Raw genomic sequence first — 87,296 nt, 5'->3', positions numbered from 1 at the left:
CGTATACGTTCTTACACCGGACAAACTGAGGTTACTTTGCAGCTGTAAGCGCAAATAGGTWCTTACAGCARTGGTTYGCACGTTCGCCTACGCCGAAAAGAAGCTGTAAGCACGTATACGTTCTTACACCGGACAAACTGAGGTTACTTTGCAGCTGTAAGCGCAAATAGGTTCTTACAGCAATGGTTCGCACGTTCGCCKACGCCGAAAAGAAGCTRTAAGCACGCATACGTTCTTACAGCGGACAAACTGAGGTTACTTTGTGGCTGTAGGCACAAATAGGTTCCTATAGCTGTGGTTCGCACGTTCTCCAACGCCGAAATGAAGCTGTAAGCACGTATACGTTCTTACAGCGGACAAACTGAGGTTACTTTGTGGCTGTAAGCGCAAATAGGTTCTTACAGTAGTGGTTCGCACGTTCGCCTACGCCGAAAAGAAGCTGTAAGCACGTATACGTTCTTACACCGGACAAACTGAGGTTACTTTGCAGATGTAAGTGCAAATAGGTTCCTATAGCTGTGGTTCGCACGTTCGCCAACGCCGAAATGAAGCCGTAAGCACGTATACGTTCTTACACCGGACAAACTGAGGTTACTTTGTGGCTGTAAGCGCAAATAGGTTCTTACAGTAGTGGTTCGCACGTTCGCCAACGCCGAAAAGAAGCTGTAAGCACGTATATTTTCTTACACCGGACAAACTGAGGTTACTTTGCAGATGTAAGCGCAAATAGGTTCTTACAGCAGTAGTTTGCACGTTCGCCTCCGCCGAAATGAAGCTGTAAGCACGCATACGTTCTTACAGCGGACAAACTGAGGTTACTTTGTGGCTGTAAGCGCAAATAGGTTCTTACAGCAGTGTTTCGCACGTTCGCCGACGCCGGAATGAAGCTGTAAGCACGTATACGTTCTTACACCGGACAAACTGAGGTTACTTTGTGGCTGTAAGCACAAATAGGTTCTTACAGCATTGTTTCGCACGTTCGCCTACGCCGGAATGAAGCTGTAAGCACGCATACGTTCTTACAGCGGACAAACTGAGTTTACTTTGTGGCTGTAAGCGCAAATAGGTTCTTACAGCAGTGTTTCGCACGTTCTCCTCCGCCGAAATGAAGCTGTAAGTACGCATACGTTCTTACACCGGACAAACTAAGGTTACTTTGCAGCTGTAAGCACACATAGGTTCTTACAGCAATGGTTCGGACGTTCGCCGACGCCGAAATGAAGCAATAAGCACGTATACGTTCTTACACCGGACAAACTGAGGTTACTTTGCAGCTGTAAGCGCAAATAGGTTCTTACAGCAATGGTTCGCACGTTCGCCGACGCCGGAATGAATCAGTAAGCACGAATATGTTCTTACACCGGACAAACTGAGGTTACTTTGCAGCTGTAAGCGCAAATAGGTTCTTACAGCAGTGTTTTGCACGTTCGCCTACGCCGAAAAGAAGCTGTAAGCACGCATTGATGCTTACAATTCACAAATATAATTCACATGCAATAGCCCTTTCGAGTCATGTTTTTACCCTCCCTATCGAGGGAGAATAGGAGATAGAAAAAAAGTAATATAACCTATGGAAGCCGAGGCGAATGATGTGGAAGAGGATTTGGCTAAGAAAAAATCATTTTGGTTGTTTGTGGCTTGGGCTACAGCAGTTTTGGCGACGGCGGGAAGCTTGTATTTGAGTGAGGTTATGCATTTTGCACCATGCAGCTTATGCTGGTTCCAGCGAATATTCATGTATCCATTGGCACTATTACTAGGCATAGCCTACTCTAAGGGAGATGAAGGCATCGTATCATACGCACTGCCTTTAGTTGTAATTGGTGGAGGCTTCTCGCTTTATCATACAGTGCTGCAAAAGCTGCCGCATGATTCTCCGCTTGCTGCGTGCGGCCCCGTTTCTTGTCAGGGAGACTATTTGAACTGGTTTGGATTTATTACCATTCCAATGCTGGCTCTCGTGGCGTTTTTGATCATTTTGACGGCGCTGCTTCGCTTGAAGAAGCTAAATAAACAGTCATAATTTCATGAAAAAGGCAGCTGTGCAGCTCAAAAAAATTGAGTGCACAGCTGCCTTTATTGTGATTGCTTATTAGGCTAAGCACATATCGTCGCAGAATCATTTCTCTAACGAACTGTATTATGCTTATTATAATGAAAACTACTTTCCTTTCATTTTAACGAACCGTATCAGCACTATAGGTTGATTTATAGGGTGTCATGAGTCAATTTTCTCAAAATAAAGATTCTGGAGTTCGTTACAATTTTAATTCATAACAAATGGTTTAATTAAGACCTACTGGGTTCGTTAGCTATACGGATGATAAGGGGAGAACATCGTTCTGCCCAAGCTCCATCAGAAAAAAAGCAGGAGCTGCTCCAAGCATAGATCAATCTACGCTTAGAACAGCTCCGTTTACGCCTCGGCTTAAAGTTGTTTCAAAAATTCAACAATCGTCAGAAGTCCCTTGTCAAAGTTCTCAAGGTTGAAATGTTCATTAGGAGCATGCAGATTTTCGTCTGGAAGCCCGAAGCCCATCATGACGACAGGAGCGCCTAATACACGGGAGAATGTCTCGACAATTGGAATCGAGCCGCCATCCTTCGTGAAGAGCGCGCGAGTGCCATATACTTTTTCGTAAGCATCGGCTGCCTTTTGGAGCATTGGATTTGATGGGTCCATGTCGAAGGCACGAGCTTTTTCGCCGCGTTTTATAATTAGCTTTGCACCGGACTGAACATGCGATTCCAGATGAGTTACAATACGCTCTAGTATTTGAGTCGGGTCCTGATCGCCAACTAGACGACAAGTGATTTTGGCGTGAGCTTCTTTTGGAATGACCGTTTTCGAACCTTCGCCTTGAAACCCGCCATAAACGCCGTTCAGTTCAAGAGTTGGCCTTGCGCCTGTACGCTCAACAAAGGAATATCCTTCTTCCCCGTACAGGGCGTCAAGATCGAGATTTTTTCTTAATTCTTCTTCATTATGATTTTGCTTTAGGAACTCTTCACGCATAGCAGCGGAAAGCTCTGGCACACCTTCATAGAAACCTTCGATTGAAACTCTGCCTTGATCATCATGCAATGAGCTCAGCAAGGAAATCATGGCGTGAAGAGCGTTCGGAACGCCGCCGCCGAATGAACCCGAATGCAGATCGGTATTGGCAGTAAGTATCGTTACTTCAAGGGAGCACAGTCCGCGCAGCCCAGTAGAAATAGCTGGTTTTCCTTTTTCAAGAAGCGATGTATCTGAGATGACAATGACGTCAGCCTTCAGCTTATCCGCATTCGTTTCCATAAAGGTCGGCAGATTAGGGCTTGAAATTTCTTCCTCGCCTTCAATACAAAACTTAACGTTGACTGGAAGCGCATTTTCTTGGTTTAGAAGCGCCTCAACCGCCTTTACATGCAGGAAAAGCTGGCCTTTATCATCGGTTGCACCACGAGCATATAATTTGCCATCGCGGATGGTTGGCTCAAAAGGAGGAGTCTCCCAAAGGTTAAGCGGATCTACAGGCTGCACATCATAATGGCCGTAGATAAGTACTGTCGGTTTGCCTGGTGCATGGATATGCTCGGCGTACACGATGGGATGCCCAGCGGTAGGATGGATCTCCACATTCTCAAGACCAGCCTTCTCTAATTTGGCTGCAACCCATTTTGCTGCTTCGTTCATGTCGTTTTTATGTGTGGATAAAGCTGAAATACTCGGGATCGTCAAAAACTGCTTCAGCTCATCCAAATGTTGTTCTCTTAGGTTCTGAAAATAGGATTCATAGCTCATTGGATAGTTGCTCCTTACATTTGGTATAGACTAAGTATACGTCTACAAACGAATAAGTAAAACAGCTGCAAAATTAAATTCGTGTATTGCGGGCAGCAATCTGCAAAAATAGTGGAAAGCAATCCGATATCTGCGTTTATAAATAATTAGTATCCAGCAAAGAAATAAATTGTTTGGCCGCAGGGGAAAGATGCTTATTCCTATGATAGACATAACTAATTCCTCTATTGAATTTTACTCCTTTAATGTTCACCTTCACCAATAAGCCGCTTTTGATCTCTTGTTGGATAGCAAAGCTAGAAACAATAGATACCCCAAGCTCATGAATAACCCCTTGTTTAATTCCTTCTAAATTGCTAATTTCCATTTGCGTAGGAAACTCAAGCCCGTACTCAGCAAATTTTTTCTCTAAGTAAATGCGTGTTGCTGATTTATCGGGTTTAATAATTAACGTTTCGTTGACCAAATCTTCGAGTGTGCACTCTTGTTTATGAGCAAGCGGGTGCAAGGGGCTTACAATTAAGACAAGCTCATCCTCGTAAAAGGTTTTACGCTGAAAACGGGATTCATCGATTTCAATACGATCAGAAATAATTAAAAACTCTACTTTGTTGGATTCCAACATATGAACAAGGTGATTTGAAGCTGTAATGTTCATGTTTATTTTAATCTGCGGAAATTTTTTGGTATAACCTCTAAGGATCATAGGAAGCAAATAAACGCCTACAAAATTGCTCGCACCAAACGATAAAGTTCCGTATGATAAGTCTTCCAGCTGCTTAATATGGTCTTTGGCTGTATGAAGCAGGTTAATAATTTGCTCTGCGTATGGCTTGAAATTTTCTCCCTGTTTCGTCAAATAAAGCTTTTTGCCAATTCGGTCAAATAGAGGAACGCCAAGCTCTTCTTCTATACTTTGAATTTGCATGCTTACCGATGGTTGTGAGCAGTAGAGAAGTTCCGCTGCTTCTGTAAAGTTTAAGCATTCTGTTAGCGTAATAAAGGTCTGAAGTTTATTGATATTCATTTCCACGACACCTTTCGACTTATCATTTAAAAATAATCTATAACGAAACGTTATGGTTATTCAAAGTTAATCAAATTGTATTATATTTTCTGGTTTTATAAAATGAAAACGGTAACATTATTAGTTTGAGGAGGATGCAAGATGAGTGAAGTCTCGCGAGATGTTGAAAATGAGACTAAAAAGCCGCCTATGAAGAAAAAAGGGAGTCTTGAAGAAGGGATGCAAAGATTTGGTATTCCACTTGCACTTATTGTGGGGCTGCTTTTGTTCTTTATGCCTACACCGGAAGGCATGAGCTTAGAAGCTCAAAGAGCAATTGCAATATTTACAGGAGCATTGATTTTATGGATTACGACTCCGCTGCCTATTTACTTAACATCTATCATCGCTATTTTGCTTCTTCCATTAGTAGGAGCAGTTGAAGATCAAGAAGTGGCATTCGGTACGTTAGGATTTGATGTGATCTGGCTGATGGTTTCCGCATTCATCCTCACTTCGGCCATGATAAAATCAAATTTGGGTAGACGCTTATCCTTATGGATGGTCACGCAGTTTGGTAAAACGCCAAAAAAGACATTGTTTTTATTAATCGTCATTAATTTTATTTTAGCTTTTTTTGTTCCTTCAACTACAGCAAGAGCTACGCTCATGGTGCCTATATGCTTGATTTTATTAGAGGTGTATAAAGCGCTGCCAGGTGAGAGCAATCTTGGAAAAGTAATGATGCTTCAAGGCGTGCAAGCAGATGCGCTTGCTACCTCGGGTGTTATGACAGCTACTTCTGGCAATATCATAGCTGTTGGTTTCATTAATGAACAAGCGGGCGGAGATATTGGTTATATGGATTGGCTTCTCGCCTCTATGCCAACTGCAATTATTACGATGATGATTACTTTCTTCATTGGTTTAAAGCTCTTCTCCATCAAAAGTGAATCCCACTTCGATCATGCGAGGGATACGTTAAAAAATGAGTTGTTAAAATTAGGTTCCTTCTCTTTAGATGAGAAAAAGGCAGTAACGATATTCCTCCTTACGGTGGCATTATGGGCTACAGGAGATTACCATAACGCTTGGTTTGGCTTTGAACTCAGTACGGAACAGACCGCTGTACTCGCAGCACTTCTCTGTTTGCTTCCAAGGGTAGGTTTGTTGACCTGGAAAGAAACGAACATCAAATGGGAGCTCATGATTTTTGCAGCAGGCGCTTATGCAGTAGGTAATGCATTGGATAAATCCGGCGGCGCAGAATGGATTATTGGAAAAGTAGTCGCTGCGCTCGGATTGGAAAGCATGAATCATGTTTGGGTATATGTCGTTGTCGTATTCCTTAGCATGTACAGTCATCTTATATTTACGAGTAAAACAGTGAGGGTCACTATATTAATACCAGCATTCATCGCTTTAGCGAAAACGCTCGGCATGGACCCTGTGCCTCTCGCATTAGCAGCAGCTATGACCATGACTTATACCATTACACTTCCGCCGCATTCGAAGGTAAATACGATCTATTTTGGAACAGGATACTTCTCGGTGTTGGATCAAGTGAAATATGCGGTAGTTACTTGTTTTGTCGGAGCATGCGTAATTAGCTTGGCGATCTTTACTTGGTTTAAAGTAATCGGAATATAGAGAGAGCAGGAGGGAGCCATATTGAACAGAAAAGTTATTTTAGCTATTGCAGATGGAATAGGGGATCTTCCACATCCTTTGCTTGAAAACAAAACGCCATTGGAATATGCAGATACACCTAATCTAGATAGATTAGCTTCTACGGGGGTTACAGGCATCATGGATTTGATTAGCCCTGGCATTCCAGTAGGCACCGATATGGGGCATCTAATTTTGTTTGGCTATCAGCCTCATCATTATCCGGGACGCGGGCCAATTGAGGCTTTAGGAATTAACATGAATGTTCTTCCGGGCGATATCGTGCTGAGGTGCAACTTTGCTGCAGTGGATGAGAATGGGATTGTCGTTGATCGCAGGGCAGGACGGATACGCAATGGAACAGAAGAGCTTGCTGACGCGATTAATGGGTTAGAAATAATGGGAGTGAGCATATATTTCAAACCGGCTACAGAGCATCGTGCTGTACTTATATTAAGAGGAACTGGGCTCAGTGATCAAATCAGCGATTCAGATCCGAAAGCGCCAAACGATGGCAGCCCATATCATACTATAGTCTCGCTTGATTCCTCGGCGGAGTCCAAACGAACAGCGATGGTTCTAAATTTGTTTCTTCATAAAGCGCATGTCATCTTATCCAATCATCCTGTTAATGTAGAGCGTATGAAACAAGGGGAATTAGCAGCTAATTTTATTCTCACGCGTGGAGCTGGACAGATGATTCAGCTTGATCCCATAACCGATGCTCTTCATATGAAGGGAAGCTGTATTGCTGGAGAAAGTACCGTACTTGGCGTTGCCAAATTGGCTGGATTTAAACCGGTAACAGATAGTAGAATGACAGGAAATATGGATACGGACATTGTACTAAAAGCTAAGCTGGCGCTTCAAGAAATTTCTGAAAATGATTTTGTATTAGTGCATCTAAAAGCACCCGACGTTAAGGGGCATGATAATAAACCGTTTGAAAAAGCAAAAGCGATTGAATTGTTTGATCAAATGGTAGGGATTATAGCGCAGGGAATATCTGAAGATGTATATTTGGCTGTGGCGGCTGATCATTCTACCCCTTGTGAAATCGGTGAGCATACCGGCGATCCCGTGCCTATTTTAATCAATGGCCCTAGTATTCGAATAGATCGAACCAAACAATATAATGAATTAGATTGTGCGTATGGAGGATTAGGGCGTCTAACTGGACATGGGTTTATTCAAACATTGCACGGATTAATTGGACGAGTGAAAAAGCAGGGTAATTAGGGTAGGAAGAGAAGATCAATCTTGTTCACAAAAGCAAGGCGAAGCGATAGTTATAATTTAATCATAAAGGTCAAGCCACGTTTCCGAAACGTGGCTTTCTTTTTCTTTTAATGGGTTGATGTCGATATTTGACAAATGAAAGACGATTTTGTCACTACATGGTAATATTATGCATAAGAACGATAAGGAGGTAACTATTCGTAATATAGCAACTTATTTTTTTGAGATTTCGGACTTGTTAAGGGGTGAGTAGTATGTATATACTGCGCAAAATTACAGAGAAAAAGAAAAATAAAATCAGTTTGGCTACGCTTTTAATCGGATTAGTATCGATTTCAGTTCTACTTACGTTATCGATATTGCTTTTTGTATCTTATGAATACAAGAAACAATCATTATATGAAACAACGCTAACTCTAAATCTTTCAACCGCTTCTAAGATGAGTCAAACGATGGATTCTCTCTTTATATCCATGCGCAGCAGCCTCAAAAATGCTGCTTCTTTTTATTCAGTGGTTAATGCGGCAGATGCGGACTATCTTGATCTCATCCGTAAAAGCAGCAACTATTTTAACTCGATTATGGTCGTAGATGAATCAGGCGTGATTAGGAATATTTCTCCTTCTTCTATTGGGGCTAAAGGGGAGAAAATTGTTACGGATGCAGCGATTGAGGCATTTAAAGGTAAAAAACCATATATATCAAAACCATTCATGAGCCCATCTACGAAACAGCTTATCGTATTTATCAGTGAGCCTTTATATGACGAAAAAGGAATCTATCGCGGTTTTATTGGCGGGAGCATCTATTTGCAAAAAGATAATGTCCTAAACATGATTTTTGGAAATTACGGTCTTAATGAAAGCGGATCGAGCTTATATGTTGTAGACTCTGATGGAAGTCTTCTTTACGATTCTAATATCATTCAAATTGGCAAAAATATTAGCTCCTATCCGATTGTTCAGCAGCTCAAGCAAGGAAAAAGCGGGTATACACTTACGAAAACAGATGGGATTTCTTTATTGGCTGGGTATTCCTATGTGCCGGAAAATGAATGGGGAATTGTAGTATATTCCGAAATGAGTACGATTAAAGCACAACTTAATATCCAAATCCGACAGATTTTGCTTTATTCGCTTTTACCATTTATTCTATTAATGCTCGCTACGATTTGGTTTGCTCACCGACTAGCAAGGCCATTTGTTATGCTTGCCAATATCGTGGGCAACATGGGGAACAAGGAACAAAAGCTCCTTACGATGGATCAGCACTGGAATCGCGAAGCGGATGTGCTAACCAAAACGGTAGTGCTTGCTTTGAATGGCATACAATTGAAAACAGATCAGCTAACCCAGGCGGCAATGACGGATGCATTAACGGGCTTAAGCAACCGAAGAAGCTTAGAAAAAACGATGAAGCAATGGATAGAGGAGCAAAAAAACTATTCCATCATCGTACTGGATATTGATCGATTCAAGCTGGTTAATGATACGTACGGACATCAAGAAGGGGACAGAGTACTTCAGCATTTGTCGAAAATCGTCATGGCTACGATAAGGCCAGGAGACTTATGCAGTCGCTATGGAGGCGAGGAGTTTGTTGTTCTGCTGCCCTATACTAATGTGCATGATGCTTATGAGGTTGCTGAACGCATTCGGGAATCGATGGAAAACAGTGAGAATCACTTAAAGCATAGGATTACCATTTCACTTGGCATTGCTCATTTTCCATCACAATCAAGAAACGCGGATGAGCTGTTTGTACTGGCAGATCAAGCCTTGTATAAGGCTAAGAATACGGGAAGAAACCGGACGATGATCGCGGAAGTGAAAAATGAGTATTTGTGTTCATTTAATAGAAATAATTAGATTAAGAGCACGCCATGAATGAATGTATTTAAGAGGGTGAAGATATGATTTCAATAGGCCTTGCAGGATGGGGCGATCATGACCAGCTGTATGTTCCAGTTAGCAAAGCGGGCAGCAAGCTGCGGCAGTATGCAAAACATTTTCCTGTTGTAGAGGTAGACAGCACTTTTTATGCCATACAATCTAAAGAGCGATTCAGCAAATGGCTGGCGGATACGCCGGAATCCCTTCACTTCGTCGTTAAAGCTTATCAAGGGATGACCGGACATCAGCGCGGACCTACCGTGCCGGCTTCGGAGACAAATGAAATGTTCGGTGCATTCCGACAAATGCTGGAGCCCGTAATGGAGACAGGCCGATTGACGGCAGCCTTGTTCCAGTATCCGCCGTGGTTTGATTGTACAGCAGCCAATGTGCGAATTCTGCGGGAGACAAAAGCAAGAATGAATGGCATTCCTTGTGCGCTGGAATTCCGTCATCAAAGCTGGTTTACACAGGAGTACTGTGAAAAAACGCTGGATTTCATGAGGCAGGAGCAGTGGATGCACAGTGTTTGTGATGAGCCGCAGGCAGGAATAGGCTCCATACCGATCGTTCTCACAGCAACCGATGCACAATCAACTATTGTGAGGTTCCATGGACGCAATGTGTCTGGCTGGAATCAAGCCAGTGCACCGAATTGGCGCGAAGTTCGGTATTTATATCGCTATAGCGAGGAAGAGCTGCAAGATTGGGCGAATAAGCTGCGGCTGCTGGAGCAGCAGAGCGAGCATATTTACGTCATTTTTAATAACAATTCCGGAGGGGACGCAGCAGACAACGCGAAGCGGATGATGGAGATACTGGGACTGACTCGCCCGAACGGCGAAAGTCCGAATGAGCCGCCGCCCCCGATTATCGAGCAGTTGGATTTATTTTAGATTGACGAATATAATTTAGTAAATACAAAATCATCCAATTAATGTAATGGGAGGCTTGATATGAACCAGAGTTGGAGCGTGAAGAGAACAGTTGTAAGTTTCAGCTTGTTCATTCTTATCGCATTGGTTTTATCCGTAATTATTTGGTATCGAATAACGGACCCGTTAGTAAATAACGGACTTCAACGAATCAATAATCATGATGGAAAGGTAGTAGAGTATGTCGTTGAGCTCAGCAATGAAGGGTTTCAGAAAATCGACATTAAGAAGGTCAGCGTGAATGGTGAAGATCGCTCGGATGACGTTCAACTAGGCATCTCTTATGATTCTACTCATATGGTGCAGGTCCTTCCGAATTCAGATCCGGCTACTCAGTTTATGAAACTATCGGCCTCTTCTATTTATCCAGCGCTTTCTCGAGGTGAGATTCAAGCAGCACTAGAGAAAAAAGAACATACACCAATGCAATACGGTCTCCGAATTCGCTATGAACATCAACCCATACAGAATGTAACGATCACGTACAAATATTTAGGTTTTACGAAAACGAAAAGTATAACCAATTGGTTTGAGTCCGATTCTCTACAATAAGTGAGTACAACTTTATTCTCCACTTTAATAAAAATTGAATACGCTGAGTAGGGGGGGGACTGTTTATGAGAACGATCAATGTGTATCACTATGACGCATTCAGCAATATTCCAAACATGGGAAACCCTGCGGGAGTCGTATTTAATGGTGATGATCTCTCCGAAGAGCAGATGCTGACCATCGCAGAAAAAGTAGGCTTCAATGAGACGGCATTTCCGCTGAAATCGGATAAGGCTGATCTTCGAATTCGTTATTTTACGCCAGGCCATGAAATAAATCTTTGTGGTCATGCAACGATGGCAACCATATATGCGCTGCAAACGAAAGGGCTGCTGGAACATCCGTCAGCATTCACGATTGAAACAAAAGCTGGAGTATTGCCGATAAAAATCGATTTTGATGCAAATGGTGAACCTCTTATTACGATGCGGCAAGCCGCTCCTCAATTTCAGCCATTCCATGGTTCTTTATTGGAGCTGGCTCATTCTATGGGCATCGATGAAAGTGAGATCGAGACGGAGCTCCCCACTGTGTATGGAAGTACCGGTGCGTGGACCTTATTAATTCCTATAAAAAACCTAAGCACTTTCAGTAAAATGAAGCCAAACAATTCGTTGTTTCCGCATATTTTAAAAGAAATGCCAAGGGCGTCCATCCATCCGTTTTGTTTAGAAACATACGATGTGAATGCACAGATGCATGCTCGTCATTTCTCATCGCCATTTTCAGGAACGATTGAAGATCCCGTAACAGGTACGGCTTCTGGTGTAATGGGTGCATACTACGCGAAGTACATAGATAACAACTCGGAAAAATCAATTCATCTTGTCGTTGAACAAGGGCAAGAGATTGGCCGCAATGGCAGAGTTGGTGTATCGGTAACGAGGAATGTTGATCAGCTCGATATCGAGATTACTGGCAACGCTATTTATGTTCATGAATTTGAGGTTCAACTACCTAAAGCAGCAGTGATAGATTGAGGGTGTATTTAATAGATGTATAAACATATAATATTTGATTTTGACGGCACACTAGTAGATTCAACGTCGGAAATTATGATTGTTTATAACGAATTAGCAGTAAAATATAATTTTAAAAAAGTAAATCATGAAGAATACAAATTATTAAACCATTTATCATTAAAAGAACGGTTTAAAGCTTTAAACGTTCCGATGTACAAGTTCCTTTTGATTAGAAAAATAGGAAAGGAATTTAAGGAGCGCTATAAACAGCATCTTAGCTCGATATTATTTATTGATCAGATGAGAGAAGTGGTAAATGCACTTCAAAGTGAAGGTTATAAAATCGCAATCATTACATCGAACTCTGCAGCGAATGTCTCTAATTTTTTACATACTCAAAATTTCAAGGGTATCAATGAAGTTCGATCGTCAAATGGACTATTTGGAAAACATCAAACGCTAAAAAAATATTTGAAAGATAATCATTTAAATCGTGAAGATGTAATTTATATCGGTGATGAAACAAGAGATATTATTGCATGCAAGAAATGCGAAATCGATGTCATTGCAGTGTCTTGGGGATTGGATACAAAAGAATCATTGCTGGGAGAGGATCCAAATTATTTAGTTGATCAACCGCATGAAATTAGGGGGATCTTAATAAAATAGAAGAAAAAATTATTGAATATTTTAAACAAGATAAGGAAATTCAAGTATGAGAATCGTCCAATCCAACGGACATTAAACCAGGGGGAGATGAGAATCTCCTCTGATTTGCATGCTTACTGCCATGTATATCCATAGGTTACTTTTAGGTTACTAAGTAAAAAGAAATTGCGTACTTCATATTTGTATATCGTTGTACTATTATTAGACTTGTAAGGCTTAAGCAGATGAATAAACAAATGATTCTGATATTTTTGGAAGCGTTATCATGATATTAACCAACCAAGCTATACCATTTTAAATTACGATAAAACTGACGAGGTGAACGAAATGAGAGTTGTTGTGACAGGGGCTGCGGGCAATGGAGGTCAGGCCGTATGCAAAGCATTGGCCCAAGCTGGTTATACCGTTCGGATGGCAGACGTTATGCCCCCTCAGTCTGATGATTTGAAGCAGCTTGAGTTTGTTAGATGTGACATTAGGACGCCAGGCGATGTACAGCGTGCGGTGGAGGGCATGGATGCCGTTGTTCACCTGGCAGCATGGCACTGTGCACACAATCCGCCAGTTAGTGATGAAACTATTTTTTCTGTTAATGTCGATGGTACTTTTTATCTATTAGAAGCATGCAAGCAAGCGGGTATAAAAGCGATTGTCTATGCCTCCTCGATGGCATTCGGATGGGGCTCGGTTTATGGAGTAAGCAAAGTCATCGGGGAAGACCTCTGCAAGGCTTATCATGAAATGACAGGCGCATCGATTGCAATGCTGCGTTATCATGAATTTATTCCTCGGCCATATTTAGAGTTTGGGGAACGATTACTTCGCAATGGGGTAGACAGACGAGATGTGGCGGCAGCTACAGTGGCATCGGTCAAAGCAGCTTTGGAAAAGAAGATTGGGCTATTTCGCACAATTGTACATACCAATCATCATATGCCGCAAGAGGTTGTTCAAAACTTCAGCGAGCTTGGCGCAGAATGGTGTGAGACACAAGTGCCGGGCGCAAGCCGCCTGTTGAAGAAGTATGAGTTGACGCTGCCAAAACAAGTTGAGCAGYATGATCTATCAGAGGCAGAGGAGATGCTTGGATGGAAACCGGCATATGGTTTTCTTGAGTTTTTGAGAGACTTAAAGAGTAGAGATGAAAAAGGGATCGACGTTGCTAATCTATGGGTTCCTTCGGAAATTCCAGCGTTAAATGAATAGGTTGAATAGTGAAAAGCAGCGCTGTCTGAGGATAGCGCTTGAATAAGCAAATGCCATATTTAGGCGTACAAGAGGTGGTCCCTGCAAGCACGGGCCATCTTTTTTTATGATTTTTTTAATTTCATGACATTTTCATTTATTTGGCGTATTATAATGAGCGTGCTTAACCATAGCGAAAAAAAGGAGTTGAGTTCTGTAATGGATAGTCGAAGTAGCGCCGAACCCGAGCCAAGCTTGTTGCAGGGGGAAGTCATGAACAAACCAATCTTCAGAAGATTGATTACTGAACTGAAGGTCAACTCTTTTGTATGGCAGGGGCATTTCTGGCTTCCTCATTAATCTGAGGAGGTTGTAACCATGTTGAATATTTATATTACTGACGAGCACGGAATACTGAAAGAAACGGATGAGATTACTTCAGGATGCTGGGTCAATCTTGTAGCACCAACGGAGCAAGAAATGAATCTAGCAGCTGCTAAAGCACAAATTCCTTTGGATTTTATAAAGGATCCATTAGATGAAGAAGAACGGTCAAGGATTGAAAATGATAATAGCAATGTGCTTATCGTTGTAAATCTGCCATTGGTTTCGACGGATGACAAGGGTATTCCCATGTATGATACGATTCCACTAGGGATGATTATTGCGGACGATTGTTTTATTACAGTGTGTCTAAAAGACAATCCGATTTTTCACGTTTTTGCACAAAATAAAATAAAACAATTTTACACGTACAAAAAAACTAGGTTTTCATTTCAAATTTTATATTTAATAGCGACTTCATATTTGAAGTACCTTAAGCAAATTATTAAAATGACAGACGAAATAGAGAAAAAATTGCATCAGTCGATGAAAAATAAAGAACTATTTTCCTTATTGAATATGGAGAAAAGCTTGGTCTATTTTACAACCTCATTAAAGTCCAACAACATCGTCATGCAGAAAATGTTGAAAAGCAAATACATGAAAATGTATGAGGATGACCAAGAATTGCTAGAGGATGTCATTGTAGAAAACCAACAGGCTATTGAAATGTCTGAAACGCATACGACGATATTAAGCGGTATGATGGATGCTTTCGCTTCGGTCATTTCCAACAATCTGAATATTGTTATGAAGTTTTTGACATCGATTACGATTATTTTATCGCTGCCTACGATGGTCGCAAGCTTCTATGGGATGAACGTTAAAATTCCGTTTCAGGATTACCCTCATGCCTTTTTTATCGCGATGACCATTTCCGTTATTTTATCGAGTGTCACTGCCGTTATCTTCTGGAAGAAGAGGTTCTTCTAAACTATAGCTGCTTTAAATGAAGTAGAGGCTGTTCTAAACGTAGATTTATCTACTTTTAGAACAGCCTCTTTTGGGGTTAGATGAGCTTATTTAATGAACTGGAAGCAGCGAATCAATGAATTCACTAATCTGCTGGTGATATTCATCCCAGAGATAGTCTTTATTCTCAATGATTAGTTTTGGGATGTCCCACGCATTAACAGTTGCACGGACAAAGGACTGACTCCGTGACCACACCTCTGCAGCTTGTTTGAAATCCTCATCTGTATGCAGGGAGACAGGACCCCATTCATTTCCTCTTACGCTGCAAATAAACCGCCATTGTTTCTCAACATCCACTTGATAATAGTAAATAAGGTTAGGTGCCAGTGGTGCCAGTATCTGCTGTAGGGAAGAAGAGAAAGCGAGAAGCTTCTGTTTATCCATGCCCATGAGATGAGCGACACTAATGGTGTCTTGAAGAAACACACTTTCAATAATAATGACTTCATGGGCACTGTGTAGCTCAGCTTGAACAAAGTCAAGATAACGAGTGGTGAGAAGCTGTATGAACTGATCTGCTTCTGCTTCATTTGTGAAAGAACTGAACTCCGGTCCTTGTAAGAGCAGGGGATGTAGTGCTTCCTCTTCTAAAAAACACCTTGCTGCTACTTGTTTTGAATTTAGTTTATCTAAAATGGATTTAGCTGTTGTCGTTTTTCCAGAGCCAGGAATACCGTCAATAATAATTAATCTTTTTTGTTTACTCATGTATAGATCCTCCCTAAATTTAAAATGAATAAGGACGGATCATTCTTGGTTTCAGACAGCAAAAATTGAAATTTGCGTTCATTTTCACTTGTTTACCTCCAAACATTTGGATTCTAACATTAGATTCGCTTCGTTATATTCATTTCCCTTTTTCTGGTGAGGCTCATTTCACTAGAAATGTTAATTTAACCTTGCTTTGAGTGTATGAGACCAAAGTTTGTGAATTTCTGCTGCAGAACAGTTGAATGCATCTTCAAAATCGAGTGGATTTCTGATGATTTTATTAAGGGCTTCAATGCCATAGTGTTGTAAAACAAATTCAGAGAGCGTATAAGAAAATTGAAACCCCTTTTTCTCATCAAATTCCCATGTGTTATCTTCTAAATCCTCAAAAGTAGGAATTTGGCTGTGTTTCACAAGCTCTGCTATTGAAGAATCGATGTACTCCTTTGTCATGAGACCAGCTTCGTATCCGCCTAGTCCTTGGTATAACCATTTTGGAGCGGCAGGGTTAATATCTGTCACCAACCAAATCGTATAGAGATGGAGTGTTGATTTAAGAATGGATTGATACGTATGTTCTGGACCTGGATGGAGCGGAGAAGCAATTTTTATCGTATTATTCTCAATTATACCCATAAACCAATTGGGCGCATCTGGCTCACCAACCGCATGGTGGAAGGATTGAAGATCTGGATAAATTTCTATTGATATTTTTTTTGAAGGTTGATGTCTTAATTGCGTACAAATACGATCAACGCTGGTTTTCAGATGATTGATGATATCTTGATACACCTTGCTATCCTGCTCGGATGCACCCTTAAGCTCATTTTTACTAATAACAGTAATATAGTCGATTACAGACATAAAGCTTCGAACCTCCTCGTCATTGTGCAATTCTTTTCTTAACTTTTCTAAAGCTCTGTACAGGCGATTTTTGACTGCGCTTAATTTCATCTGAGTAATCTCGGACACCTCTTTCAAAGTGCAGCCGACATCATAATGGAGCGAAATGATTTCACGATCAATCTCGCTTAATTGTTCTAAAGCTAAGGTGATATCGATTCGTATCTCTACATTTTTGGTGAATTCAAAAGATATAAAACGATTTTCTAAGTGGTTTAAGTCTACATAGGTTTCACAATTACGATCTTTTCTTCGGAATTCATTTTTTAAATTGTTGTTCGCAATATGGCATATCCAAGTGAATAGACTAGAATCACCACGAAAACTATTGATGTGCTCCATAGCCTTCATAAACGTTAGCTGTGTTAAATCCTCTGCAGTCTGAATGTCGACCTTCAGCGAGAGAAATCTTCTAATTCTATCGTAATATAGCGTGAAAATGTCCTCGAATTTGTCGTGGGCCCCTGACATCAAGTGAACCTCCCCCTGTCTTCACGTTTATTAGACACCAGGGAGATGGAAAAAGCCACAGCAAAATGTATTATTTATGGATTGAATTTTTTGTTAGTGCTTAAAGGAAAACCTCCCGTTAATTCGATAAATAAATGGCTTTTTGCCCCATTAGCAGGAAATTCTCCTGCTATATTCGTCAAATAGGCCCATTTGGTGAGGATATGCTGAAAATAACAGGAGTTTTTCCATCTAGTGGCTTTGAGAGCAAATAATCGTTTTAATTAGCGGGAGTATTTCCTGTTAAACGGCTTAGCAGCTGCTAAGTTACCTCAGATAGGAACGCCAAAAAACAAAGGAGCAGCCATCTCGGCTGCTCCTTTGTTTTGCGAATCCATTGTTTGAACTTCCACCCACCATCAATACTTCAGCTTCAATAAATTGCGTTCCGCAATGAAGGTCGTTGTATTAAACAGCAGCAGGACATCCTCAATCCCGTTGGCTTCCATGTAGTCACTAATATTGCCGTTATAGTAGCGAATGTCGATCACATGGATATCCTCGACATGTTGCGTCAGGAAAGGGAGGAAGCTGTGCGCATATGAATCTTTAATGACAAGCAGCTTCTTCTTATCGGCTTGCTTCGGAGGAAGCTCGCTGTGAAGCGTCATTAAAGCGTGCACGCCGCCAAGAAAATACGAGTATTTATCCTTCTTTTCCAAATAGCTCGAATCATACATGGTCGTAAAGGTTTTGTCCGTATCAGCCATGTACATATCTGTTTTCATTCCGTTTTTAGCTTTGTAGGCTTCAATGGAATCAGGTGTTAAACCGCTGAACTGACCGCGAGTATGATAGCTGCCTAGAAAAGAGTTGGTAACGGTCTCGATGTCGAAATCCTTCTCGGCCATTGGCGTCCAGCCCATCTTCTCCGCGTAAGTAACATAGGCTAGATAGGCGCCATAAGTCGTCCAGTGGTGGTCTGTTTTGTAATAAAGCGGTCTGCTGCTGCCGGCTTCAGGCTTCAGAAATTCGAATCCGTCGATAAACGACAAGCTCCCTTTAACCTGATCGGCGATAAAGCTGTTTACCTTCGTTTGCGGGTAAGCATCAGCCAGCCATGGCAGCCGTTCTGGATACAGGCCAATGGAGGTCGGAGCAAGCATAAAGGTGATGTTGGCGTTAGGATGGTTTTGTACAAACTTCTCCACCGCAGCAGTGTATTCTTCTATATCTTTATAGTTCGGTTCATTAAATTTCTCGAACAAATAACCGTCAGAGCCTTTGTAGATACCGTTATTTTCCTGCTGCAGGCGAAGCTGCTCAAATACAGACTTCGTCCATACCCAGTTGGTTCGGAAAGGAAAATGATCGGTTACGTAGTTTTCCGTATCATCGGCAAACTTCTTAGACCAAAGATTATCCCAAGTCAGCTCAGGTGACTTCTGGAGCGTGCGATTCTCAACGTCCGAGAATGCTTGTACGGGCAGTAAAAAAAATAATAACGACATAGCAAATAGGACACCGACGAAACCCCACACAAAAACGTGGTCCGTCTTCTTGCTCAAAACCGCCAGCCTCCTTTTACATTAAAAACGGAAGTAAAGAAATGGGTTAAACGTCGCATCAACCAAGTAAGCAACGGACATAAAGAACAACAAAGCATGCCAGCCAAGCTGTAAAACGGGTCGCGTACTTCTGTTTTCCTTGAGCTTGCGCTTAGGCAAGGATGCGAGCACTAATAATACGAGTAAAATTGCATTTGTGTACAACAAATAGAAAGTTTCATTGTTCCATAATGGCTGGTCATTGGCGCCAAACATAGCAGCAAAGTAAGTACCCATATTTCCTAAATCGTCAAAGGCAAAGAATACCCAACCGATCAAAATAAGCAGCAGCGCATACACATGCCTAACCCAAGCTGGCATTCGCTGCAGCAGCCTTAGTCCAAACCATTTCTCGAACACAAGAACAACGCCGAAGTATAAGCCCCAAAGTAAAAAGTTCCAGCTGGCTCCATGCCAAATACCGGTCAGCAGCCATACGATCATAATGTTGCGAAGCTGTATCCATGGACCTTTGCGGTTGCCGCCAAGCGGTATGTACACATAGTCGCGGAACCAGGTGCTGAGCGATATATGCCAGCGGCGCCAAAAATCAGTAATGCTTTGCGCCGTATAAGGACGATTAAAGTTTTCGTTAAACCGAAAGCCAAACATCATGCCAAGCCCTATGGCCATATCGGAGTAACCGCTGAAATCAAAATAAATTTGGAAGGCAAAGGCGATAATGCCGAGCCAAGCGGTCAAGGCAGGCATCGTATCTGCTCCTGTGCTTGATATCGTATTCCATAACAGTCCGATATTGTTTGCGAGCAGCACCTTTTTCGCTAAACCGATAATAAATCGTCTAACGCCTTCAGCGAACAGCTCGATGTTCACTGTGCGATGGCGCAATTGCTCCGCAATTGTAGAATATTGCACGATTGGTCCTGCGACCAATTGAGGAAACAAAGCGACAAACGTACCGAAATCAATCCAGTTGCGTTGTGCCTTTGCTGTACCTCTATAAACATCAATAATGTAGGACATCGATTGAAAAGTATAAAAGGAGATACCGATTGGCAACGCCAGTTCAGTTAATGGTATTTGTGTACCTAATAGTGCATTCACATTGTTAATGAGAAAATCAGCGTATTTAAAATAACCAAGCAAGGTTAAGTTTACGACGACAGAGGCGACGACAATCCATTTCCGCTGCAGGCTGCTCCGCTTCGGGTTGCTAAGAGCAAGTCCGAAGCTGTAGTCAGTAACCGTCGAGAGCAGCATAATTGCGATGTACACAGGCTCGCCCCATGCGTAGAATACGAGGCTTGTGGCGAATAAAACAAAGTTTTTAATTCGCCACGGAGACACGAAATACAGCAGCAATACAGCAGGCAGAAATAGAAATAGGAAAAGTAGACTGCTGAATACCATATTGCTTATTTTTTAGCGAAGTAGGAATCGAATTCAGATACAAATTTATCCGCTTGTTCAGAAATGACGAAAAAGACGTGATTGCCTTTCGCTACAAGCTTGTAGTTTTTGGCGTTTTCGTACTGATCCGGCAAATAAGTTTCAAATGATTTTTGAACATCCGCAGCACGTTTCTTGATTCCATCCTCAACAGCAGCAATATCTTTAGCATCCTTCACTTTGAAAACAGCTATTTCATTTGTTTTAACATTCATTAACGGCGACATAATTGTATATTCTTCCAGAATAGATGGATCGAAGTAATACATTTGTTTCACCATGTCGCCTGTCATTTCTGCTAACGCGGGTTGTTCAATTTTGGCCAACATGCCGTCAACCATCTCTTTTGTCGTTTTTGTTGTTACGAATTGCTCTTCTTTGTTGCCTGATGTATTGGAGTTAGCTCCTGAATTTGAGTTTGAACCTGAGCATGCCGTCAGCACCAAACCTAATGCAATGACAAGCATAAATGCAAAATATCTTTTCTTCATCGTAATCAATCTCCTCGGTGTCATTTTTGTTATCAAGTTTAAAAACGGAAAATATTAAGTTTATGTTGCAGGTTTAATTATTATGGTAAAATATGACGTTAATAATTCATGAGAATTTGATTATTTCATTCGAGAGAAAAATGAGTGATTACGCGGAGTTTTTGCCATAGAGGAGAGGCTTGACCATGAAGCAGCAATGCTTTTCGATATATCGATGGTCAAGCTCTCACAATAAAACGAGGTCGATAGAGTGGACTCAAAAATAGAAATTCGATTTGGAAAGAAAGCTGGATGAACGCACGGCACAAAAAGCAATTACGAAGTCTTCGAATTCGAATAAACGCGATCCTCGGAATTGCCGAGCACGAGCTCACATTGGCCTGCAGCTGAAAGCTTGTCCAAATAGGCTGCCACTGCAATGTAGATGCCAGGTTTTCCGGTAGACATTCGTATATCTTGTACAAGCTTCTGTTCAATTAAGAAGTTAGAGATCGCTAATGTGCTGATACGTCCGTACTTGAGAGCATCATCAACGACACGCTGAGCCGGCTGTGACAAATAAAAGGGACTTGAAGTTTTGGCATTCGAGCTGCTTAGCTCAGATTCTCGCATTGCGGCAGCACCTAATTTTTTGCCAGCCTCCTCGAATGCAAACGCATCTTGGTTCACCGGAGGCTCATCGAACACAAACGCGCCTTGGCTCTCCTCAATCTCATCAAAGACGAAGGCGCCTTGACTGTTTTCGATTTCATCAAATACAAACGCACCTTGGCCATCATCGGAATTGTCAAAGCTGAGTACGCCTTGCGTTACTTCGTTATCTCCAAAATCGAAGGAGTCTTGCGAATGTTTTGGAGGGTCAACAGGCTGATTACTGTTCTCCATGATGTCCTTGTCAGAACGGTAGTCGCTATGCAGGTTCGGGGTCTCCGGTATTTGCTGTTCATCGTCTTCTGAAGACGATTGATCATAGAAGGTTAAAGCGGCTGCTATTCGCTTCTTCCTGCTCGCTAGGTCCAGTTCATGCAGTCTTCTGCGGATACGGGACAGCTGTCGCTCCAGCAGTGGAAGATTGGCATCGATATGTGCTTGAATGTCGGCAGGTACTTCAAGCTCRGATGGCAGCGGCAAAAAAAGATGCTGATCGAGCTGCCAGCCATCTCTATATTTGCATAACATTTCATTCATCTCGCCATCGAGGATGTCGAAGCCTTTCATAATATCCGATATAGCTTTCGCATCAATTCCGGTATGCAGCTGTAAATGCTCGATACCGAAGTAGCGAATCGTATTGGTAGGGAGATGAAGCACCTGATGCTGGTAGCGCAAGGAACGGCCGCATTCACATTTTGTATGAGGAGACACTTCGCCGCTATCGGTGAACCCGATATAGTCCCATTCTTCAATAAACGATTCAATATCCTCGAATTCAGCATCCTCAGGAATGAACTGGCATTTTTTTCGGGCAAGCTGTCGTGCGAACAACGTTCTTCTGCCTCTAACGAGCTCATGGTGCAAAAAATGACGTTGCTCCTCCGTGAGCGTTCCCATTATGTTATCGCGCTGCTCCAGCGACATCTCGTATTTCATAACACACCTCTATTCCGTCTAAAAAGGGAATGAAGTCCCCCTTTATTGCATACTTTATTTATTCACATTATAGATGGGGGAGCACAAGAAGTCATTAGCGATGCCAAACTATACAACTCATTACCCGTTTTTTCATAATGTTCAATCCGCATCCTTAAGATTTGTTGCTTAAAAAACGAATTCGTCCTATCAGGATTTGAAAGTGTATAATATAAAGAAGCTGAGGTTGTATAGATTTTATTTCATAATAAAGGCAGGTCCTCATACTTATGTCCAGCAAAAAAGAGAAAATTGAAGCTCCTAAAATATCAAGCGAATTGCAATCTTTAGACGTTCCTGATTACGAATGGGCGGATGAGATTGAGATTAGCGACAGCATCATTCAAGACAGCGGTGTTCATAATCAATCGGCTTATAAGCCTTGTTTTGATCGCGTGGTGTTTAATAACGTATCGTTTCGGGCGACAAGCCTGCGAAAAGCGGAATTTACCGATGTTCGTTTTGACAACTGCGATTTATCAAATATCGATCTAAGTGAAGCGGTATTTCATAGGGTCACATTCCTTAATTGCAAGCTGCTTGGCATGGATTTGACAGGCTCAATGCTGCGCAACGTAAGGTTCGAGCAATGTGTGGCGGATTATGCCGTACTGCGCTTCACCAATGCCAAAGGCGTTAAATTCGACAAAAGCTCGTTAGCCAAAGCGGACATGTCCAATATGACATTAGCTAATTTCTTTCTGCATGAAACAAATATCGATCAAGCGCAGCTTTCACAGACGAAGCTTGGCGGCATCGATATTAGCAGCTGTGAATTTAACAGCTTAGGCGCTTCGCTAGAGGATTTGCGGCGCTGCATCATCTCGCCTGCACAGGCGATTACAATGGCGACGATTTTTGGGCTTGTTGTGAATGATGGAACATAATGGCGAGCAGTATACCAACGCCTAAATGGTAAAAAAGAAGACCACTGCGTACGAGCAGTGGTCTTCTTTTTGCATGGGAATGATTTACTTATATATCGTGTCGTGATACAATCGCATCATGATATATCGAGATGTGATATAGCATGGGGTGATATACACTTTCAGTTGTTCCACACAAAAGGAGCCGAGTCACAATGGAGAAATTACTTCGCAATTATTTGCCTATGTCGGAAACGGCTTTTTATAYTTTGCTGTCGCTTGTAGAGACTCGTCATGGTTACGGGATCATGCAGCATGTAGATGAACTAACGAACAACAGAATTCATTTAGGCGCCGGGACTTTGTACGGAAGCCTGTCGCGCATGGAAAAAGACAGCTTGATTGAAGTTGTGCTTGAAGAGGATAGGCGTAAATTTTATTGCATCACGGATGACGGTAAAACCTTGCTCAAACTAGAGATGAACCGGATAGGGGAGCTGTATCATAATAGTTTAAAAGTGGAGGGGAAACTTCATGAATAACGAGAAACGGGTGACGAAATGGTGGGTAAGCTGGGATTCGGAAAAAATAGAGAGATGGCTTGAGCAAGAGGAAGCTGAAGGATGGCATCTGAGGAAAGTAAGCGGCAATGTCGTTCGTTTCCATTTCCAGAAGGGTGAGACTAGAAAGCTAAGATATTGCCTCGACTATCAGATGAACAAAGACCCAAACTATGTGCAGCTGTTTAAAGAAGCAGGCTGGGAGCTCGTATATTCCGGCGCAGGCTGGTATATTTGGCGAATGCCCTACAGTGAGGTGCGGCCTGAAATCTACTCCGATCTGGATTCTCTAATTGATCGCAACAAAAGAATTTTGTCCCTGCTTTCAGTCGTATTATTCGCACAGTTTCCCATTATATTGATTAACATTTTTCCGTTACAAATGTTCAATCCATGGTCATTAATCATTTTAGGCTTGTATATGATCGTTGTTGGGTTGTTTGTTTATGGTATTATTCGTATCGTTTCCAATAATCGAATGCTTATCAAGAGACGAGATTTGCATAAATAGCACAGAAGTAGAGGCTGCCCACGGGCAGTCTTTTTTCTTTTTTCACATGTGTGCACACCGTTTTGAGCAGGTGAAAAAATCAAACCTGAGTGAACATAAACGCTTCATTTTCGGGAGAATTAGGCGGTCTAATGGAAGTTCATTGCTGTCTAAATTGTTCAGTTGAAGAGACGGTACACCTAGGCTAACATTCATGGAGACGTTCTAAGCAGCATGATCTGCAAACGCATACATAAAGAGCGGATACCCAAACTAAAGGAGGAATTCAATTGTTGAAAAGAAAGAAATGGCTGTCTTTGGCGCTATGCTTCTCTCTATTAGCAAGTTTTCTAACCTCGCTTGCCCCTGTAAACGCAGCAAGTGAAGGGCTAGAGGAAGCTTTAGCTGTCACCGACGATTTTACAGAGCAGGAGCTGAAGGATAACGATTATATTTTATATTTCGTTAATGCAGGCGATTCAACCCCAAAGACGGTTGAAGGGAACGACAAGCTGGGCTTGTATAGCTCGGTTACGGAGCAGGTATATGGAATGGATCCCCTAACATCTAAATCATGGGGCTTGGTGACGACAACGAGCGGCACAAACGTCTGGGATGCAACGACCAAATCCGGATCGTTAAGATATTATAACGGTACGCAGGTTAGAGATAAGGCACTGGCTTATGACTTTGAGCTGCCAACAGGCGAATATGACGTGACCTTTGGCTTCAATAATCCGTGGAGCGGAAGAAGCGTGAACTTGCTGCTGGAAGGGAATAACGTTTCTGGCGGTGATTTTGCAATTGGCGGTGAAGGGGCTGAAAAATCGGTTACTTATCGCAAAATCAGCGTTACCGATGGGATGTTAAACGTAAGGATACAAGGGCCGGCGACAGCTGCGCTCTCAAACTATAACGATCCACTCGTTAATTATCTCATCATTAGACAGAACAGAACGGTTCCACTTTCTGATTTAGATGACAAGATTTCAGCAGCAAGAGCTGAAGCAGCAAACACGAAATATACGCCATTCAGTCTCGCAGTACTGAACGAGGTCATTCAAGAGAGTGACTCCATTCTGCAATCGCTAGTGGGCAGCGGTGCGGATATTACGGATCTCGCAATTCAGGAGCAGATTATTTCGGCTATCGCAGCATTATCAAAGGCGATATCAGAGCTGGCGGTTAAAGAGACATACAATTCTTTTAAGCCCGGTGCGGTTTGGAGAGATACGAACGGGGCGCTCATTCAAGCGCACGGCGCTGGCATGATGTTTGATGAGAATACACAAACCTATTACTGGTATGGCGAGGATAAAACCTATGGTTATTTGCCTGCCAGAGGGGTAAGGGTTTACGCGTCCAAGGATTTGTACAACTGGGAGGATCATGGACTCGCCCTGACAGCGATCGATTCCATAGATGACTTTGAGAATGATCCGCTTATTTCAGAGCTATATGCTGGTCGGACAGATCAAGCTGATATTTTAAACGACATCGGTACGGATCGCATCATTGAACGTCCTAAAGTCATTTATAACGATCATACAAAAAAATATGTGATGTGGATGCACACGGATGGCCCAAGTGCGACATCGACAGCCAACTATGCGAAAGCAGAAGCCGGCTATGCGCTTAGTGACTCTCCGCTCGGACCTTTTGTCTATCAGGAGAGCCACCGCATGGACCAAGCGCCTAAGGGAGCAACTGATAACGGCCAGCCAAATCAGCCAGGCATGGCGCGGGATATGACGTTATTTAAGGATGACGACGGCACCGGTTATTTGATTTATTCGAGTGAAGAAAATTTAACGATGTATATCTCCAAGCTCAATGATTCGTATACAGATGTTGTTGGTTGGCATAAAGACGGCAACGAGGAGCGAGATACGGAGTACAAGGGAGTGCATGGCGAGGACTATGTGCGCGTATTCCCGCTCGCTCAGCGCGAGGCGCCAGCACTATTTAAGTACCAAGGGAAATATTACATGATTTCATCCGGTGCGACGGGCTGGGCTCCGAACGTGGGCAAATATACGGTTGCCGACAGCATGATGGGACCGTGGAAAACGATGCGCGATGTTGCGCCTGGAAGCTCAACGACCTTTGGCTCGCAGAGCACTCAAGTGATTACAGTAGACGCGGCTGCGGGGAAATTCATCTATATGGGTGACCGCTGGAATCAAAACGATCTTGCGAATTCCCGCTATATTTGGCTGCCGATTGAATTTGGTCAAAATGATGAAATTGCCCTTCAATGGCATGATGAGTGGTCGCTTGATTTACTCGACAGCATGGGGAAGGTGACATTAAATACTCCGCTTCCTGCAAGTACAACAATTGGCAAAGCGCCAGCACTTCCGACTACTGTACAAGTGACCTTATCGGATGGAACGGTGAAGGATACGCCGATGAGCTGGAGCATAAATGAAGCGTCATTCAAAATTCCGGGGACGGTGCGCGTCAGCGGCAAGCTGACTGAGCTCTCCAATAAAATAATTGAACATCAGATGTATGTCATTCCAGAGGGCAGCACTTATTTTGTTCATGCAGGCGGTGCGGAAACGTCAGATTATAAGAATATTACTCAATTGATTGGCGAATATCATTTGCTAAACGGAAACGTTATCGATCAGAAATACGATCCGGCGAACAATCAAACTTGGGGTTATATCGGAGACAATACGCTGACATCCGGTACGAACAGCGGCAATATCTTTGATGGATTGCGTTATTTGAAAAGCAATGCAGGCAATGATCTCTCGTACCGCTTCGACATCGATAATGGAAGCTACGATGTTTATGTAGGCTTGTACGACCCGTGGTCCCAGTATTCAAATGGCAAACGGATAGCTGATATTTTGCTGAACGGAACGGTAAAAACAAGCGGGTATGTTTTCTCCTCAGCAAAAGATGTGCTTAGCTATGGCAATGTAGCCGTTGATAACGGAAAGCTGGAGCTGACGGTGCATAGAGCAGCGAATGCAGGCGCCACCAGTTCCGATCCGCAAATTAGCTGGATTATGATAACGGATAGCAAAGGCGATGTTGTTGAGACTCCTACAGAGCTGATTGTCCATTATGACATGAGCAAGCTGGAAGGCACTTCGGTCATTGACCAGACTGGCAAATACAATGGCAAATGGGTTAACCCTGCCAACGCGGAGTGGATTAAGACGGATGCAGCGGGAGCCATCAGCTTTGCTGGCGGCAATACAAGCTCTTATATTGAAATGCCGCAGGGTATTTTGGATGGGCTGACGGATGTCACGGTATCTGCCCTTGTCAATTGGAAAGGCAAGAACAGTGCAGAATGGCTGTTTGCGCTTGGACAAGGCGATACACATTATTTGTATATGACGCCAAAATATAATGCAGACAACACGGCGCGATTCGGTATCGCAACGAATGGGTGGCGCAATGAAGTGGCGACGAAAGCGCCGCTGCTCCAATCAGATGATTGGAAGCTCGTTACGGCAGTAATGTCGAGTACAGAAAACAAGCTGTCGCTGTATGTAGACGGCCAGCTAGTTTCGTCTGGTAATGCTGGCGGCTTTACTCTCGATCAAATTAACAATAAAAACGGCATCAGCGGTTTTATTGGAAAATCCTTTTATGCGGGAGACGCTTATTTTGGCGGTATGATCGCAGACTTCCAAATCTATAATGGCGCACTTCTTGCCTCTGAAGTGAGCGAGCTTAATGTGGCGGCAAATGAGAAGCTGGCAAGCATGGAGGTGCTGCTGCTTCAACATGCGGCCGATCAATTAGACGACCTGAGCTTCCTTGGGGAGAATAGCAGCAAGGATGCAGTGCTGACGGATCTCGAGCTGCCAACGACTGGATTGCATGGAGCAACCATTACTTGGCAATCAGATAATGAGTCAATCATTAGTAATAGCGGTACTGTTGCACGGCCTGTTTTTGAAAATGGAGATCAGATTGTAACACTGACCGCTGTTCTATCAGATGGAAAATCGACTGTAACAAGAACGTTCACGTTTACTGTGTTAAAGCAGCCGGATACGGCTGTTCATGTAACAGGAATTACGGTGAACAAGGATGCGGTTATGCTGAAGGAAGAAGAGCAGCTGCAACTGAATGCAGAAGTTGCACCGCTGAACGCGGATAATAAAGCCGTGTTATGGTCCAGCGATGCAGCAGCCATTGCATCAGTCGATACAAACGGCATTGTTACAGCTCTAAAAGAAGGAACAGCTACCCTTACGGTTGTGACGGTAGACGGTGGATTTACAGCTAAGGTTGTCGTAACGGTGGAGAAAAAGAAGGACACTGGCGTAGAGCCTAGCCCAACTCCAGATCCAACTCCAGATCCAACACCGAGCCCTAGCCCGGACCCTACACCAAGTCCGAGTCCAGATCCAACGCCTAGTCCGACGCCAAACCCTGGAACAAACCCAACGCCAAGTCCGGTTCCAACACCGAGCCCAGAACCAGAGCCGCATTTCAAGGATACAGCAGGGCACTGGGCAGCAGCATCGATTAACAAGCTGTCGGACCAAAACATTTTGGGCGGTTTTCCAGATGGCAGCTTTAAGCCGAATCAGGAAATGAGCAGAGCGGAATTTTCAGCTGTTATTTACAGATTGTTAGGCCTCAAAGCAGAAAGCAGTGAATCTGGCTTCGGAGATATTACGCCGACGGCTTGGTATAGTAAATATGTGAATGGCTTGTATGCCGCTGGAATTATAACTGGTTTCGATGATGGCAGCTTCAAGCCGAATCAGGAAATGACGAGAGAGGAAGCATTCGTTATTTTGTATAGAGCGGTTAAAGATCAAATGATCGTTGCCTCCGGAGCGGCCAAACCATCCTTTGCGGATGAGCAAGGCGTGTCCAGCTGGGCCAAAGAAGCGATAGCTGCATTAACGGAAGCGGGTATCATTAAAGGTTATGAGGATGGTTCAATCAGGCCAAAGGAAAAGATTACACGCGCCGAGATTGCATCGATTGTAGCAAACTTCGTCAAATAGCAGGTTTAACGCGAGACATCCCAAAATAAGGGATGTCTTTCGTTTATTTAAATATAAGGCAGTATATTTTTTTTCTAAAGAACGCCGAATGCGTTTTAGCTTGTTAGATGATAAAAATGATATACTGTTGTGAAAACAATCGATTATTATGGAAAACGATGATATGATTTAAATAACGAAATTTGACGATAATTGTGCGCATGTAGGAGGCTATTTACAGATGGAGTACATTAGTACAAGAGGAAATGTTGGCAAAATAGGGTTTATCGATGCGTTTATGATGGGCTTAGGCAACGATGGAGGACTGCTTGTTCCGAGCGAAATTCCAGTTATTTCAGCTGAAACATTGAAGGAATGGCAGAATCTTAGCTATCAAGAGCTTGTACTTGCTATATTCTCACATTTTACGAATGATGAGATTCCAGCACAGGATTTGAAAGATATGGTGTACGCGAGCTATGCTACTTTCCGTGACCCGGAAGTAACGCCTGTCCGCAAGCTGAAGGATGATCTTTATTTGCTGGAGCTGTTCCACGGGCCTACCTTTGCTTTTAAAGATATCGCGCTTCAGTTCATGGGCCAGCTTTATACGTATGTTGCAGCGAAGCAAAATAAAAAAATTCATATACTCGGTGCTACTTCCGGCGATACAGGAGCTTCGGCAATCGAGGGCGTTAAAGGCAAAGACGGCATCAAGATTTGTATTCTACATCCACATGGCAAAGTAAGTAAAGTACAAGAGCTGCAAATGACGACGGTTCAGGACGACAATGTGCTCAATCTATCCGTAGATGGCAACTTCGACGATTGCCAGCGCATGATTAAGGATTTGTTCGCTGACCTTGATTTTAAAGCTAACAATCAGCTTGCGGCGATCAACTCCATCAACTTTGTTCGAATCTTGGCGCAGACGGTTTACTATTTCTATGCCTACTTCCAAGTGGTGAAGCAGACGGATGCGAAGCAGGTTAACTTTAGCGTACCGACAGGCAACTTCGGTGATATTTTTGCAGGTTACCTAGCGAAGCGTATGGGACTTCCTGTAGGCAAGCTCATTCTAGCTACGAATGAGAACAATATTTTGGAGCGCTTTATTCTTGAGGGCGTGTACAAGCCGGGCGACTTCCGCAGCACGTACAGCCCATCGATGGACATTCAAGTAGCCAGCAACTTTGAGCGTTACTTGTATTATGTGCTTGGCGAGGATGCTGCTCAAATTCGCAGTCTGATGGATCAGTTCAAAGCCGAAGGACAAATCGTCATTGCCGGCGATGCGCTGAGCAGAGTGCAAGCCGAGTTTGGCGCGCATGGCGTACAAGGCCAAGAGTGCCTGAGCACGATTAAGAAATATGAAGCGGAAAACGGCTACCTGCTTGATCCGCATTCAGCTTGCGGCGTCGCTGCGGCTGACAAATACATCAATGAACAAGGAATCACGATCTCGCTTGCGACGGCTCATCCGGCTAAGTTCAACGAAGCCATCGAGCTTTGCGGCATCGAGCAGCAATTCCCTGAGCAAATCGCTTCGCTGTTCAACAAAGAACAGCGTCAGACTCGCGTAGACGGATCGCTTGCAGCGGTCGTTAGCGAATTAGAAGCATTTTATAACGCATAATCATTCATGCTTGGATACGATGGAAAAGGCAGCAGCTAGAGGAGAAATCCTTTCGCTGCTGCCTTTTTTCTATTGGAACCTACATTTAGGCTCGTTTAAGTATATTTCGGAGCACAGAAGTGATCAGCTTATGATCTTGATCATCCGGCAATCCGGATACAGCAATGGTTCCGATTACCCCGAATCCTCGAGCGTAGATGGGATACGCTCCGTTATAAGGAGCGTAGAGCGAAGGGGATAACGAATAACGCTCGGCAAGCGTTGTACCGGCAGCGCGCAACTCGATTTCCATACGATAGGAGCTGACTCCGAAACGATTGACGACGCGTGCTTTTCGCATGACCCAGTCATCATTGTCTGCCGAGGTGCCGGGAAAAGCATAGTGAAACAGCTGTTGTTCGCCTTTTCGAATATCAATTGTTACCGACTTGTTCTCCGATTTGGCCTGCTCAATGAGCCCAAGCCCGATTTGCAGGGCGGTTTCGTTCGTGAAGGAGTCGAATTGCAGCTCCTCTTCCTCGCGCTTCAATTCATCCAGGAGTTGTTCGTGATTCATTATGCCGATCTCCTTTACAGCGATATATTAAGCTCTGAAGCCGTCTTGCATATGTACTCACGAGCTTGCTGATACTGCTCATTGGTGGATAGGTGCTCGATAATGAGCGTCGTATCCGGGTGCAGCTTGTTCAGCTCGGTAAGAAATGTCCGGTAATCAAGCACGCCTTGACCTGGGATGACCTCATCCATATGAACGGTCAATTGGCCGCGCAGCAAAATATCCTTCGCATGGCAATTCCGAATATATGGCCCAAGCTTTGCAAAAAAATCACGGATGATCTCGCCATTTTGGTAATAGGCCCGAGGGCTGCTAATGATATTGACGGGATCGAAGTGTACGCCAAAGCCTTTGCGATCGATCGCTTTGATCAAGGCAAGATAGGAGTCGGCCGAATCTGGGAACACCCACGGCATCATTTCCAAGGCAAATACGGTTCTCTCTGGTTTAACCGCATCGATAATTTCACGCGTCGTCTCTACAATCAGCTCAAAGGTTTCATCGCTGAAATTTTCTGGATCGGGTCCGTCCCATTGTTCACCGCGTGACCCCGCAATGTTTACGCAGCACTGCGCAGCCATCCGTTCTGCGAGTTCCAGACGCTGCGTGCAGTAGGCAATCGCTTTGCGCCTTGTTTCCTCATTTCGGCTAATAGGGTTGCTCCATGCGCCGACCTCGGAAATCAGAATATCATGTTTTGCTGCTGCGGCTAAGTAATCATCCAGCTCGCTAATATCTTCATTGCCGTCTATGGGGCAGGTTGTTGCGCGGAAGCCCGCTTGTATAAGTGCATTTGACCAACTTTCAGGATTTTTATTTTCTAGAAAAACCTGACCTCCAAGCCTCATCGAAACCCCGTCCTTTGTTCGAATATTTTCTCGCTAGCAGGAATAACTTATGTTGAGCAAAGTATAACATAAACACGTGTTTATACAAGATCAATCTATTTGATAAGGATGAGCACATTGAAAAAATAAAATATTGTTGCTGCAAAGGGATTGACAGCCAATTTATGAAATGTATATGACAATGGCATAAACGCGTGTTCATGAAAGAGGCTAGCAACAATTGAAAAAGGCAGACATAAATAGTGTTGAGGTCGCCCGACAATATCAGTATAGAGAAGAATGCTTAGTTACTGACTAGGAACTTTCTGAAGAAATTCTGAATATTACCAAGCTTTTTTTAAAGAAAGAAATGCTCGCCTAATTCAAAGGCGAGCATTTCTTTTAGATTATTTAATTAAGGTACCTTTAGAATTCCTGTAAATTGATTAGGTGCAACTCTATTTTTCAATAATAAGACTAATTGAAAAATGTATATGTTCAACTGGTGGATTAACTTCATATCACAACATATTAGAATTCATCATCTGTAAACGTATTAAAGATAACCATGTCATTTAATAAAATAATCTAGTGTCCCGTGGTTTCTGGAAATTGAACCAATGGACGTAATCATGGGGTTCGATGTGAAACTGTTCTTCCGCGAGGAAATGCGCATGGTTAGCGAAATCCGTCTTAAAGATACAGCGAGCTACTCGTTCTATGGATCTGTTCATCCTCCATGTCTCATAGGTTCATGACGAGCCCCAGCCGTTTAATCCTTCTTGCCCAGAGAGATGTACTGATCCTCGGAAGTGCCGAAAGGAGTGTGCAGTAGCGCGCTCATCAAGCCGAAAGCGACCTCGGATTTGGAACGAGTGAAAACGAACTTTGTGACCTGCTCGGGAAGGAGTTCCGGGCATTCCGAGGTGCAGACGACGACAAGGTTCTCCGGGCTCAGGTACTTCAGTACCTGCAAGGCCAAAAATTCGTTGAAGACGACGAGAGGCTTGTTCTCGTGCTGCTGGATAAATTGCTTGAGCGACTCTTCGTCGCTGGTGGCCGCAAATACGAGCGATTCGTCCAATCCCGAAGCGGATCGAATGATTTCGTGATACCGCTCGTTCGACATGTGTTCGTGAATGAGAGCATAAGGCTGTCCGGCCGGCAATGACGAGTTCAGATCACTGAACAATCGTTGGAAATCAGGATTGACTTGCCGGAACAAGGAATCGTCGATTAAGCTGTCCACGATAACCAGCGGCGAGCCGTATTGCAGATTCCTCGATATCGCATGGAAGGATTGGGCCATAGCGTCAATCAGAAAGACGCCATCCAGCTTGCGCTCGGCAATGATCTCGAAATTGGGTTTGGCCGGATCAATTTGGGATACAAGGAGATGATAGCTCTTCTCCCGACATCGGCGCTCTAATCCGTCAAGGAAAGCTCCGTAGCTGACCGGCTTTGGAATGCGGGCGTCTCCGGTGCTGACGAACAGCACGCCGAGAACGTTGGTTTTACCCAGTGAGAGCGACTTCGCCGTCAAATTTTGAACGTAATGAAGCTTGCTCGCTGCCGTAAAGACCCGCTGCCGCGTCTCTTCTGGAATCGTCTGGGTGCTCACGTAATTAAGGACATAGCTTACCGTGGCGACGGAGACGCCGGCTTCTTTGGCTACGTCGCGAAGTGTCGTTTTTTTCATCGTATCAGTAACCGCCTCGTTAGGATCAAAAGTTTAGATAATCATAAGTCCGAACTTGGAAGGATGTCAAACTTGCCGTTGACAAGCCACGGGAAACGCCCTATACTGAAGCCGCTTAACCGGTTAAGTTAAAACTTGAAGAATGAAGTTCTCAGGAGGGGCTATGCAATATGGAAAATTCGGCTCAATCGAAGCTGATCGTATTACCCGGGGTGCACGCATCCCGGCTGGGGAACGAAAGAGACATCTACATTTATTTGCCTGCGGGCTATGACGATGATCCGTCCGTAAGGTATCCCGTGTTGTACATGCACGTAGGCCAGCACGTATTCGAGCCGAGCAAGCCATCCGGAGAGTCCTGGGGTATGCACCGCGTAGCGGACCGACTATTGGCGGAAGGGCTGATTCGGCCAATTATTATCGTAGCGGTCGAACATAAGTACGAGGACGGAACCAGTGAATATTTCCACGACCTGTGCGCGTATCCTATTCGCTGCGTCGGCGAGCTTTACGAGCATTTTCTAATCGAAGAGCTGAAGCCAATCGTAGATCGCGCATTCAGGACACTGCCGGATGCGGAGCATACGGCGTTAATGGGCTCCTCGGCGGCCGGCATTGCAACGTACAACATCGGGCTCCGCCGTCCGGACGTATTCGGCATGCTGGGCATCCTGTCGCCTTTTTTCGTCCAGGTAGATCCCGGCACGCTGGAAGAAACGCCGCAGTATCGGCTGTATCCTTATAATGATGGGCAGAAAATATGGATGGACATAGGTGGGGCGGAGGGGTTCTTCATGCCATCCCACGTGCGGAGCGTCGCGGAGAATATGCAGCAAGCTGGCTGGAAGCAAGGTGAGGAGCTTTATTATTATCTGGACATGGAAGCCGCGCATTCCGAATGGGACTGGAGCCGCCGGGCGCACATGCCGCTGCTGCACTTCTTTGGCGAAGCCGCCGATGTGTCGGTTCTCGCGCTTGAAGGGGACGGTATCGTCGGTGTCGACGGGCCTGTAGTGGTCGTTAATGCGGTTGCCGCGCTTCACAACGGCATACGCTTCAGTTTGCTCAGAGCCGATTACCAGACGGATAATCCGGATGTCCTCGGGATTTCGCCAGACGGAAGGCTGCTTCCACGGAAACCCGGCACTGCGACGATCGTCTGCCGTTATGGGGGCCATGAAGCATCCAGAATGTATACTGTCGTGGAACGGCTATCTGAGACCGTCGTCGTCGAGCTTGAAATTCGCGTGCCGGATACAACGCCGGAAGATGCCGAGATTTATGCGACGTTCGGCGTTCCGAAGCTCGGCAAAGGATTGTATGGCGGAACGGTCAGTTTGCCTAGAGGATTAACGTTCGATTTTCTCATCACCCGGGGCTACGATAAGGAAGAGGTCGATCGGGATTTCGGGCGGATGCCTTACAGAAGGCTTGTCACGGACGAGGACAAGAGAGTCGTTTACACGGTTCATAATTGGATAGACTTAAGGCCAGTTACGGGAAGAGAGGAGGAGATTAGAATGACGCAGCCTTCGCGAGTGGAAACCATCGCGAATTTCCGATCGGAAATTATGCGCAACGAAAGGGACATTTTCGTTTATTTGCCGCCCGGCTACGGGCAGGAAGCGGACAGGACGTATCCGGTACTTTACGTCCATGACGGGCAGAACGTATTCCATGAAGCATTTAACGGGCAGTCATGGAACCTGCACCGCGTATGCGACCGTCTGATTGCGGAAGGACGCATCGAAAAATTGATCGTCGTGGCGGTTTCGAATATGGGGCTGGAGCGAAACAGCGAGTTCGCGCATCAAGGCTCGTTCGCGGAGGAGCTCGACTACCCTTGCCGGGGAGAGTTCTATGAACGTTTCCTGACGGAGGAAGTTAAACCCTACATCGACCGTACTTACCGGACGAAGCATGAGAGCCGCCACACCGCACTGATGGGTTCGTCCAGAGGCGGGCTCGCGACTTACCATATCGGGTTCCGCCGTTCCGACGTTTTTGGCAAGCTGGCCATGGTTTCGCCTTATTTTGCCCAATACAATGAGGAGACGATGACGCATCTGCCCATCGTTCAGACTTTCGATGGAAAAGGACCGTTTCAATTATGGATAGATGCTGGCGGCATGGAAGGCATGACTGTGCGTGTCGATCACGTCAGGCACATGGTGGAGCATTTCTTGAAGCTAGGCTACCGGTCTGGAGACGACCTCGTGTTCTGCTACGAACCGATGGCAGAGCATAACGAGGCAGCTTGGGAGCAGAGGGTATACGCGCCGCTTGTCTTCTTCTTCGGAGACAAAGGATCGCCCGTCTCAGCCGAGTTGACCGGTGATCCTATCGCCGGGATCGAGGGAGCCGAGGCATGGGTATACCCGCTTGTCTCATATGAAAGCGGTTTAGTTTCGGTCGACCTGGACGCAAGCTTTCGCGTAACGCCCGAAGGCGCAGCGGCGGTCGATCCGACAGGCTTGATCCGGGCAGTCAAGACGGGGGATTGTGAGATCGCATACAGCGGACATGGGCTGAACGCATTGACAATAATCAGGATCGTGCCGGAATTATCCGAAAAGGTCGAAGTGGAGCTGGAAGTTGTCGTACCAGACGATACCTCGGCAACGGCGAGAGTATATGCGGGGGCGGAACTGGAGAAGTCCGGACCTCGCTCCTACCGAAGGCGGCTTTTCCTGCCGAGAAATACGGGATTTGCTTTTCACGTCTCAGAGCATTCTGGTCTAAGGGAAGCAGGCCCGGAGGGGGCGGACGTCCCGAAGCGGCGGTTCGTCGCCGACAGCAACAAGACGTTGCATTATGAAGTCCAAAGTTGGATGCTAAGTCAATCGATATGAATACGGGGTAAAACACTGACTCGCGGCGCGTTCTTAACGCTATCGCTGCTCGCCGCAGCCGCGTGCTCCAACGGCACAACCGAGTCCGGAGCGGGCGTAACTCCCGTGCAAAGCCAGTTCGATCTGGCGTTCGAGAAGATCGATACGGAGCTTGTACCGGAGACTGGCGCGAGCTTGCTGGTATAGGAGAGCAAAGAAGCCCGGCCTTTTGTGGATGCCATCGTCAAGGAATTTACGGAACTATACGGCGTCGAAGTGAAGATGCAGGAGCTTGGAACGATGGATCAAATCGGAAAATTCGAGCTGGACGGTCCAGCTGGCATTGCGGCAGACGTCATTACGACTTCCTAGGACCATCTGGGCAAGGCGGCAAGCGCCGGGCTGATTCTGCCTAACGATGAGTTTGCGGACGCGACGCGCAGCGAGCACGAGGACGTGGCGGTCGCCGCGGCTTCGTATAATAACAAGCTGTTCGGCTATCCCATCAAGGTCATGACTTATGCCATGTTCTACAATAAGGATTTGATTTCTGAGCCTCCGAAGACGATGGAAGAAGTCATCGAGTTCGGGCGATCGTTTAACGATCCCGAAAGCAACAAATACGCGTTTATGTTCGATGTGCCGTTTTTCTATTACAGCTATCCGTTCATCGGATCTACTGGTGGTTATATCTTCGGGAGCGGAGGCACGGATTCTGCTGACATTGGACTAAACAACGAGGGTGCGGTTAAGGGAATGCAAACTTTTGCGGAGTTGCGTAAAGAAATATTGCCGATCTCCGCGGGAGCGGTATTCATTGCCATACCGATTACGCTGCTGTTCATGTATTTGCAGAGGCACTTTGTTGACGGTCTGACGGCAGGCGCGACTAAAGGATAGAAGAGACAGAGGGAACGACTTCATTGTATTAACGTAGTGTGCAAATCTATAAGGTGTGGACTCACTTTCAGCTATCTTATCACCTTAATAAGCTTACTGCTAAGCCGACGATCTTCAGTTAACCATAAACTGATTTCGCTCGGCTTTCTTTAATGGTTGCGGCTCTTTGATCATTTTTATTAAATGTTCAGAGCAGGTGGTTAATTTGATGAACGGTATAGAAAGATCCTATAGAAAAAAATCACATGACTTATGCAGTTCATACCAACAGATGGAAAACCACTCGTCTGTGAACCAAATGGCTTTGTTAACCAGTAAGGACGCTCTACTTGCGACCATGTTCAAACCCTATAAGCTTGCGCAGTATACACTTAGTCGATTTTTCACAACTTCGTTTGCATGGAGAACGTTTGGTCATAAACGTGCGGCAAGGCTTCAAGAAGTTAGCGTTACGGCACTAAAACCAGGTGACGTCATAAACTTGGATGATACGCTTATTGCCCATCCCTACGCCAAAAAATTGCCTTTCTTATGCTGGTTGTTCGACTCTTCATCCAAAACGTATCGCTGGTGTATGAATCTGGTTGTCCTTCAAGAAAGGGCAAGCGATCTCGAAAGATAAGCGTGTCCCTATTGCCGCGGTCGTCACTGTTCGCTTGAAAGAAGTTGGCATAGAGGACTATGAATACAGCCCTGCAACGTACAAGGGAGCCTATCTCATCATTAGCAACCGCGCATATGGAATTCGTGTTCGCTACGGAGGCATTAGTAGCCTATGCGTTATGGCAAGCAAACAAAGAAAAAAGGAGTAATGAGAGCTGCACCCACGGCGAAATGGTTCGCGGACTCTTCAAAACTCGTTGCCATGTTCGTAAAAGAAACCAAAAGGGATCTGAACGAATCGATATCGATTTTGACACAGAAGTACGAATTTTCGCAAGCATTATTTCTGCCTATTGGCCCAAGCGTCTGCTCATGACCAGGTGGCCGGTTTATTCAAGCATAGATTCTCACAATTCCCACTTAATTCATCGAACTGTATAAGTGATGTCTATATGATATAATAAACATAGTTTGCTAGATGTGGTTTTCGTTAGGAAAAAATAAGTGAATAGCAAAGGGGAATTCATTTAATGTTAAGAAAAATAGGCCTAATCTTGTTAGTAGTTAGCATGCTGCTTCCAGCATCTTTGAGTCATTATGTTAGGGCGGCTGGGAGCAATAATGTGGATGTGGACAGGGTTGAATTTACATATCCGCATACCCCCTCTCTTTCGAACACGATTAACGAGTATGATGTTTACATTCCGAGAAGTTCGATTTCTACGTACTATTTCGCTATCAAGACCGTCGATGAAAATGCAACGATACAATATCAAATGAATGGAGATAATTGGAAAAATCTTGGACAATGGACATCTACAGGCCATCTTCCTCTAAATCCGGCTAATAACCTCATAGAAATAAAAATTACTTCTTCCGATGGCACAGTCACTCGACTGATCAATTTCCATGTGCATCGGCCGATGGCCAACGATGCTGCTCTAAAGAAGCTGGAAACTTCAGCCGGGACGATTGCATTCGATGCCAATACGCTTAATTACACCGTTCATGTTCCTTATTCGACAGTCTCTACGAAGGTCACTCCTACTCTAAACGATGCCGATGGTAGCTTGTCCATAAATGGAATAGGGGGCACAGATGGCGAAGCTAGCTCCGCTATCCAGCTTGGAGTGGGCAGCACGGCCATTCCAGTTGAAACGATTTCTGCGGATGGCTCCCAAACTAGAAAATATACTATCGAAGTTATTCGTTCTGAGCCTAGCACGAATGCAACTTTGGAGCAGCTAAGCTTATCCGGAAGTGCTTTGCTGCAGCCGGATTTCGCCAGCGGACGCTTCAGCTATGAGGCTGTTGTAGCAAATAGTCAAGATTCCATCATGGTAACGCCTACAGCATCAGAAGAGAATGCTTTAATCGCCTACAGTGCTAATGGGGGATCATTCACTAGCATATTCAGCGGTTCGGCAAGCATTCCTCTGCCGCTGGAGGTAGGCCTGAATACGATTGCGATACGCGTCACCGCCGAGGACAGAGCGACGGTGAATCAATATGTGCTGACAGTTTATAGGCAGAGCAACGATGCGAATTTAAGCAGCTTGTCTCTCTCTGCTGGTACGCTCAGCCCATTATTCGAAGCTGGAATTTATAGCTATTCAGCCGAAGTGGGGAGTAATCAGAGTGCGATTACGTTGACGCCTTCGGCAGCGGGAACGAATGTGTCTATAGCGGTAAGTGTCAATGGCAGTTCCTATCAAAGCGTGACCAGCGGTTCGGCAAGCGCTCCCCTGCCGCTGGAGGCAGGCCTGAATACGATTGCGATACGCGTCACCGCCGAGGACAGAGCGACGGTGAATCAATATGTGCTGACAGTTTATAGGCAGAGCAACGATGCGAATTTAAGCAGCTTATCTCTCTCTTCTGGTACGCTCAGCCCATTATTCGATGCTGGAATTTATAGCTATTCAGCCGAAGTGGGGAGTAATCAGAGTGCGATTACGCTGACGCCTTGGGCAGCGGGAACGAATGCGTCTATAGCGGTAAGTGTCAATGGAGGTTCCTATCAAAGCTTGACCAACAGTACGGCAAGCGCTCCCCTGCCGCTGGAGGCAGGCCTAAATACGATTGCCATACGCGTAACGGCCGAGGAGGGAAATGAGCAAATCTACACCGTACAAGTCTTGCGGCCAAGCCACAATGCTACACTGAGCGATTTGAGTTTGTCAGCAGGAACACTTACACCTTTGTTTCATCCTGAAACAGTAAACTACGAAGCATCCGTTGGTTATTCGGTTTATGCGATAACGGTAAAACCAGTTGCAGCAGAGAGTCATGCTTTAGTAAGCGTATCAGTAAATGACTCGACCTATGTCCCAGTTGCAAGTGCTAGCGACAGCGTAGATCTACTGTTGAGTCAAGGGAACAATGATATTCATATTAAAGTCGTCTCGCAGAGCGGTGAAGAACTGCTATACACAATTAGGGTAAACCGAGCTTTTGTTCCGTATACTCCGCCATCTCCGACTCCAACTACGGAGACTCCTGTTGGTCCCGTCAAGCCCATTTCATTTAACGATATTTTGGGGTCATGGGCAGAGCCGATCATACAGTCAGCAGTTCAGCAGGGCTGGATTTCGGGGTACCCTGATGGGACCTTTAGGCCTAACGAGAAAGTATCAAGGCAGGATTTTATCGTCATGCTGGTTAAGGCATTAGGTTGGTCTGGTCCAGCACAAGGGAGTGAACCGAGCTTTAGTGATGGGGAGCAAATCGCCCCTTATGCAGCGAATGCGATCGCACTTGGTTACCAGCATGGTTTATTTATTGGCTATCCGGATGGAAGCCTCCAACCAAAGGGGGGAATTAATCGTCAGGAGTTAGCCGTAATAGCTATGAGAGCGCTTGGCGAACCTGAGGGAGGCGCGCTTGCGCCAGAGACTGGGTTTGCTGATGATCGTCTTATTTCAAATTGGGCCAAATATGCTGTGAAGACAGCTAAAGACCGTGGCATCCTGAAGGGTCGGGGAAAGAATCTATTTGTTCCGGCTGAATAGGCAACTCGAGCTGAAGTCGTTGCTATCATTCAATATATATTGGATGATCTAGCAGCGAGCAAATAAAGGCAATTTGTTATGCTGAGCCGACAGCTTGATCTATTAGTCAAATTGCTGCTGCCCTGACATCAGCCATTGAAGGTTGGTTAACCAATAGAGCTTTCAGGCCTGCTCAGGTGCAGGCTTGGAGGCTCTATTCTATTAGGTATTGGAAACTTGCTATAATACCTGTAGATGACATGACTTATGCAGTTCATCCCAACTGATGGAAAATCACCAAAAGTCAGTATATTGTTGAACAAACCAAAAAATCCCTTGACTTTTCTTAATCACCCCAATAATCATGAAGGATACCCTTTCAACCGGGTATATCTTAGAGGGTTTTAGGTGATTTTTTAAAACAAACACTTGAACAGCCACGGTTTCACGATCTTAATCAAGGAGAATACGCTGGAGCGCCAATTCTGCGTTCACTATGGGATCATTTCGATTTTTCTTTGTATTATGGGGAAAGCGCATAGCCACGCCTATCGCGACCTGCCATTCTACTTCGATACGCCGGTAGAGCCTGTGCTTCAGGCAATCGCTGCGGCAGAAGCAGGCAAGCATGTCATTTGCGAGAAGCCGCTCGCGGTCAGTGCAAGCCAAGCAGCGGAGATGCTGCAGGCGGTAAAAAAGCATGCGTTATGCATATGATTTGCCATAATTATCGTTTTGCGCCTGCGATACAGCTAGCTAAGAAGCTGATTGATGGTCATATTATCGGCTACGAGCATACCTTTATTAATATGATGGCGACGTTCATGGAAGGGCTGCACAGCGGGATTAATCCTGCTCCGAATTTCGAGGACGGCTATAGAAATCATTTCGTTATTGAAGCCGTTGAGCGTTCTGCCGAGTCGAGACAGTGGATGGATGTACCTGCAATTAGCGATTCTTTGTTGTTTTCGTAGCTTCATATAACAAAAAATGAATAGTCGTTTGACGTGCAAGGCTGTAGTGAAGAAGGATTTTTCTTCTTGCTGCAGCCTATTTTTGATTATACTTATGTTATAATCGCCATATTAAATAAGGTGCTGAATCCTATTTCGGGAGTATGTATCACTAGAAATATGTAATTGGGTGAGGGATAACCTGTGAATGACTTCAACAAATTCAATCGCGAGAAATGGAGCAAGATAAGAACAAAGGGCAAGCTGTCGTACGCTATTAGATGGGTGCTTTATTTATTGATTTACGTTTTAATTATTCAGGGAGTACTCATTGTACTTGGTCGTAAAAGTGTAGATCAAATCGAAATGGCACCTATTATTTTTATTTCAGTTGTCGTGGGTGTTACTCTTTCTTTGATTCGATGGTCTGTTTTTGAGAAAAAATATAATCAGGAATAAATAAGGATGAGGTGAGTAGAAATGTTGGCCTCCATTACCCAAGCTGAGAATGGATATTCGGTCCGTTTCGAGCGCAATTTGAAGCATGCTGTAGAGAGTGTCTGGTCGATGCTGACTGACAACGAGAAGCTCGCCCAGTGGTTCCCCGAACTGCGTGTCGCGGACCTGCGTGAAGGTGGATTAATACAATTTGATATGCAGAATGGACATTTTGAAGAGATGGCCATCATCGAGCTCAAAGCGTTATCGGTTTTGGAGTTTACGTGGGCTGAGGATATCGTTCGTTTTGAATTATATGCAGAGCCAGAGGGCTGCCGCTTGGTATTAATCGAGAAGCTTGCCCAAATTACAGCGCATACCCCTAGAGATATTGCCGGCTGGGATGTATGTTTGGATGTTATCGAGGCATTGCTGGACGGAAAAACCATTGCCTCTCGCAAGGATGTATGGAAAATGAAATACGATAAATATGTACAAGCTTTTGAAAAATTGCCTCAGGCTTAGAAATAAGTATTTAATCAGCTTGGGTTATTGGATGTGAAAGAGATGATTACAGGAATATTGGTATTTTTACTAGCTGGGTTAGCTGAAATTGGTGGGGGATACCTGATTTGGTTATGGCTGCGTGAAGGCAAACCGATGTATTGGGGAATGGTCGGAGGTGTAGCTTTAGCGCTATATGGTGTTATTGCTACATTTCAATCCTTCCCCTCGTTCGGAAGAGTCTATGCGGCGTACGGGGGCGTTTTTATAGTGATGGCCGTATTGTGGGGCTGGCTGGTCGATAAAAAAACACCTGATTTATACGACTGGATAGGCGCTGCTATTTGCTTGGTCGGTGTTTCAGTTATACTGTGGGCGCCAAGGCATTAGTATTTTCTAGCTTGCTGTGTAGAATAACCATTTACAATTCAGGGAACGATTTGTTAACATATATGAAATATTGAAAAAGGCGATGACGAGAAGAGTACATAAACACATTCTTTCGCAGAGAGCCCCGGCAGCTGAAAAGGGGCAAGGAATGGTTTATCGAAACAAGTCTCTGAGCATCACATCGGAACCTGAGCAAGGGGATGCTGTGACAGGAGCTCCTGTTATAGAGCTAGAGTATAAGCATCCTTTGGTGCCGTACTTGAAGAGGTTAATATGGCGACATATTAACGAATCTGGGGTGGTACCGCGAAAAATTTCGTCCCCAAGACGCGAAGTCTTGGGGGTGGAATTTTTTTTTGTTTTTTGGGACATGAAAAATCAAGGTATCGATAGCAACCCTAAATTGGAGGTTTTACAATGAGCAGCGAATTAGAGCCGAACACGGATCATTTTTTATACAAAATCATTAATGAGGATCTTCAAGCAGGTGTGTTTACACGAGAAATGTGCACGCGGTTTCCGCCTGAGCCTAATGGATACCTCCATATCGGAAGCGCCTATGCCATCCATACAAACTATACGATTGCGCAAAAGTATAATGGGAAGTTTCATTTGCGATTTGACGATACGAATCCTCTGAAGGAGGACATCGAATATGTGAATGCCATTATCGAAGATATCAATTGGCTTGGTTATAGTCCGGGCAGCCATATTTATTATGGTTCGGATTATTCGGATGCGATATATGACGCTGCTGTTGCGCTCATAAGTAAAGGAAAGGCTTATGTTTGTGAATTATCGCCAGAAGAAGTAACGGAATATCGGGGGACGCTTACGGAGCCGGGCAAGGATAGCCCTTACCGAAATCGCTCCATTGATGAAAATTTAGAGCAGTTTGCGAAAATGAAAAATGGTGATTTTAAGGCAGCATCCAAAGTATTGCGTGCCAAAATCGATATGAGTGCGCCTAATATTAATTTAAGAGATCCCGTTATTTATCGCATTATCCATGCTGAGCATTACCGGACGGGAAATAAGTGGTGCATTTATCCGATGTACGATTTTGCGCATCCGATTCAAGATGCCATCGAGGGCATTACCTACTCGTTATGCTCCATTGAGTTCAAAGACCATCGTCCTTTGTACGAATGGGTATTGGAGGAGCTGGAATTTGCTCAGCCGCCAAGGCAAAGGGAATTCGGCAGGCTGAATCTAACGGGTGTCGTGACGAGCAAGCGATATTTGAGACAGCTCGTTGAGGGCGGCTTCGTCGACGGCTGGGATGATCCAAGGCTGCCAACGATTCGTGGACTCAGGCGAAGAGGCTTTACGCCCGAGAGCATTAGAAATTTTATCGATGAGATCGGCATGATTAGAGCGCAAAATTCCGTGGATATCGCGATGCTGGAGCATGCGGCAAGGCAGGATTTGAAGGCGAAGGTCAAAGGCGTAATGGCCGTCATCCATCCACTGAAAGTGGTCATTACTAATTACCCTGAGGGCCAAACCGAGCTGTTGTCCATTGATAACAATAGCGAGAACGACACGCTTGGCAAACGCAAGGTCACCTTCTCTAGCACGCTATTTATAGAGAAAGATGATTTTATGGAGCAGCCGTTCAAAGGATTTCACAGATTAGCGCCCGGAGCTGAAGTTCGGCTGATCGGTGCCTACTTCATTAGATGTGAGGAAGTCATTAAAGATGAAGCCACAGGTGAGATCATTGAGCTTCGCTGCACTTACGATCCGGAAACGAAAAGCGGAACGGGCTTTACCGGCCGGAAGGTGAAGGGGACGATCCACTGGGTTTCGGAGAGTCATGCGGCTAAGGTGGATGTCCACCTTTATGAGAGTCTGCTGCGGGGTAATGAAATCCCGAAGGATACCGATATAGCTTGGGACAGCGTCATTAATCCGAGCTCATTGCAAATCGTGAAAGATTGTAGGATTGAGCCTTTTGAGGTTCTTCCGCAGCCAGAGGATAAGTTCCAATTCGTTCGGCATGGTTATTTTTGCGTGGACAAAAAACATACAACGGATACGAAGCTAGTCTTCAATCGCATCGTACCGCTTAAGGATACGTGGAAGAAAAAATAGAGCAATAACAAGATGAAGCCTCTTATGTGGTAAAATAATACATATGGAGGCTTCTTTTTTGTGAGGCTCTACAATCGGAGAACGAGGTGATGGAGTGTTCCTGCATAAGCTTCGACCATTAATTCTGACCGCTGTCCTATTATTTATGCTTTTACCAGAAGCAGCAAGTGCCAACGGGGGACCACTGCATTATCCTGCGGAGGGTTATGGCAGGCTGGAGCTGGATGATCAATCGCAAGTGAGTTTGGTTCGCGAGAAGGTTGTGTTTACCTTCCGTGATATCGAACGGTACAAAAGCCATGCGGAAGTAACGGTTCAGTATGAACTTCACAATACGTCCGATTCCGCCAAGGACTTGGAGGTTTTATTTGTAACGCCTGCAAGTGAGGCCCTTATGGTATCAGAGGGAAACAAAGAGATTAATGTGATCATGGATCCGAATGTAAAGACGGTTAATTGGCAAAATACCCTATTGAAAAATACGGTCATTGATCCAGTAAGCGGCAAGGAGCTGCGTTTATCCAATTACTCAGCGGAAATTGGTCCAGCACAAGGAGCGAGGTTCCCTTTATCTTTTGAGCCGAACGAAACGAAAAATATTGTCATCAACTATATTGAAAATGGGGGGATGTATAATAAAGGTGTAATTACGACGATTTTTTCCCATCTTTATTTTTTGACCCCAGCAGCTTTCTGGGAGGGCGAGCCGCATGTCGAGCTGGAAATACGGCTAAGCGAACCCGGTGCTGCGCTTCATTCGAATTTAGCAATGGAACAAACGGACTCCAAAACATTCAAAGCTGTTTTTAATGAATTGCCCAGCAAGGACTGGTATTTTTCTTACACGTATCCCAAAAGATTGTTGTATCCAACGAATATAGAGAAGGATCATAATCTCTTGGTGCTGGGAACAGTCGCCGCATTAACGGTAATTGCTGCAGCGCTTGCGCTGTTTTTTAGAAAAAGTATTTTATTTACGATCAGTGCATTTGGGATTTTTGCTTTTACGGTATATTATATCTCGAAAATGGGCGGTTATCCGTTTAACGCTATTTTTGTAGGGTTTGTCGACTTTGTTGTTGGCGTAGGGCTGCTTATTTGTGATATTTTAATTAGAAGAACGATTCGTAGACGTAGAGAAATGACCAAAACCATGTAATCGTCCGTCCACATCTTTTAAAAAACTCGAAATCAACGTAAACTGTAGGAAACATTAGAGGAGAGAGAGTTAAATGACAAACGAAGCATTAACCATTAATCATGAAGATCTATTGGCTGATCTAGAATACCGAGGGCTAGTACAGCAATTTACTAACCGCGAGGAATTACATAAGAAGCTTACGAGTGAACGCGTCGTGCTTTATTGCGGATTCGACCCTACAGCGGACAGCCTACACATCGGCAGCTTGCTTCCGATTTTGTGCTTGCGTCGTTTCCAGCAGGCTGGCCATATTCCACTTGCGCTAGTTGGCGGCGGAACAGGTTTAATTGGTGATCCAAGCGGCCGCTCGACGGAACGCTCGCTGAACACAGCGGATACGGTATCCGAATGGACAGAGAGCTTGAAGCGTCAGCTTTCCCGCTTTCTTGATTTCAATGCTGCGGATAATGCGGCTAAGCTCGTAAGCAACTACGATTGGATTGCGCCGCTGGATGTCATTACTTTTTTACGTGATGTAGGGAAAAACTTTACTGTAAATTACATGCTGGCGAAGGATTCGGTCGATTCCCGTCTTTCATCAGGCATCTCGTTTACCGAGTTCAGCTATATGATTTTGCAGGCGTATGACTTCCATAAGCTTCATCAAGAGCATGGCTGTTCCTTGCAAATTGGCGGCAGCGATCAATGGGGCAATATTACAGCAGGTCTTGATCTGATTGGCAAAATGGGCGGAGGCGACGCTTACGGCATGACGATGCCTCTCGTTACCAAAAGCGACGGCAAGAAATTTGGGAAATCCGAATCTGGCGCGATTTGGCTGGATCGTTCGAAGACATCGGCGTACCAGTTCTATCAGTTCTGGATCAATACTGAAGATAACGATACGATTAAATTTTTGAAATATTTCACATTCCTCTCTCGTGCAGAAATCGAAGCTTTGGAGACAGAGCTTCAGTCGCACCCAGAGAAACGGGTGGCGCAGCGTGAATTGGCGCGTGAAATTACTCGCCTTGTTCATGGACAAGAAGCGCTCGACAGCGCAGAGAAAATTACGCAGGCATTTTTCTCCGGCGATGTAAATCAGCTGAGTGAAGCTGAGCTAATTGAAGCTTTGCAGGACATGCCTACAACAGTGCTTACGAATAGAGAAGAGATTGCGCTTATGGATCTTCTGATCGAATCTGGAGCTGCACCATCTCGCCGCCAAGCGAAACAAGATATTACGAGCGGCTCGATTTCGATTAATGGCACGAAAAACACGGATGTAGAATCCATCATCGGCTCGGAGCAAAGGCTCTATGACAAATTTATCGTGCTGCGCCGCGGCAAAAAAAATTACTTCTTGATTCGATTTGAATAGGACAAAAATAAGCCAGACTTCCGATAATGGAAGTCTGGTTTACTTTTGAATGTTATATCTATTTTAGGAAGTCGAGTTTACGCTTATTCTTTGTTTTGATGCTATTTTGACAAGTTTCCAATACCAATCTCCGCGATCAACGCCCAACTATCCTGCACAATTGCAGGAACCTCCCCATTTTTAGCTGTGTTGGAGACTTATGTTGTATTTATGCAACAACTTGCCATATGACCTTTGATCGATGATGAAAGCAAAGCTGCTAAAGTTTAAGCACTGGTTTTTGCTAAGCTGCCCTCGGCTATCTTCCTGCGGGAACGCGCGCGGGAGAACCCGAAGGAGGTTGCGGCTGTAGCAGCGGCGAGAATGACGCCTGTAGCTCCAATCCAGCTGATAGAGGTAAGCGATACTTGCTCAACGACAACCCCGCCAAGCCCGGCTCCTGCAGCCATGCCCAGCTGAAGTACAGAGCTGTTCAAGCTTAGCATAATACCCGAAGCTTCTGGAGCTAGTGACATCAGATGGTACTGCTGAGTTGGACCGGATGACCAAGCGGTAAAGGCCCAGATCATAAGCAGAGGAAATACGATAACCGGAGACTGTCCAGCCAATGAGAGTAGAACAAGTGCTATCGTATGGAACAGCATGCCGCTGACTAATGTTCGCGGCGCTCCCCATTTATCGGTGCTGTAGCCGCCAAATTTAGACCCGATCAGGCTGGCGATACCGAATGCAAATAGTCCGATGCTCACGCCCTGTTCACTCAGCTTCGTTACGCTAAGCAGGAATGGTGAAATATAAGTGTAAACGATGGAATAACCGCCGATCCACAAGAAGGTGACCGTCAGTGCCGTTACAATTTTCGGCTGCTTTAAGAGAGCAAGCTGGCTGCGAAGTGGAACGGGCTCTTCACCATCTGTTTTTGGAATGCTGGATAAAATGAGGAGCATTGCAAGCAGGCCCAGCAGTCCGATTGCTCCGAAGATGAGATGCCAGTCGTATACAGATGCGACTACCCTGCCTAGAGGGACACCCACGATTAATGCTGTGCTAAAGCCCATAACGAGCGTCGCAATGGCACTGCCCTGTTTATCAACGGGTGCAAGCTTAGAAGCGACGGTCAAAGCGGTAACGACAAACACCCCTGTGCTGAGCGCTAGAACAATTCGGGACACGATCAAAAACTCAAATCCAGGCAAAGCAACGGCAATAAGATTGCCGATCGCGAATACACCTAATGAGTAGAGGAGCAGCTGACGCCGCTCAACACGCGCCGTAACTGCCATAAGAATCGGCGTGCCAATAGCGTAAGCTAGCGAGAAAACGGTAATCAGCTGGCCTGCTGCGGATACGGATACACCTATGTCGTCGGCTACCTTATCCAAAATACCCGCAATAATAAATTCTGACGTTCCAACCAAAAAGCTAATTATAGCCAGCATGTAAATTTTCCACGCGTTAGACATATAAAAAATACTCCTCTCTCCACTCCACTGTTTTTATATTTCTAAATCTATAGAAATATAACCTAAAAAAATTACTCCAACAAATATGGCGCATACTTGCGAGCCATTTCGCGGTTCACACTGTAGTAGATATACGTACCGTCCTTGCGGAGATCTAGCAACCCGCTTTCCGTCAATTGCTTCAAGTGATGTGAGAGGGTAGAGCCGGCTACAGATTCCAGCTTTGTGCCAATATCGGAGCAGCATAAATTTTTCTCCTCAGTAAGCAGCAGAGCTATTTTTAGACGGGTAGGCTCGCCGAGCGCCTTATATACTTTTACAGCTTGACGTACGTCCGCATGATCTTCTGTCATTGTGGCTTCACCTTTCTTGCAGTCGTTATTTCTATATTTGTAGAAATAAGATAGCATATCGATATTCGAATGTAAACAGGCAAGCATTCATTTTATTTTACAACAAGCATTTCCGTAATCGTATAAAAGAAGAAAGGAGCCGCAAGCAGCTCCTTTTCTTTCATCGCATTATAGGTTATGCGCCTTTACCCAAGCCGCCAAAAATTTAAGCTTCCCGTCAAAGTAACCATCATCCTGCCAAGATCCCCAAACGGCGCTTCCGCCTGTATGAAGTCCGATCAGCCAAAGCTGTCTGACGGCTACGAATACGGGAATCATCGCAAGATCCTGATCACTTAAAGGACGTTCCTTCGTATAGGCTTCCAAAAAAGCATCCCAGCATTCATCCTCAAAGCTCTCACTATCCGATCTGCCATGGACGCGATCCCATAAATAAACGGATAGATCATACGAGCGCCAGCCTACGCCGCAGCAGTCAAAGTCAAAGTGTGTCATGCTGCCGTCATCCGAATGAAAGACGTTCCAGCCATGCAGATCCCCGTGGCATACTCCCCAGTCATATGCACCATTCGCGGCTTCTGCAAGGCGAGCTTTCAGCCTGCCGGCTGTTTCTTGAACAAACGCTGCATCGTTCGGGCGATGCTGTAAATACGGAAGCATCGCCCGAAGAGGCTCGTCGAGCAAATGGGCAGCATCAAGCGCAAACCGTTCATGCCTTTGCTCATAGAAATCCATGGCATGATGAAGCTGCGCTATAGCGCTGCCGTAAGCTTGGCTTGTATCGACATTAAGTTTCCCGGCGCCATCCGCATAAGAGAATAGCACAGCATATCGAGTGCCTTCCGGTGCGTCAAGCTCAGTCAACCATTCGCCATCTCGTCTTTGGATTGGATAGGAAACCGGCAGGATGCAGTTTTTAAGATAAGTTAACAAATCCAGCTCAAAACGGATATCGGATTCAGCTCGCCACAAATGCTTATAAATTCGCAATATAAATTTGCCGGTATTCGTCTCCACCGAATAGGTATCATTCAAGCCATTGGACACGAATTGGCTCTTTAGCGGTGTACCGATATCATATAATAAGGCCATGGCTTCAAAAAGCGTTTCCTTATGAAATACAGTATGTACGGCAGGAATATGCAGCATGTCACAATCATCCTTTCAATGTCTTTCCCATTATCTATTTATCCTATAGCAATCGTGAACCGAAGGGGATAGAAACAATGGCTATAATTGTTTATTACTGTTGGAAATCGCTTTGTTGGGTTTATTTGACAATGTAAGAGCAGCGGATTATTGTTAATCAGAATTGGTAAATCAACTCTGAAGCAGGAGAGGATTATGTGCAGAGAATGGAAACGAATCATTTTCAAAGCCTGAATGAGTATGTCTATGTTATTCAACAAAGTATCGGCGCCACAGCTGCCGCAACTTATATCATTCAGAACGATGTTGTTGTAAACGAGTGGTATTCCGGTACACATGAAGCATCAGATGCATCGAGACTCGTGGATGAACAAACGCAGTTCAACGTAGCATCAATCCGTAAAACGTATCTAGCGCTTGCTGTCAGCTTATTAATAGAGCAAGGGAAAATAGGCAGCGTGGATGATGAAATCGGGCAGTATCTCAATGATTATAAAGATGCAGCGCGAGGGGTAACGTTGAGGTACTTGCTTACGCATACCCATGGATTAATCGAAGAGAACGGGAAGATAGCAAGAGAGTTCCCAGCTGGATATGGATGGGCATACCGCAATACGGGAATTGGCATGCTTTTTCAATTAGTTAGGCATATTTCGGGGCAAAACTTAAGTTCTTTTATGGCGAGTCATGTATTTAATCAATATGGGTTAAAGGAAACGGGCTGGAGAACAAAAGCAGCGGAGCAGCTTATATATAATTATTACGATGATGAAAATACGTGGGTGGGGCCAAACGATAGTGATGCGGGTGATCAAAGCAATTTGTTCGTTAGTGCGCGCGATCTAGCGATGTGGGGGCATATGCATCTTAAAGACGGCAATGTAAATGGAAAGCAGTTGCTGCCGCAAACTGTTTTTGCAAGAGCTACTTCGCTGCATACGCCACTCACTGTTCCGGCACACCTGCCTCGAAATGGTTTTATATGGTGGCTGCAAAGTGATACTCCTTTAAATCAAATTGGGGAGCATCTGCCGAGCGACGCTTATCAAGTTCTTGGAATTACAGGCTGCGCCTGTTTGGTCATTCCGAGCTGCGATGCCGTAGTGGTTCGCATGTATAACCAGCTGCAGGATTCGAGCGGGTATGATTACTTATACGACATTAGAAAGTTTGGAAATATGGCATATGATCTGCTTCGCAGTTATGGAGGTGCACGATGATTCAAGGCAACATTATTAAGAAAACTATCACTTCCTTAAAGCAAAGATTAGAGGCGGGCAACGGGTTATTAACCTTACAGCTGCGTGAAGGTGAACTATATGAGGCCAAATGTACATTTAGACCTCCTGCAAGGGAAGAAGATTTAATGCTTTTTCAGGAAAAATTGGGTTGTAAACTTCCTCAGGATTATTTGAATTTCCTTAGAATAACGAATGGCTGCTCGCTCTTTGACCATCCGGAGTACGGAGGAGAGGCCTACTTATACGGGTGGCAGGATACATTTGGAGTAACGTACGAGGAGCCTAATGAAGGTTATTTGAAAGTAGCTTACATTTATCAGGATGACATTGTTATTCATTTAAAAGCTTTTAATGAAGGCTCAGACCATTACTTAATGGTCAAAGGCCATATTGATCAATTTCATGATGCGAGGCCGCTGCATATGAATTTTGAGCAATGGTTTGATCGGTTTATCATATGTCAGGGTGAGAAGTATTGGAATTGGCCCATTTATAACGCGGGAAAAATAATAGATTAAGAGACTTATAAATAGGAGGCCTAAAGAAGATGATTGAACTAAAAGCAGCAAGTGTAGATGATGGACGTGATATTTTTGACATGTTAGTAGAAATAGGCCCGGGAGAAAATGGGTTTGTGAATAGTGCGTATGATATCGATTATAGTCAATTTCCTGCATTTATTCGAAAAAATATAGCGATCTCGCAAGGTATTGATCTCTTACCCCAGCACGTTCCCCAGACTGTTTTCTGGTTATTCGTTGATTCCTATCCCGTAGGCTACGGGAAGCTGAGGCATTATTTGAATGATAACTTAAAAATATCAGGCGGGCATATAGGTTATACGATCAGACCAAGCAAACGAGGAAAAGGCTACGGTACGGTCATGTTAAATGAACTCCTAAAAAACGCAGAAAACATGGGAATAAAGGATGTTATGCTGTCTTGTGTGGAAAGTAATATCGCTTCTAGAAGAGTCATTGAGTTAAATAATGGTGTACTAGAAGCTAATGAAGGTGGAAAATGCAACTACTGGATTCACATATGAGGATAGTCATCTTTTCAATTTGCATAGTCTTACTGACAGGTTGCTTCGAAAGTGACATAAAAACAACAGAATTTAACCAAAAGAAAGTAGACATCACCGAAATAAAAGAAGCACCAAACAAAGGATTCTCATATTTGGAGCAATTGCCTGCTGAGCGGATTAAGGAGTATGAACTATTTGTGAAAGACAGGGATACGAGTCATTTACAACGCTTCTCTCCTGAGCAAATAGTATTAATCTACATGCATTCTGTTGCTATAGCTGATACGGCAGCCATTTACGCTCTTACTTACAATGATGGTTTATTAGCCGATCCTGAACGCTTTAGAAAAGACTACAATGAGTACGTGTTGAATACTGAGCAAGAAGTAGCTTTGAAATATAGATATTATGATTCCATTCAAATTAATGAAGAAACGGCTGAAGAAAATAGTGTAATAGTAGTCATTACTGTAAGCTTGGGATCATCCACTAGTTCTGTGGGTTATGGTTTGAAGAAAGAAGAACATGTTTGGAAAATGGATATACAGCATTTTATTGAAGATTTTAAGCAGAAATCGGCTGCTAAATAGTTGAACCAACTGTTATCTGATTTTAAAAAGGCAATGGCAGCTAGGACTTTTTCCATGTCCGAAGCAGTCATTGCCTTTTTCGCTATAATGAGTCTAAAGCTTGTTATTGCAAGCTCGAATACTGCAGTGCAACAGCTGTCAAGAAACATGCAAATGCCAAGACTGCTGCCGATGAACGAACCACATCAAGCAGCTCCCAGCGGCGGATTAGCAACTTCCAGTTGCTAGGCGGCGCGTCGGGCTTCCATTCGAGCGCACCCTTGTTGATGGGGACAGTGCCAATGAGCGTGACTAGGATGAAGATGAGTAAGGCCAGCACGCCAGCCCAGCGGAAGAATAAACCTGGCTCGGAGCCGCTCAGTACTAGCACCGCAACTCCCGACACGGCCGTAGGCAAAAAGATAGCGGGCACCAGTACACGTAGTTTAAGTATTAGTGCTTGACGAACTTTAATTTGAGACTTGTCATCTAGACCTGCCAGAGAAACGTGCACCCCATAGCGAATCACGAGCTCTTCGCCAGCAAGGATGCCTGCAAGAAATAAACTGATGAACTCTATAATGATATGATTCATAACAAGTACCGATCCAAAGTATAAGCCGCTGGTAGGGGAGATAATAGCAAAACGATGTTAGTCACTTGGATATCCTCCTTATGGTTGTTTTCATGACGGCTCGATTACCGAGCGTTCAAACTGTGGTGAAGAAAAATTGAAATGTTAACTATAAATACACTTTACTTGCCGACAGGTAAGTTGTCAAGAATGATGAGTTATGGCTAAAATGAGTGAAAGGCAAGGAGTGTGACAATCATGAGTATAAGTGAGTCAGTGAAACGGACGGGCAGTGAAACAAAAGCGGAAGCTCAGCGTGTAGCTTTGGAGCTTTTCACTGCTAAAGGGTTTGAGGCAACATCACTTCGTGAGATCGCTGAGCAACTCGGGATCAGCAAGGCTGCGCTATACTACCATTTCAAAAGCAAAAATGACATCGTAAATTCAATGATGTCCTCCCGCGGTGACGAGGCGGCTGAACTTCTCGCATGGGCCGTCAGCCAAGAACCGAGTCCAGACCTTCTGGAGCGCACGGTGCTTCGTTGGGTGGATTCAACTTCTGTAGACAAGCTGCGCGGCATCCGCTTCGTAAATGCGAATCCCAATCTTATGCGGAGCGTGGTTAGCAATCCCGGTGGTCAAATCCGCGACAGCCTTGGGGCAGTGGCTGAGCTTGTGGCTGGCAAGGATGCTGATCCTACACGGAAATTACTCGTAAGAATGGCCTTTCTCAGTATTAACTCGGCACTGATGGCCGCCAGTGGAACGGAGCGTACGGACGAAGAAATTGTTGCAGCCGCGAGAGAAATGGCATTAGCTCTTCTTAACCGCCTTCGCGAATAGCTGATAGATGAGTGTTACTGGTTTTTAGCACTTGGAAATTTATGATTGTTATATTCAATATAGGATAGTGAAATGATCACAGGCTGCCGACAAAGTCGGTAGCTTATTCATTTTAACGTTTGTAACGAACCTAACCCTTATTTGACTTCATTTCTCTATAAATTATATGTTGTCAGAAGAAAATAAAGTTGTAGACTGATTTTGCTTCATTAAGCTAACGGTCAGGATACACTAGTGAAATACTTTCAGTGGAGGAATTCTGGTATAAACAATCTCTCGGAAAAGGGTGCAGTGCATGAACAAAACGGATCGTTTGTTAGCCATAGTTCTTGAGCTGCAGCGTAACGAAGTGTTACGAGCCGAGGATTTAGCCGCTACATTTGAAACAAGCGTGAGAACCATTTACAGGGATATACAGGCTTTAAGTGAGGCTGGCGTATCCGTGATAGGAGCGCCAGGGCAGGGATACTCCCTAATGGAGGGGTATTTCCTGCCGCCAGTCAGTTTCACGGTGGAAGAAGCAGTGACGTTACTCATCGGGACAGATTTTATCGAGCAATGGTTTGATGTTCACTATCGCAGTAAGTCTCGAACTTCAAGAGGGAAGATTGAAGCCATCCTGCCGGAACCGATCCGCAGCGAGGCATCCCGGATTCGCAAGAGCTTTCGTTTGCTTGCTTCCGTTGAAGACATAGCACGAATACAAGAGAAGGCATACTTGGAAGCGATTCGTCGAGCGATTCTGGAGGAAAGAAAAATAAGATTCCGCTATTCCAAAAGAATTGCCGAGGCTGATGGGAACCGCCAAAGTGTACGTACGGTTGCTCCTTATGGACTTGTGCTTCTTCAAGGGTCATGGGTACTCGTTGCACAGTGTGAATTGCGTCAAAACATCCGTCATTTTCGGTTGTCCCGGATGTCGGARCTTATCGAGCTGGAAGATAGATTTATGTTGCCAGCAGATTTCAATTTAGATGCATACCAGCCTCCAGACGATCGCAACGTTCGTGTGCGCATATGTGTCCAACCTGACATTGCCGATAAGGTAAGGGAATCAAACAACTTCTATATAGAAACCATAGAGGATCATACCGAAGGGTTGCTGGTGACCTTACGTGTTCGGCAGCCTGAGGAATTGCTGCATTGGGTGCTCAGCTGGGGAGGCGGAGTGGTTGTGCTGGAGCCGGAATCCTTCCGACATCGGGTTAGAAACGAACTGAAAAAAACGTTAAAACGCTACTGACATAATGGTGTCAGTAGCGTTTTTGTATACTTAGAAAAAAGATGATTAGAGGCGATGATAGACGATGATTACAACAAAGTTAGCATTACAACGATTTGAGGAAACTGCGGCACATTATATTCATGAACTGGATCAATTCAGTATGGAGCAGCTGAAGCAAAAGCAAAGTGAAAACGAGTGGTCAATCGGACAGATGTTTCAACATCTCATTAGCTCGGCGCTTTATATGCAGCTTCGTAATCTTGATCAATGCCTGATGCCAAGCCAAGATCCCATGGTACCTGAAACGGAAAAAACCGAGGTTGGTGTGGCTATATTTTCTCAAGGAAGCTTTCCGCCCATTCGTATTCATGTTCCGCCTTCCCCGCAATATACTCCGGAGCAGCCGGAAAGCAAAGAGCAGCTGATTCAAGGCTTACACACTGTCATCCAGAGAATGAAGGACATTGAACCTACCCTTGAAAAAGTGTCCAAACAACATACAGTGTCCCATCCGAGATTCGGCGGATTGTGTGCGGAGGAATGGTTTCTGCTTGTTGAAATGCACTACCGTCATCATCTTCTGCAGCTGGACCGCTTAAAACAAGGACTGGTACGGGAAGCGATATAAACATTTATTAAAAAAGGAAGGACTTCGAGGCATGCAAATGGATGAAATAAGGGAGCAAAGCCGCTTCTGGATTGGTGTCGTGTCCGCATCCCATGTGAAATGTGGAGAGTCGGGGGGATTCGCTCAGCTCTGTCACGGCAAGTCAGCACCTTTACGTAAGATGCGAGCAGGCGATTGGTTGATCTACTATTCTCCGCGAACAGAAATGAGGAACGGGGCACCACTCCAAGCGTTCACCGCTATCGGGGAAGTGGATGATGATATAGTCTACGAATATCAGATGTCAGAATCATTTGTGCCATTACGCAGAAATATCTGCTATATTTCATGCCGTGAGGTACAGATTAGATATCTATTAGAAAAGCTTAGCTTCACTCGCGGGAACCGAAATTGGGGGTATTCCTTCCGCTACGGTCATTTTGAGATCAGTCGGGAGGACTTTTTGACAATTGCCAGTGCGATGCTAAAATGAGCAAGTAGGAAGTTCATAAAACAGCGACACTCTAGGACTTTATTTTCATATCCTAGGCTGTCGCTGTTTCAATTTCTGAGGTGCTTTGTTATAGGCTGTATCTATTTTTCCTATATAAACTAGATATTGGAAACGGTTTAGGTTCTCTATTATTATGAAATTAAACCTATAGAATTCATGAGATGAGGATAGAAATGAAGCAGAAATGGCAATGTGCAGTAGACAAAACAATCCATCTAACAGCACAGGAACGAAATAAATTAGAGCAAACGTTCGAAAGCTATATGATCTGCCTAATGTAATATGTACACCTCATCTGGCCTATTATACAAATGAAACGATTTCGGATATGAATCAACAACTATTGGATCAAGCTATTGAATACTTTAATAATCTGTACGCTATGTAGTGACGTTTCTTAATGAAAGGAATGGAGTAAAATGAATCCTTTTATCAAACAATTGTTACATTCTAATCAAATGGAAATAGAATTAACGGAAGACATATTATTTGAAATTTACAATGAAGCTAAGAATACGGATGGGGAGGAGGAGGTTTGGAAAAAACTGATCTCGTTGTACGATAAACCTCTCCCGAAACAAATCGCTTTTTCCCTTATAGATAGGAATATTGCTATTATGGATTTAGGTCACTCGAAACAAGAATACGATGTCTTGTGGAGATTAGCAGAGATCGTAGATGAAGCATTATTGACACTAGCGATAGACGTCTACACTCAACTATCCTTTGGCCATGAAGAAATGGAGCTGCTGTTTAACAAATACGATTATCATAAATGGATGATGGAGAGCTTGATTTATAAACAGCCGTCATCACCTGAAAAGCGAAGATTGCTCGAAGCGGCTATAAAAAGGAATATGGATGCAGACAGATTGCAAAGATTGCTTACTGTGGTGGACACTGCTAAATATGCGAGCCGCAATGATTTAACACTTGAAGAGTTTCAATCTCTTTTTGAGACAAAAGAGCCCTATGTTTGGCTGTCATTATCCCAAAATCCCAACACTCCGGTAGATATTTTAAACAAATTATTAGAAGCGACAAGCATAAAAAATGCAAGAGCAATAAGACAGTCAGCAAATGTAAATCTTCAAGGAAAACGCGATAACAATAATGAGGTGATAACGTGAGAATTAGAACGGCGGCTAGGGCAGTCATTATAAAAGATGAGCAATTGCTCGTATTACGGAGAGCTGGTGTCCAAGGAGAATTTTATGTTCTTCCAGGAGGAGGGCAGGAACATGGTGAAAGCATCCATGAAACGTTAAAGAGAGAAGTATTAGAAGAGGTAAGTTTAAAGGTTGAAATTGAACAATTGCTTTTTATTAATGAGTTTATCGCAAAAAGAGATTCATCGTTTTTTGAATTAGAACCGGATGTTCATCAAATTGATTTTACGTTTTTGTGTGCTATTACGTCCGACAACGAAGCATCGGTCGGTGAAACACCAGACGTACATCAGATTGGCATAACATGGATTCCATTGCATGAGATAACCGACTATAGTTTGCATCCCGACAATGATTTGAATTTTATTATGGGAGCGCCAACGAGAAATGTATTGTCACAATGGATTTCTAATCCTAACCATATGGAAATCCCTATGTTTATTAAAGGTTAATTAAAGAATGGGGGGCGAGCATATGAATGATTTGCGTTATCCTATCGGGCAATTTGAACTCATACAGCATGCAACGACCGAGCTTCGGCAAAGCTGGATTGAGGATGTGTCGCAAATATCTCCGATTCTGCGGCACACGGTACAAAACTTAACGTCTGAGCAGCTGCTTTTACAATACCGTCCGGACAGTTGGACCGTCAGGCAGGTTGTTCACCATATGGCTGACAACGATATGAATGCTTTTATCCGTTTCAAGAGAGCGCTAACGGAGGATAATCCCACGGCTAGCTCGTATAGAGAAGATTTATGGGCGGAATTAAGCGATTATGAAACACCGCTCGAAACATCGCTGAATCTCCTAGAATCCATTCATGGTCGGTTTACAGCAATTCTCCGATCTTTACATTCATCCTATTTTCAACGAACGTTTACAAGTCCAACTCACGGCGCCATGAGTCTTGATGCTGCGCTTCAAAGATTCATTTGGCATAATCGGCATCATACTGCACAGATCGCTTCCATATTTTCAAAAAAGGAGAATCAGGCATGAATAAAATTATTGCCATTACAGGCGCTTCATCCGGAATAGGTCTTGCAACAGCATTGAAATTTGCTGAAGAAGGATGGATCGTATACGCTGGAACTCGGCATGCAGAACGTGATCAAACAAAGTATAGCGATCAGCCCAATCTACATTTCATTGAAATGGAAGTAACTAAACCAGAATCATTAGAGCAGGCATTTGAGGTCATTAAGCAAAAACATGGTTATATGGATGTTTTATTTTGCAATGCAGGATTTGGGCTATTACGTGCACTAGGTCAAGCAACTTTCGAGGAAATTCAAGCTGTTTTTGATACGAATGTGTACGGGGTTATGCATACGATTCGTGCGGGTTTGCCGCTCCTTCGCAAATCAAACTCTGGGCAATTGATCGCAACGACGAGCGTAGGCGGATTGGTCGGACAACCATTAAATGAAATTTATTGCGCAAGCAAGTTTGCAGTTGAAGGGTTGTTGGAGAGCTTAGCGACCTATTACAAGCCTGCATTTAATATTGATGTGACCCTGCTGGAGCCTGGAGCAATTGGGACCCATTTCAACAATACTGTTTTTGCACATATCGAAAAAACAGGCGGTATTCCAGATGATGAATATAAACAAACGTATGACACCATTATTAATACCTTTTCCAAGCGAAACTCCGTTCCTCAAACTTCTGAATCCGTTGCTGATGTTGTGCTTCAGTTAGTAAATATGGAGACGAAGCCGCTGCGTATTCGTACATCGGACAAAGCTGAAGCGTTTGTACATTATAAAGTAAGCAACGATCCCACGGGGCTGGAGGGCATGCTGAATACCCGTAAACTTCAATTAGAAATGTAATATAAGATATATAAATAGGAATGGACTATGGGTTATTGCGCCCATAGTCCATTTTCTTATTGTACTATTGAAGCCGCCACAAAGATTGCACATTTGGCGGCTCCCAGCCAACCAGTGAGGTATGAGGCTGGAGACAAACATAGGAGAGGCCTGCGTAGGTTACTGTACTTCCAGCAACATAGCTTGCTTGAGCAGCCCAAGTCGTTGTTCCACCTGAGCCAGCTGTTGTTGAGGCTTGAAGTACGTTGCTAGCTGCCGACAAATTTCCTGCAGCATCCTTTGCTTTCACTGTAAAGCTATAGGTTGTGTTTGCTGTAAGACCGCTAACGGTAGCTGTAATTCCAGCAACATTGAGGCTGGAAGAGCCATAATAAACGGTGTAACCGGTAACTCCGACATTATCCGTTGATGCTCCCCATGAAAGACTAATGGTAGAAGCTGTAGCACCTGTTGCTTGAAGATTATTTGGGGCAGTTGGCGCTGTAGTATCGGCTGGTCCTGCATTGCCGCATGGACCAATTAATTTCCACACGCTGCTAATATCTGGGCGCTCTCCTTTTGTCCACCATTTAGCTTCGTATTCAGAGCCGTTGTAGGAAGCACGCTGTCCGCCTGTATAGGCTGTGTCGGTGTTCCATTGCTGTACGGTGCAAACATTTGCGGGGCTTGTAGTAACCGTAATTGGCGTACTTGCACCAGACACATTGCCTGCTGCATCATATGCCTTCACTGTAAAGGTATAGGCAGTGTTAGGGGATAATCCGCTAATTGCTGCGCTTGTACCCGTTGCATTCACGTTTGTTGTACCGTAAGTCACGGTATAACCGGTTACATTAACGTTATCCGTCGAAGCGTTCCATGCTAAGTTGACACTGAATGCACTCGTACTTGTCGTGCGTAAATTAGCAGGTACTGAAGGTGCTATTACATCCACAACGGGTGCATCAGTAGTTACATTAATCACGTTGCTCGCGCCAGAAATATTGCCCGCTGCATCTCTCGCTTTTACAGTAAATGAATACGCTGTGTTAGCTGTCAAACCGCTGATTGTTGTGCTTGTACCTGTAACGGTTGTTGAAGTTGAACCATATGAGACGATATATCCCGTTACTCCTCGATCATCGGTAGATGCACTCCAAGACAGGCTCGCACTCGTGGACGTTTTGGCGGTTAAATGAAGATTTGCAGGAACTGACGGAGCTGTCATGTCACCTCCACCCGAACCATATTGATCGAGATAGGTACGATGACTCGTAGAAAATAGATTGTTCGTATATTTATCCCAGTTGATAGACCAGGTCATCAATCCTTTTAAATCAGGATAACCAGCGGTATTGCGAAGAACGTAGGTTCCGCCGAAAGGTATACCTTTTATAAGATAATCAAGTGCTTTCTGCACGTTAGCCGGTGTCGTATAACCTCCGCCTGCTGCTTGTGGTGAAGCGGGCAAACCAATGACGATTTGATCTGGACGAAGTGCCGGAAACATATTATTCGGGTTGCCTCCGACTGGAAATCCAACAAGCAGCATTTCAGCCATAGCCACATGGAAGTCAGGCGTACCTTGAGAATAGGCTTTACCATCAAGGCCTAACATGGGACCCGTATTATAATGCTGAACATGCAGGTAATCCAGCTCATTTCGCAGATCGTAGATGACAGGGAGGTATGCTCCCCAAAGTCCTGTATAGTTTCCTGCTCCACCCTGAACATAGGCGGTTTCCGGTGCCATGGTCAGAAGGAAATCTGAACTATAGCTATTTAATATTTCACGCGTAGCAGAAATTAAATTTACTATTTTTGGGGTGGTAGGAGCTTTGAAGTTGGTGTCTCCTGTGTTAAGGGCAAGAGAGCTGCCTTCAAGGTCAATATCGAGGCCGTCAAATCCATATAAATTAATAATACCCTTCATCGTGTTCACAAATGTTGTTTTGGCCTGAGGTGTAGTAAGCTCTACTGCACCGTTAGCGCCGCCGATGGATATGAGCACCTTTTGTCCTCTCGCTTTAAGGAAAGCAACATCAGACTGAAACTCGCTAACTGTTGCGTTGTAAGGCGTGAACACCATATTGCCAGTATGTGCGCCACCTGTTGGTTCGGCAAAAGCGACCTGGATCACATCGTAATCCGGAGAAATATCTCTTAAACGAATATTGGTAGAGAAGTTGTCAAAATTATGCCAGTAGCCTACGATTATTTTGTTGCGAGCTGTTGCGGCCTCTACTCTATCCGTTCCTAAAGGCAATCCTGTCAATACTAGCAGTGCCGCTAGGGCAGCTAAAAGAGCTTTCATCATTCGTTTCGTTGATCGCGAATAATTTTTCATCGTCAACTATCTCCCTTCTCAATATAAAGCTTCTGACCACTACCTTTTTTGTAAGCGATTACATTCAATCTCTTAAAAACATCACCTCCTAATCGTATGAATGGGATGTACTTAGAGTGTGGCGAAAAACAGAGAGGTACAATAGAGTTCGACTCTTCTTGCAATGGAGTAAAAAACTTGATAGGCAAATAGGAGACTAATTCAAGAGGAAACAACTTTTATTCTGAGGGGGAAAGGAGTAAAAATAAAGGGGGATTTTTCCTGTAGTTTAGGGAGAAAAATCTATCACTTATCGTTGCACCAAGCAATTCTGAATCACCACAGGTGATTGCGAGAGGCGCTGCCAATGAATGAGCGGTTGTCAGTCTTTACTGTCAGGTATACAATGTGTAAGGAGAAAATCAGAATGATAGTTTTAATAAAGGGAGTGCAACAGGTTTGTCATCAAGTGCTTTAGCTTCAGCTTCGCCTTCTTTCCATGTTCGTTTAACCACATTGCTTTTAGTTGTTGTAGTAGCCGGTATGAGTCAAGGGCTGCTGCTGCCATTGCTGTCGATTATGCTGGAGGATTCAGGCGTATCGTCAGATATGAACGGGATTAATTCAGCTGCAATGTATATCGGGATTTTTTGCACAATGTTTTTCGTTGAGAAGCCGGTCATGCGTTTTGGGTACAAAAAAGTCATTTTAGTCGGCATTTCATTAGTTACACTTGCTAATCTACTGTTTCCATTTACCCATTCGTTGGCGATATGGTTCGTCTTGCGTTTGCTGGTTGGTGTCGGCGATAGCTCGCTCCATTATGCGACACAGTTATGGATTGTAAGCTCCAGTCCAGCCGATCGACGTGGGAAATTTATTTCGCTGTACGGTATGGCTTATGGACTCGGCTTCAGCTTAGGGCCGCTGGGCATTAATCTTCTTCCACTTGGAAGGGCGGTTCCATTCTTAGTGTCCAGTTTATTTTTTGTTACTGTACTGATGCTTGTGCTGCGTATGAAGAATGAAATGCCGGAGCGGGCAGCACGAGGAACGGCATCTGAGAATCGCTTTGTAAAAACCTACCGCCTCGCGTGGTTTGTCCTTATACCTGGCTTCTTATATGGACTGATGGAAGCTTCTATGAATAGCAACTTTCCGTTGTATGGATTGCGAATCAACCTGAGCCAGCATTGGATTTCGCTTCTGCTTATGGCATTCGGAGTCGGGGCTTTAATTCTTCAGCTGCCGCTTGGCATTTGGAGTGACCGGATCGGCAGGAAGCCGGTTTTGATTGGATGTGCAGTGGTAGGGGCTCTCGTGTTTTTCACCATACCTGTCGCTGGAGATAATATTGCGCTGCTCTTTGTATTATTTGCTATTGCTGGCGGAGTGGTTGGATCGTTTTACTCTTTAGGTCTCGCTTATGCAGCTGATATACTGCCTCGGGCGATATTGCCTGCGGCGAATGTTATCGCTTCGATTCACTTTAGTATTGGAAGCATCATGGGCCCGACGCTTGGCGGTTATGGGATTCGTTATGTTTCTGTTCATAGTATTTTTCTGTTTTTAGGTGCGGCCTTCCTCATCTTCGCGCTGCTTGGTTTTGGATTTCGGCCAAAAGCAGCTGAGGTGCCAAAAGTAGAGATTTCTAGCTGAGTGCTAAAGTATGGTTCGTGCATATGTGTAGTTTCTAGATCTATTAGGGTCGTTTAATTTATATTGAGGGGAATAGGGCTAGTTTCTAGTCCTATTTTTTATTTCTAGTTTTTGAGGCGCATTCATTGTCAAAAGAAAAAAATTCATCCTTTGTGGGCTAATTATTGAACTGAATGAACGGCTAACGGGCAGGCAGGGTAGTTCCAATATGTGGTATATTTGATTTAATGACATTCTTTAAGCGGAGGTGCTTATGAATCCTGCTTTTGACACCTATATCCAATCGCTGGCTGGCCAGGACGTGACCATTATCGGCGCCGGCGTCAGCAACTCACCGCTTATCCGCATGCTGTGCTCAGCAGGCGCGCGCGTGACCGTTCGCGACCGTAATCTGGCCCTGCCCCGGGAGGAGTGGGACGATCTAGGCGTTGGGCTCCGCCTAGGGGAGAATTACCTGGATCGCGTTGGGGGCGATATCGTGTTCCGCACTCCGGGCATGCGCCCAGACCATCCGGCGCTGGACTCGGCCCGCGCTGGCGGCAGCCGTGTGACCAGTGAGATGGAGGAGTTTTTTGCGTTGTGTCCTTGTCCCATTTTCGGCGTGACCGGTTCGGACGGTAAGACCACCACCACGTCGTTAATTGCAGACATGCTGGAAAACGGGGGGCGTACGGTTCATCTGGGCGGCAACATTGGCACGCCACTGCTGACGCGCGCGGGCGAGATGTCGCCGCTGGACGTGTGCGCGGTCGAGCTATCCAGCTTCCAGCTGATGGACATGACGCGCTCTCCCCATGTGGCGGTTATAACCAACCTCTCGCCCAATCACCTCGACTGGCACCGCGACATGGATGAATATATCGCCGCCAAGCGTCGCCTGCTGGATTTTCAGAGTGCTGACGACCTTGCCGTTCTTAACGGCGACAACCCGGCTACCGCCGCACTGCGCGGGCGGGGGCGGACCAAGTATTTCGGCGGTCACACAGTCTGCGATGGAGTGATCGATGGTCTGGTACCTATCAGTGACATTCGTTTGCCCGGGTGGTATAACGTGGAAAACGTTATGGCTGCCATGACCGCCGTGAGGGGGACCGTGCCGGACGAGGCAATTCTGGAGACGGTACGCACATTTGCCGGCGTGGAGCACCGAAACCAGTGGGTGGCCACTGTGGACGGCGTGCATTACTACAACAATTCAATCGGATCCAGCCCCGCCCGTACCGTTGCCACGCTGCACGCACACGAGGGCCGAGTGCTGCTGATCGCCGGCGGGAGAGACAAAAACGTACCTTTTGACGAGATGGCTAGGCTGCTGCCTGATCATGTCAAGGTGTTGCTGTTGATCGGCGAAGCGGCCAGTCAAATCGAGGCTGCAGCGCGCAGCGTGCCGAGTTGCCCGCCTATTTTCCGTTGCGAAGGCTTGGCCGAGGCCGTGGCGCATGCGCACAAGCTGGCCGCACCGGGCGACACGGTGCTGCTGAGCCCTGCCTGCACTGCGTTTGACCAATACAGCAACTTTGAAGAGCGCGGGCGCCACTTTGTAGAGCTGGTCGGGGCGCTGCGTCGGTCGGAGGGATAGGATTGAATAAGACACGGGCGTTTTCCGGGAAGTCCTGATTGAACGCATGTGCGGTAAACGGGAACGGGTAACGTTAGCTCAATAATACAGCGGCAGTCTAGGGCTTTTTTTCTCGTCCTCGACTGCCGCTGTTTTTTTATAGTTGGGGCCAGTCTACAACGAAGCTCCTATGTGAATAGATTTTTTTGCGCCAATCTCTAATGTTAAGAAATTATATCGTTTGCTCCAAAAGTATAGACAGAGCCTGAGCAATCTCTTATTTTAGACATGTGGTCATTTGGGTGGAGCTGTTCAAATCAATAGTAATTGGAGGTCAGCATTAGCGGCATAGTTAACATGAGATAGGCAGATGAAGCAATTACAACATTATAACGGAGGATTATAACATGTTATCTAGTAAGTGGGCCAAGCTGGCAGCAGCTTTTATTCTAACAGCAAGCTTTGCAGGGCAAAATATAGCGTTGACAACAACATTCGCAGAAGCGGGCAACCAGTCGGCTGGGACTTCAGGCACTGGAAAATGGATGGCAGGGGAATACCATGCCCATACCTACGTTTCAGATGATACGCAGCAATCAGTGCAGACGGTGCTCGATCAAGCTTTTGAAACCTATGGGATGGACTGGATGAATTTATCTGATCATCTGAGAACCTCAAAGCGGGATGAAGAAGGAAACTCGCTTCCTTCTCCGATATCATTTACAGATGCTGTTAATAAATATCAGGTAAACATCATTAATAAACTAAAAGACGCAGGAAAGTACAAGGATAAAATTATTTTTTCAGGGTTTGAATGGGATATGCCAACCTACGATCATGTCGGAGCAGGCATATTAGCAGATAGCGAAGAAAGCAGCTTAAAGGCAACGAGCCTTTTTGAATATTTGTATACAGATCGCCCGGAGAGCATGTTTGACCCAGCAGTCGTAGCAGAGTGGAAATTGCAGTACCCAACGCGACCTGCACTAAATGCGGATACGGCGCGCGATGCTGTGAAGTGGTTGAAAACAAATTATGCAGATTCCAGCTATATGATCATTAATCATCCATCCAGAAAGCTTGTCAATGGCAATGCGATTTTTCGAATTTCAGATATACGTGATTTTAACAATATAGCGCCAAACATCTTTTTTGGGATGGAGGGTATGCCAGGCAATCAGATGGAGCCAGATAGAGCCGGCTTGAATCAAAATAATCCCAAGACCAAGACGTACGGCGGTTCCGACTATATGATTGCTAAGGTTGGCGGGGTGTGGGACGCGCTGCTAGGAGAAGGTCGCCGGTTTTGGAATTTCACCAACTCTGATTCCCATTTTAAAGTATCGCAAGGTCTTTATTCCAGTGGCTACGCGCCGGGTGAATATTCCAAAAATTATACATGGGTAGAAGGCAATGACATGTCAGCTGTGCTGGACGGCATGCGTTCAGGCAAATCATTTTCGACAACAGGTGATCTGATTAATGCTCTAGATTTCACGATTACTAACGGTGCAAACAAAGGCGAAATGGGGCAAAACTTGAAGGTGAAGGATGGCGATGCGCTTAAGCTGACCATTCGTTTCAAAAGCCCGCAGACAAACAATTACGCCGTGATTAAAAGTGAAAATCCTGCAATCAATGACAAATATATTTACCAAAGTGACGTGACAAATGCCGTTAAGGTTGACCACGTTGATTTGATTGCCGGTGATGTTACAGGTGAGGTTAAGCCTGGTACGGATGAATACAACAAAGATACGAATGATTCAACGAAGGTCATTGCCAGATTCACGAGCGAAGACTGGACAACAGACGCGGAAGGCTACAATGTCATTACGTATGATCTCGATCCAGCGTACAAAGATCAGTATTTTAGACTAAGAGGCACTAATCTTGGCGAAAATGTAGCTGGCGAAACTGAAAACGGCGAGCCGCTCATTGACGTCAGAACAGAAGACGATACAACGATTGAGGATCTAGATATCCGTTATATGAAACGGTTTAATGAGATTAACGATCGCAACTACAAGGATCTTTGGTTTTATTCGAATCCTATCTTTGTAACGAGTGAGCCAAACGACGATGGTAACACAGGTCCAGGTCCAGGACCGATCGTGACGCCTCCTCCGGCTCCAGCTACTTCTGTAGAAGTAGACTTGGATGCGTCGAAGGGGATTGATGGCGCAATTAAAGATGTTGTCAGCTTTAATGTGCCAGCAGGCGCTGCAGCTGTTAACGGAAAAATAAGCGCTAAGGTTGTAGGGGCGAATGAGGCACCGTCGGCTGGGACGCTTGAGGCGCTTAGTCCGGTGGTCGAATTCCAAAGCACAGCAGGCAACCAATTCAACAAACCGGTGGAAATTAACTTCAACTACAAGAAAGATCAAGTCCAATCGGGCAAAAAAGCGGCCATTTATTACTATAACGAGCTGCAAAAGCGTTGGATTTATGTTGGCGGCACTGTCAAAGCAAATAGCACAATTTCAGCAAAGGTGAACCACTTTACCAAATTTGCGGTTTTCCAAGCAGAAGCGAAGCTGTTCTCCGATGCGACAACGCACTGGGTGGCACCATTTGCGGATCGCTTGCTTGGCATGAACGTAATTCAAGGCTTTGAGGATGGGACATTCCATCCAGAAGAGAAGGTTACTCGTGCTGCATTTGCCAAAATGATCGTGCAAGCTCTGGGACTGCCAGCTGCTTCAGGAGCTGCAAGCTTTGCGGATAACAGCGATATTCCAGCATGGGCTGGAGCTGATGTAGCTGCTGCTGTGCAAGCGGGTATTTTGAAAGGCTACGAGCAAAACGGGAAAATGCTTTTCAAGCCAAATCAAACGATTACACGCGCTGAGATGTCAGTCATGATTGCGTATGCTTTAAAGGCTAACGAGCAGCAGCCAGCAAGTGCGGAAATGACATTTAAAGACGCAGCTGCTATCCCGGCATGGGCGAAGGACTCCATTAACCGTGCGGCTTCGGAAGGTATTATAACGGGCTATACCGATTTAACGTTTCGTTCCGATCGTGCAGCAAGCCGAGCGGAAGCCGCGGCCATGATTTTCAGGCTGCTTGATCGCTTGCATATTTAAATACGAAAGAACCTTCAGCCGCCTATGGAGCAGCTTGAAGGTTCTTTTTTTTGTATATTGCAGCGTCATTCATAGCACGAAATAGCGGTACTCTTAATGGAAGCTTGATTGTATCCATTCTAATATGGATGAGAGTAAGATACATTTAAAGCTGCGTCTAACAAGACATAAGACTGATTTGTTAAAGTGGAGAAGATAAAAGCAATCCGAGTCCAATCTCGCAAACGTATGAATTTTTAAGCGATTAGACACAAGGGTTAAACGAGGAGCAATTATTAAACGAACGGGCAGTTTAACGCAACAAAACTGCTGACGAACTCGTTTTTATGTTGAAACGGATTTATAACAAATGAGGGTGGTTTCTAAATGAAGAAGTTATCTTGTTCATCTGTTCTTACTCTGTGCATCGTCCTTTGTCTTATTCTAATAGTCGGATGCTCTAATGCTAATGAAGAGACTAATACAGGAGAAAATACTGATTGGGAACTTACAAAATATAAAACTGTCAACGACCTTGAAGGAGTAACGATGTCTGTTAAGAAAGGAACGGTCACCACTACTGAATTGACTGTAGTATTTGATAATAACTCTGGTAAGCAATGTATTTATGGTGAATATTTTTTGTTGGAAAAGAAAATGGAGGGTAGTTGGTATCAAGTCCCTGTTGCTATAGATGGTAATTACGGATTTAATAGTATTGGACATGGCTTGGAGTCTTCAAATGTTAGCGAATGGACAGTTGATTGGAATTGGCTCTATGGAAGACTGGTTACTGGTGAATACCGAATAGTGAAAGATATACTCGATTTTAGAAAAGCAGGCGACTACGATACATACTTTTTGGCGGCGGAGTTTACAATCAATTAGCTGTTAGTTTGAAGTTTATTCTAAAAGAGCCGATTTCACTTGATGATATTACGCTAACGGGCAGGATAGTTTAATGATTGGGGCTATAAGGCTGTACTAGATAGAACAATGTATAGTGTACTGTTGAGCTATGGGAGACCATAACAAAACCACCTTTTCGAAGGTGGTTTTGTTATGGTCAAATACTAGTATCAAAATTTAACATAGCCTAGATTTTAAATATTGCACCCACATCCCGTGCAGCTCAGCTTCCGATACTTGAAATGCGCCTTGAAAATCAGTGGCATCGCGTATGAATTTGTTGAGCGCATCTAAACTGTATGAATGGATGAGATATTCTACGAGCAAGTGCGAGAATCCATATCCCCCTATCTTCTCGAAATCCCAGGTATCATTAGTTAATGCTTGAAAGCTAGGGACAGCGTTATTTTGAATCGCTTCGGAGGTGCTATACTGGATATATTCTTGTGACATTTGTTTGGCTTCAAGCCCGCCAAGCCCGTGTGTAAGCCATTTCGGTGCCAACGGATTGATATCTTTCACTAACCACATCGTAAACAAGCTTATAGTGTGCCGTAGTACCGATTGATACGTATGTTCAGGGCCTGGGTTGAGTGGGGATACGATTTTAATTTTATTGTCTTCATAGGTTCCCATAAACCAATTGGGCGCATCCGGCTCGTTTATTGCTTGATGAAAAGTGGGCAGATCCGGATAGATCTCAATAGCGATTTTCTGAGAAGGTCGATGACGATAGGTTGTAACAATTCGATCTACATTGCTTTTCAACTCTTCAAATAAGTCATGGTATACCTTGTTCATACTATCATTCTTGGAGGGAGCCTCGCCTTTATCCACAATTGATATCAATTCTTTAATAGACATGATTGTAATGTCACCCCATTCTTTTAATTCTTTTTTTAGTTTGTTTAAGGCACGATAGAGTCTGTTCTTGACTGCGCTTTCAGGCATCCCGATGATTTTGGATATTTCCAATAAAGTGCAATCAACGAAAAAACGCAATGATATGATTTGCTGATCTAATTCATTCAATCGGGCTAATGCAGCACTAATATCAAGACGGATATCGACATCTCTAGCAATATCGAGGGATATCGATTGGGACTGAAAATCGATTACTTCGTGCACCATTTCTTTATTTCGTGATCTCGTACGATACTCGTTTTTCACAATATTTTGCGCGATTTTGAATAGCCAAGTAAATATGCTGGAGTTACACTTAAACAAGTGAAAGTTTTCCATTGCTTTTAAAAAAGCTTGTTGCGTTAAGTCATCGGCAGTTGCCGAATTTGTCTTTACCGCAATATAATTTCGAATTCTATCTCGATATTGATTATAAATGGCTTCGAAATGCTGGATGTGCTCCTGCTCCTCCGGAAGAACAGGGATTTTCTTTTTGTCTTGAGCTCGTGACACCAGTAGTACCTCCTCCTGAACTTACAATTCATTAGACACCGAAGGGAGGTAAAAAGCCACATCATTTTAAAATAATTTTACACGACGCCACTCCACTTTTTTTAAACCCCGAAAAAGCAAAGCGTAAAGGCAATTCAGCTATGTGGTATTAAGTGAGGATTACCAATGGAGAAAGAGATTCAGGAGCTTAAAAAACGTATTGGCTTTCTGGAAAAGCAAGTTCAGAACAAACAACTTCAGTCATCTAATATATTGAGGTTGAGCTTAACTATTATAATAGTACTCGTGACTTTGCTCATCTTGATTGGAATCTTTCAATTTATAACCCCCAACCAATTGAACTAACGGGTAACGATATTTCAATAAAAAAACGGAAGTAGCCGATCACAATGATCGGCTGCTTCATTACGCTAACTGGCAGTTTAGTTATAATTGTTTACTACCTTTTATATCATTTGTGAGGTGCTATAATTGTGAATATAAGTAAATGGGAGGTGGTACAACTAATGGAAAATAAATTGCCTTTATTTATCGTAACAGGTGCAAGTGGGTCAGGGAAAACATATGTCATTAAGGAACTACGGAGATTGATGCCTGATTTTGATATTTTTGACCCTGATAATCTTGTTGAATTTATTGGGCATGATTGGGAGAAAATGCGAAATATTTGGCTTAGGGTTGCACGAAATATCGCTCAAAGTGGGCGCATGACTATAATATGCGGAACAATGATGCCTTGGGATATTGAAAAATGTGCGGACTATCCATTTTTTAAGTATGTATATTACCTAAACCTACATTGTGATGAAGAAACTCGCGAGAAACGTCTACGTGAAAGAAATTGGTCAGAGGAAGAGATTCAAAACCACAAAAACTTTGCAAAACGATTGCTTGAAATTGCTGATGAGGTCTATAACCCACCTATGCCTACTATTGATACAACGGATACTGATGTAACCGAAGTTGCCTCTCAGATAAAAGAGTGGGTTCTCCAATACGCTTGAACTAACAGGGAACATTAGTTGAACAGTACAAGAAGCAGATACTACGGTAGCTGCTCTTTGTTTTTATTAAGCTAATGGGCAGGATAATTCAATCGTTTCTAGAATATTCCCTGAGTTGAATAATTTTATAAACTGTGAATACAACGTTATCTGAAAAATACGCAAAGAGTATTTTTTGAAGGGATGATTAAATTGAAGCAAGGGATATTAGTTTATCTAAATGGAACTTCAAGTTCTGGAAAGACCTCCATATCGACTGAACTGATAAATCAGAAAGAGATTCCTTTTTATCATTTATCAATTGATGATTTTTTTAATAATTACAATGATTTTATTAATAATAAATTTCCAGATGAACCTCCAAGAGAAATAGATCATCAAGTTGTCTCACAATTACTTGATGATTCCATATTCTCAGTGTACCATTCGACAATTAAATTGTTATCAGAACTGGGTTTTAATGTAATAGTAGATACCGTAATCGACAATGACAAGAGGTTTAATGAGTTTCTTGATCAATTTTTCGATCAGTCTACGTTATTTATAGGTGTAATATGCTCGAAAGAAGAACTCATAAGAAGAGAGCAAGCAAGAGGAGATAGAAAAATTGGACTGGCGGCTTCACAGTTTAGCAAAGTATATTGCTTTGATGAATATGACCTCGAAGTAAATACTGAAGAGATGAGCCCAAAAGAATGTGCCGAAAAAATATTAAATTTTATTAAGTCCGATAAGGAATACTCAGTATTTAAGAAATTAAGCAAAAAAAATGTTAGTGTTTCCTAGATGGCGTATCCAGATACCACCATATTCAAGCATTGGGGCTATCGCCCCTCAGCGTCCGAGGGATTTCGGGATTGAGCTAACGGAGAACGTTAGTTCAATAAACAGCGGCAGTTTTGGACTTAATATCTGAGTCCAAGGCTACCGCTGTTTCTATTTTTAAGCAGTCTAATCGATTTATTACTCGAGCATATCCCGCGACGATATGTTTCCTCAGACAGCGCATGTGGAATGTGTAGTTTCAATAAATCGTATTGACGAATAACGGGACGCCCAAGCCGTCAATACCTAATAAGAGCCTATTCTCCATTTGAAGGAGGATTAGGCTCTTATTCATGTCGTGACAATTCCATGATGAATTAGTAACCTTGACATCCCTTAATAATGATAGAATAACAAGAAGCACTGCGTACGGATTGGAGAGGAAACTGGGATGTTACTTACAGAAGCTGTGAATGTAAAGGAAATGATGAACGGAGGCCCAATGAATGTCGCTTCCTTCTTACATATAGCAATAGGACTGACGGAGTCGGTCTATCGGGCTCATAAGCAGAATGAATTATGTGGAAATTTGAATCCAGCGAGCATTCAAATTCAATTGGATATGAAAGCAGCTATTTCCATAGATCCGCTACTCAGGGATTACACTTATATGTCACCCGAGCAAACAGGCAGAATCAATCATATGCCAGATGGGCGAAGCGATCTGTATGCCCTGGGCATGATCTTTTATGAGATGCTGTCAGGACGTCTGCCGTTTCATGCACAAAGTGTCGAAGAATGGATACATGCACACCTTGCTGTTGTACCAAAGCCTCTAAGCGAATGGCGTTCGGATATGGCTGGCTCGCTTGAGGCTGTTATTATGAAGCTGTTGTCGAAGAATCCGGAAGAGCGCTATCAGAGTGCATATGGTTTATTAAGTGATTTGAAGCGGTGCGCCTTATCAATGGAAGAAAAGGGAGAAGTCATATCCTTCGAAATCGCTCAGGCAGATGAGGCAAGCCGGTTTCGGCTTCCTCAGACCCTCTTTGGTCGTGAAATGGAAGAAAGAGCTCTCCGAGATGCTTTCGAACAGGCAAAAGCTGGTGCATCTTCGTTTGTTTTCGTTAGCGGAAGCGCAGGAAGCGGTAAAACGGTGCTCGTTCGAGCACTTCAGATGTTAGTTAGAAGGGATGGCGGTCGGTTCGTTAGTGGCAAATGCGATATGATGAATCGCGACATTCCGTTCTCTTCACTGCTGGAAGCTTTGCGAAGCCTCATTCGACAAATATGGAGCGAATCACCGGATCGAGTAGCGAAACTGAAGAAACAATTAACAAAGGCTTTAGGCCAGGGAGCAGCTGTTATTGTACAGCTTTTACCGGAGGCTGCAGAGCTGTTCGATGTCATCCCAGCGATAGAGCCGCTGCATCCTGCTGAGGCCGCTATTCGCTTTAACCGCTTAGTACCTATATTCATAAAAGTTTTTGTAGATAAGCAGCATCCCTTAGTCATTTTCCTGGATGATCTTCAATGGGCAGATCCCGCTACCATAGATGTTCTTCGTACAATTGTACATGATCAGGCACGGCCTGGCTTACTAGTGATCAGTGCGTTTCGGGAGGAATTCACATTAGGATGGCAAAAACATGAAGAGAATAAAGTGGATGCAGCTGCATGGATGGCGGAGTCGCTTTCCTTGCATGATGAATTACAATTATCTGTACATCATATCCATCTCGAGGCTCTGTCCTACATCGAAGTGAGACAATTCGTATCGGATGTTCTTGATGAGAACTCCGCCCGTATTCGCTCGCTCGCGGAGGTGTTATACCACCGAACAGGCGGCAACCCACTATACCTGAATCGTCTACTGGACAATCTGTATCGAGAGAATAAGCTTTATTATGATGAAGTAGAGGCGTCATGGGTATGGGAACCATCTGTCATCGCGGAAATTCCTGAGGATCCGGACATTGTACATTTAATAGAGGCTCGTATTCGTATGCTATCCCCCGAAAAGATCGAGCTGTTAGCCATAGGAGCAGCTATCGGACATCGTTTCTGTTCATTAACGATCTCTTTAGTTAGTGGGAATTCTCTGCTGCATGTACGCAGACTTCTGCATGTAATAGAGGAAGAGGGTCTAATCTGCCGAGAAAATGACAGTGATGAGTCAGACGGTGTTGAACGTTATTATAGATTCTTGCATGACCGTATTCAACAGGCAGCTTACATGACAATGTCTGAATCGGACCAAACGAGCTTACATCTGACCATTGGCCGTGTCATACGCGATCATTTATTAAGTGAGAGTGTATTTACTATATTTGACATGGTGCATCACTTGAATCTGGGCAGCGAGAAGATAGTGGATGATGCGGAGAAGAGAGAGCTTGCCGCATTTAACTATCAGGCGGGTATAAAGTCTAAGGCAACAACAGCATTTACGGCTGCGCTCCATTTTTATGAGATCGCTTTACGTCTGTCTGGCGGCGACTGGCAAAATACAGCGTCCCTTGATTACCGGCTCATGCTGGAGGTATCGGAATGTGAATACATGTGTGGTCATACAGATCGTGCGGAGGAATTACTCGCTAACTTAATGTCTTGCACAACAAACGTGGTTGAACGTTCTCATATCTATTTGATACGTATTGCCATGTATTCGTATTTGAAGAAGGATGAAGCGGCTGTCCATATTGGGCAGCATGCGCTAGCAGAATTGGGCTGGCATTTACCAAGCAAGCCTTCCAAAGCATTAGTTATAAAGGAAATATTAATGACACAGAGCGCATTGTTCAATAAGGGTAGCGAGGTTCCTCATTTACCGATTAATCGGGACCCGCGCTATAAAGCATTGTCAGACCTGGTCATGGCAATTTCACTCCCTGTCTATGTACTAAGTCTAGAGCAGTCAGCTGTGTTATTCTCAAGATTTGTTCGTTATGGTCTAAAGTATGGAAGCAATGAGGCTTTCTCCTTTATGCTTGCCAGCTACGGGATGGTTATTTATAAAATGTCAGGTTTCCGTACGGGGCCTCAATATGTAGATCAGGCATTCCATCTACCAGCTTCCTTTGACAGCGCAGACCTGCGAAGCCGATTATATTATCTGAAAGGCCTTGTCGGCATTATTAATCCGGATGAAGGGATTAAGCAGTTTGAGAAATCGATCCAATATGGGATGGAATCGGCTAATCTAACCTATGTTAGCATTGCGATGATGACGGCTATAACAAACTACACCGGCGATTTGTATTCATTATCTGCACGGATTAAAGATTATGAAGAGACTTCACAGCAGCTTGTGGACGGAGTCACACGAAATATTTTTCGTAGGGCGAAATGGTACATCGCACAAATGCAAGATGGGGCTGGAGAAAGCGATGAAGTCGCTACGTCCTTACTAAACGAGCCATACAAGGATTTTTTGAATAACGAGGTCTATTATACATGCACCTGTAACATAGAGATTGCTTATCTCTTCGGGCGGTACTGGGAAGCCATTGAATGGGCCAAGAGAGGTGAGAGGAATACATTCCTCCAAACTCGGCCGCATGTTCGTAAACAAAGGATGTACCATTCATTAACGCTTGCTGCTATGTACTCGGAAGCGTTGCCGAATGAGCAGAAGAGGATACGGATGAAGCTGCGTGAGCACTTGCGTTCCATGAGGCGATGGTCTGGCTATAGCGGCAAGGATTCGTCGACTTATTTGCTCATATCAGCTGAATTCTATCGGATGGAGGGCAATAGAGTTGCTGCTGCCGAGCGATACGAAGAGGCAATCCGGGCAGCCCGCGAAGCGGGAGAGGGGCTGATGGGGGCTATTTCTTGTGAACGGGCCTCTATATTCTATAGGCAGATGGTGAGTGTGAACGGTGCGGAGGCTCTTATTGCTGATGCATGTGAGGCTTATACAAGATGGGGCGCTACTGCCAAAGCAAGGCAGTTGAGAGAAACAAATGAAGGATTAAGAACAGCTGCGATTGAGAGAATAGGGGATGACAAGGCAGTTACAGAGGAGCCTGGAGCAATCGAAATCAAGTCTGAGTTCACGTCTTGGCTTACTGCGGACAATAGGCAATACAAACAGCAGCAAGAATGGATGAGTTCACTAGACCATTGTCATACCATGGACCAATTCCTGGAGCTTGCAATCCGCTATTCTGGTGCGGAAAAGGGATTTATTGTGGGTAGCGAGGGAGAGTGGTGCTCTGTTGAAAAGGAAGGCTCGTTGAGCGATAACAGCGGAGCTTCGTACGGTGAGTCTATTGTCCGTTATGTACTGAAAACAGGCGAACCGGTGGTACTTGTGAATGCTTTGCACAGCACCTATTCCGCTGATCCCTCTATTCGTAGAAACCAATCGCAATCTGTACTGTGTATGCCTGTTCTGTTCACAGGAGGACTAAGGCCATTCGCACTTTACTTGGAGAACAGTCTCATAGCCGGCGTTTTCACTCAAGAAATACGGGTCATGCTGGAGCAAATGATTGCCCGAATGATGTATGTGAAATCATTAGATGAAGCTCGCAGCCAAAGTTATTCACTAATCGTTCCAACAGATGATCTGTCATCAACTTCTGCGAAAGCTTCACAGCTGTTATTCGAATCACTTACAAATCGTGAAACAGAGATCCTGTACGCGCTGACAGATGGCTTGACGAATAAGGAAATTGCCTATCGATTCGGATTAACAGAAGGGACAGTCAAAGGCTATATTCATAACGTATACGGAAAACTGGGAGTTAAAAGAAGGAGTCAGGCGATTGCCCGTGCAAAGGAGTTAGAACTCTTAAATTAGACTTTTTTCTACAATATTTGCGAAACACTAACTTTGGTTAGTGTTTTTTTGTATGGCTTGGGACCTATACTTAGGTCCGAATTCAATAGTGGTATGGAGGAGAAAACGACATGAGTACAAGATTTCGAGCAAGTAAGAAAGTAACGTCTATCATCTTAGCGATGCTGATGGTGCTAGGCGGATGGAACGGGCTGTTTGATAGAGGGAATCAAGTATCTGCTGCGTCAGGTGTAGTATTTGCAGGAGGAACGGGTACCAGCGATGAGCCTTATCTCATTGAAACGGCTGCCCAACTCAACGAGGTCAGAAATCATTTGGCATCAGGGATATATTTTGAGCTGATCGCGGATATCGATTTAAGCGGTTATGCGGGAGGAGAAGGCTGGGCGCCGATTGGCAATCCATTTAGAGGGAGCTTTAACGGCAAAGGGTATAAAATTACTAATCTTACGATTAATCGACCACAAAGTAATCGTGTTGGGCTTTTCGGAGAAACCTCTGCTTTAAGTTCAATTGGTAATATCGGGCTGGAAGATATCGATGTTGTGGGTAATGCTAATGTAGGAGGCTTGGTTGGGTCCAGCTTTGGAGCAATCAGGGGAAGCTTCACGACCGGCAAGATAAGCGGAGGTTCATCTGTAGGAGGCTTGGTAGGGTTCGCTTCTGGATCAATCAGCAGTAGCTACAGCAATGCGAGTGTGAATGCGGCGCATAGAAACGCAGGCGGCTTGACAGGGATTAATCAATGGGAGATCCACAATAGTTACGCCACAGGAAAGGTAGGGGCTGAAAGCTCTCCTACAGGAGGCTTGGCCGGTGCTTTGAATCCAGGAGCATCAGTCTCCAATAGCTTTTACGACAGCGACACGACGGGGCAAAGTGATACGGGGAAAGGAACAGGTAAAACAACTTTAGAGATGAAGACGCTAAGTACGTATGTAAATTGGCCGGGCTTTAACGATTATTGGGGAATCGATCCGGATGTGAATGAAGGCTATCCCTATTTGAAAGCTTTCTACCGTTTTGTGAACTACGACGGTAACGGTAACATGGGAGGAAGCGTGCCGATTGACAACAACGTATATTCTAATGATGCAATGGTTACCGTGAGTGGAGATATAGATCCTTCAGATCCTTTAGTCAAAACCGACTATGTCTTCGTGGGATGGAATACGTTAGCGGACGGCAGCGGTACCAGCTATGTGTCAGAAGACACATTTTCGATAACCAAGAATACAACCCTGTATGCGCATTGGCTGAGCACCAAAGCTACTTTGACATCCGGGTTTGGAACGGTGAGCACGGGAGGGACAGCGACGGAGACCATTACGAACATTCCGGGCGATGTGACGTTAGACGAGTTGAAGGCAGCGATCACGCCGGCAACGAATGCTACGTTCGAGATTTATGAGGCCGATGGAACCACGGTAGCGACGACATTGGCATCGGGCAATAAGGTCATCGTTACGGCTCAGGATGGAGCAACGAAGATTACGTATACCGTGACGATAAATGCTATAAATGTAATTGCGAGTGCAGCGATTAGCGGGGTACCTGCGCCAGTTGCGGGCGAAGTGCCAGTTAGGGAGACAACTACAGCTGAATATACCGCATCAATCGCTTGGTCTCCTGAGGCTGCTCCCCGATTTGCAGAGGGAGAGACTTACACGGCAACGCTGACGATCACGCCCAAGAGGGGATATGTGTTGACGGGAGTGCCTTCGGATTTCTTCACGTTAGCGGGGGCAACAGTCGTAACAAATTCAGCCGATTCCGGAGTGGTAACAGCGACATTCCCGGCAACCGGTACGGTATTTGCCGGTGGTTCGGGAACAACAGAGGATCCTTATCTCATTGCAACCGCGGCCGAGCTTAATCAGGTCAGGTATTTCTTAAACGCGAGTTTTAAGCTGACAGCGGATATCGATTTGAGCGGTTATGCGGCCGGCGAAGGCTGGATGCCCATTGGTAATTGGGATGGTGCATTTGCAGGCAACCTCGACGGCAATGGCTATACGATTGCGAATTTAAAGATTAGTAGGACTTATTCTTACGATCCTCTAGGGCTATTCGGATATATATACCATGGGACGGTCAGTAATGTCATTCTGGAAAACATCGATGTAGGCAATGGAGAGTATGTCGGTGGACTAGCTGGAGTGAACGGAGGAACGATCACGAACAGCGGGGTCATCACAGGAAGCGTCAGCGGGTACTTTGCAGGCGGATTGGTAGGCGGGAACGAAAGCAGCATTACCAATAGCTTCTTTGCGGGAAGTCTGAGCGGAGCGGCGACATATGCAGGCGGATTGGTCGGCGTGAACTATAGCACGATTAGAAATAGCTTTGCTACCGGAAGCATTAGCGGTCAACATCGGACAGCAGGCGGATTGGTAGGAGGCAATGAAGGATCTATCTCTGACAGCTACTTCAATGGAAGCGTGAATGGGAAGAATTCCGCAGGCGGATTAGTTGGCGGAAACTGGTATCCTATCGTCAACAGCTATGCAACGGGTGCCGTAACAGGCGACGGAAGCTTAGGTGGCTTAGTAGGAAACAATAGTGGGGCTAACAATAGCTTTTTCGATAGCGAAACAACAGGACAAACGAGTTCGGGGACAGGTGGCGGTACGGGGCTAACGACAGCTGCGATGAAGCTGCAAAACAGCTATGTAGGTTGGGATTTCGAGCAAACATGGGCTATCGATTCCTCGCATAACGAGGGGTATCCTTACTTGCAGAGCTCTCAGCTCCATCATGTCACCTATAACGGAAACGGTGAAACCGATGGAGACTTGCCGAGTGCCGAAACCGTGTATTTGCGGGGAACAACGGTTAGCGTTATCGGAAACATCGGCAATTTAGTCAAGACAGGTTACACGTTCGCGGGATGGAATACGCGAGCGGATGGAACCGGCAAGAGCTACTCGACGGCAGACAGCTTTACGATCACGGCGAGTAAGACGTTATTTGCTAGATGGATTAATACCACCGCAACGTTAACCTCTACAATTGGAACGGTTAGCACGGGCGGAACATTGCAAGAGACGATTACGAACATTCCGAGCACAACGACGTTAGAGGCGCTAAAGGCAGCGATTACGCCAGCAGCGGGTGCGACGGTTAAGGTCTACGAAGCAGATGGGACAACAGCAGCATCAATTTTGGCAACAGGCTATAAGGTCATCGTTACATCACAGGATGGCGTAACACAGGTTACGTATACGGTAACGTTAGTGAAAACGGCAGCGACGATAACTTCGACAATCGGCACCGTAAGTGCAACGGGCACAGGAAATGAAACGATAACAGCCATTCCATCCGGTACGACTTTGGCAGCGCTGAAAGCAGCAATCACGCCAGCAGCGGATGCGACGTTTGAAGTGTACCAAGCAGACGGAATAACGGTAGCTACAGGATTAGCGACAGGTAATAAAGTCATCGTCACTGCTGAAGATGGCGTAACGCAGGTTACGTATACGGTGACGGTACTGAAAAAGACAGATGCGACGCTAACTTCGATAATCGGCACCGTAAGTGCAACTGGAACTGCAAATGAAACGATAACAGCCATTCCATATGGTACAACTTTAGCGGCGCTGAAAGCAGCAATCACGCCAGCAGCGGATGCGGCATTTGAAGTGTACCAAGCAGACGGTGTAACGGCAGCAACAGAATTAGCGACAGGCAACAAAGTCATCGTAACCGCTGAGGATGGCGTAACGCAGGTTACGTATACGGTGACGGTAAATGAAGCAACAGCTCCACCCAATAACGGAAGCAATAGCGGAAATGTTGTTCCAACTCCAGCTAAAGTGACCTCGAAAGATGGCAGCCTTACTCTTCCTGTTGGATCAATAGGCGAGGTTAGCTTGGAAGATCGGTTAACGATTACCGTTCCTACAGGTGCAGTCAATCAGGAACTGAAATTAACGATTACGAAATTGCTAGATACGAAAAATGTGTTAGTCAATAAAGAGGTTCTTGCAAGCTCGGTATATGAAGTATTGAAAAACATCCAGGGTAATTTCATCAAGCCTGTAACGCTCACCTTTGCTTTCGATGCGAACAATGTGAAGAGCGGCCAAGGGGTTGCGATCTTCTATTTCGATGAAGTGAAGAAGGAATGGGTAGAAGTGAAAGGCAGCAAGACAAGCGGAAATGTGATTTCAGTAGAGGTTAATCACTTTACGAAATTTGCGGTTCTTGTTGTAGACCAATCGACAGGACTTCCCGTGTTTGAGGGAACAACGCCTGCTGAACTTAGTGATATCGCAGGTCACTGGGCTGAAGCAAGCATCAAGCAAGCAGTAAAAGATGGTATTGTGAATGGCTATGTGGACGGAACGTTCAAGCCAGGTAAAACGATAACCCGTGCAGAATTCACCGTCATGCTGATGAAAGCATTGAACGCTCAGGAAGCAGGCGCGGAGCTGACCTTCACAGATAAAGCGGACATTGGGACTTGGGCGCAGGCTGCGGTAGCACAAGCGGTGCAAGCTGGCATTATTAGCGGTTATCAGGATGGTACCTTCCAGCCGAATGCCAATATTACGCGGGCTGAGATGGCAACGATGATTGGGAAGGCATTCGAACTGACACTTGATCCGAATGCAGTCACCTCTTTCGCAGATGATTCATTGATTCCAGTCTGGGCAAAAAGTGCAGTAGCCGCTTTGAAAGAACGCGGCGTAGTGAAAGGTACAGGGGCGAACACGTTTAATCCCCGTGCACAAACCACAAGAGCAGAAGCGGTTGTTATGCTTCTGAACATGTTGAATCTAGAAAGAGGAGAAAATAGTTAATAAGTACATGACTGCTGTTACTGTCTACTCGAGACATCGAATCAGTCGTATGTTTAATCGAGATTACTACATGTGGCCACAATTCCTAAGATACAGATTGTTCGAAGTGGATAACACAGGGGTGAGAACAGTTAATTGATGTAAAAAAAGAGAATTATCTCGCAAGAAACGAAGATAATTCGACGTAGCCGATATTTAAAAGACGCTTGGGAGCTGCCGACCTGAGCGTCTTATTTTTAAAATATAAGAATGTATAAGTGTGTTAGCTTATAAAGGGCTTATCTTTCACTGTCAAAGCTACTTCAGCGTCTGAAGGAAGCCGAAGGCGTTTTTGTTAGGTGTTTGGAATGAACAGCTTCACTGCTCCGTGTGGGTTGAACAATTCATTGTTCAGACCCGTAACTTGATTTAGGCGTCCCCAACATGTGATGATTATTTGTGTTGACTCTGCTTACTCAACACATGTGGAGTGTGTGGTAAGGATATATCGGGATTGAAGAAAATGAAATATGATAATGATTAATAGAGCCGTTATTAATACTAGAAACTATGAAGTTGTATTTGAAGATGATCAATTAAAAGCAACTAATCTGAAAACGGGTGAAGAATTTGGTCGCGTACCGGAGGACCTTTCGCTCGTTGGAATCGATGACAGCAGTCTCGCCGCGACCTGCGAGGTTCCGCTGACTTCCGTCAAGTATCCAAAGCAAAAACTCGGCAAAAAAGCCGACGAGTTTTTGTTGAATATGATTCAAACCGATAGTCCGGGAAATGAGGGATTATTATACAGACCGTCATTGATAGCGCGTGCATCGACAGCGGCACCCAAGTGATAATGAAGCAGGCATAGACCAAAACCCTATGCTACTGTCGTGTGTTTAGAGGCATCTGACCGGAGATTTTCTTTGTAAATAGAAGGAGACCCTTCCGGTTGGATATTGTCCAGCCGGAAGGGTCCGCATTTTTCTGTTTACGCTTTTACTTAGCCAGATATTCGACGAACCTTACAAAGATAGTGGCTACTTCGGCGCGGGTGGCGGTGGCTTTGGGGTCAAAGAGGTTGTCCGGCTTGCCTAATACAATGCCGATGCCCCGCAGCGCCTGAACGGCCTCCAACGTCCATGAGCTGATCTCACTCTCGTCCGCGAAGGACTTAGATTGGCTTTCAGGTATCTCATAGCCCTTGTACTTCATGTAGTTGTACAGTATCACCAGCATCTGCTCGCGCGTCATCGGTGAATTGGGGTCAAACAGGTCTGCGTTTATACCGTTGACTATGCCGCTTTCGGCCGCCCACTCGACTGCCGCCGTGTACCACTGCCCGTCCGTCACGTCGCTAAAGCGGGAACTCGTGTAGCCGGAGCGGTTTACGTTCTCAAGATTGGCCAGTACCTGCACGAACATCGCGCGCGTCATTGAGGTGCCCGGTGAGAACGTCGTGGACGTCGTGCCGTTGAAAAGAACGTATGTGTAGGCGAAGTTTACGTAGCTGTAGAACCAGTCGTCCATGTTGACATCCTTGAAAGGATTGCCCGACATCACGAGGAAGCCCAGCGGGGTGTCGTCATCGAACACAAGCTCCGTACCCTCATGGATGTTCAGCGACATGCCGTTGTCTAAGCCGACACTCGCGCCGCCCGGTCCTACCACAACCGCGCCGCCGCTCTGTATCTTCGAGCCGCCGTGGATATCCACCTGGTTGCCGTTCGGCAGGTTCACATGCGCGTCTCCGCCGCCCACTGTGACCGTACCGTCGCCCGCTATCGTCGAGCCGCCCGGAATGGTCACTGTGCTGTTGCCGCCGGGTAGTGCCACTTCGGCGCTCTTGTCCGCCGGAATGGTCACCTTACCGTTTGAGTCAATAGTTGTGCCTTCGGGTACCTTAATCTTCGTCCCACCCTTGGTCGCAATCTCGCCGCCGCCGGGTAGGGTGGTGTTGCCGTTTTTGTCTGTGACCGCGGGCTTATCCTTAGGTGTATTCACTGTGTAGTTCGCCTTTGACAATCCAGCGTTTGTCCCGGTGCCCGTATTGCCGCTGTTGCCACCAGAAGGATCGGGCACAATGGGAGTCGTCGTCTTCGTCGGCGTAGCCGTTGCACTGATCTCCGCGCCGTCGCCCTTCGCACTTACCGCAACGACCTTGAAGGTGTAGCCTTGGTCGTTTGTCAGGCCCCTGAAGGTATATTTGGTCTCCGCCGCACCCAGTGTGACTGGCGTCACGTTACCGTACCAGACCTTGTAACCCAATATCGCGCTGCCACCGTCGTCAGCCGGAGCAGCCCAGCTCAATGTGACCTGTCCGTCGCCCGCCGTCGCCTTGAAGCCGCCCGGAGCACCGGGCACCTCCGTTTTTCTCTGCGCGAACATCCAATCAAAGACGTCTGTGTAGTCATTGTTCCAAGCCGACAAGTTAGAGGACTGCGCCGTGGGAGCTATGCTCCAAGTCCCCATAGTTATCTGGTTGTAAAGAACCGCCGCTTCAACCTCGTGCGCTACATAATCAGCCAGGACAGGTGTGTTGGCCTGATTCGGCCTCTGATTCGGCTGATCAAATTGATTGTAGGGCCACGTAAGAGCCTCATTGCTCTCAAATCGCGAAGCCCTCGCGTTGATCATTTTCGGCATATTGGTGTTTATGAAGCTAGTGAGGTTAGTCTGGTATATTCCAACGTTATGAGCATTTATAAACATCCAATAGGCCAGGTTGGTGTGAACGTCGTTGGCGTTCGCGTTCGGTGAGCCGCTTACCGGGGACATAGGTGCGGCGGCCGCGAAGAAGCCGGGGTAGGCGTTAACTAAGTTGTTCGTATACTGGCCACCCCATGAGAAGCCCGCCGCATATATACGATTAGAGTCTGCTGCGCCGCTAGCAACCAGGTCGTCTATAACCTTCTTAACATTGTCTGTGGAGGGAGTAGACGTGCCATTATAGGAAATATTCAGTATATGGCTGGCGTATTTGCCGGGGTTTTCTTCCATTTTCTTCATCAGAGCGACCGCGCCGTTGGCGGATTTCATGGCCGCTTTTTGGTCTGTCGTAGCGACTGTGCCGCCACGTCCCATGCCGTGGGTATAGACATACAGCGGCAATCCTTGCAACACTTCACCGTTTTCATCCTTGTGAAGGTAGAGCGCGCGATTGACCGAATTACCCGTGGGTGTTGTAAACTTGTCAAGGATCGGATTCACAACTTTTTCCTGTTCAAAAACCACGTTGCGAAGCGGACTCCCTTCTGTCAGTACGATCTCGCCGTTTTGGACGATGTTGTAAACCTGCTTTGTCGAGTTACTGCTGCCATCCAGCGTTATATTGCCGCCGCTCGCTGAATAAAACTCAGACTCAACTACGATGTAACGGCCGCTTGCCAGTCCGGCCTGATAATCCGGTGAATTGCTTACCGTCCCCAGATAGCCGCGCACCTTCGGTTCGTCATTGGCGTATACCCTTGTGATTTTGCGCGTCCCTTCAAAGGTCACCGAGTCACCGTTCAGGGTCGTGTTCCTAGCCGACAACGTAAACAAGCCCGGATTAAGCTCGGAGCCTAACGCCGCCTTCCCCTCGCCTAAGTCAATGATGACAGCCGTCGTGTACTCGCCACTGGCGAAGTTGTCATTCCATACGATAAAGGGAAGCAGCTCCGCATCCGGATCGTTTTTGAATGTCACGTGAATTGTATGGTCAGCGTTAACATTTAAAAAGGTATAAGTGCCAGCGGATAGAGTCGCGACCTCGCCGTCTACCGTTACGGTATCCACAATTTTGCCATAATCGGGGGTAAACGTTAATTCTTTGTTTGAGCCCCTATCTATTCTCAGAACATCGCCGGGTGGGTTCGGCGTTATTCGGCCGCCCGATCCCGCCGTGGCGGTGATTGAGAATCTGGTGTCCACTTCATTGGCTAAAGAGAGCTCCAGGCTGTTTGTAAATGAAGCAGCGCTGGTATAAGCCGCGTCCGGATCTCCGAAACAGGAAACGACTTCATAGCGGTCACCGCCCTTTTCCGTCGAGTTATTGATATAAACCTCAAAGGTAAGCATGCCCTCCTCCAAGGTCAAGGTTCTTTTGGGTATTCTCATCTCCACGATATATCCTTTTTCCGTGATCTGGGTCCACGCAGCTCTGCCCGGAGCGGCCTGC

The 87,296-nt window shown here is 45.0% G+C and carries 68 protein-coding genes, 1 pseudogene and 1 other annotated feature (1 of these 70 only partly in view); of the genes and pseudogenes, 50 read left to right on the top strand and 19 right to left on the bottom strand.

All coding sequences use genetic code 11. The features are described 5' to 3' along the window. Positions 1 to 1,570 precede the first annotated feature (1,570 nt). On the top strand, positions 1,571 to 2,023 hold the full coding sequence (locus AB4Z50_RS17070; RefSeq protein WP_441880814.1) for a disulfide oxidoreductase: 453 nt from the start codon (positions 1,571 to 1,573) through the stop codon (positions 2,021 to 2,023). A 405-nt stretch (positions 2,024 to 2,428) separates the two neighbouring features. Here the strand turns inward: AB4Z50_RS17070 and AB4Z50_RS17065 are convergent, their stop codons facing one another. Together AB4Z50_RS17065 and AB4Z50_RS17060 are read right to left on the bottom strand one after the other, a co-directional pair. Beyond that, positions 2,429 to 3,784 (bottom strand): dipeptidase, encoded by a 1,356-nt coding sequence (locus tag AB4Z50_RS17065; RefSeq protein ID WP_441880813.1) that lies wholly within the window; start codon positions 3,782 to 3,784, stop codon positions 2,429 to 2,431. Between the two features lie 136 nt (positions 3,785 to 3,920). Beyond that, positions 3,921 to 4,811, bottom strand: a complete 891-nt coding sequence (locus tag AB4Z50_RS17060) for a LysR substrate-binding domain-containing protein (RefSeq protein WP_441880812.1) — start codon at positions 4,809 to 4,811, stop codon at positions 3,921 to 3,923. Between the two features lie 141 nt (positions 4,812 to 4,952). On the opposite strand from AB4Z50_RS17060, the gene AB4Z50_RS17055 reads away from it, so the two are divergent. The 10 genes from AB4Z50_RS17055 (at position 4,953) to AB4Z50_RS17010 (ending at position 15,209) form a co-directional block, all read left to right on the top strand. Further along, complete coding sequence (locus tag AB4Z50_RS17055; RefSeq protein WP_441880811.1) at positions 4,953 to 6,440, top strand: SLC13 family permease; 1,488 nt, start codon at positions 4,953 to 4,955, stop codon at positions 6,438 to 6,440. A gap of 21 nt (positions 6,441 to 6,461) precedes the next feature. Then, positions 6,462 to 7,697, top strand: a complete 1,236-nt coding sequence (gene apgM / locus AB4Z50_RS17050) for a 2,3-bisphosphoglycerate-independent phosphoglycerate mutase (RefSeq protein WP_441880810.1) — start codon at positions 6,462 to 6,464, stop codon at positions 7,695 to 7,697. Positions 7,698 to 7,951: 254 nt separating this feature from the next. Further along, the gene (locus AB4Z50_RS17045; RefSeq protein WP_441880809.1) at positions 7,952 to 9,565 is read left to right on the top strand and encodes a sensor domain-containing diguanylate cyclase; all 1,614 of its coding nucleotides are present in this window, start codon (positions 7,952 to 7,954) and stop codon (positions 9,563 to 9,565) included. 44 nt (positions 9,566 to 9,609) lie between these two features. Further along, a complete protein-coding gene (locus AB4Z50_RS17040; protein ID WP_441880808.1) occupies positions 9,610 to 10,485 on the top strand; it encodes a DUF72 domain-containing protein in 876 nt (291 codons plus the stop codon). 60 nt (positions 10,486 to 10,545) lie between these two features. After that, on the top strand, positions 10,546 to 11,076 hold the full coding sequence (locus AB4Z50_RS17035; RefSeq protein WP_441880807.1) for a hypothetical protein: 531 nt from the start codon (positions 10,546 to 10,548) through the stop codon (positions 11,074 to 11,076). A gap of 65 nt (positions 11,077 to 11,141) precedes the next feature. Further along, positions 11,142 to 12,056, top strand: coding sequence for a PhzF family phenazine biosynthesis isomerase (locus tag AB4Z50_RS17030; RefSeq protein ID WP_441880806.1), 915 nt, complete (start codon positions 11,142 to 11,144; stop codon positions 12,054 to 12,056). Positions 12,057 to 12,071: 15 nt separating this feature from the next. Next, complete coding sequence (locus tag AB4Z50_RS17025) at positions 12,072 to 12,707, top strand: HAD-IA family hydrolase (protein WP_441880805.1); 636 nt, start codon at positions 12,072 to 12,074, stop codon at positions 12,705 to 12,707. A 327-nt stretch (positions 12,708 to 13,034) separates the two neighbouring features. Next, positions 13,035 to 13,913 (top strand): NAD-dependent epimerase/dehydratase family protein, encoded by an 879-nt coding sequence (locus tag AB4Z50_RS17020; protein WP_441880804.1) that lies wholly within the window; start codon positions 13,035 to 13,037, stop codon positions 13,911 to 13,913. Positions 13,914 to 14,111: 198 nt separating this feature from the next. Next, positions 14,112 to 14,252, top strand: a complete 141-nt coding sequence (locus AB4Z50_RS17015; RefSeq protein ID WP_179089775.1) for a hypothetical protein — start codon at positions 14,112 to 14,114, stop codon at positions 14,250 to 14,252. Between the two features lie 18 nt (positions 14,253 to 14,270). Then, the gene (locus AB4Z50_RS17010) at positions 14,271 to 15,209 is read left to right on the top strand and encodes a magnesium transporter CorA family protein (protein WP_339205042.1); all 939 of its coding nucleotides are present in this window, start codon (positions 14,271 to 14,273) and stop codon (positions 15,207 to 15,209) included. A 90-nt stretch (positions 15,210 to 15,299) separates the two neighbouring features. Here the strand turns inward: AB4Z50_RS17010 and AB4Z50_RS17005 are convergent, their stop codons facing one another. From AB4Z50_RS17005 to AB4Z50_RS16980, 6 genes are all read right to left on the bottom strand, one after another. Continuing rightward, positions 15,300 to 15,959, bottom strand: coding sequence for a hypothetical protein (locus AB4Z50_RS17005; protein ID WP_441880803.1), 660 nt, complete (start codon positions 15,957 to 15,959; stop codon positions 15,300 to 15,302). A gap of 180 nt (positions 15,960 to 16,139) precedes the next feature. Next, on the bottom strand, positions 16,140 to 17,336 hold the full coding sequence (locus AB4Z50_RS17000; RefSeq protein WP_441880802.1) for an RNA polymerase sigma factor: 1,197 nt from the start codon (positions 17,334 to 17,336) through the stop codon (positions 16,140 to 16,142). A gap of 398 nt (positions 17,337 to 17,734) precedes the next feature. After that, positions 17,735 to 18,883, bottom strand: a complete 1,149-nt coding sequence (locus AB4Z50_RS16995; RefSeq protein WP_441880801.1) for a DHHW family protein — start codon at positions 18,881 to 18,883, stop codon at positions 17,735 to 17,737. 21 nt (positions 18,884 to 18,904) lie between these two features. Next, the gene (locus AB4Z50_RS16990) at positions 18,905 to 20,293 is read right to left on the bottom strand and encodes an MBOAT family O-acyltransferase (RefSeq protein WP_441880800.1); all 1,389 of its coding nucleotides are present in this window, start codon (positions 20,291 to 20,293) and stop codon (positions 18,905 to 18,907) included. 5 nt (positions 20,294 to 20,298) lie between these two features. Further along, on the bottom strand, positions 20,299 to 20,823 hold the full coding sequence (locus tag AB4Z50_RS16985; protein ID WP_441880799.1) for a DUF4358 domain-containing protein: 525 nt from the start codon (positions 20,821 to 20,823) through the stop codon (positions 20,299 to 20,301). 315 nt (positions 20,824 to 21,138) lie between these two features. Then, positions 21,139 to 22,413, bottom strand: coding sequence for a hypothetical protein (locus AB4Z50_RS16980; protein WP_441880798.1), 1,275 nt, complete (start codon positions 22,411 to 22,413; stop codon positions 21,139 to 21,141). Between the two features lie 269 nt (positions 22,414 to 22,682). Here AB4Z50_RS16980 and AB4Z50_RS16975 point away from each other — a divergent pair, with 269 nt between their 5' ends. From AB4Z50_RS16975 to thrC, 5 genes are all read left to right on the top strand, one after another. Further along, on the top strand, positions 22,683 to 23,339 hold the full coding sequence (locus AB4Z50_RS16975) for a pentapeptide repeat-containing protein (protein ID WP_441880797.1): 657 nt from the start codon (positions 22,683 to 22,685) through the stop codon (positions 23,337 to 23,339). 194 nt (positions 23,340 to 23,533) lie between these two features. Then, on the top strand, positions 23,534 to 23,860 hold the full coding sequence (locus AB4Z50_RS16970) for a PadR family transcriptional regulator (RefSeq protein WP_441880796.1): 327 nt from the start codon (positions 23,534 to 23,536) through the stop codon (positions 23,858 to 23,860). Further along, entirely contained in the window at positions 23,853 to 24,389 is a 537-nt protein-coding gene (locus tag AB4Z50_RS16965; RefSeq protein WP_441880795.1) for a DUF2812 domain-containing protein, read from the top strand. Before AB4Z50_RS16970 ends, AB4Z50_RS16965 begins: the two co-directional genes overlap by 8 nt. Before the next feature lie 269 nt (positions 24,390 to 24,658). Beyond that, positions 24,659 to 29,362: an S-layer homology domain-containing protein gene (locus AB4Z50_RS16960; protein ID WP_441880794.1), complete on the top strand. Its 4,704-nt coding sequence runs from the start codon at positions 24,659 to 24,661 to the stop codon at positions 29,360 to 29,362. A gap of 220 nt (positions 29,363 to 29,582) precedes the next feature. Continuing rightward, positions 29,583 to 30,977 (top strand): threonine synthase, encoded by a 1,395-nt coding sequence (gene thrC, locus AB4Z50_RS16955; RefSeq protein WP_441880793.1) that lies wholly within the window; start codon positions 29,583 to 29,585, stop codon positions 30,975 to 30,977. Between the two features lie 85 nt (positions 30,978 to 31,062). Here thrC and AB4Z50_RS16950 read toward each other — a convergent pair whose 3' ends face one another. The 4 genes from AB4Z50_RS16950 to AB4Z50_RS16935 all read right to left on the bottom strand — a co-directional run bounded on the left by AB4Z50_RS16950 (position 31,063) and on the right by AB4Z50_RS16935 (position 34,059). Then, the gene (locus AB4Z50_RS16950; protein ID WP_441880792.1) at positions 31,063 to 31,533 is read right to left on the bottom strand and encodes a heme-degrading domain-containing protein; all 471 of its coding nucleotides are present in this window, start codon (positions 31,531 to 31,533) and stop codon (positions 31,063 to 31,065) included. Between the two features lie 14 nt (positions 31,534 to 31,547). After that, positions 31,548 to 32,381, bottom strand: coding sequence for a sugar phosphate isomerase/epimerase family protein (locus AB4Z50_RS16945; RefSeq protein WP_441880791.1), 834 nt, complete (start codon positions 32,379 to 32,381; stop codon positions 31,548 to 31,550). A gap of 554 nt (positions 32,382 to 32,935) precedes the next feature. Then, on the bottom strand, positions 32,936 to 33,094 hold the full coding sequence (locus AB4Z50_RS16940) for an IS3 family transposase (RefSeq protein WP_441880790.1): 159 nt from the start codon (positions 33,092 to 33,094) through the stop codon (positions 32,936 to 32,938). Between the two features lie 38 nt (positions 33,095 to 33,132). Next, on the bottom strand, positions 33,133 to 34,059 hold the full coding sequence (locus AB4Z50_RS16935) for a LacI family DNA-binding transcriptional regulator (RefSeq protein ID WP_441880789.1): 927 nt from the start codon (positions 34,057 to 34,059) through the stop codon (positions 33,133 to 33,135). A gap of 170 nt (positions 34,060 to 34,229) precedes the next feature. Here AB4Z50_RS16935 and AB4Z50_RS16930 point away from each other — a divergent pair, with 170 nt between their 5' ends. The 13 genes and pseudogenes from AB4Z50_RS16930 to tyrS all read left to right on the top strand — a co-directional run bounded on the left by AB4Z50_RS16930 (position 34,230) and on the right by tyrS (position 48,287). After that, the gene (locus AB4Z50_RS16930; RefSeq protein ID WP_441880788.1) at positions 34,230 to 36,911 is read left to right on the top strand and encodes an alpha/beta hydrolase; all 2,682 of its coding nucleotides are present in this window, start codon (positions 34,230 to 34,232) and stop codon (positions 36,909 to 36,911) included. A 210-nt stretch (positions 36,912 to 37,121) separates the two neighbouring features. Continuing rightward, on the top strand, positions 37,122 to 37,262 hold the full coding sequence (locus AB4Z50_RS16925) for a hypothetical protein (protein ID WP_441880787.1): 141 nt from the start codon (positions 37,122 to 37,124) through the stop codon (positions 37,260 to 37,262). Between the two features lie 6 nt (positions 37,263 to 37,268). After that, a complete protein-coding gene (locus tag AB4Z50_RS16920) occupies positions 37,269 to 37,790 on the top strand; it encodes an extracellular solute-binding protein (RefSeq protein WP_441880824.1) in 522 nt (173 codons plus the stop codon). A gap of 298 nt (positions 37,791 to 38,088) precedes the next feature. After that, positions 38,089 to 38,412 (top strand): hypothetical protein, encoded by a 324-nt coding sequence (locus AB4Z50_RS16915; RefSeq protein WP_441880786.1) that lies wholly within the window; start codon positions 38,089 to 38,091, stop codon positions 38,410 to 38,412. Between the two features lie 153 nt (positions 38,413 to 38,565). Further along, a complete protein-coding gene (locus tag AB4Z50_RS16910) occupies positions 38,566 to 38,769 on the top strand; it encodes a hypothetical protein (RefSeq protein WP_441880785.1) in 204 nt (67 codons plus the stop codon). A gap of 154 nt (positions 38,770 to 38,923) precedes the next feature. After that, positions 38,924 to 41,404, top strand: coding sequence for a cadherin-like beta sandwich domain-containing protein (locus AB4Z50_RS16905; protein WP_441880784.1), 2,481 nt, complete (start codon positions 38,924 to 38,926; stop codon positions 41,402 to 41,404). Between the two features lie 504 nt (positions 41,405 to 41,908). Continuing rightward, positions 41,909 to 42,171, top strand: a pseudogene (locus AB4Z50_RS16900) (Gfo/Idh/MocA family protein); the annotation flags it as partial. A 369-nt stretch (positions 42,172 to 42,540) separates the two neighbouring features. Continuing rightward, complete coding sequence (locus tag AB4Z50_RS16895) at positions 42,541 to 42,795, top strand: hypothetical protein (protein WP_441880783.1); 255 nt, start codon at positions 42,541 to 42,543, stop codon at positions 42,793 to 42,795. Between the two features lie 21 nt (positions 42,796 to 42,816). Next, positions 42,817 to 43,299: an SRPBCC family protein gene (locus AB4Z50_RS16890; protein WP_441880782.1), complete on the top strand. Its 483-nt coding sequence runs from the start codon at positions 42,817 to 42,819 to the stop codon at positions 43,297 to 43,299. A gap of 42 nt (positions 43,300 to 43,341) precedes the next feature. After that, on the top strand, positions 43,342 to 43,668 hold the full coding sequence (locus AB4Z50_RS16885; protein ID WP_076267312.1) for a YnfA family protein: 327 nt from the start codon (positions 43,342 to 43,344) through the stop codon (positions 43,666 to 43,668). A 73-nt stretch (positions 43,669 to 43,741) separates the two neighbouring features. After that, positions 43,742 to 43,995, top strand: a binding site (T-box leader). Positions 43,996 to 44,085: 90 nt separating this feature from the next. Next, the gene (locus tag AB4Z50_RS16880; RefSeq protein WP_441880781.1) at positions 44,086 to 45,765 is read left to right on the top strand and encodes a glutamine--tRNA ligase/YqeY domain fusion protein; all 1,680 of its coding nucleotides are present in this window, start codon (positions 44,086 to 44,088) and stop codon (positions 45,763 to 45,765) included. Between the two features lie 94 nt (positions 45,766 to 45,859). Continuing rightward, a complete protein-coding gene (locus AB4Z50_RS16875; protein ID WP_441880780.1) occupies positions 45,860 to 46,924 on the top strand; it encodes a hypothetical protein in 1,065 nt (354 codons plus the stop codon). A gap of 73 nt (positions 46,925 to 46,997) precedes the next feature. After that, positions 46,998 to 48,287 (top strand): tyrosine--tRNA ligase, encoded by a 1,290-nt coding sequence (tyrS, locus tag AB4Z50_RS16870; protein WP_441880779.1) that lies wholly within the window; start codon positions 46,998 to 47,000, stop codon positions 48,285 to 48,287. A 266-nt stretch (positions 48,288 to 48,553) separates the two neighbouring features. On the opposite strand, the gene AB4Z50_RS16865 is transcribed toward tyrS, so the two are convergent. The 3 genes from AB4Z50_RS16865 to AB4Z50_RS16855 form a co-directional block, all read right to left on the bottom strand. Further along, on the bottom strand, positions 48,554 to 49,750 hold the full coding sequence (locus tag AB4Z50_RS16865) for an MFS transporter (protein ID WP_441880778.1): 1,197 nt from the start codon (positions 49,748 to 49,750) through the stop codon (positions 48,554 to 48,556). Between the two features lie 71 nt (positions 49,751 to 49,821). Beyond that, the gene (locus AB4Z50_RS16860; RefSeq protein WP_054025100.1) at positions 49,822 to 50,103 is read right to left on the bottom strand and encodes an ArsR/SmtB family transcription factor; all 282 of its coding nucleotides are present in this window, start codon (positions 50,101 to 50,103) and stop codon (positions 49,822 to 49,824) included. A 168-nt stretch (positions 50,104 to 50,271) separates the two neighbouring features. Beyond that, positions 50,272 to 51,252: a phosphotransferase gene (locus tag AB4Z50_RS16855; protein WP_441880777.1), complete on the bottom strand. Its 981-nt coding sequence runs from the start codon at positions 51,250 to 51,252 to the stop codon at positions 50,272 to 50,274. A 206-nt stretch (positions 51,253 to 51,458) separates the two neighbouring features. Between AB4Z50_RS16855 and AB4Z50_RS16850 the strand changes: the two genes are divergently transcribed. From AB4Z50_RS16850 to AB4Z50_RS16835, 4 genes are read left to right on the top strand one after another with little or no spacing between them, the layout of a single operon-like run. Further along, positions 51,459 to 52,472, top strand: a complete 1,014-nt coding sequence (locus tag AB4Z50_RS16850) for a serine hydrolase domain-containing protein (RefSeq protein WP_441880823.1) — start codon at positions 51,459 to 51,461, stop codon at positions 52,470 to 52,472. After that, the gene (locus tag AB4Z50_RS16845; protein ID WP_441880776.1) at positions 52,469 to 53,011 is read left to right on the top strand and encodes an SMI1/KNR4 family protein; all 543 of its coding nucleotides are present in this window, start codon (positions 52,469 to 52,471) and stop codon (positions 53,009 to 53,011) included. Before AB4Z50_RS16850 ends, AB4Z50_RS16845 begins: the two co-directional genes overlap by 4 nt. Positions 53,012 to 53,040: 29 nt before the next feature. After that, complete coding sequence (locus tag AB4Z50_RS16840; RefSeq protein WP_441880775.1) at positions 53,041 to 53,538, top strand: GNAT family N-acetyltransferase; 498 nt, start codon at positions 53,041 to 53,043, stop codon at positions 53,536 to 53,538. After that, positions 53,514 to 54,110, top strand: coding sequence for a hypothetical protein (locus AB4Z50_RS16835; RefSeq protein ID WP_441880774.1), 597 nt, complete (start codon positions 53,514 to 53,516; stop codon positions 54,108 to 54,110). The genes AB4Z50_RS16840 and AB4Z50_RS16835 overlap by 25 nt, the downstream gene beginning before the upstream one ends. Before the next feature lie 103 nt (positions 54,111 to 54,213). Here the strand turns inward: AB4Z50_RS16835 and AB4Z50_RS16830 are convergent, their stop codons facing one another. Then, complete coding sequence (locus tag AB4Z50_RS16830; RefSeq protein WP_441880773.1) at positions 54,214 to 54,603, bottom strand: anthrone oxygenase family protein; 390 nt, start codon at positions 54,601 to 54,603, stop codon at positions 54,214 to 54,216. A 318-nt stretch (positions 54,604 to 54,921) separates the two neighbouring features. Between AB4Z50_RS16830 and AB4Z50_RS16825 the strand changes: the two genes are divergently transcribed. The 8 genes from AB4Z50_RS16825 to AB4Z50_RS16790 all read left to right on the top strand — a co-directional run bounded on the left by AB4Z50_RS16825 (position 54,922) and on the right by AB4Z50_RS16790 (position 60,859). Continuing rightward, positions 54,922 to 55,506, top strand: coding sequence for a TetR/AcrR family transcriptional regulator (locus AB4Z50_RS16825; RefSeq protein WP_441880772.1), 585 nt, complete (start codon positions 54,922 to 54,924; stop codon positions 55,504 to 55,506). A 295-nt stretch (positions 55,507 to 55,801) separates the two neighbouring features. Next, the gene (locus tag AB4Z50_RS16820; protein WP_441880771.1) at positions 55,802 to 56,749 is read left to right on the top strand and encodes a helix-turn-helix transcriptional regulator; all 948 of its coding nucleotides are present in this window, start codon (positions 55,802 to 55,804) and stop codon (positions 56,747 to 56,749) included. A gap of 67 nt (positions 56,750 to 56,816) precedes the next feature. After that, positions 56,817 to 57,359 carry a DinB family protein gene (locus tag AB4Z50_RS16815; RefSeq protein ID WP_441880822.1) on the top strand — a complete coding sequence of 181 codons (543 nt, stop codon included), beginning with the start codon at positions 56,817 to 56,819 and terminating at the stop codon, positions 57,357 to 57,359. Between the two features lie 37 nt (positions 57,360 to 57,396). Continuing rightward, a complete protein-coding gene (locus AB4Z50_RS16810) occupies positions 57,397 to 57,831 on the top strand; it encodes an EVE domain-containing protein (protein WP_441880770.1) in 435 nt (144 codons plus the stop codon). A gap of 440 nt (positions 57,832 to 58,271) precedes the next feature. Continuing rightward, on the top strand, positions 58,272 to 58,982 hold the full coding sequence (locus tag AB4Z50_RS16805; RefSeq protein ID WP_441880769.1) for a hypothetical protein: 711 nt from the start codon (positions 58,272 to 58,274) through the stop codon (positions 58,980 to 58,982). Then, a complete protein-coding gene (locus tag AB4Z50_RS16800) occupies positions 58,979 to 59,473 on the top strand; it encodes an NUDIX domain-containing protein (protein WP_441880768.1) in 495 nt (164 codons plus the stop codon). The genes AB4Z50_RS16805 and AB4Z50_RS16800 overlap by 4 nt, the downstream gene beginning before the upstream one ends. A gap of 22 nt (positions 59,474 to 59,495) precedes the next feature. Continuing rightward, positions 59,496 to 60,023: a YfiT family bacillithiol transferase gene (locus AB4Z50_RS16795; RefSeq protein ID WP_441880767.1), complete on the top strand. Its 528-nt coding sequence runs from the start codon at positions 59,496 to 59,498 to the stop codon at positions 60,021 to 60,023. Beyond that, complete coding sequence (locus AB4Z50_RS16790) at positions 60,020 to 60,859, top strand: SDR family oxidoreductase (protein ID WP_441880766.1); 840 nt, start codon at positions 60,020 to 60,022, stop codon at positions 60,857 to 60,859. The genes AB4Z50_RS16795 and AB4Z50_RS16790 overlap by 4 nt, the downstream gene beginning before the upstream one ends. A 64-nt stretch (positions 60,860 to 60,923) precedes the next feature. Here the strand turns inward: AB4Z50_RS16790 and AB4Z50_RS16785 are convergent, their stop codons facing one another. Beyond that, on the bottom strand, positions 60,924 to 63,185 hold the full coding sequence (locus AB4Z50_RS16785; protein ID WP_441880765.1) for a fibronectin type III domain-containing protein: 2,262 nt from the start codon (positions 63,183 to 63,185) through the stop codon (positions 60,924 to 60,926). Between the two features lie 438 nt (positions 63,186 to 63,623). Between AB4Z50_RS16785 and AB4Z50_RS16780 the strand changes: the two genes are divergently transcribed. The 4 genes from AB4Z50_RS16780 to AB4Z50_RS16765 all read left to right on the top strand — a co-directional run bounded on the left by AB4Z50_RS16780 (position 63,624) and on the right by AB4Z50_RS16765 (position 70,337). Next, the gene (locus AB4Z50_RS16780; RefSeq protein ID WP_076267294.1) at positions 63,624 to 64,823 is read left to right on the top strand and encodes an MFS transporter; all 1,200 of its coding nucleotides are present in this window, start codon (positions 63,624 to 63,626) and stop codon (positions 64,821 to 64,823) included. Between the two features lie 253 nt (positions 64,824 to 65,076). Then, positions 65,077 to 66,402 (top strand): UDP-N-acetylmuramoyl-L-alanine--D-glutamate ligase, encoded by a 1,326-nt coding sequence (gene murD, locus AB4Z50_RS16775; protein WP_441880764.1) that lies wholly within the window; start codon positions 65,077 to 65,079, stop codon positions 66,400 to 66,402. 386 nt (positions 66,403 to 66,788) lie between these two features. After that, positions 66,789 to 69,470, top strand: a complete 2,682-nt coding sequence (locus tag AB4Z50_RS16770; protein ID WP_441880763.1) for an S-layer homology domain-containing protein — start codon at positions 66,789 to 66,791, stop codon at positions 69,468 to 69,470. A gap of 366 nt (positions 69,471 to 69,836) precedes the next feature. Beyond that, positions 69,837 to 70,337, top strand: coding sequence for an immunoglobulin-like domain-containing protein (locus AB4Z50_RS16765; RefSeq protein ID WP_441880762.1), 501 nt, complete (start codon positions 69,837 to 69,839; stop codon positions 70,335 to 70,337). 198 nt (positions 70,338 to 70,535) lie between these two features. Here the strand turns inward: AB4Z50_RS16765 and AB4Z50_RS16760 are convergent, their stop codons facing one another. Next, the gene (locus AB4Z50_RS16760) at positions 70,536 to 71,774 is read right to left on the bottom strand and encodes an RNA polymerase sigma factor (protein WP_441880761.1); all 1,239 of its coding nucleotides are present in this window, start codon (positions 71,772 to 71,774) and stop codon (positions 70,536 to 70,538) included. Between the two features lie 506 nt (positions 71,775 to 72,280). Here AB4Z50_RS16760 and AB4Z50_RS16755 point away from each other — a divergent pair. The 5 genes from AB4Z50_RS16755 (at position 72,281) to AB4Z50_RS16735 (ending at position 83,991) form a co-directional block, all read left to right on the top strand. Next, complete coding sequence (locus AB4Z50_RS16755) at positions 72,281 to 72,778, top strand: AAA family ATPase (protein ID WP_441880760.1); 498 nt, start codon at positions 72,281 to 72,283, stop codon at positions 72,776 to 72,778. A 192-nt stretch (positions 72,779 to 72,970) separates the two neighbouring features. Further along, positions 72,971 to 73,564 carry a chloramphenicol phosphotransferase CPT family protein gene (locus tag AB4Z50_RS16750; RefSeq protein ID WP_441880759.1) on the top strand — a complete coding sequence of 198 codons (594 nt, stop codon included), beginning with the start codon at positions 72,971 to 72,973 and terminating at the stop codon, positions 73,562 to 73,564. Between the two features lie 430 nt (positions 73,565 to 73,994). Then, positions 73,995 to 78,353 (top strand): BREX system ATP-binding domain-containing protein, encoded by a 4,359-nt coding sequence (locus AB4Z50_RS16745; RefSeq protein ID WP_441880758.1) that lies wholly within the window; start codon positions 73,995 to 73,997, stop codon positions 78,351 to 78,353. A 110-nt stretch (positions 78,354 to 78,463) separates the two neighbouring features. Then, positions 78,464 to 83,158, top strand: coding sequence for an S-layer homology domain-containing protein (locus AB4Z50_RS16740; RefSeq protein ID WP_441880757.1), 4,695 nt, complete (start codon positions 78,464 to 78,466; stop codon positions 83,156 to 83,158). A gap of 515 nt (positions 83,159 to 83,673) precedes the next feature. After that, positions 83,674 to 83,991 (top strand): substrate-binding domain-containing protein, encoded by a 318-nt coding sequence (locus AB4Z50_RS16735; protein WP_441880756.1) that lies wholly within the window; start codon positions 83,674 to 83,676, stop codon positions 83,989 to 83,991. Positions 83,992 to 84,136: 145 nt separating this feature from the next. Here AB4Z50_RS16735 and AB4Z50_RS16730 read toward each other — a convergent pair whose 3' ends face one another. Further along, positions 84,137 to 87,296, bottom strand: partial view of an S-layer homology domain-containing protein gene (locus AB4Z50_RS16730; RefSeq protein ID WP_441880755.1) — the 3' portion only. Its footprint extends 419 nt past the window's final position; only the last 3,160 of its 3,579 coding nucleotides appear in the window; its start codon lies off the right edge, out of view; its stop codon occupies positions 84,137 to 84,139.

It is taken from the genome of Paenibacillus sp. 2TAB26 (genome assembly GCF_052115145.1).
Classification (GTDB): domain Bacteria; phylum Bacillota; class Bacilli; order Paenibacillales; family Paenibacillaceae; genus Pristimantibacillus.
Note: the sequence above shows the minus strand (reverse complement) of the source record. Positions and strands in the feature narration are given on the sequence as shown.

Excerpts from the sequence above, each read along its gene's own strand:
- AB4Z50_RS17070 (WP_441880814.1), top strand. The coding sequence starts at position 1,571 with ATGGAAGCCGAGGCGAATGATGTGGAAGAGGATTTGGCTAAGAAAAAA.
- AB4Z50_RS17065 (WP_441880813.1), bottom strand. The coding sequence starts at position 3,784 with ATGAGCTATGAATCCTATTTTCAGAACCTAAGAGAACAACATTTGGAT.
- AB4Z50_RS17060 (WP_441880812.1), bottom strand. The coding sequence starts at position 4,811 with ATGAATATCAATAAACTTCAGACCTTTATTACGCTAACAGAATGCTTA.
- AB4Z50_RS17055 (WP_441880811.1), top strand. The coding sequence starts at position 4,953 with ATGAGTGAAGTCTCGCGAGATGTTGAAAATGAGACTAAAAAGCCGCCT.
- AB4Z50_RS17045 (WP_441880809.1), top strand. The coding sequence starts at position 7,952 with ATGTATATACTGCGCAAAATTACAGAGAAAAAGAAAAATAAAATCAGT.
- AB4Z50_RS17040 (WP_441880808.1), top strand. The coding sequence starts at position 9,610 with ATGATTTCAATAGGCCTTGCAGGATGGGGCGATCATGACCAGCTGTAT.
- AB4Z50_RS17035 (WP_441880807.1), top strand. The coding sequence starts at position 10,546 with ATGAACCAGAGTTGGAGCGTGAAGAGAACAGTTGTAAGTTTCAGCTTG.
- AB4Z50_RS17030 (WP_441880806.1), top strand. The coding sequence starts at position 11,142 with ATGAGAACGATCAATGTGTATCACTATGACGCATTCAGCAATATTCCA.
- AB4Z50_RS17025 (WP_441880805.1), top strand. The coding sequence starts at position 12,072 with ATGTATAAACATATAATATTTGATTTTGACGGCACACTAGTAGATTCA.
- AB4Z50_RS17015 (WP_179089775.1), top strand. The coding sequence starts at position 14,112 with ATGGATAGTCGAAGTAGCGCCGAACCCGAGCCAAGCTTGTTGCAGGGG.
- AB4Z50_RS17010 (WP_339205042.1), top strand. The coding sequence starts at position 14,271 with ATGTTGAATATTTATATTACTGACGAGCACGGAATACTGAAAGAAACG.
- AB4Z50_RS17005 (WP_441880803.1), bottom strand. The coding sequence starts at position 15,959 with ATGAGTAAACAAAAAAGATTAATTATTATTGACGGTATTCCTGGCTCT.
- AB4Z50_RS17000 (WP_441880802.1), bottom strand. The coding sequence starts at position 17,336 with ATGTCAGGGGCCCACGACAAATTCGAGGACATTTTCACGCTATATTAC.
- AB4Z50_RS16990 (WP_441880800.1), bottom strand. The coding sequence starts at position 20,293 with ATGGTATTCAGCAGTCTACTTTTCCTATTTCTATTTCTGCCTGCTGTA.
- AB4Z50_RS16985 (WP_441880799.1), bottom strand. The coding sequence starts at position 20,823 with ATGAAGAAAAGATATTTTGCATTTATGCTTGTCATTGCATTAGGTTTG.
- AB4Z50_RS16975 (WP_441880797.1), top strand. The coding sequence starts at position 22,683 with ATGTCCAGCAAAAAAGAGAAAATTGAAGCTCCTAAAATATCAAGCGAA.
- AB4Z50_RS16965 (WP_441880795.1), top strand. The coding sequence starts at position 23,853 with ATGAATAACGAGAAACGGGTGACGAAATGGTGGGTAAGCTGGGATTCG.
- thrC (WP_441880793.1), top strand. The coding sequence starts at position 29,583 with ATGGAGTACATTAGTACAAGAGGAAATGTTGGCAAAATAGGGTTTATC.
- AB4Z50_RS16950 (WP_441880792.1), bottom strand. The coding sequence starts at position 31,533 with ATGAATCACGAACAACTCCTGGATGAATTGAAGCGCGAGGAAGAGGAG.
- AB4Z50_RS16945 (WP_441880791.1), bottom strand. The coding sequence starts at position 32,381 with ATGAGGCTTGGAGGTCAGGTTTTTCTAGAAAATAAAAATCCTGAAAGT.
- AB4Z50_RS16940 (WP_441880790.1), bottom strand. The coding sequence starts at position 33,094 with ATGAACAGATCCATAGAACGAGTAGCTCGCTGTATCTTTAAGACGGAT.
- AB4Z50_RS16935 (WP_441880789.1), bottom strand. The coding sequence starts at position 34,059 with ATGAAAAAAACGACACTTCGCGACGTAGCCAAAGAAGCCGGCGTCTCC.
- AB4Z50_RS16930 (WP_441880788.1), top strand. The coding sequence starts at position 34,230 with ATGGAAAATTCGGCTCAATCGAAGCTGATCGTATTACCCGGGGTGCAC.
- AB4Z50_RS16915 (WP_441880786.1), top strand. The coding sequence starts at position 38,089 with ATGGCTTTGTTAACCAGTAAGGACGCTCTACTTGCGACCATGTTCAAA.
- AB4Z50_RS16910 (WP_441880785.1), top strand. The coding sequence starts at position 38,566 with ATGCGTTATGGCAAGCAAACAAAGAAAAAAGGAGTAATGAGAGCTGCA.
- AB4Z50_RS16905 (WP_441880784.1), top strand. The coding sequence starts at position 38,924 with ATGTTAAGAAAAATAGGCCTAATCTTGTTAGTAGTTAGCATGCTGCTT.
- AB4Z50_RS16890 (WP_441880782.1), top strand. The coding sequence starts at position 42,817 with ATGTTGGCCTCCATTACCCAAGCTGAGAATGGATATTCGGTCCGTTTC.
- AB4Z50_RS16885 (WP_076267312.1), top strand. The coding sequence starts at position 43,342 with ATGATTACAGGAATATTGGTATTTTTACTAGCTGGGTTAGCTGAAATT.
- AB4Z50_RS16880 (WP_441880781.1), top strand. The coding sequence starts at position 44,086 with ATGAGCAGCGAATTAGAGCCGAACACGGATCATTTTTTATACAAAATC.
- tyrS (WP_441880779.1), top strand. The coding sequence starts at position 46,998 with ATGACAAACGAAGCATTAACCATTAATCATGAAGATCTATTGGCTGAT.
- AB4Z50_RS16865 (WP_441880778.1), bottom strand. The coding sequence starts at position 49,750 with ATGTCTAACGCGTGGAAAATTTACATGCTGGCTATAATTAGCTTTTTG.
- AB4Z50_RS16860 (WP_054025100.1), bottom strand. The coding sequence starts at position 50,103 with ATGACAGAAGATCATGCGGACGTACGTCAAGCTGTAAAAGTATATAAG.
- AB4Z50_RS16855 (WP_441880777.1), bottom strand. The coding sequence starts at position 51,252 with ATGCTGCATATTCCTGCCGTACATACTGTATTTCATAAGGAAACGCTT.
- AB4Z50_RS16850 (WP_441880823.1), top strand. The coding sequence starts at position 51,459 with ATGGAAACGAATCATTTTCAAAGCCTGAATGAGTATGTCTATGTTATT.
- AB4Z50_RS16845 (WP_441880776.1), top strand. The coding sequence starts at position 52,469 with ATGATTCAAGGCAACATTATTAAGAAAACTATCACTTCCTTAAAGCAA.
- AB4Z50_RS16840 (WP_441880775.1), top strand. The coding sequence starts at position 53,041 with ATGATTGAACTAAAAGCAGCAAGTGTAGATGATGGACGTGATATTTTT.
- AB4Z50_RS16835 (WP_441880774.1), top strand. The coding sequence starts at position 53,514 with ATGCAACTACTGGATTCACATATGAGGATAGTCATCTTTTCAATTTGC.
- AB4Z50_RS16825 (WP_441880772.1), top strand. The coding sequence starts at position 54,922 with ATGAGTATAAGTGAGTCAGTGAAACGGACGGGCAGTGAAACAAAAGCG.
- AB4Z50_RS16810 (WP_441880770.1), top strand. The coding sequence starts at position 57,397 with ATGGATGAAATAAGGGAGCAAAGCCGCTTCTGGATTGGTGTCGTGTCC.
- AB4Z50_RS16805 (WP_441880769.1), top strand. The coding sequence starts at position 58,272 with ATGAATCCTTTTATCAAACAATTGTTACATTCTAATCAAATGGAAATA.
- AB4Z50_RS16795 (WP_441880767.1), top strand. The coding sequence starts at position 59,496 with ATGAATGATTTGCGTTATCCTATCGGGCAATTTGAACTCATACAGCAT.
- AB4Z50_RS16790 (WP_441880766.1), top strand. The coding sequence starts at position 60,020 with ATGAATAAAATTATTGCCATTACAGGCGCTTCATCCGGAATAGGTCTT.
- AB4Z50_RS16785 (WP_441880765.1), bottom strand. The coding sequence starts at position 63,185 with ATGAAAAATTATTCGCGATCAACGAAACGAATGATGAAAGCTCTTTTA.
- murD (WP_441880764.1), top strand. The coding sequence starts at position 65,077 with ATGAATCCTGCTTTTGACACCTATATCCAATCGCTGGCTGGCCAGGAC.
- AB4Z50_RS16770 (WP_441880763.1), top strand. The coding sequence starts at position 66,789 with ATGTTATCTAGTAAGTGGGCCAAGCTGGCAGCAGCTTTTATTCTAACA.
- AB4Z50_RS16765 (WP_441880762.1), top strand. The coding sequence starts at position 69,837 with ATGAAGAAGTTATCTTGTTCATCTGTTCTTACTCTGTGCATCGTCCTT.
- AB4Z50_RS16755 (WP_441880760.1), top strand. The coding sequence starts at position 72,281 with ATGGAAAATAAATTGCCTTTATTTATCGTAACAGGTGCAAGTGGGTCA.
- AB4Z50_RS16745 (WP_441880758.1), top strand. The coding sequence starts at position 73,995 with ATGTTACTTACAGAAGCTGTGAATGTAAAGGAAATGATGAACGGAGGC.
- AB4Z50_RS16740 (WP_441880757.1), top strand. The coding sequence starts at position 78,464 with ATGAGTACAAGATTTCGAGCAAGTAAGAAAGTAACGTCTATCATCTTA.
- AB4Z50_RS16735 (WP_441880756.1), top strand. The coding sequence starts at position 83,674 with ATGATTAATAGAGCCGTTATTAATACTAGAAACTATGAAGTTGTATTT.